Genomic DNA, 115,343 nt, shown 5'->3' on the forward strand with positions numbered 1-115,343 from the left:
GTACCCTGAGATTTTGAAATATAGATGTTTATTTCTTGTTTTTTGTCAGGTAACATGACATTATATCGCTTTCGTGTGTTAATGTATTAAAAGCGAGCACGGGGTCTGTATATCAATATAAGGAGGGATTGATCCATCATGCGATCCATATTGGTCATCCGAGTACAACCCATTCCGGCCGGCTCGTCCGAAGCAATCCCTCTGACACCAGAGAAGTTGCTGGGAGCGGTTGGTTATCATGTGCAGGTCTCGGACAGTGAGGATGAAGTGATGAAGCTTGCTCGTGAAGTCGATGCCTCCATCCTGCATTTGTCTCTTGCGGACGTGGCTTATTGGGTAAAGCGGCTGGTTGAGGAGAAGTCGGATACTCCGCTTCTCTGGTGGTGTGCTCCAGATACAGCATCTTCCTCTGCCCATGACTGCGAGGTTGACACCTCGTTTGATGGCATCATTACACCGTCCATGGCTGGGCCGGAAATTCACTGGACGCTGCACTTTGCTGCGCGGCGTTATATGGAACGCAAGCAATGGGATCAGGAGCGGAAGCAACTGCAATCCAGACTGGAAGATCGGAAATGGATTGATATGGCGAAGGCGATCTTATGTGATTTAAAGCAGATCTCCGAATCGGAAGCCTATGATTTGTTACGCAAAAAAGCGATGGATGAACGCAAACGGATGGTCGATGTAGCTACAGCGATTGTGAAAGCACATCAACTGCTCCAGTCATAATTGGGAGGAGGATGCTCTATGGATATGTCTCAGATCCTCAGAGAGGTAGGGCGCGGCAAACGAGGTTCGCGTGATCTGAATTATGCAGAGGCACTCATCGTTGCCGAGAATATATTGAAACAGCAAGTTTCTCCTGCCCAGACGGCTGCATTTCTTATGGCAGAACGGATGAAGATGGAGAATGTCGAGGAAATGGAAGCCTTTGTCCATGCGTGCCGGAACAGTGCGGAGCGTTCCTCCGTATTTCAGGATAGTTTGGATTGTGCAGGTCCTTACGACGGACGAACCAAGTCATTTATGGCAACATATCCTGTGGCATTTGTACTGGCAGCAACGGGCTTGCCGGTTACGCTACACGGTAGTGAACCTTTACCGCCCAAATGGGGAGTTACATTGTCTGTTGTATTGAGAGAGGCAGGGATTGATACACGAAGGATGGACCGGGAAAATGCCCGGAGTGCTGCTCTCCATACAGGTGTAATGTATGTTTCTGCAGAAGACTGGTGTGAGCCGCTTCGCAGACTTCGCCCATTACGGGAAGAACTGGGTTTTCGGACGGTACTGAATACAGCCGAGAAGCTGATTGATTATAATCATTCGCCTTATCTTGTTTTTGGGGTGTTTCATAATACGTTTCTGGATCGAATAGCCAAGCTTCTTACTCGTTTTCAGTATCAACGTGCTTATGTTGTTCAAGGTATGGAAGGGTCGGAGGATCTATACATTGATCGTCCTACACGTGTATATGCTGTGGAAAATGGTGAGATGAAGCTTGAACTCGTAGATCCTTCAATCTACGATCTGGATATGCCTGTGCCGGATATGATCTGGACCGCGGCGAAGCAGGTTGAAGTGGCCGAGAGTGTGCTGCGTGGTGAGGGTCATCTCACATTTGTGAATCAGGTGTTGTTGAATGCGGGCTTTCGTCTATATGTTGCAGGGCGTGTCCCTTCCATTGAGCAAGGGATATATACCTGTAAACAGCATATAGAGAGTGGGGCGGCATTCCGTCTCTATCAACAGTGGTGTGTTTCTATGGGAGGAGAGTTGCCGGATAGCAGAACGATATCGATCTATCCGGCATCATCTGGTTAATCTGTTCATTGAATTTGGTAACACTCGTGTTACTTCGAATTGTATATTTCAGCGTAAGGTACTATTTCCTCTTTCATTTGCTCTGTTCTGTGCTTATTCCCAAGGATACGTTACGGTCAGGAAGTCAGCGAACTTTTTGCTTTCTTCCCGCCGTTGTTTCCGCATAGCTGCCCGGTCAGGTGCAGTCTCGTACAGCTTTTTCTCTTCTTCGGTCTCGGGAATGATCCGGGGAACAATCAGTTTGCGGTTGTTTTCATCCAGAGCTACAAAGGTCAGGAAGGCTGTCGCCGCGATTTTTTTCTCCCCCGTCTTCAGATCCTCACGAATGACTTTCACGAAAATTTCCATGGAACTGCGACCAGTCCACGTCGCGAATGATTCAAGTGTTACGGAGTCTGTAGGATTAATCGGGTACAAAAAATCGACAGAGTCGGTTGATGCAGTAACGGTATTTACCCTGCACAACTTGGAGGCTGCGATGGAGGCAATATCGTCAATGTAGGACATCAACTTGCCGCCAAACAAGGTGTTGTGATTGTTAACATCTGTCGGGAACACCCGTGCCGTTTTGAAGCAACGCGTTTCACGTACATACTTTCTCTCCGTTTGATCCATCTCCGTAGGTTTCGGTATCTCTCTCATGTCTCTTCCTCCTTGCAGTATGGCCACCATCACTGTATTTCTAATGCAGCATTTCTTGCGGATTCTTTCTCCCTAGTATAGGTGTCGGTCAGAATCATATTCAAATGTAGAGGTATGAGACTCGCTTATACGAAAAAACCGCCAGGCGCGGACCGGCGCGCAGGCGGTGGAACATCAATCTGTATATTAAGCCTTAGGTCTGAAAATACCGGACGGTTTGCCGATCGGAAGGAAAGCATAACCGAAGTGAGCATTCAGAACGGAAGCACCTGTACCATACAGGGACACAATGCCAATCGCCATCTCAGCGTATGCAGCGATTGTATGGAAGATATGTGGTGCTACGCCAAAAGCGTCAAAGGTCAGACCAAGGAACAAGAAATCGATCAGAATGAAAATGATAAGCAACACTTTGTTGGCTTCAACGGCGCCAATCGTCATGAACAAGGTGAAGATCAGGTATCCGGCAAAAGCAAATCCAAGCTGCTTGCCATCGGTCTGCTCAGCGAGAGTAGAGCCGAACACACCCATTTTAATCATCCAGTTGGCACCCATGGCGAACCAGAAGAAGGCATACGCACCGAAAGCAGTGGTACCGAAGGTGTTGTTGCGTTTGGAATCCTGAATACATGCGAATAGTTGGGCGAAAGCACCCAGGAAGATCGCCCACGGAATAGCGTAGCTAAGTCCGTCGGTAATGCCGAGCTTTTGGGAAGACGCGACAAGGGTTACGATCGCAAGCCCAAATAATCCCATCGCGCTGGGATCGGCGTTTATGATTTTGACTTTAGTCTGTGACTCGGTTTGCATGGTGTTGATAAGCCTCCAATAATATCAAATCTGGATGATGAACCTGTACAGGCCATCCTCGAACTTCATTTGGCATCCGCCGGACCCGGACACACATATCGCCCTATTGTAACCGAATGGCCCGGTTAAGGAAAGGGGATTTATTACCTGAAACAGCGGAAAACGGTTGCTTATGTGACAGTCAGTTGAATGGGTTGGCTTTAATATATCGGGTTTGTGGTGAAAAAAGACGGATAATTACATGTTATTTCCAGAAATTTAACGTTAGTATCGAGGGGAAATCAAATCTGCAGTTCGGCCGAGCCTGAGAGTGGCGGCATAAACTGCGGCAGGAAAGGGGGAACTGGAATCGGAACCAGGGAAGGACGGAGAGGGTCGTAAGTAGCGGAGGAAGGTTGTAAACCAACAAAATGCAAGCGCTTACTTATTTGAATTCAGCAGGAAAGTCTGTACGTATTCCACGATCAAGAAGTGCAAGGTCATGATGATAAGGGAAGTGGAAGGACATGTTGAAGAAACGAAAGGGTGGGTGTAGATGATTGCAAAACAGACACGACAGCTGGGCTTGATTTTGCTGATATTTATATTTACGATTTCCAGCTTGGGATGGAGTGCATTCTTTGGCACGACAGCAGTAAGTGCGGCAGAACCGGATTCAGCTGTTGATACGGGGGAAACAACCGTTTATCAATATGATTTTGGATCAGGGGCTGTGGCGGAGGGGTATACCGGTGTGGGGGCGGATGCAGTTTATACAACGGAACGGGGATATGGTTTTGCGGATGCATCTAAGGTGACGGTGCAGGACCGTGGAACGAGTGATCCGATCAAGTCTGATTTTGCAACATTTGCTGCAGGTGGACAATTCAACGTGGATCTGCCGAACGGTGACTATACGGTCTCGCTTGTTGCCGGGGATGCAGCCGGAGCTACAGAGATTGCAATAGATGTAGAAAGCATGAACAAGGTGCAGCTGAACAGCAAGGCTGCAGGCGAGTATTTGGAGATGAATTTTGATATCGCATTGGTGGATGGTCAGATGAATCTGGTCTTCTCCGGTGCTGCTGCGAATTTGAATGCACTGGTTATTACCAAGCAAGCTGAGCGTGATGCCGGAAGCAAACCTGTTCTGTATCTGGCAGGGGACTCCACGATGCAAACCTACAATCCGTATTGGGAACCGCAAGCGGGCTGGGGGCAGATGTTCCCTTCCTTTTTCAATGACTCTGTGGAGATCAAAAATCATTCCATTGGCGGACGCAGCTCCAAGTCATTTATTTTTCAAGGGAGATTGGATGAAATTCTGAGAGTGATCCGTCCAGGAGACTATCTATTTGTACAGTTCGGACATAATGATGCCACCATCAGTGTGCCTGACCGCTACGCTTCCCCGGCCGATTACAAAATCTATCTGAAAACCTACATAGACGGTGTGCGGCAACGGGGGGCAACGCCGATTCTGGTAACGCCGATGGGGCGCAGGGACTTCAATGCAAGTGCGGGCAAATTCAATGTTTCCTTCCCTGAATATGTTCAGGCAGCCAAAGAGGTAGCGTCCGAAAACGATGTGCTTCTGATCGATCTGAGCAGACTCAGTGTTGAGTATTATGACTCGATTGGGCCTGAGGCTACGTTGTCGGTGTTCCTGCATGTTGCACCGGGGATTTATCAGGCGTTCCCTAACGGAGTTGCTGACAATACGCATTTTCAGGAGTATGGTGCCATTCAGATCGCAAGAATGGTAGCGGGTGCGGTGCGTGAACTTGATATTCCATTGGCGGATGCAGTGAAAGATGCTGAAGTGCCTGCCGAGGTTCCGGTGAAACCAAGCGGTTTGAAAGCTGGCAGCATCAGCAATGCCGGTGCTGTATTGAAATGGACAGCAGATGATACAGCGGATATCTACAAAATCTATCGCAAGCTGTCCTCCGAGCCAGCATCTGCGTATACGCTTGCTGGAACAGCAACGGTTCCAACCATGACCTTATCTGGCCTTACCGAAGGTGAGACCTACATGGTACGTGTGACTGCCGTGAATGGTCGAGGCGAATCCGAGCCTTCGGACGAGGTGAGTTTCACAACGAAATCGGCTGCATATCGATACGACTTCGGTCCAGTGGGCTCTCCGGTCGCAGAAGGGTATAACGAAGTGACTCGAAATACGTTATACACGCCGGAGCGAGGATATGGCCTTACCTCTTCGGCCAATATGGCCGATCGGGATCGTGGCAGTGCCACGGATGCGCTGCGCCGTGACTTCGTCATCTATTTTGGCGGGAATTATGAGTTTAAGGTAGATATGCCGAATGGCGGTTATTCGGTTAAAGCCTACATTGGGGACTGGATCGGCTCCGCTCGAACCAATATCAATATCGAGGGCAAGGACTATGGGACGGTATCTTCCGGTGCACAGAATATCGCAGAAAAAGTGATCAACGATGTCCAGGTTCAGGATGGTCAGATGAATCTGGTGTTTAGTGGACAGACCGCGCATCTGAACGGTTTGGAGATCACACCAACCTTTATGGCTCCATCCGGGCTTCAACTGGATGAACTCGATCTGAACAGTGATCCGATCCGTGCAGTATTGTCGTGGGAGGCAGTTGCTGGAGATGTACAGTACAAGGTCTATCGGCAATCTGCCGGAGCAACTAAACCCGAATTGCTTGCTACAGTTGATAATCCTGCCTACACAGATAACCAGATCGAACTTGGGATGAACTACGTGTACACAGTATCGGCAGTGGATCAGACAGGAATGGAGTCGCTGGCATCCAATGCACTGAACGTATCTACAATTGACCCGAGTGTAACGAAAGCGGAAGCACCTTCCGGGCTGGCGTTACAAGAGATCCAGAAAAACGATGTCTCCTTCATATGGAATGAAGCTACTGGTGCACGATTTTACCAAATCTATCGTTCCAAAAGCCAGAGTGGGCCGTATGAGATGATTGGTCGGACCAAGGAAACTTCGTATAAAGACTCCACCATTCTTAGTACGGTTCCTTATTATTATAAAGTGGCCTCAGTGAATGCAGGTGGCATATCCGAGCTGTCCAGCGTGCTTGAAACTCCGGTAGCCACAACGCTGAACCGGGCCATGGAGTATTTGGATCGTGCACCGGTTGCGGTGAAAACGGGGCAAGGCAACTACATCGGTTGGCGCATGCTGGGCCTGGATGCGGATTCGATCGCTTTCAATCTGTATCGTGATGATGTGAAGCTTAACGCAGAGCCGCTGACAGGAAGCACGAACTATACGGATGCCGAAGGTGTGGACAGCTCTAAATACCGTGTTACAACGGTAGAAAATGGAATAGAGAAGCCAGCGACGAAAGAGTTCGGTGTATGGCAGGAGCAATACCTGTCTGTGCCGCTGCAGAAACCTGCCGATGCGTATACCAAAGACGGGCAGCCGTATTCCTATTACGCAGGGGATGCCAGTGTCGGGGATGTGGATGGAGACGGCGAGTACGAAATTGTACTCATGTGGTCGCCGAATAACGGCAAGGATAATTCTCAGGCCGGCATTACCGGCATCGTATATATGGATGCCTACAAGTTGGACGGAACCCGTCTCTGGCGGATCAATATGGGGCCGAATATCCGGGCAGGTGCACATTACTCACCGTTTCTGGTCTATGATTTTGATGGAGATGGCCGCGCTGAACTGATGATGAAGACCGCAGACGGAACCGTTGACGGACAAGGGAAAGTCATCGGGGATGCGAATGCAGATCATCGTAACAGCTCCGGATATGTGCTGCTGGGTGATGAGTTTCTAACCGTATTTGATGGAGAGACCGGGGCGGCGCTGGATACGGTGAAGTATGATCCGCCGCGCGGAGATGTTGCTGCATGGGGGGACGGATACGGAAACCGTGTAGACCGCTTCCTTGCGGCTGTTGCCTATCTGGACGGGGAGCATCCGAGTGCGATGTTTAGCCGCGGGTATTACACACGTACGGTGCTTGCTTCTTACAATTTTCAGGATGGTAAGCTCAGTCAGGTATGGCGTTTTGACTCGAACGATGAGGGTTATGGTTCCTACGCAGGTCAGGGGAATCACAACTTGTCTGTAGGTGATGTGGACGGTGATGGCAAGGATGAGATTACATTCGGAGCGATGGCGATTGATGATGATGGCAAGCCGCTATACAACACAAGACTGGGACATGGAGACGCCATGCATCTGAGTGACCTTGATCCAACCCGTCCGGGCATGGAGGTATTCGGGGTACATGAGGATCGAAGCTCGAAATACGGCATGGAGATGAGAGATGCAGCCACAGGTGAAGTGCTGTGGGGCGTGTTCACGGGGATGGACACGGGGCGCGGCATGGCGGCTGATATCGATCCAAACTATCCGGGTGCTGAAGTGTGGGCAGCCACAATTACGAATGAACAGCATATCCCGATTACCGGACTGTACAGTGCCAAGGGAGAGTTGATTACAACCAAAATTCCTTCCTCGACCAACTTTGGCATCTGGTGGGACGGAGATTTGCTGCGTGAATTGCAGGATGGTATTCGAATTGACAAGTGGGACTACGAGAACCAAACTACGGTTAACCTGCTGACAGCAACAGGGGCTGCTTCCAACAATGGAACCAAAGCCAATCCAAGCTTACAAGCTGATCTGTTTGGTGACTGGCGTGAGGAAGTCATTTGGCGCAGTCAAGACAGCACCGAGCTGCGGATCTATACCACGACCGATGAGACCGACGTGCGGCTTCGTACGCTGATGCATGATCCGGTCTATCGCCTCGGCGTAGCATGGCAAAATGTTGCTTATAACCAGCCGCCACACACCAGCTTTTATCTCGGTACAGACATGGAGCAACCCAAGGCACCGAATATTCGTTATGTGGGTGGCAGTCAAGAGCCAGAAGACACTACACCTCCAGTCATAACAGGTATGCCTGCGGAGCAGTTGAGTGAGGATGATGTGCTTCAAGTGAAGGTGAAGGCTGAAGACCCTGAATCGGGGATTACACGTCTGGAGCTGACTTGGGATGGCGGGATTGTGCAGTCAGGGGATGAGATTGCACTGACTGGGCTTGTCGGCAAGCATATCTTTACGGCTCGTGCGGAGAATGGTGCAGGACTGATCGCCGAGGCAACCGTTGAAATAACGGTAGTGGCCGGGGATCAGGTTGCCGGTGCTCCCGGAGTACCTGTTCTGTCAGACAATAACGGTCACGGAAACGGGCTTAGTGATGGAACCTATACGGTGACCATGAACATGTGGTGGGGGAATAATGGTACGGAGTATAAGCTCTATGAGAACGGAGAACTGCTGGATAGTCAGAAGTTATCTGCATCTACCCCTGCAGCACAGAAGGCATCCACTTCCATTCAAGGTCGGGCCAATGGCACCTATATATATACGTGTGAGCTAACGAATGCCAAAGGTAAGACGGAATGTCAGCCGCTGACGATAACCGTTCGTAATGCTGAACCATCCAAGCCTGAGTTGTCCCACGACAATTGGGATGGAGATGGCAACTATACGATCACAATGAATATGTGGTGGGGCACAAATGCCACATCATACCGATTGTATGAGAATGGTACTGAGATTGACAGCCAGCCGCTAACAGCATCTTCTCCTCATGCGCAGACAGCCAAGGTTGAGATCAAAGATCGTGCCGTCGGTGATTATGAATATGTAGTGGAATGGATTAATGATCATGGGAAAACTACAAGTGAAACGATACAAGTGAAAGTTACGAACTGATATTCCACATCTAATAACGGATATCCAATGTGTAAATATACGTCAGCATAACAACAGGAACGCTTCATCCGACATAAATAAGAGGTAACCGAGAGCATCTCTCCATTCTCAGAAGGACACCAACTATGGGGTTCGAGATTGGAGGGGTGCATTTTGGTTTATTTTTATAAAATACACAATTATGACACAAAACCTTTTCATGCGGAAAAGGCATAAACAGAGGCTACGTATAGAGTGGGGAGAAAGTGACAACATGGCGTTACATCTGGTATTTTTCACCAATCTCTATTAGAATAAAATTAGCCCTTTCAAATTTTGGAGAAGCATACAAAACATCCATGTCTCCTATGCCATATGTTAATCCAACTATAGATTGACAGGAAACACTACAATGGAACACAAATGAAGGAGGTATCAGGGGCCATGGTTATGAGTTTGGATTTGAAAAATAAAATAGAAAAAGCCAGGCATAACCTTCATAAACTGGTGGAGCATAATAAGGGAAGGCTTGGACATCCTGAAGTCATTCGCCAGTCAATGGCACTGGATGAATTGATTAATGAGTATAATCGAATATCCCGGAGTCAGACGCGAACGTGAGAGTGGTATGAAACGGGAATGCAACTATATATCGCAACAATGTATCATGATATGACTTGTATGGTTTGGGCGAACAGAGCAGCACATCAACCCCAATCTAGGAAGGGCATGAAGACCGCCGTCAGGGCTAACCTCACATCACTGTGAGAGAGCTTTGAAGGTGGATCATTCATGCCCTTTTGGGTTTAATGAAGCATGCGTTTGGCTTCCAAGTACAACACCTGCACGAATTTTTTTGTATTGATACGGGTTTGGGATAGTGAGGGCTCCACGTTGTTTTGCAGTTCGAGCATTTTTTTGCGAATCTCGGTAAAATCAAAAAATTTGGAAGCGTAGTTCTCAAATTTCGGATGGGTATAATCCGTCAATCCAAGAGAAACCACATGGCTCAGTGTCTGAAAAATGGCTCTGCGCACCCGCTGTTCCGATGCTTTTACCTCTTTGGTAATGTCTGCAACCGAGGCAGTCTCTCCTAGTTTACGCTGAGCTACTTGCTGGAAGATGTCTTTGAGCGAAGGAAAGGTGTAAGGTGATAGCTTATGTTCCTCCGTCTCTAGTTGTTCGAGGTATTCCAGCATGTCTAGTAGATCTCGGCTGCCCGCCTCCCCAATCATGCCCATCTCGGACAATAGAAAATGACCTGTGGTAGTAATGGTTTTGTCCGGAGCCTGTGCCTGCTTGCGCTCACCTGTCTGTAAACCCGTCAGTCCTTGCAGCGTACGCTGAATATCCGCTATAGACTGCTGCATACGCAGTCTCTCTTCAACAAGGCGCAACACGGATAAAATCTCCAGCCGGTTAATCGGTTTCGTAATATAATACTCAATGCCTAAGGAGTAGGCTTCTCCAATCATGTTTTTGGACTCAATCTGGGAGATCATTACGATCTTGCCTTTGAACTTTCCTTCAAGCGCACGTACGGTCTGTATCCCGTCTTGATGCGGCATCAACAGATCGATCAGCAGGACATCCACCTTATGCAGCTCCAGCAATTCGGCATGAATATGTGCTCCATCCTCGGCTTCCCCGGCAATGTCACCCAATCCTTCATCTTCAATAATGTCCATTAGCATGGAACGCACGCTTGGATCATCATCCACGATAAAATAACGCAAATCTTTCACGTCCTTTCCAATTCATCACGGTGTTGCTTGAAAAGCTCTATTTAAACGGCGATTCTTGTCGCCATAAAATCTTGTTTACTTCACATAATGGCTATCTCCATCTCCTGAGGCACCTCACCTATCATACTTCCCAATCGCGATTCTGCATAGAAGCTCACATGTGAGGTTAGATGACAGTGACTGGATGAGAGAGGCGCATTTTCAAAAAAAATGTGCAGAAATCATGTAGGTATTTGTCTATTTCGGTAGATGCGCTTGTAGTATAAGTAACATGTATCAGTCTGAGTCTATGGTTGTGTAAAATGTTGCAAATTTTCAGTTATTTCAAGCACAACACTCGGTCAGACACAGGGCTGGGATAAGAAACGAATGCAGTAGTCTTTTTTTATAATACATCATAATAAGGGGCGTATCGATGGAGCAAACAATACAAGATGTTGTCGTTATTTTCAATGATTTTCTCTGGTCTAAACTGTTAATCATTCTGCTGGTCGTCTGCGGTGTCTATTTCACATCGAAAACGAAGTTCATGCAGTTCCGTATGATCGGTGATATGGTCAAGGTGCTCAGAGAGCCAAAGAGCAAGGAACCGGGTAAAATCTCGCCATTTCAAGCCTTTTGTATCAGTATGGCCGCACGCGTGGGTACGGGAAACATTACAGGGATCGCACTTGCCATAGCTTTAGGGGGACCTGGTGCTGTTTTCTGGATGTGGATTATTGCGATTATCGGATCGGCTTCGAGCTTTGTTGAGAGCACGCTGGCTCAGATCTACAAGGTTAAGGACAAAGGCGGATTTCGCGGAGGGCCGGCCTACTATATGGAGCGGGGGCTTGGAAAACGATGGATGGGGGTTCTTTTTGCTATCCTGATCACCCTTTCGTTCGGCTTGGTCTTTAACGCTGTACAGTCCAACACCATTACAGTGGCATTCCAGAACTCTTTTGGAACGGATCGCTTGACGGTTGGTATTATTATGGCCGTTGTTTTTGCAGGTATCATTATGGGCGGGGTTAAACGGATCGCGAAAGCATCAGAATATATCGTGGTTGTGCTCGCAGTGTTGTATATTGGTGTGGCTGCATTTATCGTGCTCGCAAACATCACAGAACTTCCAGCCATGATTGCATTGATTGTGAAAAATGCCTTTGGCATCGAACAGGTGGCTGGCGGGACACTGGGTGCTGCGCTGATGAATGGCGTGAAACGCGGATTATTCTCAAATGAAGCCGGGATGGGTAGTGCACCGAATGCTGCGGCAACGGCAGATACCTCTCATCCGGTCAAACAAGGTCTGATCCAAGCGTTTGGCGTTCTGACAGATACACTGGTTATTTGCACAAGTACGGCTATGATTATTTTGTTATCCGGGGTATATCAGGGTTCAGATCTGGGTGGTATTGAGCTGACTCAAGCTGCGCTCAGTGTACACATCGGTTCGTGGGCGTCAGGCTTCCTGGCAGTGATGGTATTCCTGTTTGCCTTCAGTACGTTGATTGGTAACTATTATTATGGGGAAACAAACATTGAATTTATTAAGTCTAACAAAGTTTGGCTCTGGATTTATCGCGTTGCTGTAATTAGCATGGTGCTGTTCGGCGCGGTAGCGAAGGTGCAACTTGTTTGGGATTTGGCTGACTTATTCATGGGGCTGATGGTTGTGGTTAATCTGATTGCCATTTTGATGCTGTCTAAAGTCACTTTTGAAGCTTTGAAGGATTATAAGCGTCAAAAGGCCGAGGGACGTGATCCTGTCTTTACCCGTGATCGTATTCATATTCCTGGTGAAATTGAATGCTGGGAGTCGGAAGAGGAAGTAACGGGTGCAGGGAAGCTGGATGCGACAGGATAATATTGTGCATGATTTAGATTGATGTCAATTCTGGTTCGTTCAAAGGTTTAATAAACAAACGAATAAGCTTGTTATAAGGCACCATAAAACAGGACTTGGACTACCATGATGGCATCCAAGTCCTGTTTAGTACATACTTCAATCTATTAATAAGGTTTTTATGTGGATCGTTCGTGTAGGAGTTGTTCTTGTTTCCCTATTTTACTTTTGTACGGAGTAAGTGATTAGCTGCTCAGACAGAGCTTTCATACGTGTGCCCGTATCATTCAGCTTCTCGATGACATCGGTGAACGATGCAACCAGTGTTGCCTGTTCTTGTGAAGAAGCGGCGATCTGGGATACTTCAACCTCCATCTGCTGAATCACTTGCTGTACCTCTTTCAAGCTGGCATCAATATCGGTCGTTGCTTGTTTCGCATCAACAGATAGTTTACGCACTTCGGATGCCACGACACCAAACCCGGCACCGGCTTCACCTACACGGGCTGCCTCAATTGCGGCATTCAGGCCAAGCAAGTTGGTCTGTTCGGAAATTTCACGAATGAAACCAGCAACCTTGTTAATCTGGGATGAGTTCTGGACAGCCAGTCGTGTGTTCTCCAAAATCTGCTCACTGGTAGCCTGCAATTCTTCGGCATGAGCGGCTACATGCTGCACCATGTCAACAAGGTTTGCATTGATGTCTTGATTTTCTTGGACGATGTCCTCCAGTTGATTCTGATTCGATTGGTCATAGGACACACAGAATACAGCAACAACGTTATTATGATCATCAAAGATAGGAACATTCAGTGTGTCTAGCTCAATTCCATAAATCTCCTTAGGTAGTGTAGAGAGGGTGGCTTCTCTTCCATTTTTCAAAACGGCGAAGTTTTGAAAGGATTCCAAAAGTCTCATGCCTTTTTCAAAACCAAGATTGAACTTCTCTGTCATAATTACATCTAATACTTTCTCGTGGTCATACACGGTCAGGCTGGCTGGCTCCCGAAGGATTAGACTAATATACGGCAAGGATTTTAACAGTGCATCAATAATGTTTATGTTACTCATGGAACTAAATCATCCTCTCAATATTTAAATGTGAAGTGAATTGGAAAATTTGCAGAACCTCTATTGTTCATCGGACAAAAATCGGATATCCTGAATGCTTGATTGCATGAAATTCGAACTATTTTCCAAATGAACTTCGAACTTTTTCCCATGTGGTGCGTTTTCTTGGATATTAGTTCTAGTTGTAACTGTTTTTATGCCAATTATTCGTTGCGAATTTGATTGAAATATAGGACATGTGTCCATTTATTTTGTTTATCAGATAGATCACGTTGGAGGTGGGGTTGGATGAAGGAAGTGTTGAACTTTGAGCTTATGCGGCAACTTGTGCGGGAGCATGAATTAGATCAGGTGCTGGACGAAACGTTAATAGCCGAGCTGCGTCTGCTGGAGGCGGAGAAGGGCGAGATTATTTGTGAAAAAGGAGAACGTCCTGAACGCTTATATTTTCTCGTTGAAGGTAAGCTCAAAATCTTCACAACACTGCCAAATGGCAAGTCACTGTTGCTCAGATTCAGTACACCACTTTCCCTTGTGGGTGACTTGGAGCTTGTGAACGGAAAAGAAGCGAACAATATCGTGCAATCTGTGAATCGCAGTTTGTTACTCGCCATCAGCTACCGTGTCATTCAGAACACGTATGCCGAGAATCCGAAATTCCTCCATTTTATGCTGAGTCAGGTGACACACAAGCTGTACACGTTCTCCAATCTGTCGAGCCTGAACATGTTGTATCCTGTTGAAAGCAGGTTTGCCAGCTATATGTTATCTACAGCTGATCAAGATACGGCTGCATCAGAGGAGATTCAGACATCCAAATTGACGGAACTTGCTGATCTGCTGGGTACCAGCTACAGGCATCTCAATCGGGTCATTCAGGACTTGTGCAGACGAGATATTATTCGCAAAGTAAGACGAAAGATTATCATTCAGAACGTGGAGGAACTGCGAGAGATTGCAGGAGGTAATGTGTACGAGTAAATTGCAGGAGATCATAGTACGAATAAGTAAGTGTCTTTGCACCATGCAACGTTGTTCGCTGACTTACTTTACATTCCTTGTACTCCGCATGTTCAATCCCGCCCGTCATAATAAAAAGAGCACCCTTCAACGAATAAGGTGCTCTTTTTCATTTGGTCTTATATATATGAATCGACCTTGGTCCTATCTGCTTCGATCAGACATTTCCCTGCTGCTCAAATAATTGTGCAATCTCCACAATGACCTGTGTGGCCTTTACCATATTATCTACCGATACGTATTCGAACTTGCCGTGGTAATTTTCCCCGCCCGTGAAGATATTCGGTGTTGGCATGCCCATGTAGGAGAGCTGGGAGCCGTCTGTTCCTCCCCGAATTGGGCGAATAATTGGCTCGATACCCAGTTTTGTCATAGCTTCGTGCGCGATATCAACGATCTGGCGAACCGGCTCAATTTTTTCACGCATATTATAGTACTGGTCGTTCATCTCTACCGTAACACTTTTATCTCCATACTTCGCTTGCAGTTCGCTTGTGATGTTTAACAGGTTGGTTTTGCGTGCTTCAAACTTCTCCCGATCAAAATCGCGAATAATATAGTGCATCTTCGTTAGCTCTACATCACCTTCCATCGCCAGCAGGTGGTAGAAGCCTTCATAACCTTCAGTCGATTCAGGTGCTTCCTCTACAGGTAGCTTGCTGTTTAACTCCATCGCGATTTTCAGTGAATTCACCATTTTGCCTTTTGCCGTGCCGGGATGCACATTCGTACCACGTACCGTAATCTTGGCCGCTGCCGCGTTAAAACTCTCATATTCCAGTTCCCCCAGTGGCCCACCGTCTACGGTAAACGCATATTTAGCACCAAAGGCAGCGACATCAAACTTGTGTGGACCGCGGCCGATCTCTTCATCGGGAGTAAAAGCAACCCGAATCTTGCCGTGTTTCACTTCCGGGTGCTCCATCAGATAAGCCATCGCGGTCATGATCTCGGCAATCCCTGCTTTATTATCTGCACCTAGCAGTGTTGTGCCGTCGGTGGTAATCAACGTATGGCCTTTATACTCATGGAGTTCCGGGAAGTCTTTGGTGGACAAAATAACGTCCAGTTCTCGGTTCAGCACGAGATCTGCACCGTCATAGTTCTCGACAATCTGTGGTTTTACATTTTTTCCGGTAAAGTCGGTGGCTGTGTCGAGATGAGCGAGGAATCCAATGACAGGCACATCCTTGTCCGTATTGGACGGAAGGGTAGCCATTACGTAGCCGTTCTCATCCATCGTAACTTCTTGCAGTCCGATGGAGGTACATTCTTCAACAAGCACCTTGCCCAGCGCCAGTTGTCCGGGCGTGGATGGGCAGGTGTCACTATTTTCATCGGATTGGGTATCCATCTTTACGTATGTGCTGAGTCTCTGAATCAATATATCTTTCAAGTGTAATCGCTCCTTTATGGGTAATATATAGGTTGAATATGATGTGCCAGGCGGGACAAGTGTAACGTTATCATTCGATCGCATTATCTTAGGGAATCGGGTACTCCAGAATGTCTTTGCGTTTTGCTGGATTTTGAATTTTGACATCCTCTTGAGCCTTTCAAAACGGAAGCCTATTGGTAGGATATCCCTTTTGGCGGGCTCGTAACGCTATCATACCATGTTTTGGCCTGGTTACGAGAAGGGTATTCTGCTGACGCGATGGAATGTGATATGAAGCTGAGACGACTGCCTGTGGAAGGGCACAAAAAAGTGCGTACTTGAATTTTTGAACCTCAGGTTCATAATAGCTATGAAGAAAGGATGTGTTTAGATCATGCCATTTATTACAGTGAAGATGCTGGAAGGCAAAACAAAGGAGCAGAAGCGCCAGTTGATCGAACGAATGACCGAGGTTGCTTGCGATACGCTGGGTGTGGAAGCAAGTAAGGTTTTTATTTTCATAGAGGATTTGGAGCAAGATAACTACGGCAAAAACGGGAAAATGTTCTCCGATCAGGAACCAAACTGATTAAGTTCGGGCGGATGACATATTCACGCAGCTGAACTACAAATATATACCTTGGATAGGAGTTGTACTTAACAATGGCAGAGCAGTTATTCTCACCTTATCAATTCAAAAGCCTAGAGTTACAGAACCGTGTCGTTATGGCGCCCATGTGCCAATATTCGGTCACAGCCAAGGACGGCATCCCGAATGACTGGCATCAGGTTCACTATGTGAGCCGTGCCGTTGGTGGAACAGGACTGATTATTATCGAGATGACGGACGTCGATCCGGATGGACGCATTACGGACAATGACCTTGGGATCTGGTCAGATGAACATATCCCGGCCTTTACCAAGCTGGTGGAGGGAATACATGCCCATGGCTCTAAAGTGGCGATCCAGATCGCACATGCAGGACGTAAAGCCGAGGATGCGCCCCAGCCTGTTGCTCCATCTGTTGTCACGTTCTCGGGAGAAAAATATAAAGAGCCGCGTGCGTTGACCACCGAAGAAGTGGAAGCGATGGTACAGAAGTTTGCAGATGGCGTGCGTCGTGCGGTTCGGGCGGGCGTGGATGCAATTGAGCTTCATGGTGCGCATGGTTATCTGATTCACCAATTTCATTCTCCGCTGATGAATCATCGCGAGGATGTGTATGGACAAGATCTGTCTCGTTTTGGCGCAGAGGTGATTCATGCGGTGAAAAAAGAAATGCCTGCTGACATGCCGCTAATTATGCGAATCTCTGCGGTGGAATATGCGGACGGGGGGTATGATCTCGATCATACGATTGAGATCGGTCGTGCCTATCAGGAAGCAGGCGTGGACATGTTCCACGTCAGCTCCGGGGGCGAGGGGCCATCCGGTCAGCGTAAACCTGGTAACTATCCGGGGTATCAGGTTCCTTTTGCCCGTCGTTTCCGGGAAGAGTTGAAGGCGCCTGTCATCGCCGTAGGCATGCTGGAGGATGCAGCACTGGCACAGTCTGTAATCGGTAATGGTGATGCTGATTTGGTTGCGATTGGAAGAGGTATGTTGCGTGACCCATACTGGGCTAATCATGCAGCCCTTGAGCTGGGCGTTAACAAGGAGCAGGCGGCGATTGCCGAGCAATATTCCCGTGGATATTAAAGGTTCTGTTGGCTGACGCCTACTATCAGGAAGCAGGACACCGGGTACTGAGTGCTGGGAAAGTGATCCTGCGGCTTATTTATAGATAGGGATGCCCAGGGAGCATATTCGTATGGTCCCTGGATATGATTATAGATTTTAGAGAGCTGTGGAGTATCGTGAGATGGTATGAACATGAATATGAGTATCAGCATGAGTATAAGTACTAGTGTAAGTACTAGTGTAAGTATAAGTGTGGACATGAGTGCTAGGGTGAGGCAGGAGCAAGCAGCAATGTGAGTATGAGCAAGAGTAAGAGTAGGAGTAGGAGTAACAGTAACAGTAACAGTAACAGTAACAGTAACAGTAACAGTAACAGTAACAGTAACAGTAAAGTATTGGTAAGCGTAAGCGTAGTGGTGAACGTCAGAGTAGGAGCGCTGTGAGTTTAGAGTAAGGGTGTTCATATAGGGTAAAGCGGGTGTGGTGAGCGCTAACGATCAGGAGAAACCTTATTTAGGCAAATGGAAGCTTCCAACATTTCTAACGATCACCAGAGACGTTATTTGGCTAATTTTGCTTCATTGGAGACGGTTTTTCAGGTTTTTCGATGAAATAAGCTCACTGGAGATCGTTAGAATTTTGAGAGCCCCTTTTAGGGGCAAATAAGGTTCGTGGTGATCGTTAGAAGTTCAGTTCTATATTTTGATTTGCCACAATACTTCGCATTGTGTTTTCTTGAATCGTTTGTGAATCGTTCGTGGTAGCCGGCTGGGTTAACCGGTGTTATTGGCTGCATATTGATACAATGAAAAGTGAACACCCGGTTAACTCACAGCATTGCATACTTCTTTCTACATTCTCCGAACAATCGTAAGATTGGAGATCCGTAACTTTAAACGAATACAATGGGCGAACTCAAACGACGAGCCATAAACGTAGCTGTCAGCCTAGTTCAGTTCGGCCTAGTATAGCCTAGTTCAAATAGCGCACCAAACTCATATAACTAACTCTTGCGCCTTGCTTCATATACGAACTTTTGGCTGGAATGTGTAGGGGATTGCCCGGGATTAAAATCTGCATAGACTTCAATATCGGTGAATCCAATCTTCTCCAACACAAGACGTAACTCCTCCATGCCATACCATCTTAGGGTGAGTTCCTGCATCTCTGTGCCTACGAGTTTGCCTTGGTGCCATTGTTCGTAGCGAATCAGGTTTGTTTTGTACTGATGAAGCAGATTAACTTCGGTCGTTCTCACTTCAACTGTAATCGTGTCACCATCGGGTAAGTGGATAGTTGAAGTATCGATCGAAGCGGGTTGAGTTATGTCAGGCAAAAAGAGATCAAAGATTAACTTGCCCCCTGGTTCCAGGTGATCATACAGATTTTGCAAAACTTGAATAGAAGAACTACGATCCTGAATAAGCATCAGTGAACCGCTTGGAATAATAATGGCTTCGTACCGATAGGGAAGCTGCAAATTTACGAGATCGGCTACAAATAGCTCAGGCATAGGTAGATTACGTTCGGTACATCGAAAACGGCAGGATTGAACCATAGCTTCCGAATAATCGACTCCATTCACTTTCAACCCTGTTTCGAGTAATGGAATGAGCATTCGGCCTGAACCTGACATCGCTTCAAGGATGCGTCCGTTGCAATGTTGCAGCAGGTTGCTGTAAAATTCAATATCGCCTCCCAAGGAGTGTCCAATAGGCTTGGTCATATCGTATACCTTGGTGCATAAAGGGCCGTAATAACTGAATGACATTGTGTAATACCTCCACTAGTAAGTATGTTTAATACAGAAGTGTGGAAGGTGAATTTTTGCGGAACTATCCCTTCCAGCAAAACTGTTTGGAAATGGGTTTTTCAGAGCAGACTATCATAGGAATCACACACCTTATATGTAAGATAAACCCATTATAGGTTGAGTTAGAAAAAAGCGTCAAGGAGGCACCATGAATGGAATCATCACCAACAGCATTACCAGATATTAAGGAAGAACTTGTATTGATGGCACCTGCGGAAAAGGTATGGCCGAAGGTCTCAACAGCGGAAGGTCTGGGGTCATGGTTCATGCCCAGCGACCTGGAGCCTGTTGAAGGACAAGAATTCACACTGGAAGCGGGGCCGTTTGGACAGTCTCCTTGCCAAGTGATTGAAGTGAAGCCGCAGCAAAAATTGGCCTTTCGCTGGGGTAAAGACTGGACGTTGACATTTGAACTCGCAGAACAAGCGGAAGGCACCCATTTTACATTGATTCATAGCGGCTGGGATGCGGATAAACTGACTGAATTCGGACAGGCTCACGCAGTGATCCGCGAACGTATGGCTCAAGGTTGGGCCGGTCTTGTACAGAAGTTGGCCGAAGCCGTCAAGTAAAGCTTAAAACGCCGCCGAATATGATGAAATGGATGATGTGCGTTGCGTAGCTAAATAAGGAAGTTATGAAGCGATGCTAGGCTGTTAATTCGGACGAACATAGGAAGCCGTGAATGGATGACAGGCTATCGTTAGATTAACAGAGAACGTTATGATAGGTAGGTGTAATTCCCTGCAAGACTTACCCTACGAGCATCACTTGAGCCCCGGCTTCTCCCTGGTTTCCATCTGGCGAGAATAAGTCCGGGGCTTTTGGGCTGCAATTTCCCATAAGAAAGCCTCAAAAGTATTTTTTTGCTATCAAATGGGCTAAAACTGCTCATGAACTATTTCCGTGAGCACCGGAAACGTGTAACATGGATCTTATAGAAATAAATCGACAAAAAGTGATATCTGTCGCTGTAATGAGGGTGGAAGGAATACATAGATGAGAAAACACTGGATCATGCTGACGCTAAGTTTCATTTGTGTTGTTCTGCTTCCGCTGGGTTGGATCGCCCAGGTATGGATCAGTGAGCGGGACAATCCTCAGGCGATAAAGGGGCGTATAGATCTACGTCAATGGGAATTCAGCCAGGAAGGTGCTGCTCCGTTAAATGGCATCTGGGAATACTATCCTGACAAGCTGCTCGGCCCGGAAGATTTTGAAGCGGATATGTCAGGCCGCAGACCATTGTCCGCACCTATGGGGGTTCCGGTTCCGTCCAAATGGAATGCAGCACTTGGCAAGGGAGAAGGTTATGGAACATATCACTTGCAAGTGAAACTCACCCCCCGTCACTTGCAAGATCGTTATGGGATTCGTACGCAGAATATCCGCATGTCACATCGCATTTTTATTAACGGAAATCTCATAGGGGGTATGGGGGCCCCTGGGGTAACGAAGGACTCGGACCGTCAAATGAATCTACCCTTTACAGGCTTTACTTCTATAGAGGGAGATACAGCTGACATTATTATTCAGGTATCTAATTATAGTTATGCCTCCGGAGGCATAGTAGCATCTGTTTTATTCGGGGATGAAGGCAGTATTCTCCGGAGTCAACAGCTGGAAGGGCTCAAGGATCTCATGACCTTGTTTGGATTTATGCTGCCCGCTGTTTTTTTTCTCGTGTTATTCAGGCTGCGACGAAGTGAAAAAGAACTTCAATTTCTAGGACTTTTCAGTCTATCGGGGGCATTGTACGCTCTCACACATGGAGAGAAGCTGCTTGCAACCTTTATACCTTTCCTGACGCACGATGCGATGCTCCGCATTCAACTTCTCAGCGGAGCGTTCTCGTATTATTTTTTGCTTCGATATCTAGCTGCACTAGTACCGGGAGCCGTCCATAATTGGTTCGTGCGTTTGGGTTTGATTTTGCTGATTGCTCAGTCTCTGATTGGTCTTACTTTTCCAACCACGCTGTTCTCGACCTTTGAGGCGCCGATGCTGCTCATCTCGTTCTCCGTTCTGATCTATGCCATACGAACGATGATCCATTGGTCGCGTAAAAGGACGAACGACAGCCACTTTGCTCTGGTCGGCCTTATGAGCATTATCATGGTTGTTGTGCTGTTCACCATCGGGGCATTTGTGGCGGTTGACACCGCCTTTATCGCTTTGCTTGAACTTCTGTTATTTGTTCTGATTCAGATGTTTGTTACAGCCATTCGTTTTGCACAGTCATTCCTTGAAGTGGAGGCTTTGTCGGAGCGCTTGCTGGTGATTGACAGCCTCAAGGATGAATTCATGGCGAATACATCGCATGAGCTGAGGACACCGTTGCATGGCATTATTAACATTGCGGAGTCTATGCTGGAAGGCGCTGCAGGCGCTGTTACTCCAAAACAAGCCAAAAATCTGTCCATGATTACCGCCACCGGGAAGAGGTTATCCCTGTTAGTCAATGACATTTTGGACTTCTCCAAACTGAAAAACAGCGAAATCGAGTTGAATCGTGTTCCTGTTGATCTGGAGTCGGTCGCTCGAACGGTTGTTGAAGTTTCGGGTTTTACGTTTGGGGACAAGCCCATCGTGCTGATTCAGCAATGGCCTGATGCATTGCCGCTGGTGCAAGCGGACGAGGATCGACTGCGGCAAATTCTCTATAATCTTCTTGGTAATGCTTACAAGTTTACAGAGCATGGTGTAATACGGCTGTATGCCTCTGTTGAAGGGGATAAGGTTAGAGTATCTGTTGCGGATACTGGCGTGGGCATTGCACCCGAAAGGTTAGACAATATTTTTCAATCTTATGAGCAAAGCAATGGAACGATGGAACGGGCTTATGAGGGGACTGGACTGGGCCTCAGCATCACCAAAAAACTCGTTGAGCTGGGTGAAGGTGACATATGGGTTGAATCAGAGCCGGGAGTCGGATCGACATTTCATTTTACGTTACCCGTTGTACAGTTACCGTTGCTGCAAGATCAGACCAGCCCTGTTAAGGCACGTTATGTGACAGCGCAAGGGAAAAAGACGAAGGACTACGTTGCTAGGGATTCGAATGACTCCAGTTCACTATATGAGCAGAATGAGAAGCACATTGGGGAACCTACGATTCTGATTGTGGATGATGACCCTGTGAATCGCCATGTGCTTCTGAACTTGCTCTCTACGGAGCATTACCGGGTCATCGCAGCAGACAGCGGCTTTAAAGCCATCGAGCTGTATGAGCAGCATCCATCCATCGATCTGGTTATTACCGACTGGATGATGCCGAAAATGTCCGGTCCAGAGCTTTGCCGCAAGCTGCGGGAGCATCGATCGTTGTCCGAGCTGCCGATTTTGATGCTAACTGCTCGTGGATTACCCGAAGATATTCGGCACGGTTTCCAGGCGGGCGCGAATGATTTTTTGAGTAAACCGGTCGATGCGGGTGAATTGCGGGCGCGGGTTAGGACTCTAATTGAGCTGCGTACTTCTGTACAGGATACGATTCGAACGGAGATGGCCTTTCTTCAGGCGCAGATCAAACCTCATTTTCTTTACAATGCGCTGAATGTAATTATTGCAACTTGTGCTGTAGACCCCGACAAGGCAACGGATCTGCTGATCGAACTGAGTCATTACTTGCGAGGCAGCTTTGATTTTCAAAATCGAGAGCAACTGGTTCCCTTGTACAAAGAACTCGAATTGGTGGAGTCCTACGTTCATCTGGAACAGGCGAGGTTTGAAGACAGGCTTGTCGTTAAATATGAAGTGCAGCCGGACATAAGGTTGTTTTTGCCACCGCTCACCATTCAACCGCTTGTAGAGAATGCGATTCGTCATGGGGTCATGGAGAGGGCCGCAGGCGGTACGGTGCGGCTTCATATTTTCCAGGAAGGTGACGATGTCATCGTTCGTGTGCTGGATGACGGTGTTGGCATACCTCCTGAACGGATGGCTCAGGTGAAATCAGGCCGAACAGAAGGTCCAGGAGGTGTTGGGCTGCAAAACATCAATCGCCGTCTTATGTCGCTCTACGGACAAGGACTGAATATCCAAAGTCATGTAGGAAGCGGTACACAAATTCAATTTCATATTCCGCTAAACCAGGTTCATCATTTTACATGAGACTTTAAGTTCGTGAATTTTGGGTAATTATGGTTAACATAAAGAAGCAAAAGCCGATACAGCGGCTATCCATATTAAATCTCTCATGGCAGGAGGTTGGGGAACGTTGAGAGCCATAGTCATTGATGATGAGAAGCCAGCGCAGCTTCATCTGCAGCGCCTGCTGCAGTCAGACGGAAGAATTGACTCCGTTCAATGTTTTTCAACAGCACGCGAAGGTATTCACTATTTGGCAATCGATCGTGTGGATGTTGTATTTTTGGATATTGGTATGCCGGAGGTTAATGGTCTGGAAGCGGCTGAATATATACAGCAACTCGATTCGAGCATTCGGATTATATTTGTAACTGCCTATGCGGACCATGCGGTGGAGGCATTCGAGCTGCATGCTCTGGATTATGTATTGAAGCCAGTCAGTTCCGCCAGACTCAGCAAGACTATTGATCGTATCGCAGGCACGATGTCTTATCACGCTCAGACAGCTGCAGCGATGGAGGTGCAGGAATCGGAATCGGAAGCCGCCGAGGAGTCGGAATTTAAAGCACCTGGTCTGTTGACCTTTAAACATCTGGATATATTCAGAAGTCTGGAGCATAGCGCGGAGAAACATAAATGGCGTACCACCAAATCACAGGAACTATTTGCATTTTTGTTTCATCACCGGCAAGAGTGGGTAAGCAAGGAAGTTCTGCTTGATAAGCTTTGGGCCGATGTTTCCCAGGATAAAGGGCTGACACTGTTGCATACATCTGTCTATCAGATTCGCAAACTATTGAAGGAATGGAATATGACAGGCAAGCTGGAGTACAATATGAACCGTTATCGTCTGCTGACAGGTAACTTGGTAAGCGATATTGAACAATTTGAGCAAGGCTTGTCTTATCAAGCTGTCACTTCGAATAATGTGAACGATCTGAGGCAGATTGCCCTGCTCTATCGCGGCGATTATCTGGAGGAGCATGACTATGATTGGGCTAGATCCAAGAGCAGGGAGCTCCGGCGCAAGTATATGGGACTCGTCATGGATATTGCTCATTGGGAGATGTCCCACGAGCGGGGTGAGCAGGCGATTGAGCTATTAATGGAATTGCAGGAACGTGAGCCCTATTCGGAAGAAATCTGCCGATTAATGATGGAAATCTATGCTTCCATGGATGACCAGCAAGGCATATCGCGACTGTATCATTCCTTCACATTGACCTTGAAGGAGGATCTGGGTCATCAGCCCGAACCTGAAACGAGCAAGCTATACGAAAGTCTGACCAAACAATAGATATTCAGGCAGAAGGGGAGTAGCGCGTGAAATTATTCATACACCGTAAAGATCTGCGTACAGATGATCTAAGCGCTTTGGATTATTTGCGTGAGCAGGAAGAAGAGAGCCTGCATGTGTTGATCTATGATCCATTTCTGCTTCGACAAGGCCGGGAGAAGGAGCACAGCGGTGTGAACTTCCTCCGTCTTGCTGCAGCACTGGGCAGAAAGTATAGGGAAGCCAAACGGCAGTTGCAAGTAGCTTATGGCAGACCTGCTGAAGTGGTGGATTGGTTACTGAGCCACATGGAGGACAAGATCAGTGAGATTGTCGTCCATCGGGATATGACGCCATATGCGATAGAACGGGATCGAGAGATACGTAACGTCTGCGATTCTTATGGGATCGCCTTTACCCAACTGACGGATCATTTGCTGGTTGATCTGAAAGCTTTTGCCACGTTTACAGGCAAATCAGAACCTTATAAGGTTTTTGCTGCCTTCCATCGGCGCTGGGTTGAATTCATGAACGAACATCCTAATCCACCATCGGCAGCCACGATTGCAGACGTGAATATAACTGAACGAAATGTGGATTGGCCGGAGGTTATGAAGGTTCCTGGTGCTTTGTTGGGGAATTCGGACGAGGCAGGAGATGAAGAGGATCCGCATATGTTGCTGGATCGTTTTCTGTCCGAACGAGTGGCGGATTACGGGGATCATCGGGATGAGTACGAGGCCTATGAGCCAAGCCATCTCAGCTCTTATGTAGCTGTGGGGGCAGTATCTATTCGCAAGATGTATGATGCCGCACAGCGTATATCCGAAGCTGGGGAGTGGATTAGACAGCTCTGCTTTCGCGATTTCTATTTATACAGGGCAGTCTATGAGCAACATTACTTTACGTATGAAAAAGTGTATGATCTCTCTGTTCTTCAAGATGCTCATTTCGAACGTTGGTGCAAAGCGGAAACGGGCATTCCGATTATTGATGCTGCCATGACAGAACTGAACGAGACCGGGCATATGCCCAATCGGCTCCGCATTCTGACAGCGATGTTTCTGACCAAAAACCTTCAGTGTCCGTTCACGCTGGGTGAAGCATACTTCAGAAGGAAGCTGAAAGATTATGATAACATCCAGAATCGGGGAAACTGGCTGTGGTGCGCATCACTGGGTGAAAATGCTGCGCCATATTTCCGTGTGAATAATCCGGTTACGCAGTCTGAGAAGTATGATGCTCAAGGCGACTATATTCGCAAGTGGCTACCTGAGTTGAAGGACTTGCATAGCAAGGAGATTCACCAGCCACGCAAGGATGCAATCGTAGATCTGAAGGTGTCCAGGCAGGCAGCCATCGACGTGTACAAGCAGATTTTGGCGAGCCGGGAGAAAAATTAGGTCTTAACTACATTCTGATATGCTGATGAAGGCAGGGAGGCAGCTCCTTGCCTTTTGTTATATAAATTAAGAAATGTGCGAAATAAGAAACCGCATCTGCATTTGGGTGTGCTCTTGCACTTCTGATTGGGTTATGTGGTATTTAATTACATATTTTGTAACTGTTTTAGTGTAAGATAGATTTAGAACAGGGAAAAATGGAATTTTTGATTGCATTGATAACCGAAGGGATGAGGTGCATGAAACAAAGTCAATCTGTGGAGTTGATCGGTAAAGAGGCCGCGACATTGATCGGTCTGAAATGGGAGGGGACGTTCGCTGAAGCAGGGGCTGGGGGCATTCGCGAGGTGCAGACCGAATTCAAGCTTCGCCTGCATGAAATCGGGAATGTGATGCACCCGGATGAGCTACTCGGGCTGTCGTACCATGTGACAGAAATCGGATTTGTTCACTATGTTGCCGTCCAGGTAGATGACGTGGCATCTTCGAGTGTTCCGGAGGGTATGGTTCAATTTAAAATTCCGGCACATGATTATGCGAAATACAGTCATATCAAAGGAGAATCCATTGAATCTTCATATCATCAAATATATGCATGGATTGAAGAACAGGGACTCCGTCTATCGAATGAGCCGCTTACGCACTATGAAGTGTATCCTATGGAGCAGGATTCCAATGATCATGAACCTGAATTCAGCATTTTTGTACCAATAAACAAAAAAAAGTTAGAGTAACGACACAACAAGCCACAGGCCGCGTCAGAGTGGCCTTTCTGACATGTGTAACGATGTGAAGTATATAAAAACTTCTTGGAAATTAAAGAAATATTAAGAAAATAGACTACACATGTTAAGCGATATGCTTTTTAATAGATAGAGAGCTTCATGGACTAAGTCATATTTAACATATTGACGAATACATAAAGGAGAACCTCTAAACTATGAGTCAAACACTGAAAAGAGAACGAATACCGGAGTTGAATCTCGTCCGGGCTATGGCGATTATCGGTGTGCTATTTGTACATTCCACCTCCAATGCTTCGCTGGAAATGACCAATTCGAATTATTATTGGCTGTACAACTTTGTGAATATTTTTATGAAATATGGTACACCGACCTTTATTTTTTTGAGCAGTTTTGTGCTGTTCTATAATTACTATACTCGTCCGCTAGACAAGAAATTAGTCACGAATTTTTACAAGAAGCGCTTTGTTTACATTTTACTGCCCTACTTTTTATTTTCCATTATGTATTATGTTTATCTGCATTATCTGCATTACCAGGGACGTCCATTTAATGAGTCGTTGATTACTTTTATTGAGAAGTTGTTTACAGGCAAGGCCTACACACATCTATATTTTGTCTTTATTAATATGCAATTTTATCTGATCTTCCCACTCGTGCTGTGGCTGCTGAAGAAGTATCCTTCTGTTGTAAAATGGTCTATCCCGATCGGGTTGCTTATTCAATGGGCCTTCATCGTCAGTAATAAATACGGATTCCAGGTGCCCAACAAAGGAAGCTGGGCGTTCTCCTACTTCTCCTATTTTATGTTAGGAGCTTTTATGGGCGTGTATTTCCCGCAGATCAAACAATGGTTTGTGATCAGCCGGGCGAATGCAACCAAAGTGCGTGTAATTTCATGGATTTTGCTGTGGGTAGTGTGGATCACGGCTGGACTTGCTCACGTGTACATTTATTATTTGCTACGGTTGAAAATTGCGACCTATAACACGTTATGGTATGAGCTTTTCTGGAATGTGCATACCTATGCCTGTGCACTGGTCGTTATCCAGATTGCATATTTGCTCTACCGCAAAGGTCCTGCACTGATTGTCAAACCGCTCAATCGACTGGGTGCATTATCCTTTGGTATTTATCTGATTCATCCGTTTTTCCTTCTGTTCTATCGTGAGCATCCACCCCAAACGGGGGTATCCTGGTTGATTCATCTTTGGTACGCTGCCGGATTTGGCGTTGCACTGATCGCTTCATGGATTGTGGTCGGGCTGGCGGCACGATTCTTGCCACATGCCTGGATTATCTTTGGTAATCTGCCCAAACCGAAGCCGCGTCTTGTACCACAGCAACATTCGGGGCAGGTGGACGTCTGATCTTGGAGTCAGATCATATCTGATCATAAGCCGTTTTCAAATTCAGCCTTAGGTTGAGCTTGAGAATGGCTTTTTGTTGTGCTGAGGTGATTCCTTGTCTGCAGATACTATGTGTGATTATCGTGGGAACGAATGTTTCTTTTTCAGAATAGAAGGGTAATCATAAGGCGGAATGATAATAACTAGAAAACTTCGAGAACAGGATCAAGGTGATCATACATGACGAGATGTGAACAATGCGGGAAACCGATGCAAGATATATTGGAATATGTGGAGCATATTCTCCACGAATGCAGTGATCAGGCAACTGAATTTAAGTCGGAGGAGTACAAGGCTTACGGCTATGAGGGTGTTCGCGAGCAGTTGTGATACAATAGAAAGAAACCGGATTCATTCGGAACCGAGGTGACAACCATGGAGACAGGATCAGCCCCTTTCCGCGAAGGAAAGACAGAACACGAAACGCGACAAACCAAGATATGTATGTATTGCGGGGAGCGACGGCCTGCGTCGGAGTTTCGGCGTAGAACGGGAAGGCGTGCGAGTTCTGGAGCCAGACGCGGAGCCTGTCGCCGTTGTCGTCAACTCGGTGTACGAGAACATCATAACCGTGATATGCGAGTGGCCCAGGCAACTCCATCTGTAATGCTTGAACGTCGTGGCCAAGATGGGATGGACAACCCTCGGGAAGACATGGCTTCATCTCCGGTGAAGAACGGACGGGAACGGAACGAGCAAATTACATCGCTGGAATCGGCCGCACGCATTGAACAGAGCCGTGATCTGGGGAAACACGTAGATACACATGAATTAGCAAGCAAGTTATCTTCTGAGGCTGGGGCTGTGCTGAAAAACCAGATGGAGGAGGATGTAGCGATTGCTTCGGTTGCTACGTCTAGCCAGCGAAAAAAACGACGAAGACGGCGGAAAAAGAAGCCGTTAGACATGATAAGTGCTTATGCCCCTGCTCAGGCAGAGAGCGAGGGTGAGGCATCCACCGATCTGCATGCGGTGGATGAAGGGCCGCCGGGCGGGGAGCATCCGCCCGGGGATGTGCATTCGCCAGGCGCAGCCGCTGCGAATGGCAAGGGCAGTGCACAGCGGGCGCGCAAGCGAGCTGCCGCTGCAGTTCCGGCCGCCGAGCCCGCGTCGGCGGCCCAAGCCCTGCTGCCGGTTGCGCCGCAAGGCCCGGCAGCAGGGCCAGCGCCTGTGGCTGCGGACGAACCGCCCGCAGCCCGGCGCAAACGCAAGCGGCGCCGCAAGCTTGCGGCCGCGCTCGCGCCCGGCGCAGGGCAGGCCCGCAGCGGAGCTGCTGAGGCCTCTGCGCCGGAGCCAGGGCTTGCCCGTGGCGATGCCAGCACGGGCAAGCCCAATGCGGCGGCGAAGGCAAAGCCAGCCGCCGCAGGGCGGGAGCCATCGCATGCCAGCCGCAGTCACGGGGCTGGCATGGATGGCCGTCCGCGGCGTCATCACGCGCCGCCGGCAGCGATTGATCCGGAAGATCCGGCTTCGCTCCGGACCAACCGTCAAGGCATGGTGCGTATGCGCGGCAAAACGGACAAAGGACGCCGCTGGCATCAGGAAGTGGACATGGAACTTGCTGTTACACTGGTAAAGGAAAAAGCTGCTGTTGTAGTCAATCGGTATACCATTCGCCGATTGTTCAGCAACAAGGATTTCAAGCGGTTTATTCTGGACCGCGACAAGTACACCTGTTACTTCTGTGGTTCCTACGGAGATACCATTGATCATCTTCTTCCACGGGCCAAAGGCGGACATACAACACCGCTCAATTGTGTATGCGCCTGCAATCTGTGCAATCAATCCAAAGCGGCGATGGATGCGGATGAATTCATTCATTCGGGCATCCCCGAATGGAATGCGGCCCATCAGGCAGAATTACTCGCCCTGGAGATACAGGAAACAGGATTGGAATAAGCAAGAGACAAGCTATGCTCCTGAAGATTCAGGCGCTTTCATATGTGAAGCACATCCAGATGAATGATCAGGGTGTGCTTTTTGATTTGCTCTCTTATTTAAATATTTCTTCAAATTGACAACGATGCCGCATGCCAATGTACGTTATACTTGGAGGGCGGCAGTCGAGTTGTTTTAAAACTGAACTGTACTGCTTTGATCAATGCTACCCGTTATTTTACGAATGAAATAGATCGAATAGATTGGATGGATGCGGATGACACCAGCAGCACTTGATATTATGTCATACATCACGGAGGAAAATATTCGGTTCTGGCTTGAGAAGTTTCGTTCTCTCGGTCCATTGCCGGGCATTTTGCTTACGTTTATGAAGTCATTTGTACCTCCGCTCCCAACGTTATTAATTGTGGGTGTGAACGGAGCGGTGTACGGGTTGTGGGCCGGATTTTTATACTCATGGATCGGCATGGTGCTTGGCTGCACCGTGACATTTCTGATCGTACGAGAGATCGGGAAATCTGCTTTTGTGGAAAAGTGGGCACGTAAACCGCGTGTAAAGCGAAGCATGGTATGGATTCGCAGAAATGCATTCAGTTATGTGTTCCTGCTTAGCATTTTTCCGGTGGGACCGTTTGTCATTATTAATGTGGCTGCAGGTATTGCCCGAATGCGGTTGTTATCCTTCCTGCTGGCGGTGGGGCTGGGTAAAGGTATCATGATTTTCTCTGTAACGTATATTGGTTCCAACGTAGAGCAGTTTCTGGAGCATCCGGTACGCTGGATCGGCGTCGTGTTGTTCATTGCATTATCCTTGTGGGCGAGCCGGAAATTGGAACGTCACTTCACCCGGCTTAACCCCGATCAGGATGAACGACAACCAATACATCAGGCTTCAGAAAAATCGATTTCCTCATAAACTTAGCCAAGCAAACAGCATGTCGTAGACTCCTTTATCGAATACCGGGTACGTCAACTTGTACTACAAGGTAAGCTGGATATGGAGGGCAGCCCGCGTGCCATGCGTTTCTATCGTGTTCGAATATCAGGGGGAATGTAGCTCCATTCGGAAATCTCCCCCTGTTTATGAAGGTATAAAACACGACTACAACTCAAATCCTGCGATTGAGCCATAGTTTGGTTAGAGGTCCGCCTTCCCCATACACCGGGTCTGTGCGAGGTACAGGAACCTCTAAAATCTCTTGTAACACCTCAGGCCGCTCCCCTGGTTTGCCTGTACGTGTGTTGTAACGCATACCTCCAGGATAAGCTCCCGCGATTCGAAAATCGGGACTGGCCTTCAGGCGTTTATGGCCGGTTCCGGCAGGCAATACAACGACGTCACCACTCTCCAGATAGACCTTCTTTCCGTTCTCACCGCCTATAATTAAATTCACAAATCCACTCATTACCGCAAGCGCCTCGTGTGCATTGCTGTGGTAATGATGATAATCATATACCCCGTTGATCCAGCTATTGCCCCAGCCGTTCCGGTTCAAGTTGGATTCGGCACGGGTAGGCTCGGTCCGCCAGACTCCTTGGTATAGAAGTACTGGCAGATGCGGATTGTTCGGAATGACTCCGTCGTCCTGAAAATTCATAGACTGGATATCGCTATCTTGCCTTGGATCTCTCATTTTAGTTCACCTCTTTCCATGTATTAACCTTTCAAGGAATAAAGGAACAAAAAATATTTGTAAAATGATACAAAATGTATCATTTTCAGGTTATACTCGATACAGACATTCTCTTTAAAGCGCCCGATGAAAACAATGAATAGGGGGAAAATATGTGAACATTGTGGTTACAGGAGCTTCAGGATTTGTTGGATTTAATCTTGCACAATTTTTGGCGCAAAAGGGACATCAGGTCACTTTACTCGATCAGGATGACTATTGTCAGAGACTTGTTCACCGACCTCCATTGCACGATATGCCATTCATCAAGTGTAACCTTGCTAAAGACAATATTCATTTGCCCCCCAACACCGATTGCATCATTCATCTTGCCGCCATGCCTCACGTCGACTATTCATATCATCAGCCCGCAGAGGTATTTCGCAATAATACTCTCAGTACACAAGCTATCCTGCAATATGCTGCCGATCACGACATTCCTCTTTTACTCGCTTCGTCCGTTGAAGTGTACGGTGGCGAATGGGGCAGAGTTTACAACGAATCAGATCCTTATGCACCTGTCTCCCCTTATTCTGCCTCGAAAGTTGCCTGCGAGACACTAGCTCAATCCTACGCTCAATGTTATCAACTTCCGGTGAAAACATTCCGTCTGACCAATTTGTACGGGCCATGGCAAGTGCCTGATCGCATTATTCCGCGTAACTTAGGGCGCATGCTGGATGGATTGCCACTGGATATTCAGGGATCAGCTGTACGTGATTTTCTGTATATCGATGATGCGCTGCGAGCGATCGAGCAGATTATGACTCATGGTCAAGATGGACAGACCTATAACATCTCTACCGGTATTGGAACGACAATGCAAGAGATTGGGATGTTGCTGGAGCCTCTCGATCGATCAGCAACAGCGAAGGAGATAAGGGAACTGGAACCTACACAATCCAGGGGTTCTAGCTTGGTTGTTCACTCCGGCAAGCTGCGCGCAGCGTTTGGCTGGTATCCTCAGACTACATTGGAGCAGGGACTGGAGAAAACATTCCACTGGTACCAGGAGCATGCCGACTGGGTCAGGTTATTCAACCGGGAGTATCATACGACGCGTACAAGTCGCAGCTTTATCATTGATATGGCACGGTATTCCGTACCAGCGATATAAAAACAAAAAAAAGCCAGGGAAGGGTGGTTGTTCGGCACCTTCCTTGGCTTTTTTTTGCGCCCCCGTCATGAGATATAAGTGTTCGGAATGGACCCGAACGAATGGAGCCTAAATTTCGACGGTTAAGCTGGTTTGCCACTCTTTGCGATCTTCACGCAAGGAGCGTAAAGATTATCCGAGAATGCAAGCCTGAATGCATTATTCGTGATGTTTTTTCACATCAGCCACTTTATCTTGAACGGCCCCTTTGGCCTTATCCATTTTACCCTCAGCCTGAAGGGACTTGTTGTTCGTCGCGTTACCGATCTGATCCTTCACTTCGCCTTTGGCCTTGTTAATGCCTGCTTTAATTTTATCGCCAGTTGAATTACTCATATCGAACATCTCCTTCGTTGTCTGGTGTAGTCCTTATTAACCGGGCTGAAGATAATCTAAACGTTCACGCGCAGAATCCATTTCAAAATGGTTTTGGCAAGTTGTCAGATTTCATGTCTTTGTGAAGTCATCTAAGAATGGGTCTGGACGGCTGGAGATTGTCGCGAACTTTCGTTGGGGTCATTCGTTTTTGCATTCTCATTCGAAAAGGTCCATACTTGCTTGAGTACGATGTTTGAACCTAGAGAATAAGGCTGGGGCTATCGCTGCATAATAACCAAAGTGACCAAATTCGTTGCATGAACGATATATTTTTGGAAATCCATTCCTGAAAAAACGTTCAATATGCACTTTCATATGTGCTTTTCGTACATATGGTTTGTTGTGATCATGTCTTAATACCACATATGGTAGCTCGTGGCGTTTGGAAAAGAAATATGACTTGTCGGGACAAGCCAGCGCGCCTTGACAAAAAAATCGATTTTGTTACAATGTTCACAATATCTTCACAAGTGTAAAAAATTTCTTTTTCATGTTCATGTGTAAGAGGTGTAATATAAGGGTATAGAGTTCGGTTTCGGCCTGCTTGTCGTTTTGTGCGTCAACCTGTGTTGTGCGCAACAGACCCAACATACCATGCATACGTGAGAGTGGTCTTTGGCTGCGCTTATCCTAATGTGTGAAATTTGGTACATTTAGTGTATTGATGTATTTGTGGTTCGGCTCAGCTTGACAGGCATCATGAAAGTCGCGGACTTCTATCCCAAAGTAAAGGAGGACTTTCTCTTATGTCACAATCGCCTACTCAACAAGAGGTGCCAGTAACAGAAGGCGCTGAGCGCCAGTCCCTGGACGTACTGGATCAACTGATGAAGCCTGAGGTACAGGAGTCTCTAACTGTATTGGTGGAGAACCTGCCTAAATTGGCTGAAATGGTTACAGCAATGACGAAAGCTTACGACTTCGCGCAAGGTATCGCTACAGACAAAGTTCTGATCAGCGACACAATGAGTGCAATGGGTGAGTTCGCTAAACCTGTTGTAGACAAAGCTAAAGGTGTAGCTTCTGCTGCCATCGAGGCAAATGACCGTGCGCAAACCGAACAATCTTCGGTTGGCCTGTTCGCTATGCTCAAAATGCTTAAAGATCCAAACGTACAACAAACGCTTCGTTTTGCTCAATCTTTCCTGAGCATCCTGAACGAGCGTGGGCAAACGAAACGTTAAGACTTAGAAAGAACGGAGGATGGATATGTCGAAGCAAATTTTGATCTTGGGTGGAGGATACGGCGGTCTGTTGACTGCGCTGACTGCGCGTCAATACTTGACTCCGGAAGAAGCGACAATTACAGTCGTGAACCGTTACCCTACACACCAAATTATTACGGAACTGCACCGTCTTGCTGCAGGAAGCATTGCTGAGCAAGCTGTTGCTCTCCCGCTTGAAAAATTGCTGCGTGGTAAAGATGTGAACCTGAAAATCGATACGGTGGATACAATCAAGCCTGACGAGAAAAAAGTTCTCATGACTAGCGGCTCCACATACTCTTACGATGCACTCGTCGTTGCCCTCGGCAGCGAAACTGCATTCTTCGGAATTCCGGGACTGCAGGAGTACAGCTTCACACTCAAATCGGTTAGCGATGCAAACCGTATTCGTGCACACGTTGAAGCACGTCTGGATGCTTACAAACAATCCGGCAACAAAGCAGACGCAACGTTTGTTATTGGTGGCGGCGGTTTGACAGGTATCGAGCTTGTTGGTGAATTCGCTGACCTTCTGCCAGGCGTATGCCAACAGAAAGGTATCGATTTCAATGATATCTCCCTGTACACTGTAGAAGCAGGCCCGTCTATTCTGGCTGGTTTCCCGCCAGAACTGGTTGATCGTGCAAAATCCAGTCTCGAAAAACGCGGCGTTAACTTCATTGTTGGCGTAGCGATTACTGAGATGAAAGAAAACGAAGTATTGCTGAAAGACGGCAGCTCGATCCCTACGAACACACTCGTATGGACAGGTGGCGTACAAGGTAATGCGGTTGTTGCGAACAGTGGAATCGAAGTGGATCGCGGCCGTGCAAAAGTAACGGAAGTACTGCAATCCACATCCCACAAAGATGTGTTTGTTGCTGGTGACAGCGCAGTAGTCTTCCCTAGCGAAGGTGCTCGTCCGTACCCTCCAACAGCACAATTGGCTTGGCAAATGGGTGAAACCATTGGTCACAACCTGGGCGTAATGTTCAAAGGTGGCGCAATGGAATCCTTCTCGCCAATCTTCTCCGGTACACTCGGAAGTTTGGGTCGTAAAGACGCTGTCGGCATGATCGGTGGCAACCAAACTCGTCTGAAAGGTCTGCCTGCAACCATGATGAAAGAAGCAAGTAACATCCGTTACCTGTCCCACATCCATGGCTTGTTCGCACTGGCTTATTAATCTATAGCACTAACGTTAAAGGGCGCCCACTGGGCGTCCTTTTTTTGTTATGCTCTTCTGGACTTGAACTTGCTTGATATGATCTAAGTAAGAGGAGAGATGCTTCATGCAGATGGTAAGCGAAGCACTGGAGATACTCACAGGTATGAACACAAGGCTTTATACAGATATTAAACGGAACGTCCGGAACCGATAGGAGCCTGAAAGAAAACGAAAACAGAAGTGATAGTAGGAGAGACATTAGAAGCGAAGATAGGCAATAGTGAAGATAGGCGGGGGCTCCTTTATCATGAGCAGGACAGTACGTGCGCGTTCCAAAGAATTCTGTTGGTATAACGTATTACGATATATCACGGACCCAAGATGTGTAGGGTTTAGCGACTCAGCCAGCGCTTAAAAGCAGCCGCTTTCGTTTAAAAGATAGGATGAGGCTTTCATTAGAGTCTATAAGATAAACAAAGATATAGCAGACAGGGAGCAATGATATCGCTCTTTTGCGCAACCCGAGAGGAGAATGAATTATGAACGTACTGGTGATTGGAGCAAATGGACAGATTGGTAAACACCTGGTGGAACAGCTGGCACAGGAAGACAAACATCAGGTTACGGCCATGATTCGCAAGCCGGAGCAGGCAGACGCACTGAAGAAACTTGGTGCACAGGTTGTCATAGGTGATCTGGAGGGTACCGTGGATGAGCTTGCTGAAGCGATGAAAGATCAGAATGCCATCGTATTTACGGCTGGTTCAGGTGGCTCGACGGGTCCGGACAAAACGTTGCTAATCGACCTGGATGGTGCAGTGAAAACGATGGAGGCCGCAGCGAAACAGAACATTTCCAGATATATTCTAGTCAGCGCCTATGGTGCCGATCAGCGGAGTAAATGGCCGGAAGAGATCAAACCGTATTATGTGGCAAAGCATTTTGCGGATCGTGCATTGTTTGCCAGTGATCTGAACTATACTATTATCCGTCCCGGAGGTCTGAAAAATGAACCGGGAACCGGCAAAGTGGCTGTGGGTACTGACCTGAAACCAGGCAGTATTGCTCGTGAAGATGTGGCACGTGTCATTGCAGCCTCCTTGCAGGAAGAGAAGACCTATCGGATGGCTTTTGATCTGATAGCTGGAGATCATGCAGTATCGGACGCTTTAGGTAAATTGTAAACAGATGTTGTAAACTAACGGGAGAAGGATATGACGGGTGAGGGGGAATCAGCATGAATGAGACTGTGCTGGTCATTGAAGATGAGCCCAAAATTGCACGATTGCTTGAACTGGAGCTGCAGTATGAAGGGTATCAGGTCACGAAAGCAAGCAGTGGAACAGAAGGGTTGGAAAAGTATAGCGAGGGGCAATGGGATTTGATTTTACTGGATATCATGTTGCCTGGTCTAAGTGGCATCGAGGTTTTGCGACGAATCCGAGCCAGAGATGCAGCTATTCCAATCCTCATGCTGACAGCGAAGGATTCAGTGGAGGATAAAGTGTCGGGCCTGGATCTTGGCGCCAATGACTATATCACGAAGCCTTTTCAGATTGAGGAGTTGCTTGCCCGAATTCGTGCAGCGCTGCGGCTTGCTGCGGCTTCTTCTGCCAGGACGTTGAATCATGACCCGAAGCAGGAAACCGTGCGGGAGTCGGCAGGTCAGCAGCGGGAAGCAGACACAGCGTGGTTAACTGCTGCTGATTTGAAACTGCATGAAGGGACGCGCGAGGTTTTTCGAGATGGACAAGCCATAGAGCTTACCCCTCGCGAGTTTGATCTGCTGGTGTATCTGCTACGCAATCAGCGTCAGGTGCTCAGCCGGGATCAGATCGTACAATCCGTGTGGGGATACGATTATTATGGGGATACCAATGTGGTGGACGTGTATATCCGTTATGTGCGCAAGAAGGTAGATAACGGATTCAAGCTACCTCTAATACATACCGTAAGGGGCGTAGGATACGTCCTGAAGGAGCAATCATGAGCTTGCGCAGTAAAATCTACGGATATTCGTCGGTTTTATTTGCTGTGCTGTTAATTGCGGTGAATCTGTCTGTCTATTTCGTATTTGAGCGAGTATCCATTGATAATGAGATTCGCCGGATTGAAGCAGAAGCCGAATCGATCGTCGCAGGAGTGCGTCAGTCCGCTGGCTCGATTCCCCCGGATGATCTGCTTCGGGCTTATGCGCCCGTGAATGGCATGTTGCGCATTGTACATGAAGACGGCAGCAGTTCACCTGTGACCACAACCGCAGCATCTGAACAACTCAGCAAATTGTCTTACCAGTATGAAAATGAGAAAAAAGCCGCGTATCTCCAGGTGGATCAGGTTGGTTATGTGTGGGTTTCCATGCCATTAATTTGGCCGGATGGAGAAGTCGTAAACCTGCAGGTTACCCAGAGTGTGGCAGAAACAGAGAAGGGGCTTGTTACCCTGCGCACCGTATTGGTGATTGTCACCATTATTGCGCTGATTCCTGCGGTGATCTCCAGCCGAATTTTGGCGAACCGCATGACAAGACCGATTCAGCAAATGACACGTACGATGAGTGATATTCAAGCGAGTGGACATTTTAAGCGGTTGCCGCTGGAGGAAACCTCAAAGGACGAATTGAACACGATGGGCCAGACGTTCAATCGCATGATGGATCTGCTGGAGTCGAACTTCGAACGGCAGGAGCGCTTTGTCTCGGATGCGTCACATGAGCTAAAAACACCGCTGACGATCATTGAGAGTTACGCCAGTCTGCTCAAGCGCCGGGGGAAGGAGCGGCCTGAAGTGTTCGATGAAGCGGTGGAAGCGATTCTGTCGGAATCGGTACGTATGCGTGAGTTGACGGAGCAGCTGTTGCTCCTGGCCAAACAGCCGGAGCAATGGAATGTAGAGCTAGAGCGCGTAGATATTGCGAAGCTGGCCGAGGATTCTACGCGTGCATTCCGCGAAGCGTATCACCGAGAAGTGCGGTGTGACGCTTCAAGCCCCCTCTGGGCGATGAGCGATGAGAGCAAGCTCAAGCAGCTGCTGTTTATTTTGCTGGATAATGCTCGCAAATATAGTGAAGATGCCATTGAAGTCAAGCTGGATAGCCAAAGCGAACACTGCCGGATACGGATCGCGGATACAGGTATAGGTATGCGGCAGGAGGATCTGGCGAAAGTGTTTGACCGTTTTTACCAGGTCGATGTCTCCAGAACCCGAAGCGGAAGTGCCAGCGGGTCTGGTCTCGGACTGTCGCTGGCCAAGGAGCTGGCAAGCGCTGTGGGGGCACAGATTGAGCTAACGAGTACCGAGGGGGTTGGCACGGAGGCATGTATTATTTTACCACGATCCAAATCGGACAGCCGAGGCAGCTCACTCTCATGAAATTCTCATTCTTCTCTTCTATACTGATGACATACAAGGTTAGTATATAGCGTTTCAACGTGAATACTCAGATAAGTTATGGAAGAATGTGAGGAGGAAGTGCGTATGGCAGAGCAGGAACAGCAGCCTGAAATGACACGAAGTGATAACGAACATGAGCATAGGCGTGGAGACAAAAATTTAAATAGAAGTCATACAGGGAAAGGATCACGAAGGTTACTGTGGTTGGGGACCGGAACATTGGCCATAGTGCTCCTCGTAGCAGTGATATGGTGGAAACCGTGGGAACCTGCTCGTGAGCAGTTATCTGCTGATACAGTCGCGCAATCTGTGCTGAATCAATACCCGGGAGAGATCATTCATTCTACCCTGAAGGACGGTACGTATTTGATGCAGCTTCGTTCGGAGACAGGTTTATACGATGTGCAGGTCGATGCATTTACGGCGGCTGTTCAATCCATCAAACGTCTGGAGTCGAGTCCGCAGGCTGAAGAGAAGACGTTGTGGAGCCGTGAGCAGATGAAGTCGGAGTTGCTGAAGCAAAGAGCCGGGGAGCAGCTTGTATCGCTGGAACTGGTTGAGCGGCAAGGCAGTCCTGTGTTCACCGCCGTGGTAAAAGCCAAGGATAACAGCCGCCAAGAACTGACGCTTGATCCGTATACGGGCGAGATTGTTTCGTCCAAAGCGATCAAGTCACCTCCGCCATCGGCAACGGGAGGAACGGATAAAGAGCCACAGTTTCTAAGTGAGAAGCAGGCCGAGCGGAAGGCACTTGCGAGAGTTCCCGGCGAAGTGGACGATGTGGAGCTGCGTGGCACGAACAGTGGCAATCCGTATTACCTGGTTGAGATCGATCTGGAAGACGGCCGGGAGGCGACGGTACAGGTGAATGCGATTTCGGGTGCCATACGTTCGGTAACTTGGGATAAGGACGACGATTAGGAATTTCTATAAGGATCTATGAATTGATAAGTGATGATCGCCTGAAAGGACATTTCTTACATTGAAGTAATCGTGTCAACACTCATTGCAGTTCAATTTATAATATTTTCTGAAAAAGGATAAGAATACTCTCCTCATTTTCTCATCAAATTCTAATCTTTCTCTCTCTAATCTCTCATTCGCCCAGGTTATTCTAAATATGTAGACGAGAACGAGAACAATAACGAGGAGATGAATGATGATGATGAACAAACATAAACTTTGGATTGGCAGCTTGTCCGCAGCGGTGTTGCTTGGTGGATCAGCTGTTGCAGCTAGCGGCAATATGAACGGGCAACCGGCGCCAAAAGTACAATCTGAAACTACACAATCCGCACCAGCCTCAGTGACACAATCCACGAGTGCGAACCAGAACAACACAGGTAAGCTGCTGACCGTATCCCAAGCTAAATCCATAGCGTTGAAAGCAGTGGAAGGTAAAGTGGACGATGTGGATCTGGAGCGTAGAAACGGTCAAACGTTCTATGAAGTTGAGATCGACCGAAAAGGTAAACCGGATGTGACTGTTAGGTTGGATGCTTATACGGGTAAGGTTTTGGCAGTTGTTAATGATGACGACTACGATGACGATGATGATTATCGGGAAAATGGAACAGGTAACTCTTCGAGTGCGTCTGCTTCCAATGAGGTTAAATTGACGGTTGCACAAGCTTCCAACATTGCACTGAAACAAGTGACTGGTGGCAAAGTAACCAAGGTTGAACTGGACCGTGATAATGGTCGTTATGTCTATGAGATTGAGCTGAGAACAGCTCAAGGTGAGGCAGACGTTGATATCGATGCGAACACAGGTAAAGTGTTGTCGTTTGATCAGGATTTTGATGACGAGGATTAATTGTTAAATTGCGGGGGAGTATAGGAAAGATTTTCGACTCCGACCACCGTTTGACGGGTTTAAATAGCTTAGGCTGATCGTATCAGACGGGAAGACGCTTCGAGTGAAGCGTCTTTTTGTCGTACTTCATAGTGTTCATAGTTTCTTTAATCCAAACTGTGGTAAACTAGTAGAATTGTAGAAAATAGTATAGACAAGGAGCTGGATAACGAATTGGCTGGTGAACAAATGAGATCGGAAACGACTAGAGAACAAGTGCTGTCAATTGAAGGCTTACGTATGCGGTATAACGGGCGTTATGTATTAAACGGCATCGATCTGGAAGTGAATCGGGGGGAGATGATCGGATACATCGGGCCCAATGGAGCTGGCAAAAGTACAACAGTGAAGATTTTGCTTGGATTAGTGGAAGGGTATGTGGGGAACGTTCGTATTTTTGGACAGGATATCGCTGACGGCGATGTGGAGTATAAGCGTAGAATCGGGTATGTACCGGAAGTGGCAGAACTGTATGAACAATTAACTCCGGCGGAGTATTTAACGTTTACGGGAGAGTTATATGGCTTGTCTTATGAAGATGCGGACTATAAAGCAAGGCTGTTGATGGATTGTTTTGGACTGGAAAAATCATATCATTCTCGCATTGCCTCCTTCTCCAAAGGGATGCGTCAGAAAGTGCTGTTAATCTCGGCACTGCTACATGATCCTGATCTGCTGTTCTTGGATGAACCGCTCAGCGGGCTGGATGCCAACAGTGTGATGGTGGTGAAAGAGATTTTGTCACAGCTGTCCGCAAAAGGCACAACGATCTTCTATTCGTCACACATTATGGATGTGGTGGAGAAGATCAGTAGCCGGATTGTATTGATTGCCGAGGGTCGTGTCGTGGCAGATGGGACGTTCAAGCAGCTTCAGCAGCAATCGATGGAAGGGTCACTGGAGGAAGTGTTTAATCAATTGACAGGCTTTAATGAACATAAGGCGATTGCTGAGCGCTTTGTTTCGATTGTGCAGGGGGTGAACTAATATGGCGGAACCCTCCGATTTTCGTACGCTCCAAATTCTGGATCGTTTTCGGCCGATCATCGCCAAGACGGGTGCTGATTATGATGTGCTGCGCCTTATTTTACGGGTGAAGTTCCAGATGGATCAGCGCAGAGTGCCTACGATTATGGCCGGAAGGTCAAAGAGTAAGGAGAACAAAGAAGGTAACCAGTATGTTCGCTCTCTCTGGCTGTATGCCTTGATGGGAGCAATCATGGTCCCCTTTGTCGTCTGGAATACAGGACAATTCATGCTTCAGATGGGTATTCTGTTTGGCGTGCTTATGTTTATGATTATGACGTCGATGATTTCGGATTTTTCATCCGTGCTTCTCGACATCCGGGATAGAAATATTATTTTGACCAAACCTGTCAATGCGCGTACCGTGGGGATGGCCCGAGCTATTCATGCGGGGGTCTATCTGGTGCTGCTGACAGGTTCAGTGACGGCTGCGCCGCTGATTGCCGGGCTTGTTACGCACGGGATTGGTTTCTTTCTACTCTTTCTGTTACAGATTATTCTGATCAGTATTCTGATCCTCGTAACCACATCCCTCATCTATCTGTTCATGATGAAGTTTCTGGATGGGGAGAAGCTGAAAGACATGATTAATATGGTGCAGATTCTGCTTTCCGTGGGGATCGCAATTGGATATCAGTTTGTCGTTCGTTCCTTTGATATTATTGATTTTAAAGTAGCTTTTACGCCGGAATGGTGGCAACTGCTGTTACCGCCGCTATGGTATGCTGCTGCATACGATTGGTTATTCGCAGGTCATGGCGGTGTGTGGATCTACACGTTAACAGCGATTGCTGTTGTTGTTCCGGTGATATGCCTGATCGTATATGTGAAGCTTATGCCATCCTTCGAGCTGTATTTAGAAAAAATGGCTCATTCCGGACAAACCTCAGATCGCCGCCGGGGAAAGTGGGATCGCATGGTTGCCAAGCTGTTCAGTCGCTCTGCCGAAGAACAAGCCTGCTTTCGTCTGTCAGCCAGCATGATGCGTAATGAGCGGGAATTCAAGCTTAAAGTATACCCTTCGCTAGGCTTTTCATTAGTAATGCCTTATATCTTTTGGTATACCGCTTTACAATCGTCGACCTGGACGGAATTCAGGCAAAGTTCATTTATGTACACCTTATATATTATGCTGGTTCTTTTGGTAACCATCGTAATCATGCTGAAATATTCTGGTCAGTACAAGGCATCATGGATCTTTCGCGCCGCGCCAATGGCTAATGAAAATGTATTATATCGAGGCGCCCTGAAGGCATTTCTAAGCAATATATTCATGCCCGTATTTCTGCTAAATGCGGTTGTGTTCACATGGACATTTGGACTTCGGATTTTACCAGATATTGCGATTATTCTGCTCACAGCTACGGCGCTGATCCCGGTATCCGGCAAGTTTATGCTGCAAAAGCCACCGTTCTCCCAATCGTTCAGTGTGGCCCAGCAAAGTGACGGCTGGTATATTTTCGCTGCTTTACCTGTATTCGCTTTACTGTGGGGCGCTCATGTCTTTTTCCGCTCCTTCTCCGGAGGTGTCTGGATGTACGGTGTGATCTTGATTGTGGCGAATGTGCTGCTGTGGACGCTGTTGTATCGGGTGAAGAAACCAGCGGTCAAGTCGTCTGTGGTCGTTTGAGCTGGAGTCTGCCAAGGTACCTTTCTGGAGTGTTTAACCTGGTTTAACTGGCTCCTGGCTTAAGTCGTGTAATTCTATATAGTGAGTCTAAGCAAGAGTGAGGAAGTGGTTATTTATTTTCGCCCCGTGAGCGGCTTGCAACTACCCGCGCGCGGGGCTCTGTTACATAAGAAGGGTTGCCAGTCATGGGAAGAAGCGCAGGGGTTAGATAGGGTAGCTTAAAATAAAGTGTATGAAGTAAATGAAAATGAAGAAATGAAGAAATGAAGAGATGAAGAGATGAAGAGATGAAGAGATGAAGAGAATAAAGCAAACAAAGCAAACAAAGCAAACAAAGGAAACAATGCGAAAATAGTGAATGAATTAGGTGAATTAGGTATAGTGAGTAACTCACATTGCAGTAGATTGGATAAGTAACCCAAAAAAGTAAGACAATGTGCAGTAGATTGGATGAGTAAGCCAAACAAGTAAGCCAGTGTGCAGTAGAGACAAAGGTGTGTTGTGATTCTAACGATCTCAGATGAGCTTATTTGGGCGAAAAGTGGCGCTCAGGAATTCTAACGATCACCAGGAAGCTTATTTCTGCAAAAGAGGGTGTTTTAGCCCGAAAAAGAGGTGAATTTTGCTAAATAGCGTGTCTGGTGATCGTTAGCCTGGTGCAACATGCAAAATAGGCCAATTAACGTTTCCTGTGATCGTTAGAGTATGGAGACAACTAACTGGTGGTGCAGATGTTAGTGTAAATGTAGAAGTAGAAGTAGAAGTAGATGTAGATGTAGAAGTAGATGTAAGTGTGAGAGCAGGTGGGGAACTTTTTAGAATAAAGAGCTCTGCAAGGCTCCGAATATAATGCTGAAACAGTACTCACCTCATCCATGAAAGTTAGAGATGTTTTAAGTGTAACTTACTGGGTGGGGTCGGTCTGTCCTGATTCGAGAATGACCTCGGCCAGGCGGTCGGCTGCATCTGCTGTGGAGATTCCAGATTGCACAGCCTCTGCGAATACCTTACTGAGCGTGCCTGCAATCCCCGCCACTTTCTGGCGGATCAGGTCAGGCCCAGCTCCTTGCAGTTCGCAGGCGGTGCTAATAATGCCGCCTGCGCTCAGCACGTAGTCAGGCGCGTACAGAATGCCGCGCGCCTGCATGCGGCCAGCAACCAGCTGTCGTTCACTCAGCTGGTTGTTGGCCGCCCCGGCGACAATGGAGCAGCGAAGCTCCTCCACGGTCGCCGGGGTGATCACGCCCCCTAGGGCACAGGGGGCGAACACCTTGCAGTCAGCGGCGTGAATACGGGCCGGATCGGCCGAAATGGCGCCGCTGAACTGCACAAGGGCGCGTTGTACACGTTCCGGTACAACGTCTGCCACGATCAGCCGTGCCCCGGCTGCATGCAGGTAACGGCACAGGGCATACCCGACCTTGCCCAGTCCCTGGACGGCAACGGGAATGCCCTGCAGATCGGCTACGCCCTGGTGACGCAGAGAGGTGACAATGCCGGTGTATACGCCATAGGCGGTCATGTCGGCAGTGAAGTCATCCTGTGCGCCAAGGGAACCTGTGGTATCCGTCACATATGCCGTCTCCACCCGGATCTGGTCCATGTCTGCCGCCGTCGTGCCCAGATCCAAACCTGTCACGAAGCGACCGTGGAGTCGCTCCAGAAACCGCCCCAGTGCTCGAAACTGGGACGCACGAATTTCTTCATTCTTCGCTGGATCTGCCTGCACTTGGTCAAGTGTACCGTCCAATGACGCGTCTACTGGTGTCACGCCAAGTGTTCCCCCCTTTGCCGGATCCTTCAGCGCCGCATCAATTATATTGCCCTTCGCGGGCTCCACGATGAGCGCTTCTCCGATCCGTTCCCCCGTCGTCATCTGCTCCGAAGCGCCAACCACATTCCAGACAACAGCCTTGCCGCCGCCATAAGGCAGACCTGCCATGGCATTTTTGTAGGTCATGCCTTTGGCCAGCTTTACCGCATCACGGACGGCTTCTTCTTCGGATGCATAAGTCCAGCAGCGGCATCCCCCTAAAGCCGGACCCAGGGCAGTATTATGAATGGCAACGACTGCTTTAAGTCCGCTGGAGGGGTCGTGGCAAAAAAACAGCTCTTCCATGCCTTCACGTTCCATTTCACGCCAGATCTGCACGGCATACTCCTCCTTCAAAGTTAATCCGTCCTGTATCCGCCAAAGGCATCTCCATTTCCTAAAAGCCTACATCACGTCTATGGTGTGCTTTCAATTAAGGTTATATTTTGCTGCATATGGATATGGACTCTACCTATATCCAATTTGATTCATACATCATATTCACGCTGCGGTTATTACGCCCCTGGGGAATTCGCCGGGTTGAACATGGATACAAACCGTTTTATAATGGCAGTTCCGGAATATCCGGACTAGGGCGTGTCTTGAAATCCTCTGAAGTGCATCTTTTACCGCCTTTTCGCCCCCTGCTGCGTCACTTTCCCTTGACGTGCTCCGGCACGCCTGCGGTAAACTTTCTGGCTTGGAACGAAGATTCGGCAAAATCTGCTTCCTTCAGCGCTTTCAGACACGCCCTAGATCGATGACTGAAAATTTACATGAAGCCGTTTAGGAAGAGGACATAACGTCCAATGATGGAGATAGAGGAATATGATGGTCTACATGAGCCAAAGCTGTTAAATGCATTCCCAATAAGGTATAAGTGTTCGCCTTGCAGCACGTAACAAAGGGCCTGATTATTCAAAAAGGTCTAGGAAAGAGGGATCGTCTTTGCTTAAAATTCTGTTATTTATCTTTTTGATTCAGATTGTATATGTATCGGCCTACACGCTTCGCATGATCTTAACGCTCAAAGGACAGAAATACATCGCTGCCCTGATCAGTATGGGTGAGATTGTGATCTATGTGCTGGGCTTGAATCTGGTGCTTAACTATTTGAAACAGCCAGAAGCGCTTATCGTATACGCAGTGGGATATGGACTTGGAGTACTGCTCGGAGCATGGATTGAGGAAAAGATTGCGCTAGGTTACGTTACCGTGAAAGTGATCTGCAACCAGATGGACGGAGGGCTGGCAAACGCTTTGCGCGATAAAGGGTACGGTGTAACCTCATGGGTCGGTAGTGGACGAGACGGAGATCGGCTGGTCATGGAGATTTTGGCGAAACGCAAAAACCAGAAGTTACTCTACCAGACCATTCTTGGTCTCGATCCCAAAGCTTTTGTCATTACCGTTGAACCCAAACAGTTCCATGGCGGTTTCTGGACACGTTCAATCAAAAAGTAAAATCGGGCAGGTCTGCATTAGATGCGGTCCTGTCTTTTTTTATTTCATTTATCTGCACACGTGTTATTCTCTCCGTGGATTTCCCATTCCTCACTCATACCCCGTTATACAAGTTAACTTGATACGATGCCAGGTTGTTTCGGGTACCATTTGCCTCCTGTCCGCCATTCTCACAGGGATGTGAAATCAGGATTATTGTTGTAATCGCTTTCAAAATGTACATTGTGAATATGTCACTTGCGACATGACATGACGCAGAGGGACAGGCAGGACAGCTCAACATTCAACATTATACTATCGGGAGGAATCGATTCGATGAAAAAAACAGTACGAAGTTTATGCAGCGCGGCTCTGGCTCTCACGCTAGGGTTCACCTTATTATCCGGACCTGCAAGTGTGCAGGCAGCGGGCAATGCAGATTACAACCTGGCCGGTTTCTCCCAAGGGAACACAGGTGGCGGAATCATCAGTGAGTCGAACACGTCCACGTATAAAAAAGTGTATAATGCCACCGACCTGGCGCTGGCTCTGAAAAAGAACTCCGGTGTCAAAGTCGTTGAGATTATGAACGACCTCGACTTAGGGTGGAACGAGATTCCTAGCGCGGCACGGACTTCACCTTTTGCGAAGCATAACGATGCACTGACACATCCGGTATTGAAGCAGACGGGGGTCAGCAAAATTACGGTGGACGGCTTTAATGGACTCACCATTTTCTCGGCGAATGGCTCCAAGATCAAACACGCTGCCATCACGGTGAAACGAAGCTCCAATGTGATCATTCGCAACCTGGAATTCGATGAGCTGTGGGAGTGGGATGAATCCACCAAAGGGGACTATGACAAAAACGACTGGGACTACATTACCCTGGAGGACAGCAGCGGTGTGTGGATCGATCACTGCACGTTTAACAAAGCGTATGACGGACTCGTCGATTCGAAAAAAGGAACCAGCGGTGTAACCATCTCCTGGTCTACCTTCAAAGGGGATGACGGCAGTGCGAACAGCTGGGTCACCCGCCAGATCAATGAACTGGAAGCAAACAAAGCTTCCTATCCCATGTATAACTACTTGCGAAGCAGTGCGGTCGGTCTAAGTAAACAAGACGTCATTGCCATCTCCGGCCCGCAGAAAAAGGGGCACCTCGTCGGTGCGACCAGTCTGGAGTCGGCTAACGCTAATTTGTCGATCACCCTGCATCATAACCTGTATAAAGACATCCAGGATCGCATGCCTCGTCTGCGTGGCGGTAATGCCCATGCCTATAACATCATCATGGATGCTGCCGATGCCCGTTCAGCTCAGTCACGTATTACTAGCGCTATGGCAACAGCCATCGCTTCCAAAGGTTACAAATTCGGTATTACCAGCAATGGAGCAATCTCCACCGAAAGTGGCGCTGTGCTGGTCGAAAAATCAGTAATCAAGGATGTGCAGTACCCTGTACGCAACAATCAGACAGATCCGACCAACGCCACGTACACCGGTAAAATCAGCGTGCTCGATACGATGTACTCTCTGTATGGAAGTTCCTTCCGTGGCAACAGTGATACTGCGGGCAGTCCGCTTGCACCCGTTCCAGCTGCAATCAAACCGTTCTCGTGGAACGGCTTTACTTTCCTTCCATACAGCTATCAGACAGATGATCCGTCTACGTTGAATGCACGTCTAACAAGTTCTAATGGTGCAGGCGCCGGAAAGTTAACTTGGTCTAAAGACAATTGGCTGAAGACGAGTTACTAAGTTAAGCGCTCCGTACGATATAAAATAAGTTAAAAAACAAGCGACCCTGCACTTCTTGCTGGGTCGCTTGTTTTTTAATGTTACTTGTAAAATGTTATTTCCTCAGGTCTAAATGCCTTCAATCTGCTGTTTGTGGTTTAAAGGCTTTATGTTTAGTTATTTTCTGTTTTATTGTTTTTGCATCGTTTTCGTTACTTGAGACGGGGCCTCTGATGCAGGACTCACCGATTCGCGATAGATGATATTGCCCTTTACATGGACACGGCCGAAGCTACGGCTAGGGTCATCCATCTTTTTGAGCATGGATTGAACAGCCGTCCGTGCCATCTGTTCGATATCCACTTCAACCGTGGTGAGCTTGGGTTCCGATAGCATAGCGTAAATATCATTGTCGAACCCAACGACAGAGCATTGAGCCGGCACTTGAATACCCAGCGAAGTCAACTTCTGCACGAGTAGATGAGCGACCTGATCGCAGTTGCAGACAAATGCGGTGGGAAGCTGTTCTGGTAGATCGATCTCGATAAACGTGCCTCGTTCATCCCGATCATTAAGCACCCAATCCGGGTTCATAGGCATGCGGTGCTCAAGCAAAGATTTATAATAACCTAGAAAACGATCCTGAATGCTGCTTGTGGAATACAGATTACCTACATAAGCGATGCTGCGGTGTCCCTGCTGGATCAGATAGTTTGTCATTTCATACGCGGCATAGAAGTTGTCCGTCACAACGGAATCGATATCGGAATGTTCATCGTAGAAATCGAGGAACATCTTAGGTACGTCCATCGACTGCACCAATTCAATATATTCCTTGCTGATCTGACCCAGCACAATGAAGCCGTCGACCTTGCTGTCGCTGTACAGTTTGGGCAATGATAGCTCTTCTTCGTCCTCACTGTTCAGAATATGAAGAATACCGTAATACCCCTGTTCCTCAAGATGTTTGGTGATGCGCTGGAACACGCGTACATAGAACGATTGCGTAGGCCCGGTGAACCGCTCCGGGATAATTACGCCAATATTATGAGTTAAGCCTTCCTTCATAGAACGGGCTGTCGCGTTAAAACGATAACCCATCTGAACGGCAAGTTGTTTAATCTTTTCTTTTAATTCCCCACTGACACCCTCTTTGTCATTCAACGCTTTCGAGACGGTCACACTGCTGACCCCGAGCCTGTCGGCGATATCCCGCATGGTGATATTGTTCTTCAGCTTTGGTCGCCTCCTTCAAGCCGGCTTAAATACAATGTGATGTCATTATGGTGAGCGCTTCTTTCAACATAATAACAATCCATTTTAGTATACATCTTAACCCAACCGGAATAAAGCGATTCCAGATGTCGCATCACTATTTTTCGCGAGTCCCGCAGGGTTAGTCAAGATGGATCAGACGATGTTCGTTTCATTGTTTTTGCAATAAACGTTCGTTCTGCTCAATCAGGTGTCCCCGCTGGCTGGCGCAGTCAAGGGAGCGATAAGGATCAGCAGGGGTATTAAACGTGTAGTCTACCAGTTGCTCTAGCGTGGTTGTGGCGACATGACAGCGTGTATCACTGGATGCATAGTAGATAAAGACTTCACCCTTCTCATTAACCACTGCACCGTTGCAAAAAATAACATTGGATACATCGCCCACGCGCTCGTCATCATAAGGGGCAATGAAGTGCCCGCCCGGCTTGGCAATGATGCGTGCCGGATCATGCAGATCGGTGGCGAAGGTGTACAGTACGTACCTAAGACCTGCTGCGGTGTTCCGCACGCCGTGGGCAATATGAATCCAGCCACGGTCTGTTTTGATCGGGGCAGGGCCCTGACCATTTTTCACCTCATACACCGTATGGTATTTCCGTTCATCTATAATGATCTCTTCGTGAATAACCGGATTCAGAATATCCTCGCACAGACCAAAGGCGATTCCGCCGCCGCTGCCTGTAGAGATGAAGCCATCCTGTGGACGCGTGTAAAAAGCATATTGGCCACCCACAAACTCGGGATGCAACACCACATTCCGCTGTTGCGGGGAGTTTGTTGAAATATTCGGGAGGCGTTCCCAACGAATCAGGTCACGTGTACGGACAAGCCCTGCCTGTGCAATAGCGCTAGAGGTGTCGAAGGCAGGAGCCTCAGGGTCTTTGCGTTCCGAACAATAGATGCCATAGATCCAGCCATCCTCATGCTGAACCAAGCGCATGTCATATTGATTGGTCTCCTCTGCATCGATATCGTCCCAGACGAGCGGTTTGCGGGTGAAGCGGAATCCGTCAATGCCATTGTCACTCTCGGCAAGGGCAAAGAATGATTTTCGATCCAGTCCTTCGGTACGTACAACGATGATGTATTTGCCTTTAAAGTAGATAGCGCCCGGGTTGAGGGTTGCGTTAATACCCAGACGCTCCATGAAATGTGGGTTCGTGTTCTTATTGAGATCGAATCTCCAGTGCAGCGGAACATGATGGCGTGTAATGACCGGATATTGATAACGCTGGTATATGCCATTGTAGAAGGAAGAGTCAACCTCATTTTTTCGTGACAAAAGCTGCTCCTGCTGTTCCAGTAACGTTCTATATTTCGGGTGTATCATGCTTATCCCATCCTCTCCATGAGTTCAATGCAAAAACGGCTGTTATGGTACGGACATTTCCACGGGCCGGCCATTTCATGCTGATCAGGTGTGCCATTTTCGTCCACAGCCCAGTACCACTCACCGCCTGGCCGGTAATCCACGATGTGCTTCTGCGTATAATTCCACAACTGTTCGATCGTTTCCAGAAATCTAGAATCCCCAGTGCGCTGATAGGCGTTATAGAAACCAACCATCGCTTCCGCCTGAACCCACCAGATGCGAGTGGTATCTACATGATTGCCTTCCTGTTCATTCATGAGTGAACCATCCGGCTGCACAGCTACATTCAAAATGTTGTATGCGATATCTGTAACCATGGCGGCATACTGCGGATGATCTTCAAGCCCCAACACCTTGAGGGCTTCGTCGATCAGCCAGCTGGCCTCGATGTCATGTCCAAATGAGCGCAGATCAATGATGGACTCCCACCTTTTGTTGAAAAATACCCCGAGGAACTTGGTGTTCTTGTCATACACCCGCTCATACAGAATTCCAAGCAGGCGCTCAAGCGCTGCCTTCACTTGCGGGTCCGGCCACACCTTGTATAGGGTGGTGTAGGCCTCCAGCACATGGATATGCGTATTCATCGTGTAATCCGCAATGACCCCGTTTTCACTCAACATTTCATTCGGTTGTTCATTCCAAAATCGGTCAAATTGCTCTCTGTAAGCAGGAGCATCTACGTTGAAACCTTTGCTTTCTATCAGTGCAAAAAGCGTTTTCGCAAGCGCTAGTGCAGAAGCGTCACCTGTTGCGCGATAGTATTCGCTGAGCGCGTATACGCCAAAAGACTGAGTATACACATGTTTGCTCGAATCCAGCGGTTCACCGATGGCATCCACCATCCAGTACATCCCACCGTGCTCTCTGTCCATCACGTGATCAGCGAGAAAACGATAGGCATGTTCAGCGTGCTCCCGCCAGATCTCCTCACCGGTTACCCGGTAGGCTGCGGAAAAAGACCAAAGCTGCCGTGCTGTAGCGATTCCGCCTTTGGGTGCTTCTTGATCCACCTGCAGATCGCTGCCAACCCAGCCATAGAATCCACCATGAATTTCATCTTTTAACTTAGACCAGAACGGCATAATTTTGCTTTTCCAATGCTCCGCAATTTCAGTTTGAAGCTGAACCATCTTATGAGTCATCCAGAGCACTCCTTCATCCGTAAAAAATCATATTTGAATAAATTAAGTTATCGTTAACTTTATATATTAATATTAGTTCTATGAAAGTGCCTTGTCAACGAAATGTATATTTGGTTTTACTAGTGAAGTAATAAATTATTCAATTGACAGGTAAGCGTTACCATAATAGAATCTATCCTGTAACCTTAACGATAACTTAATTTAATTAAGGAAGGGGTCGGAACAATGAGGAAAAATAAAGGCTGGGTGTTGTTACTGACGATGCTACTCATCACTTCACTGCTTGCTGCGTGTTCATCAGGAGGTGAGGCGCAGTCGGGAGAAGAGATCAGTACAGATCCGGCAGATATCAAGGGCGAAATTACTGTTTTGACGCAACGCACAGATATTGTTGATACCGTATTCAAGGACTATGCGGCCGAGTTCAACAAGGAATACCCGGACGTTAAAGTGAATTTTCAGGCCTTGGCTGATTACGAGGGACAAGTGAAGATTCGGATGAGCACTAAAGACTATGGCGACGTACTTATGATTCCTACGAGTGTTCCAATCGCCGATATCCCGGATTTTTTCGAGCCGCTTGGCACATACGATGAACTGAAAGACAAATACACTGCTATTGAAGAGCGTATGGTGGATGGCCAGGTATACGGGATTCCAACGGTCATCACGTTCTCCGGTATCATTTATAACAAACAAGTCTTCAAAGACGCAGGGATCACCGAGTTGCCGAAGACACCTAAACAATTCCAGGCAGCACTTCAGAAGGTGAAGGATAATACGGATGCCATTCCGCTCTACACCAACTACGCATCAGGCTGGGCACTTACCCAATGGGAGGCTGACCTGCCAACGGTTGCAGGTAGTGTAGATTATGTCAACGTAGATCAACCCAATACGGATGATAACTTTGTGCCAGGACAGCCGCATTATGAGCTATACAAAGTGCTTTATGATGCAGCCAAGAACGGCCTGATTGAGAAAGACCCGACAACAACAGACTGGGAAAGCTCCAAGGCGGATCTAGCTAATGGCAAGATTGCAACGATGGCTCTTGGATCATGGGCAATCACACAGATTCAAGGCATGACCGATACACCAGACAATATTGGTTTCTTACCATTCCCGACCAACGCTAGCGATGTTATCGTACCGCTGTCCGCAGACTATAACATTGGCATGAATGTGAACAGCGAGAACAAACCTGCGGCAAAAGCATGGATCGACTGGTTCCTGGCCAAATCCAACTATGCTACCCAGCAGGGGGGAGGCATGAGTGCAGACAAGAGCGCAGAGCTGCCGCCGATTCTAGATCAGTACAAAGATGTAAAATTCTCTACTTTAACTCCGGCTAAAGAGGGGCAGGAGGGATTGATGGACAAAATCGATAACAAAGGCGAGATTGGTCTCTGGCAACCTGACTTCAAGAAACGCATTATTGAAGCGGCCATCGGCAACCGGAGTGAATCGTATGATGACATTATGAAAGATCTGAACGATAAATGGGTAAAAGCGCGTGCGGAAGTCACGAAATAATAGGTACAACGAGCGTATCATACAGCGGATGTGAGCAGATGTAATGTGGGTGCCGGTAGTTCGAGGCTTTGGGGCCAGGTTCGCAGCGTGTTTAAGCCATTAGTGGAATGACTAAGGCGATAACCTGTTAAATATGTATTTACTTGGCCCGCCCTGTGTTACATCCGAGGAGTGATACGGAGCGTCTATGAACCAAGGCGGCTGAACCGCTGGGAGGTGTGGGGAGAATGAAATACGTAAGGCTTTCAAACTGGAGTTACTCGGCACAACGCATATTTATTATCTGTGCCTTCTCGATTATTCCGCTGGCACTGCTATTTACATTTGCTTATTTGCCTGTCATTAACATGTTCAAATACAGCTTTACCGACTGGAATGGATATAGCAAAAGATTAAACTATGTCGGATTCGAAAACTACACACGTATTTTTAGCGACCCGGAGTATTTTAAAGTGTTCATCGTTAGTCTGTACTATTTCGTTGCTACCTTTGTACAGATGGGCCTGGCCCTTTATTTTGCCACCATCCTGAGTTTCAAAATTAGAGGCAAAAATTTTTTCAAGGGCATTTTGTTCTTTCCTTACCTGCTGAATGGTGTAGCCATCGGGTTTATCTTTCTCTTTTTCTTCAAACCGGATGGGACGCTCGATACGCTGATGCAGGCGATCGGACTGGGACAGTACACCCAGCTCTGGCTTGGGAACCCGAATATCATTAACGTATCCCTCGCGGGTGCATCCGTCTGGAGATATATGGGCTTTAACTTTATCATCTTTCTGGGCGCGATCTCTTCCATTCCGAAGGATGTATACGAAGCTTCCGATATTGACGGTGCGAACCGCTGGCAGCAATTCCGCCATATTATTTTGCCGAGCATTACCCGCATTCTGCAACTCAACCTGATCTTGGCCATAAGCGGCGCCATCAGTGCGTTCGATATTCCATATATTATGACCGACGGTTCCAACGGCAGTATGACCTTTGTGATTCAGACCGTTCACTTGGCATTTAAATACGGCAAACTGGGACTCGCATCAGCGATGGCTGTTGTGCTGCTTCTGATCGTTATTCTTGTGACGCTTGTGCAGCGTGTCAGCATGAAAGGGGAGGAATGAACGTGAACCCATTCAAATATACCATCGCAAGCGTAATGAAATACGCTTCTTTGATTCTGGCGGCGTTCATTGCACTTTTGCCTATCGTAGTGATCCTGTTTGCGTCCCTGAAAACCAATGCCGAGTACGCCACAAGCAGTCCGCTTGCCCCGCCCGCCAACTGGCTTAACTTTGCGAATTATGCCAAGGCATTTGTGGATGGCAACATGCTTGTCGGCTTCAAAAATACAGTTATTATCCTGATCATCTCCATCGTAGGTGCAACGTTGACAGGCTCCATGATTGCTTATGTTCTGGATCGTTTCAAGTTCAAAGGCAAAAAAATCATGGTCGCTGCATTTCTGCTGGCTACCCTGATCCCAAGTGTGACTACGCAAGTCGCCACCTTCCAGATTATTAACGCACTTGACCTGTTCAACACACGATGGGCAGCCATCGTCATGTATCTGGGAACCGATATTATCGCGGTATACATCTTCCTGCAATTCCTTGGCTCGATCTCCAGTGCACTCGACGAATCGGCCATGCTGGACGGCGCTTCGTACTTCACGATCTACTGGAGAATTATATTACCTTTGCTGAAACCGGCGATTGTGACGGTCATCATCGTCAAAGGTGTCAACATTTACAACGATTTCTATACGCCGTTCCTATATATGCCTAAGACCGACTTGCAGGTAATATCCACTGCCTTATTCAAGTTTAAGGGGCCCTTCGGATCACAGTGGGAGGTCATCAGTGCCGGGATTATGATTGCCATTATCCCTACGATGATTATTTTCCTGCTGCTCCAGAAGTACATCTATAACGGCTTTGCGCAGGGCTCTGTGAAATAATTCCGTAAAAACATTCAATCCAAAAGAAGTGAATTGAATTGAAACATCACTGTTAAAGGGGAAATGAGATATGACAGTTGCTGAAACGAAAAAGGTACACATCGTTGGGGCCGCTTTGCCAAACATGCCTTGGGAGGATAAACCGGAAGGGACGGAAGGCCCGGTGTGGAGACACTCGGCTAATCCGGTTGTACCGCGTAACCCGGTGAAGGGAGTTGCTCGCGTTTTCAACAGTGCAGTCGTTCCTTATGATGGGAAATTTATCGGTGTATTCCGCGCCGAGGCGGTCAATGGCCGTCCGCACCTGCACATGGGTTCCAGTGAAGATGGGTTATCCTGGACGATTGAAGAAGGGCGCATCGCTTTTGTGGACGAACAAGGCGAACCGTTTATGCCGAACTACGCATACGACCCGCGTCTGGTTAAAGTGGAGGATACCTATTACATCATCTGGTGTACCGATTTTTACGGTGCGGCCCTGGGCCTAGCCAAGACAGAGGATTTCAAAACGTTTGTCCGCCTAGAGAATCCGATGTTGCCCTTCAACCGCAATGGCGTATTGTTTCCACGCAAAATCAACGATAACTACATGATGCTCTCCAGACCAAGCGATAGCGGACATACCCCGTTCGGAGATATTTTCCTGAGCGAAAGCCCGGATCTGGTGTACTGGGGCAAACATCGCCATGTCATGAGCAAAGGCGGTCAAGGCTGGTGGCAATCCGTGAAAATTGGCGGTGGTCCCGCTCCGATTGAGACATCCGAAGGCTGGCTGATGTTCTACCATGGCGTAACCGGAACGTGCAACGGTTTTGTGTACAGTATGGGTGCGGTCATTCTCGATCTGGATGAGCCGTCCAAAGTGAAGTATCGTTCATCCAACTTCGTACTCACGCCGGAGAAATGGTATGAGGAGCAGGGCTTCGTTGATAACGTTGTTTTCCCGTGTGCAACCCTGCATGATGCCGATACTGGACGAATTGCCATCTATTACGGTGCAGCGGATACCTATGTCGGTGTGGCCTACACAACCGTTGACGAAATTGTGAAATATGTCAAAGAAACGGATGAAGTGATTGCTGGCGACCGCGAGGAGGGCAAACTTTAATGAGTTAATGCACATTCAGAAATGACTAGATAAATTGAATATAGATATGAAATGAAAAGGAAATACGCAGAGAATATGCAGCAAATTTGCTTATATTCACCCGGGAAGCTCCTCCTCCTATAGGAAGGGCTTTTTTAGCTATTTAATGGGCATACATATTATGTCGATTTTTGTTGACAAAAGGGAGGCTACTTCATATTCTTAATGAATATGAGAATCATTATCACGGTGATGGTCAAGTAAAGAATGAGAGAAGAGAGAAAAGGGGTTTATATCTATGTCAGGACAACAACGGAAACGTTTGACTACCCTTATGATGGCAACAACACTGTTGTTGCTGTTATTTATCGTGGGTTGCAGTAATACAGGAAGTGACAAAGAATCTTCTTCTGCTTCGGGAGATCAGGCGGCTTCGGCGAAGTCGATTACGATGTCCTGGCCGCGGGATATCGGTACGATGAATCCACATACGTACAATCCGTCCCAATTGTTTGCCCAATCCATGATCTACGAACCACTGGTGAGTTACCAGAAGGGTGGTAAACTGGAACCGGCACTTGCTGAGTCATGGACCATCTCTGATGATGGCAAAGTATATACATTCAAGTTGCGCCAAGGGGTGAAATTTTCCGACGGCACACCGTTTAACGCTGAAATTGTGAAAAAGAATTTTGACTCGATCATGAAAAATAAAAAAACACATAGCTGGCTGGGCATTATCGGCGTGCTGGGCAAGACAGAGGTCGTGGATGACCATACGTTCCGCATGACTCTTACCGAGCCGTATTATCCTGTACTTCAGGATTTGTCTGTTGTTCGTCCGTTCCGTTTCCTGGGTGCGGCTGGATTCCCGGATGATGGGGATACATCCAAAGGCATCAAGGAACCAGTAGGTACGGGTCCATGGATGCTCGCTGATTATAAGCAGGATGAGTACGCGGTCTTCAAACGTAACCCGAATTACTGGGGAACTGCACCCGCATTTGATCAGATTACGGTCAAAATCATCCCTGATGCAGAGACACGTGTGCTTGCTTTTGAAAAAGGCGATCTCGATCTGATTTACGGTGAAGGTGTAATTAGTCTGGATGCATTCCAGCAGCTGCGTGAGAATGATGAGTATGTAAGTGAGTTGTCCGATCCTGTAGGTACTCGTGATTTGTTGCTTAACTCTTCGAATCCGAAGTTGTCTGATGTGAGAGTGCGGAAGGCGCTTCAACAGGGCTTCAACAAAAAAGCGATGGTAGAAGGTGTCACGTCGGGTCTGGAAGAACCGGCTGATACCGCATTGTCCAAAAACTATCCATATACCAATGTGGATCTGAAACCGATTGAATATAACGTGGAGCAATCCAAAGCGTTGCTGGATGAAGCCGGCTGGAAGCTGCCAGCAGGCGGAACCGTGCGTGAGAAGGATGGACAGAAGCTGGAATTCGAATTGATTTTTGATAAAACCGATCCGATTCAAAAAGCGATGGGCGAAACCATTCAGGCCGAATGGGGCGAGCTGGGGGTTAAAGTAAACCTTACCGGACTTGAACTAACGGTACAGATTAAACGTCTGAAAGCCAATGATTTCGACCTGTACTTCTGGTACAATTACGGGGCGCCATACGATCCGCATTCCTTCGTTAACGTCGTAGCAAGCCCGGGATTCGGAATCTCCGAGACACTTAGCGCGTTGCCGATGAAAAAGGAACTGGACGACCAGGTGCATGCAGCACTGTCTTCTACAGACGAGAAGAAACGTCAGGAACTGTATACATCCATCCTGACGACATTGCAGGAGCAGTCGGCGATTGTACCGATCTCTTATGTGAAGAAAACGGCCGTATATCAGAAGAAAATTGCTAAATTTGTTTTTCCGGCCAATCGTGATGAGAATCCATTCGTGGGAATGCAGTTAAGCAATCCATAATCATAATTGAAGAACGTATTTATGAACACGTAACACATCAGGCAAAAAGAGCTTGTGTGGCATGGTAAAGGGGAGGAAAGTTTGGTGATCGGCTATATAGGTAAACGAATGATCGCGATCATTCCTATCGTTTTTATCGCTACACTCGTGACTTTTGGGCTGATCCATATTTCACCGGTTGATCCAGCCGAAGCGTATCTGACTGCTGCACACATTTATCCAACACCAGAGCTGCTGGCGGAGAAGCGACATGAATTCGGTCTGGATCGGCCTTTGCTCACTCAGTATGTGGATACATTGAAGAGAATAACCCAGCTGGATTTTGGTACCTCGTATCTCACGAATAAACCGGTGATCAATGAGGTCAAGGATAAGTTTCCGGCCACAGCAGAACTGGCCTTGTGGAGTATTCTGTTCTCTGCACTGGTGAGTATTCCTTTGGGGATTTTGGCGGCGGTATACAAAAATAGCTGGATTGATATGGTGAGCCGAGCGATCTCTTATTTTGGAGCTTCCATTCCGCAGTTCTGGCTTGGTTACTTGCTCATTTTCTTTTTTGCTGTGAAACTGGACTGGCTTCCGGTCGAAGGGCGCGGCTCTTGGGAGAACCTGGTGCTGCCTACGCTTACGCTTTCTATGGTGATGATTGCGTTATACACCCGTATGTTGCGCACCAGTGTACTGGAACAATTACAGGAAGCATATGTGCAATACGCGAGAACGCGCGGCATACGTGAACGGGTCATTATGCTGAAACATGTGCTCAAGATTGCCATCACCCCGTTTATTACAGGAATGGGCATGACCATGGGCAGGCTGTTAACCGGAACGATTATTGTAGAACAAGTCTTTTCGTGGCCGGGTTTCGGGCGTTATTTTGTAGAAGCCATCTTCAACCGAGATATTCCCGTGATCCAATGTTATGTCTTTATTTCGGCGTGTCTGTTCATCGTATGTAATCTGATCGTTGATCTGGTACAGCTGTATATGGACCCGCGGATTTCGGCGAAAGGACGGGCAGAGCATTGATGAACCGATGGCGTACACTGTTTCGAGGGAAAAAAATAATTTGGATTTGCGCTGCGGTCGTATTGCTTTTTTTCATCCTGGCATTATTAGCTCCATGGATCGCACCGCATGACCCGGTCAAAGTTAACCTGTTGCAGAAGCTGAAGGCTCCATCTGCCGAGCACTGGCTCGGCACAGATCATCTGGGAAGGGACAATCTCTCCAGACTTCTCTATGGGGCACGGATTTCGATTGGATTTGCAACGATGATCTTCCTGTCGTCGTTGATTATCGGTCTCATTGTTGGGTCGATCTCCGGTTATCTGGGCGGCTGGATTGACAATGTGCTGATGCGTTTATGTGAAGGCATATTGGCATTTCCACAACTGGTGCTGGTGCTGGGCATCGTCGGGATCTTCGGTCCAGGTCTAATGCAGATTCTGCTGGCGCTCATGATGGTACAGTGGGTGCATTATGCACGAATCTGCCGGAATATGGTTGTTAGCTTGAAGGAACGGAACTTTATCGCAGCCGCTCGAATTAGTGGTTCCTCTACCTGGACGATCATTCGTAAACATATCATTCCCAATGTGCAGCGCCCCATCGTGGTTATGGGAACACTCGAGATGGGCTGGGCGATTATGGATATCTCGGCGCTGTCTTTCTTAGGACTTGGCATTCAGCCGCCTAATGCGGAGTGGGGAGCCATGATTCATGAAGGCACAGGGTATATTCGCAGTCATCCGGAGCTGATGATCTATCCGGGTGTAGCTATTCTGCTAGTTGTGATGACGTTTAACATTTTGGGAGAAGCTTTATCTGATCGTTACGACATTTCCAAAAAGTAATGGTGAAAATAACTGAACAAGGGGGAATGTGACGATGGACGTGGCAGAGATCGTACTTGAAGTTCGTGATCTAGAGGTTAAGCTCAAGACAGCGAAGGGAGCCGTCCCGTTACTGGAACCTGTTCAGCTGACTTTAAAAAAAGGGCAGGTCTTCGGCCTTGTTGGTGAGAGTGGCTGCGGCAAAACGGTGACGTGTAATGCGCTGATGCGCTTGCTGCATCCCCGCAGGATGGAATCCTCAGGCAGTGTTCGTCTGAACGGACGGGAGCTTAGCAACTTATCCGAAGAAGATATGCGTCGCATACGCGGAAGGGACATCGGATTTATTATGCAAAATCCGATGAATGCTTTTACGCCCGTGTATACGATCGGCTCTCAATTTATTGAAACTTTGCGAACGCATACGAAAATGTCCAAAGCAGAAGCGCGGGAACAGGCCATTGCTGCGCTGGCTGATATGAAACTTCCAGACCCGGCAAAGCTGCTGAAACGTTATCCGTTTCAGCTCAGCGGAGGCATGTTGCAACGAGTGATGATTGCCGTATCCATGTGTCTGCGGCCAGCTCTGGTGATTGCCGATGAACCTACAACAGCACTGGATGTCGTGAATCAGTTGAATGTGCTCCGGGAATTGGATCGGCTTCGGAAGGAGCACGGTACATCTATTTTGCTTATCTCGCACGATCTGGGTGTCATCTCACAGATGGCAGATGAAGTAGCGGTTATGCAGAAGGGGCGGATCATCGAACAGGCAGACGTGTATCAATTGTTCGATCATCCGCAGCATGAGTATACTCGGATGCTGCTAAATGCCCGGCCGAAGTTGTCTCTTGGCCACTAGAAGTGGTCTTTTGGTCGCTAAAGAAGTAGACAGGGGCAAGTTGTCACAAGCTCCAGCGGTTAAAACGTGCTTATCGTGCAGGGACTTGTTAAAGCTGGAGACATGGTCGGTGTGGAGTAGTGTGCAGAACTGTCGGGATACGTACGATTGAAACGAAGGAAGGAGGGGGATGAACCGGATGTTACAAGTACATGAAGTGAGTCATAGCTATGGCAAGCGGAGCTGGCTCCCGCGTCCGGGATCGCGCCCTTCTGTTCTGGCAGATGTTTCACTTACGATTGAAAAAGGGGTTTGTTTAGGACTACTCGGAACGAGTGGGGCAGGTAAAAGCACCTTGGGCAAAGTTATTCTTGGGCTGGAAAGACCAAGCCAGGGTCAGGTATTATTTCAAGGCAAGGACATCTATCGGGCGGATAAAACGGTGCTTAAAGGGCTGCGTCGTGAATTGCAAGTCGTTTTCCAAGACTGTTACTCCGCCGTGAATCCGATGATGACGGCCGCGCAGATTATCGGAGAGCCGCTGGACAATTACGAGCGCCTGTCTGCCAAGGAACAACAGCGCATGATTGAACAGCTACTCGTGCAGGTCGGGCTTACACCGCAGGACGCGAGCAAGCTTCCGCATCAATTCAGCGGAGGACAATTACAACGGGTCAACATCGCCAGAGCGATTGCACTTAAGCCGAAGTTAATCGTGCTGGATGAATCGATCAGTAGCCTGGATATGGTGCATCAGACACAAATTCTGGCCTTACTGGCAGAGTTGCGAGCATCGTATGGACTGTCCTATCTGTTTATCACGCATGATATCCGCGCCGCATTGACGATCTGCGACAGCATCGCCGTAATGGATCAGGGAAGGCTGGTCTATACCGGGGATGCGACGGATTCCATCTTGGAATCGGATCAGCCTGCTGTCCGGCAGCTGGTGTCGTCCATTTTGCCAGAGCATCCGTCAGGTCGGATTGTGTTTGAATAGGTTTGAAAAACCAAGACCAATTTGAGTTACAAAAAGAACCAAGTTGAATAATCGGCTTGGTTCTTTTTGTATGTATTGGATCAGCCGAAACGTTGTATCTTTATTCTCGGGTGACCGTTCTAATCCTTCACCGCAAACTGATAAGATGAGGCAATAACCTCTACATAACTGTCATATCCAGCGACAAGATAATGCTTCAGATTAAGCCGGTTCCGGGGATCGAAGAGCGTTCTTTTTTCGTTCAAAATGGGTGAATTCATCACCTCATAGAAGCCCGGATCGGGATGATAGCTGTTTGACTCCCAGAAGGCGAGCACATCGTCTTGCTGGCTGATTCCTTCAATTTGATCTGTGTATAGCTCGAAAAAATTGAGTGTGATGCATCGCAGTTCAGCGACGGTGCCGAAAGTGAGTTCGATTTCCCGGTATTGATCTAGAGGCACATCCCAACGCGTTTGCACATCTACACGTAAAGTGACACCGCCGGATTCGGTATAGATGGCCTTCAGATCGGTTGTGGAGATGCGAAAATCTACTTTTTCAGGCATCAGTACAATGTTCATGGTCGTTCCTCCTATGTAAATGTTCAGGTTGGATCTATGCACGTTACTTGTTCATGCCAAATGTTGCGTTATAGCTGACCATATATGCCTATGTTCTAACTAATATCTGTTAGTGATTAAGTATCGGGTAACCTTAGAATCTATCATTCCATTCATTATATCATTGTCTCTGGAGGGATCGGAAAGGAATGAATGGCAAGGGGAGAAAAATTGCGGACATATTGCAGTCATTGGATGAATGCACGCACTTGTGCTACACCTCTGCTTCCATTAAGCCCCCCCTTGCAGGCCGTTCATCTGCAACGTATGATGAATAGAAATCCTGTACGGAACGGTCAGACAGAAGGGAGGGTGAGTTTATGAAGAGCATGGAGAATATAGAGGATGCATGGAATTTCGAGGACATGAGGAAGATGGATGACACTCGAGACATGCAGAAGATGAATCATATGGAGAATTTAGCGAATGACATGTTTCCAGAGCGCTGGGTGACACCCGAAGGAATATTAGATGAGCAGCAGGTTATAGCACGGCAGATTCTCTATCGAGGGCTGAATGGCAGGCATGTGGAACGGTTTACTGTTCAATCCGGCCAGTCTTATATTTTCAAACCGCTGACGAATCCTGCACAGTATGGACGGGAACGCTGGATGTACGAGCATGTGATGCCGCACTTACCTCCGGTATATCCACAGCTCATCGCGACTTCGGATCAGGCGGAAGCTCCAGAGCAGAGCTGGATGATCTACGAAGACATGGGACAACTGGAGCATCATTTGTGCGAATCGACCATGTTGAATGCTACCGCACATATGGCGGCTTGGCATGTTCTGCCTGTTGCAACATGGCAAGAACTGCCGCGAGTCGGGCATAAGCCGCCCATCCGCGATATGCTGGATGAACTGCAACAGCACCAGTCAGCAACGGATGAACTTCTGCGTCAACTGCATCTGACGTTGTCTGCAGCGGACCGGGACAGACTCACCATGCTGATCCTCACGGCGGAGGACGAGCTGCCGCTTGTACTATGTCATGGCGATTTGCATCCCGGCAACCTAGCCGAGGTAGAAGGCAGGTTGGTCATTCTGGACTGGGAACATGCTCATCTGAATACGCCTCTCTGGGATGTATACCATCTGCTGGACTTGTCGCATCCGCTCTTTCCTCGTACGATGACACCGGGGCTGCGGGCACGTGTGATGAAGGTGTATCTGGACAAGCTGGAGAGTCTGGGCGTGCAGGTTGAACGGGATTCTTTTGCAAAATGGTACGATGCTTATGCGATCATATTCTCGCTCTGGATGATACGTCTGATCGACGGCGATTTACGGAATCCGGACTGTGTGTGGCCGCAGGAACAACTGCGCAATCAATGGCATGAGACGGCTACGACGCTGGAGCAATGTATGGAGCATTTGAACGGTTATTAGAGCCGACAAGGAGATATCGAATAGAACGTTGAACGGAGAATGAAATGGATGCGAATCAGAGAATCGGAGTGAGGAGGAAAAAGTTTGCGTAAAGTTGGACTGGTTATGCGTAAGATTCAATTCACGGAGGCTCAGGGGCCGCGGGTGTTCGCGGATCGACTGAAACAGATTGGGCTGGAGCTGGGCGTGGACATTGTGTTCATCTCGCCGGAGCGTCATGTCAGCGGCTACGATTGGCTACCGGGATATGAGCATGAGAAGGGTGACCTGGTGAACTATGATATCGTGCTGGATCAGATCCATAGCCAAAATATTGAGCATGTGATCTATACCGTATCGGGATTTACATTTCTGAAAATGTTTTTGCCGAAAAGTGTACTGTTTCCGCACAGTTTCCCTGACCCGGCACTGACGGGGTATGAGATGATGAAGCCATTCTATACGATGGTGGATAAAGCGATTGTGCAGACGGAGTTTTTGAAAAGAGAGCTGGGGCGCAATTTCGGCGTGCATGACGTGAACGTCATTCCGATTGGCTTTAACGAAGAGCTGGCGCACCGCCATTATGACCCGAGTCAGGTTGTGCATAACCGGGTGCTCTGGATCGGGCGGGATGAGGCGAACCGCCGTCCCGACCTTGTGCTCGAATATGCCCGGCAGAACCCGGACAAGGAAGTGTATATGGTATTTGGCGGTGTGCGCTATCAGGAGAGCATGAAGAAATACGATATCCCAAGTAACGTGAAGCTGAAGTTTGCACTCACCCAGGATGAGATATTTACGCTGATGAACTCAGCCAAGGTGTACTGGAGCTGTTCGGCGTTTGATACGTTTGCGATGCCGCTGACAGAAGCGATGGCGATGGGGAAAATGGTCGTGAAGCCCGAGCATGCCTGCTACGGTCACATCAGATCCACGCATGCCTTTGCCGGCAACGAGGATAACTGGTTTGAACTGGTTAACATGGCGGCGGCCGCGCCGCGCAGTGTATCGGAGGACAACCGCGAGTATGCATTTGGTGCCTTTTCAAGGACGATTATGAAAGAAGGGTACCGAAACTTTTTTGCAGAATGGCTGAAGTAAGAGCGCCACGGTATGAATATGTATGGATAAAAAGCGATCATTCTAGTTCATGCTCTATGGAGAGGTTATGCAGTAATACAGCTCTGTAGCGGTCGGTATGAATATCCAATCATAAGGAGAGGATTTTGTGGATATCGTTATTTTGTGGACGCTTGGGATGTGGGTGGTGCAACTGTTGATCGAATGGGTGATATATCGGGCGCAGGGGCGCCGAGTGACGTGGGTTCAATCCATTTTGCCGTGTCTGACGTTGCTTGGCGGGGCGGTTATTATTTTGATCAGCATCAATATAGGGGGTTGGAACGGTATCGGGTATGCGCTCCTTGGTGCGGCATTAGGTACATCAGGACTGCTGACGCTGGTCACCGTTGCGGTTACGGCTCTGGTGCTTCGGCGTCGTGGAAGGCGTTAATCCGGGAATACGGGCATGCCGTTTCAGGAGTTTGATGTAGCCAAATGCTGAATGCTGGAAGCCATACGGGTGTAAGTTACGGTTGCTTTAAAAAAGAAAGGAACATGTGATGAATAGCTTAATCATGGAACATTGGTCTGCCGAACAGCGAGAGATGCCAGGTATGAATTGCATCGCTTTTGCTGATGGAACGGTCACCATATTAGATATCCGAACATATTTCGACCCTAACAACAATGAGCGTACTCTGTCTGTTTCTCCGCTGTGTGATACGACGATAGATAGTATAGTGAAGTACAATCCAGATTGCTGGACGATGGTGGATGCGTGGGCAAGTGTGGATTATCAAGGTGGGGAAGTTATTGGCGGAGACGGGCAAATGGGGAATGAAGGCTTCATTGCTTGTACCGATGCAGCAGATCGTTTGGTGTGGGGGATTTTTTTCGAGGGCACCAATCCCATCCAAAAATTAAGTGTTAGCGGTAACTCGTTAATTGCGATCAATGAGCATGACGAACTGCGCGTGGAGATCAATTTGGATCATTTAGTGGATATCAAGATGGCTTATCTGGGGTAGTTTGCCTTTCGGGTATAAGAGCGGTAGGAGATTGGTAGGAGATCAGCACGAGTAGTCGAGGGATGAAAAATGCTAATTCAGATGACTGTTTGAAAACCATAGGCGTACCCACAACAATGGCACAGGCATATGGCAGAGGCCCTAGGTGTATGACGTGGTTGCAGAGGTGCGGCCGTCTGTGATATATTGACATTACTTATGACAAAGGGAGGTGAAGACAGGTGAATCACGAGATGCTTAACAACCGTATTAGCCAGCTGCCGATTGCTATGGCTGGCATTGTTCACACTTTTTCGAACAACGGGAGAAGTCTGTCCAATTTTGAATATACGGAAGTTAACATTTGCGAGAAGATGCCTGCCTTGACCTCATTCGGACTATAAGCATATTTGCTTGAATTCTGAAGGGCCGCGGAGCTAACCTCCTGCGGCTCTTTTTGTGTTGCGGTCAGGCTCTTCCACACCATAGGAGGAACCTTATTATGATGATTATTAGCGCGCAACAGTTGAAACAATATCACGGAGCACATCTGGTGCTGGATGGCATTACATTTGAAATTATGGAAGGGGACAAGGTTGCCCTGATCGGCCGCAACGGAAGCGGCAAAACTACCTTGATGCGTTTGATGGCCCGGTTAAGCCAGCCGGATGAAGGACAATTGATGCTAAAAAAAGATACAAGAGTCGGTTACGTTGCCCAAGTACCGGAAGGGCTGGATGACCATTCTGTACTGGATGTACTGGGCCTTGGATTTCAGGAGTTAATCGCTTGTCGTAACCAGATGAAGGAGATGGAACAACAGATGTCCGATCCTTCCTGTGCGGCAGATCCGGAGCAGCTGGATCGTCTGTTGAAACGTTATGCAGCACTACAGGAGCGGTTCGAACGCGAAGGCGGATACGAGATGGATTCACGGATTGATCAGGTCGCGGATGGCCTGGATATTGCCAAGACTCATTACGTATGGCGTTTCGGTTCTCTTTCAGGCGGGGAGCAGACGCGTGTTGTGCTGGCTTCACAGCTGATTGTGAGTCCTGACCTGTTATTACTGGATGAGCCGACAAACCACCTTGATTTGGAGCGAGTGGAGTGGCTGGAAGGATTTTTGCGAGAGTATTCTGGAACCGTTATTCTTATCTCCCATGACCGCTATTTCCTGGATCGGGTCGTGACAAATACGTTGGAGCTGGAGGATGGCGAAGCACAGACCGCTGCGGGAGGATACACCGAATATATGAAGGTGAAGGAACAGCGGCTGTTGAAACAGTTCGAGGAGTTCAAAGAGCAACAGAAGGTCATGAAAAAGATGAAGGAAACGATTCGCCAGCTCGAGGAATGGGGCCGTGTCGGCGGGAATGAAAAGTTTTTCCGGCGTGCAGCCTCCATGCGCAAAGCGCTGGAGCGGATGGAGCAGGTGAAGCGTCCCGTGCTTGAACGTCGTCATGCGGATTTTGATGTGAATCCGACGGATCGGACAGGTAAACGTGTAGCCGTGCTGGAAGACGTGGAGAAACGATACGGTGATCGAGATATTTTGCAAGGTGTCTCGGCGTTACTTGAATACGGGGACAAAACGGCCTTGATCGGCCGTAACGGTTCCGGTAAAACCACGCTGTTCAAGCTGTTGCTGGGTGAAGAACAGCCGGATGCAGGCAAGCTGGAATGGGGCGCGCGCGTTGATGTGGGATATCTGGCTCAGCAGGAGGAGCCTGAGAATCCAAAGCGGAGTGTGCTGGAGCACTTCCGTCTGGAAGCAGGCGTAGAGGAAGGGGAGGCTCGTGGCATTTTGGCGAGATATCTATTCTATGGTGCAGATGTTTTCCGTTCGGTAGGGCAACTGTCCGGAGGGGAATGGACTCGCCTGAGGCTCGCGCTATTGGTACACCGCAAACCCAATGTATTACTGCTGGATGAGCCGACCAACCATCTGGATATTGCCTCAAGAGAAGCGCTGGAAGATTCACTTGCTGATTTTGAAGGTACCGTGCTGGCTATCTCCCATGACCGATACTTTGTGAATCGTCTGGCTTCCGGTGTCTGGGAACTGGAGGACGGACAACTAACGGCATACCTCGGAGATTATGAAGCGTACCGGGAGAAAAAGCTTGATTTACAGGCACGTGCAGCGAAAGAGGTACCATCGGAAACTCGTGCAGGCGCTGGGAACGGATCGGGAAAAAGTAGAAAAGCAACAGGGATGGATACGGGGATCGACGCGAAGTCGGCGGTGACCGGAGCGAACAAAAGTGCCCGACTGAAAGCAGGGGGCGGCGGACCTGATGCTATATCTGCAAGCGGAGAGATCATGTTGGAGCAAGCTCATATTGAGCTCGACGCTGGACGGGTGAACAAGAATGTTGGAAACGGGAATGGTGACCGCAGTAGCAGTCAAAGCCGAAGCAGAAGCCGAAGTGGTAGCAATCTTGGGAATCACGGGTCTGCTCAGCAGCTGGAGCAGGCGATGGCTCGTATGGAGGTTCAAATTCGGGAACTTGATCAGCAGCTTGAAGCGTTAGCCAATGATTCGGCAGCGCTGGAACAAACCTGGAACGAGCGGGAGCAGTTATCCGCAGCATACGATGAGTTATTGGCTCAATGGGCCGAGATGTGATAGTGGAACCGGATATGGTGCAAGTAAAACATCTAAGACTCGTACCATGGGGTAAATACTAGGCTGATTGTTGAGGTAATAGCTATAAGTGTATGGAACTGACTAGATTACAAGGAAACTAAATAGAGTACAAAGAAACTGACTAGAGTACAAAGGACGTAAAGGACTGTCTCACGGTTGATGCATTTGGTATGCATCGACTGACATGAGGCAGTCCTTATCTGTGTGGTTGTGAATCAGAATATTCTAACGATCTGAGGAGACGCTATTTGGCTGTTTTTTAGTGATTTAAAATTCTAACGATCACCAGGAACGTTATTTACTAAAAATGTGGAGCTTTTAGGCGATTTCACTGGTTTTTCTCCGAAATAATGTTTCTCCTGATCGTTAGAATTTGGAAAGGTTGTTTTTCCGCCAAATAAGCTCTGTGGTGATCGTTAGCGCATGAGAGAGGGATAAAATGGGTAGGCAAGCAGGCAACTACGCGGGTAAGTAGGCAGGAAGTACGCAGGAAGTACGCAGGAAGTACGCAGGAAGTACGCAGGAAGTACGCAGGCTGGAGTACATTTATAAAGAGAATCATAAAAATGTCTGTGTTTCTTTTTACATGTCTCGGCGAATAGTGTAACTTTTTTCCTCTTCATGCGTTTAATACGTTTGTGTATATTGAATCGGCTCACCTACGAGCTTGCAGATAGGGAGGGAATCACCATTTATTATTCATTGATGTACCGCAGTTGGTCGGAGGATAAACAGGCAGAAACGGGCGTGCTTGATCAGACCTCGGTGACGCGGGATGAACTGTTTATGCGCAAGCTGGTGGATGCTACCCTGATGAAAAACAAATTATGGGCTCATCTGTCCAATGAGTGTCAGGATCGGCGCGAACATGCCATCTACGTGACTGCGTATGAACAGCAGATGCCGGAAGGGCACGGTGCTGCTATTGCGGATGCAGCGCTGGGCATGTGTAAAATGTCTTCCATGTACAGCCCGGAATATATGCTGTGGAATGGACGTTCTTTTGATGAGCTGGAGCTTGCGGAATCTTCTGGCTACACGATGGAATTGGCCGAACAGCTGCTGGATCACTACATGGTGCGTGAAGGCAAGACGTACGAGTTTTTGTACTCCGTGCTCGATGCGGATCGAAAGAAAGTACTGTTTTTCATGAAAGAGGTGGATCTGTAATGAAGGAAGAAGAGGTGCGAAAACCTTTATCCGGGCAAGTGTCCAGAAACATTGTTGGGGATGAAGTTGCATTCACGTTAGAGTCTAGTTCTGAGACCACAGTGGCATCTAGCAGCGCATTAGAGTCAAAATCGTCATCCACATTAGACTCTGGAATGGGCTTCAAACCAAGCCCTAAATCAGATGCCAAACCGGGCTCCAAAGCGAAACTGGTTGCATTCTCGCTGATGCTGGCTGTGCCTGCAGTGCTTGCGGGATGTGGCAGTAACAACGACGAATGTGATCCCGAATATGATACAGGCTGTGAGTACGACTCCAGTAGCGGTCATTATTATTACGGCGGATATGGTGGATCGTCTTATCGTGGAAGCAAAGATAGCAGCAGCTCTTATAAAAGCTCAACCAAATCCAAATCGAGCGGTTTCGGCAGCTTTTTCCGAAGTTCGGGAGGTTAATGACATCATGAAGCAGGCAATCATTCTCCGCATCATTCGGGGGAGGCTGGCAGGATGAGGGAAGTGTACTCGATGCCATTCAGTCACGAGGAGATTTTCTCGGGTGAAGCTGGAGAGAAGATCCCATATCATCGCATGTACGGCAAGCAGTACTGTGTACCCGCATTGACGGTTTACACACCGGATGAACTGGATGAGCTACACACTGCGGCGGAGGCGGTGGATGCGATTTACAGCAAAGTCATGCGTTTTATTCAGCGCTATATGCCGGATTCGTTTCTGGAGCATCCTCTGGGTATCCACCCGGGGTTGATCGCCGCAGCACGCATGGAAGCTGTCACGGGCGGAATCACCCGTCAGGACTGGATTATTGGCGAAGCTGGTCTGAAATGTATTGAAAATAACACCGACACGCCGACAGGTATTCCTGAATCGGCGGCCCTTGAACACATTTTGATCGGACGGACAGAAGACCATACATGGACTGCACCCTCTGTGCATATGGATGCACGTATCCGAGATTGTTTCCGATCTTGGCTGACGTTTTATGCCGAGCAAGGGTTAGAAGGGCCGGTGACGTTTACTTCATATGGCGATCATGTTGAGGATCGAACCAACACCGCCTACCTTATGGAACGTTGCCGCGAAGCCGGATACGAGGTGTTATATGCTCCGCTGGAGGAGCTTGAGATCGTGCCGGGAGAGGCGCTGTATCATCAGGGCTGCGAGATTCGATTGTTGTATCGGCTGTATCCGCTGGAATACCTGATCGGGGATCGGGACGAGACGACCGATGTAGACATTGGTGCTGCTCTGATTGAACTAGTGCGAGAAGGACAGCTTGGCCTGATGAATCCTGTCCAGCATGTGCTGATGCAGAGCAAAGGTTTTATGGCTGCCCTCTGGTCGCTGTACGAGCGGAATGAGCAGACGCCAGAGTATTGTGGATTTACGCTTTTTGACGAGGCAGAGATGGAAGTGATTTCACGTTATCTGTTGCCAACCTACTTCACCGCGGAGCCGTTTGAGCAGAGCGATGTACCTTACGTAGCCAAAAGCTATTGGGGGCGCGAGGGCCGTGGGACCATTTTGCTGGATCATCAAGCAGTTCAAGATCAGGCGGACGTCGTGGATACAAATGCGAATAAGAATGCAGATACGGCAACGAACACTCAAGCACATTCTCTTTCTAATTTGAAAAGAGAACTGGAGTCAGACATCACAGGGGACATACCTGTAGTCTTGAATAGATATGATGACGAGGACGAAGAGGTCACCGCCTATTATGCAAACCAGCCCAAGGTATATCAGCAACTCGTGCCGATGGAACAGGCTGCAATTCAGACAGAGGATGGAGAATACCATGGTTATGTGCTAACGGGTGTATTTGTGATTGGTGGACGTTTTGCCGGAATGTTACCCCGGGTAGGGGAGAAAGTTACCGGAGATATGGCATATTATTGCGCTGCTGCTGTACGTGAACCGATGAATGATGAGGAGGAGAAGGAATGGAAAAGCTAGGATTGAACCTCGTGAATGTTGCGGTGGGGATTGGCATTCTGTTAGTGGTATTGATTGTGGGGTATTTTGCGTTTAGCAAATTGACCCGATATAACGATAGCGAGGAAATCGCCAAAGGCAACGAGGCAGCAGGTATGTACATGGGAAGCAAGTTATTAGGTCTGTGTATCATTGTGGGTATGGTGTCGTTCTCAACGCATTCGTGGCTGGATATGCTACTGTGGTCGGGGCTGGGTATCATTATTCTGTGTCTGGTTTATATTATATTTGATTTCCTGATCCCGAAAATGCGAGTGTGTGATGAAATTGCGCGTGGTAATATGGCGGTGGCACAACTGCTTCGTTCCGTAATCATCGGCGTTTCCATCGTCATCGGTACATTTTTGATGTAAAATAGACCTGACGTTTCGCATAGATATGTCCGTCGAATGATCATGGTGATATACACGAGGGCCGTTTGGCGGATATAGAACGAATACTATACAGAAGAAGGAGCGCGGCAGCATGAGAAGAGTCATCATTGATACGGATACAGCAGGAGACGATACGATTGCCATTCTGACGGCATTGCATCATTTTCAGGTGGAGGGCATTACGATCACCGGAGGTAATGTGCAGTTTGACCAAGAGGTTGAAAATGCACTGTACACCGTGCAAGTTGCCGGACATGGCGGGAAGGTTCCGGTATACAAAGGCTGCGAGCGTCCACTCATGGCCTATGGTCAGGCCCAGCATCGTACGGTAGAAGATGTGCATGGCGATGATGGTATGGGCGGCGCGCATTTCCCCAAGGCGGATCAGCGTCCCGAGAGCGGGCATGCGGTTGATTTTATTATCGAAAAGGTGCATGCACATCCAGGTGAGATTGAACTGCTGGCGATTGCGCCGCTAACGAACATTGCAATGGCGATTCAGAAAGATCCAACCATCATCCCTGAGATCGCTCATCTATACATCATGGGTGGAACGAACAATGCACTGGGCAATATCACGCCGGCGGCAGAATATAACTTTTACGTAGACCCGGAAGCGGCCAAAATTGTACTGCATGCAGGCATTCCGATTACGATGGTTGGCTGGGAGATGTGCACTCAATATTCCGTTATGGATGATAACGATCATGCAGAGATTGCAGCACTCCGTACCTCGGGCTCCGATTTCTTCATTGCGATTAATAAAGTGGTCATGCAATTCAACAAATCGGTACATAAATTGAACGGAACAACCCATCCCGACACTTTGTTAATGGCGGTTGCCGCAGATGAGTCACTCATGACGAAGTCGGGTCATTATTACGTCGATGTGGAAGCGGCAGGAGAATTAACGCGAGGATACAGTGTTGTGGATATCAACGGACGTTTGGGTAAAGCGCCAAATGTACGTGTCTGTGAAGCGATTGATCGTCCGAAGTTCAAGTCCATGCTGCTGGATGTGCTGTCCGCCATTCAGTAATCGCATCGTTAAACGCAGAGAAAGAGAACCGTTTGTTAAATAGTTGACTGAACATGCGTAAACTAAGGTTACAGCTCTTAAATCCGTACCTCTAACCAGGTGCGGATTTTTATTTTTCCTATTTTCAACTAAACTACTTCATCTGTCGTAGTAACTATGCTATACTCAAACTACTACGACAGATGAAGTAATGAGGAGGAATACCTTTTGTGATCAGCAGTGACGTAATACGCGGTTATAATGATACGCTGATCCTTTATATGCTGCTTGAAGGAGAATCGTACGGATACGAGATTTCCAAGAACATCAGGCAGCTAACTGATGAAAAGTATGTCATGAAGGAGACCACACTCTATTCGGCCTTCACCCGCTTGGAGAAAAACGGTTATATTGAATCCTTTTATCAGGATGAAAGTCTGGGAAAACGCCGCACGTATTACCGGATCACGCCAGCTGGCCTGGACTATTACAGGGAAAAATGCGAGGAATGGAAGGTTACGCAAGAGGTCGTTAATCTGTTTATCAGGGAGCTGTGATCGGATATGGAGACAATAATGGTGTATCTGGACAATATGTTTGCGGGATTGCCGAGAAGTCCTGAGGTGGAGCGCATGAAACAGGAGCTTCTTTCGGGTATGGAAGATAAATATCTGGAGTTAAAACAGGAGGGCAGATCGGAGAATGAGGCGGTTGGCATTGTGATCTCCGAATTTGGCAACATCGAGGAACTGATGGAAGAGCTCGGTATTCAGACTGAGGATGCTGCGGAAACATATCCAGTGCTGACCGAAGAAGAGGTTCAGGCCTATCTCGCGGCTAAGCGAAGTGCAGGTTTCTGGACGGGGCTGGGCGTATGGCTGTCCTCAGCGGGAATAGCTTTTCTTATATTAATGGATACGCTGTTCGAGAGCTTTGGGTCTTCATCAGATCAAGGTACGTTCGGCATTGGCTCTGTGCTGGGCATGAGTGGAATGTTTGTATTGGTGGCTGTTGCCGTGGGCATGTTCATCTACAGCGGTATGAAGCTGGGACGGTTTGAGTATATGGAGATAGGGTTCCAGCTCCCCCGCTCCCTTCTGATGACTCTTCAGCGTAATAAGGCAAGCTTTGCACTCACATATCGAGTGGCTCTTATTACGGGCGTGTGCCTGTGCATCCTGTCTCCTGTTTTCATCTTTGCAGGGGCCTATGTGAATGATACGTATGCTTCTTACGGTGTGTCGGCTCTCTTAGCTACAGCGGGGATTGGTGTGTTTTTGTTTGTCTATTACGGTAATATTCAGGGTTCCTATACGACGTTGCTGGAGAATCAGCACCTGAATGCAGCCAAGAGAGAAGAGGCACGAGCAGTGAGAGCTGTTGAGGCTGTGGTTTGGCCGCTCGCGACAGCGTTCTTCCTCTTTACGGGTTTCGTCTACCAGCGCTGGGATATTAACTGGGCGATTTTCCCGATCGTCGGCATTCTCTCTGGCAGCTTTAGCAACGTATATCACATTATGAAAAATAAAAAGCCATCCTGATCTCAACTATAATTCCCCTGAGAGTTTCGATGTATTAATTTTCGGGGGAGTTTTTTTTACTTTAACTTTTATCAAATTCTAATTTTACTTAAAAAGGTCAATTCATCATGAAGATCTATATTCCGGTAAGGATCTTTATTTTTTGTATTAATGGTACCTTCTAGAAAATGCTATACTACATTTATAGAATTTAGAAATTGAATGGTCGAAGTTAGCACTTTGATCTACATTCACCATGAGAAGGAAAGGGAGTGAAGGAAAGGTTTGTCCGATCAATTAGTGAGAGATATCTATATCTTAATAGGAGGAAATGTATGTTTTTTAAAAGGATGACTCAAAAAGTAAACATATTTATCTTAGTTATGAGTATGTTATGTCTATCAGGTGGAGTTGTTTATGGTCAAGATGTGACCTCAGATATTGAAGGGCATTGGGCACAACCTACCATTGATAAATGGCTTTCAAAAGGATTGATCAAAGGATGTTCCGACGATTCCTTTAGGCCCAACAATGTAATTACACGTGGAGAATTTATGGCATTAGTTAATTGTCAATTTGAATTTAATGAGCTAGCAGGAGTGCAATATACTGATCTGTCTGCCTTAGTTTGGAATTATTCAGAAGTTCAGAAGGCGGTAAAAGAAGGATACATAAAAGGTTATAAATTACCTAGTGACGAGAAAGTAGCTTTAGAATTCAAGGATTCGTCAGAATTTTCATTGTGGAGTAAAGGTTCTGCAGGTGCTGTATTCTCCGAGAATAACATAGGCTGGAATGTGGATTTTGCTGAAAACAATGCAGGTACAGCACAGGTAGTAACACTGGAAATCGAAAATGGAGCAACAGCTCCGGGTTCATATTATGTCTATTTTACAGATGGGGGAGCACCGATCCCAAAAACGGTTTCTATTACAGGTACAGAAACGGCAACGGAAGTAGCATCGAAAATAGCCGTAGCCTTTGGGACATCCATACCGGGGTGGAGTGCAGCCGCCGATGGATCAAAAGTACACTTTACATCGCAGCAACCGGGCACAAATAACGAACATGTTCGGTTATATGCATTGGAGGCATCAGGAGTTGGTGCGCCTTCAAGCACAACTACAGTTGCCGGAAATCCAGCGACTAATACGTCTCAGGTAGTAACATTAAGTTTGCCTGGTTCCGAAAGTAGTGATGGGCCGATAGGTGTTAAATTTATGGATGGAGCATCCGAATGGGTAGTCCATGTAAATATGATGGGAAGTCCCGAAACGGGAAGTGAGCTTGCGGACAAGATCGCAACAGCATTTGGGACAACGATTCCGGATTGGAATGTATCTGCCAGTGGGACGAAAGTGATCTTCACAGCCAAACTTCCGGCAGCGAATAATAGTAAAGCTCTGGCAAGACTTTCCGGGTTGAACACAGGAATCGGCATGCCGGATAGTAAGATTACAACCGTAGGGGCTGTACCGATGCCTGATACAGCACAGGTAGTAACACTGGAAATCGAAAATGGAGCAACAGCTCCGGGTTCATATTATGTCTATTTTACAGATGGGGGAGCACCGATCCCAGAAACGGTTTCTATTACAGGTACAGAAACGGCAACGGAAGTAGCATCGAAAATAGCCGTAGCCTTTGGGACATCCATACCGGGGTGGAGTGCAGTCGCCGATGGATCAAAAGTACACTTTACATCGCAGCAACCGGGCACAAATAACGAACATGTTCGGTTATATGCATTGGAGGCATCAGGAGTTGGTGCGCCTTCAAGCACAACTACAGTTGCCGGAAATCCAACGACTAATACATCTCAGGTAGTAACATTAAGTTTGCCTGGTTCCGAAAGTAGTGATGGGCCGATAGGTGTTAAATTTATGGATGGAGCATCCGAATGGGTAGTCCATGTAAATATGATGGGAAGTCCCGAAACGGGAAGTGAGCTTGCGGACAAGATCGCAACAGCATTTGGGACAACCATTCCGGATTGGAATGTATCTGCCAGTGGGACGAAAGTGATCTTCACAGCCAAACTTCCGGCAGCGAATAATAGTAAAGCTCTGGCAAGACTTTCCGGGTTGAACACAGGAATCGGCATGCCGGATAGTAAGATTACAACCGTAGGGGCCGCACATCCTGTTGGAGTACCTCAAAAAAGTTACTATCGTTTTAACAATTGATGCTGCTCAAACTAGTATGGAAAGTATTAGAGTTGTATTTCAAGACGGCACAAATGAAACTGTAAAACGTGTGAGTTTATCAGGAACAGAGACATTAGATGAAGTGGCTGGTAGAATTGAGTCTGCATTCGGACACTCCATTATTGGATGGGACGTGTCTCGTACGGGTCATGATGTCATTTTTACAGCAAGTGTACCAGAAGATAATAAACCTGATGTAAGGGTGGCTGTCTACTAGGAATAAAAAGATAGTAAGGACAGTTTTATAACAAAACACCTTCAGAGTAGATATTTTCATATCGTTTCTCTAGAAGGTGTTTTTTGTATGGTGAGCGACTTGGGAATTATTTTTCCTTAAGCAGGCTCTATTTCAAAAACGAGCGAATGCCAGTAGTAACGAGATCATGATCTTCCTCATCAGGCAGACCCGATATTGTGATTGTCCCCACTTGCCCTTCCTCTTTTAGGATCAGCGGAAATGCGCCACCAGCCAGTACATAATCGGAGTCATTTAGTTGGTAGTCTTGCTCCAATGTTTTGTTTTCGCTCCGTAATCGCAAGGCCGTATGCCAGGAGCTGGAGCCGAAGTGGTTGACCACGTTGTTTTTGCGCCGAATCCAATTTTCGTTATCGGGGTGTGTGCCTTCCATCGCATGCAAAAAGAGACGATGCCCCTTTAGCGTAATATCAATGGTTACCGCTTGTGAGCGGCGTTTCGCTTCCTGAACTAGATGCAGACCGAGTTGTAGCGCTGTTCCGGAGTTGAACGTATCCCATACCAGTTCTTGTTCTTCCTGCTGCATTTGCGCTAATCTGCCAGTGATTTCGGGATTTATCGAATTCAAATGAAAGACATCTCCTTCGTATGTGTGATGAAGCTCTACATTCGACGCAGGACAGGGTTCTACCTGCCCGCACTGAATTACACACTTTATCGGATGTTAGAAGAGACTCAAGACCCGATCATTTGGAGACGTTATAACCGCTGTGGTAAAGTAAGGGGAACGTTATGATGATTTTTTACAATTCAAATAAAGAGCAATTCAGGCAGGCAGGAGGGGGAAAAGCATGCTGTTTTATTTTATCGCGTTGCTGGTTACGCTTGTGGATCAGGGTACCAAAATAGCGGTTCGGATGTATATGGAGGTTGGCGAAGTGATGCGGCTTGGGGATTCAGGGATGCAGCTGCAGCATTATGAAAATAGCGGGATGGCCGGAAGCATGTTTCAAGGGAATGCGCGTTTGTTTGGGGTCATTGCCGTGCTGTTTATCGCAGGTATGCTCTATTATCGGCATAAAGGTGAGATACGGGGATTCTGGATGCAGGCCGGGGCAGGTTTCATGGTCGGTGGTGCGCTGGGCAACGCCATAGACCGTTTTGTTTATGCTCGTGTGACGGACTTTCTGGTATTTCCGTCGGGGCGGGGTATCTTAAACTTGGCGGATGTGGCGATTAACATTGGTGTGGTGATGATCATCATCGGCATGTTGATACGCGCCTATCAGCGGTATCGGGAGAAACGCTTGCGTAATGCATTGCCTAAGGGGTGACATCTATTCAATGATACACCCTGCGTTTTAACATGTTGAATACATATTGGGGTGTAGCCAGCTTGATGTAACAAAGTTAGCACGTTACATGCAAGAGGTGTTGCACCCCAAAATTTAAGGGCTTCGCGCACGAATAACCGATAGCGGTTTGAAAACTTATGTGAGAAATGATGAGACGAATGCAAGGAAAAAGAGAGGTAGGCATTGGGAAAATACTTTTCCATTGATTCCCAAACCAAACTGTGCTATTTTGAATTTGTTAGTTTAATCGGTAAACAAAGTGGAGCGGGACGTAGGGGAGATAACATTGTACGAATTCAATTTGCAAGCGCTTTAATTCAAGCATAACAGAATAATGTAGATAAAATCCGGCATCGAGTGAACACCGTCAATGCAAAAAGGCGGGCGTGAGATGGTGGTTTCTTTTACATGCAGAAAGAGGAGGACGTTTGGACATTGCAGCGGAAAACAAAACATTTTAACTCGCTTCGCAATCAGATCTTTGTCGGTTTTGTGATGGTTATGCTCATTGTTCTTCTGCTCGCAGGCATCACAGCCTATGACCGTGTAGCGGCTTTGCTGAAAAGCAATGCCGAAAAGCATATCCATCAGACCGCAGTACAGGCCAGTGGTAGGTTAGATGCACTGATTGCACAGGTGAATTCCCTAACCGCCCAGGTTGCAGATGATGCTTACGTGCAACGTCTGCTGAATGAAGAGAAGCGAGGGCAGAAGGCGAGCTTTAATCAGCGACAGGCATTGCTGCAGATCGCAGGCAGTTACCAATCCTTTATTAATGGCGCCCAGAGTATGGAGATATACACCACGGATTACAGTCGTATCTTTCCGATGGATGACCGTTCCTTAAGTCATAGGCTGGAGCGGAACTGGATTGTCAAAGCGGACGAGGGTAAGGGGCGACTGGTGTGGGCTGGCTCCGATCCCGACGATCCGAGCATTCTTCTGGCTGTTCGGCGGATCAGTCTGCTGGAGCGTTCTTTTGAGCATGGGGGATACGTGGTTGTGAGAATGCAACGTAGTTTTTTTCAATTGAATGATTCGAACGGGGCAGATGGCTCCCAGGATTCGATTATGCTACTGGACGGCGGTGGTGAAGTCGTGACCTCCAATCTGGACGTACATCTGGACCCTCAGGCAGTGATGGATAGTGAGTCCGTCGTTCAGAACGGGAAAGAGTCTTATATCGTAGTGAAGCAACGTTCCGAGCTAACAGGCTGGACGCTAGCTGTACTGACACCGCTGCGAGAGACCACGGAAGGGGTGTCGATCCTGAGAACGGCTTTGCTTGTATCAGGCGTCATCGGCGTTGTGCTTTTTCTGGTCATGTCCTTCTTCCTCTCCACGATGATTACCCGTCCGCTCATTCGGCTGATGCGAGCGATGCGTGGGGCACAGCCTGGAGCAATGAGGCCTAACCTTATGATCAGCTCCACCTTAGAAATCAATGAACTGAATGACGTGTATAACCAGATGGTATACAGGCAGAATGAATTGACGCAGGTGGTACATGAGAAAGAGGTCATGCAGTCCCAAGCTGAGATGAAGGCGCTGCAATCCCAGATCAACCCTCATTTTCTGTTCAATACACTAGAAGCATTCTACTGGTCGTTGGAGGAAAAAGGAGAGGAGGAGATGGCGCGGATGGTTATCGCAATGTCTCGGTTATTTCGGTACATTATCTCCAGTCCGCACCAGGATGAATGGGTGACGATTGCGGACGAGCTTGAGCATGTAGAGCGATATCTGAACATTATGCAGATGAGGCTCGGTGACAGGATGCAGTGGGAGATCAGGCTGAGTGAGGAACTACGCAGTACACCTATGCCGAAACTGCTCATTCAACCGCTGGTAGAGAATGCTGTTTTGTATGGCATCGAGAGCACGTTAAAACCCGGAAGGGTAGAGATCGATGTATATCCTTCCTCAATAACAGGGCTAGTGCTTGTGGAGGTGCGCGATAATGGGCCGGGCATAGACGAGGAACGTCTTCAGACGATTAAACAGGCGCTAAACGGTGGTGAGCCGGTAGCTCCAGGCCGAGGAGCTGGTGTGGGGTTGATCAACGTATATCAACGTCTACGGCTTTATTTTGGTCGTCAGCTTGGTGAGCATGCCAAACTTACTGTGGAGAGCGAAGCTGGAGCAGGGACAGTGATTCGATTCGAGATTCCGAGGGGAACGGAGGCTGCACATGATTCATGAAAAAACAATTCTGATTGTGGACGACGAGCCGCGTACAAGAGAAGGCATACGGAAGACGCTTGAAGCATGGTCTGCCGGGAAGAACCGGATTCAGACGGTTGCGAGTGGCGTGGAGGCCAAAGAGTGGCTTGCAAGCCAGCCGGCTGATCTCCTGATTACGGATGTACGAATGCCAGAGTTTTCTGGCTTGTCTCTGGTGGAAGCTATTCAACATTTTCCTAGCAAACCTGCGGTGCTGATCATGTCAGGATACGCAGATTTCAATTATGCGCAGCAAGCGATTAAGCTGGGTGTGGTGGATTACTTGCTCAAGCCGATTGATAAAGAGCAGCTGCTTCAGACGGTACAGAAGGCACTTCTCCTTCATGAGCAGCAACGACGTATTCAAGCGATGCAGGACCTCGTTGACCCGAAGCTGGTAGATATCCGGGAACGGAGAGAGCACCAGGATAATACACCGATTGGAGAAGCCTTAGCATACATTGAGACACATCTGGGTGACCCGATGACTATGCGTGAGCTTGCCGATTCCCTGCACCTGAATTCCAGTTATTTTAGTGTGCTGTTCAAAGAACAGGTCGGGCTGAATTTTAGCGAATATCTCATGCGCAAACGGGTACAGCGAGCGAAGGAACTGTTAGTGCAGACGAACCTGCCCATCTCCGAAATTGCGGAGAGAGTAGGGTATCAGACCGATAAATATTTTATCAAAGTATTCAAAAGCCTGGAGAACATCAGTCCGAGTAAATATCGTCATGCCGTGAACGAAAAGGATTAACAGAGTGAATGAAGGAGAGTTCTCTCGTCCAATAAAGCAGGTAATAAATACTCAAAATAGTGGAGTTTTTCCAAATCATTCTACCCTTATAGGCTGGTGGTGCCCATGCTACAATTTTTTTAAAGCGGTTACAAAAACCGAAATTCCACTATTGGGGGTTGGAAATATGAAAAGAAAGACACTGGCGATGATCCTGTCATGGACGCTGATTTTGGCTGTCATTTTGTCTGGATGCAACAATGCAGGTTCCGGGGCGGGCAATGATTCCGGTAGTAATGCAAGCGGCGGTGACAGTGGCGGAGATGGCAAGGTTACTCTGAAATTCATGCATCTCTGGCCAGCTGGCAGCTCGGCACAACAGAACAAGCTGGTGAACGATATTATCCAGCAGTATCAGACCGATAACCCAAATGTGACGATCAAGCAGGAAGTGCTGGAGAATGAACAATACAAAAACAAACTGAAAATTCTGTCTGCTTCCAATGAACTTCCCGATGTGGGCGTAACCTGGGCTGCGGGATTCCTGGAGCCTTATGTGAAGGGTAACCTGTTTGCACCGCTCGATGATTTACTGAAGGGGGAACTTGGGGAGAAGTTTATCGCCGGAACGACCGAGGCTTACGCGGTAGACGGCAAAACGTATGCACTGCCGATCGAGCTGAATATCTCACCTATTTATTACAACAAAGCGATATTTGATAAATATAATTTGCAGACACCAGCCACCTATGATGAATTCCTAAACGTGGTGAAGACGCTGACCGATAACGGTGAAGTGCCGATTGCACTAGGGAACAAGGACCGCTGGACGGGTTCACTCTGGTACATGTACCTGGCGAATCGTGTAGGCGGCGATGCGCTGGAGAAAGCCATTAATGGCTCTGGCAAGTTTGATGATCCGGCGCTGACACAGGCTGCGGCTGAAGTGCAGAAGCTGGTGGATATGAATGCATTCAACAAAGGTTTTAACGGCTTGTCCAACGATGAGGGCAAATCCGAATTCATGAATGAAAAAGCGGCTATGTATCTGATGGGAACATGGGAATTGCCAAACTTTACAACGAACCCGGACATTCCGCAGGAATTCAAGGATAAGGTTGGATTTTTCAAATTCCCGACGATTGACGGCGGCAAAGGCGACATTAACAGCTGGGTAGGCGGACCGGGCGTAGGATTGTTTGCGGCTCAGAACTCGAAAGTGAAGGACGAAGCACAGAAATTCATTCAATACTTTGTGGAAAAATGGGGCGAAAGCTCTGTGACCGAAGCTGGGGTCATTCCAGCAACTAAAGTGGATACCGCTGCAGTCCAGCTGCCACAACTTTACATCGATCTGCTGAACGAGCTGAATCAGGCGAGTAGCTTGACCCTCTTTGCAGATGTGCAGATGAAACCGGCTGCTGCCCAGGCGCATCTCGACATGATTCAGGCGTTGTTTGGCAAAGCAGTTACACCGGAAGACTTTGTGAAGAATCATCAGGCTGCGATCGATAAAGGCAACTGATGTAGACCTCACCGACACGTACACCATTTGAATGTTTGAACGCTTGAAGGGAGGATTACGTCTTGGACAAAGTCATGTCGAACCGTCTGGTGGCCGCACTGTATGTACTGCCTGCGCTGCTTCTGCTGCTGGTTCTGGTCTACATCCCCATTGTACTTACGGGCTATTACGGTTTGATGCAATGGGATGGAATTGGGGCAATGACGTTTATTGGTTTGGATAACTACACCAGATTGCTCCAGGACAGTACGTTCTGGCAGAGTGCCAATCATACCTTTTTGTTAGCCTTATTCTCTGCGCTGAGTCTCATTGGTTATCTGATGATTGCATTGGTGCTGTCAGGCAAGATCAAGGGTGCAAATCTATTTCGTAAAATATATCTGATTCCGATGCTGTTATCCTCCGTTGCGATTGCCCAGTTATGGCTGAAAATCTACCACCCCAGCAACGGTGTGCTGAACAGCTTCCTGGAAGCCATCGGATTTAGCAATCCGCCAGCTTGGCTGGCGGAGCCATCACTGGTGTTGTATGCATTGTTCGTGCCAATTTTGTGGCAGTATGCAGGTTTCTATATTTTGATTTACTATGCAGCACTCAAAAATATCCCGGAATCGCTTATTGAGGCCGCGCGGATAGATGGTGCAAACCCGTGGCAAATTGCTTTCCGGATTAAGCTGCCGCTCATTACGGAAGTCATTAAAGTGACCGTGGTGCTCGCCGTGGTCGGCTCACTGAAATATTTTGACCTCATTTATGTCATGACAGATGGCGGTCCGAATGGCTCCAGTGAAGTCATGGCCTCCTACATGTATCGTCAGGCATTTCGCAGTTTTGACTTTGGATACGGCAGTGCGGTAGGTTTCTTCCTGCTTCTGATCTGTCTGGTCGTGACTTGGCTGCTTCGCAAAGCAACGGCATCCAAAGATACAATTCAATATTCCTGACGCTTACTTACAATGAAAGGAGGTCATCCCGTTGAAGATGGAACCGGCTGTTCGGCTGCCTGTGGGCCCGGAGACAGGTCATAGTCCGGTATGGACGAGAAGACTTGGATACGTCCTGTTATATGTGCTTCTGTCTCTGGTAGCTTTGCTTCAGATTTTGCCTTTAGTGTGGCTGCTGTTATTTTCACTTAAAAATAATCAGGAAGTATTCGACATGGCTCCTTTTGCGCTCCCGGCTACGCCGCGTTGGGAGAACTATGTCAAAGTGTGGACGGAAGGCAATATCAGCTTATATTTTTTCAATAGTGTATGGATTACGATTGTTTCTGTGGTGTTCACGGTGTTGTTTGCGAGTCTCGTCACCTTTGCCATTACACGGATGCGCTGGAAGGGTCGTTCACTGGTGCTTGGATTGTTCATGGTAGGGCTGATGATCCCGGTGCATTCCACGCTGATTCCGCTGTTCAGCCTGTTTTTGAAGTTGAATCTCACCGATCATCCGTTATCGGTCATTCTTTCTTACATTGCATTTAATATGCCGATTACGATTATGATTCTGCTAGGATTCTATTATGCGCTTCCAAGAGAGGTAGAAGAGGCAGCGGTGATGGACGGCTGCTCGGTGAACCGCATCTTCTTCCGCATTGTACTGCCGATGACGGCTTCGGTCATTGCTACAACCGCGATCATTAACATGATCTATGACTGGAACGAATTTATTTTCGTGAATACCTTCATCAGTTCGGATGCATACAAAACACTGACGGTCGGAGTGCAGAACTTTATCGGGCAGTACACCACCGATTGGGGTGCCATCGGGGCTACGCTGATGATCAGCATTTTGCCGATTTTGATTGCGTTCCTTGTGCTGAGTGAACGAATTGTTGAAGGGATCGCTGCGGGTTCGGTTAAAGGATGATTGCCTGCCAGTGCTTCCACTGATTTTAAAAGTAAAAGAATTTAAGCCCTTCCACTACTCGCTTAGTTAGCGTGGTGGGAGGGTTTTGTTATGTCTTGGAGTCGTCACAGAACGCCATAAAAAAGCGACAGCCAAACAGGTTTTATGAAAACGATAAACTACCTTTTTCTGGAATTTCAAAAAACTTTCAATTATTTTCGCAAAACTACTGCATTTTCAAACCACCTGTGCTAACATACCCTATGAATTGAAGCAAACGTTGGAAAGGTGAGAAAATGACAGCAATATCCTCGACCAAAGAGTCCCTCCGTTCAGATGCCCAGGACCTGAAGCTGATCCGGCTGACTTGGCCTATTTTCCTAGAACTCTTCTTGTTTATGTTGATGGGGAGCGTGGATACGCTCATGCTTAGCTCGGTATCGGATAATGCCGTTTCCGGGGTGGGAGCGGCCAACCAAATTATCTCGATTGCGATTCTTGTACTTGAAGTCATTGGACATGGTGCTGCCATTGTAGTAGCCCAATATATCGGTTCGAAAAAGCTGACAGAAGCAGCACAGGTTACAGGTAATGCCATTACGCTAAACCTAGCGGTCGGATTGATCCTTAGTGTGATCTTCCTGGTGTTTGGCGGACACTTGCTGTCGCTTTTGAATATACAAGGTGAAATTTATGATTATGCCCGTTCCTATATCAGCATTGTCGGGGGCGGAATCTTCCTGCAGGCCCTCATTAATGCACTGGCCGCAACGATACGTACACACGGTTATACCAAGGAAACGATGTATGTGTCCGTGTTTATGAACGTCATTCACGTGATTGGTAACTATGCTCTGATCTTTGGTCACTTCGGACTGCCGAAGCTGGGTGTGGAAGGTGCAGCGATCTCGACGGTAGGCAGCCGTTTCGTCTGCTTGCTGATCTTCTTCTGGCTCTTGTATCGTGTCAGCGAAGTGCGTGTAGATTTTGAATATTACATTAAGCTGTCCAAAAATTTTATTGGCAAAATTCTGCGCATCGGCATTCCTTCTGCGATGGAGTCGATGGTGTACCACTCTTGCCAGCTCGTATTTACGCTGTACGTGACCTATCTAGGTGCGGAAGCGATGGCAACGAAGCAATATGCAGGCAACATTTCCAGTTACATTTATCTGTTCAGTATGGCCATCGGCATGGGGACATCGATCATTGTTGGCCGACTTGTCGGTGCTCGGCGCAAGGATGACGCTTATAAACGTGTATTTGACAGTGTAAAATGGGCGCTTCTGGCTACCGTTGTGATTGACGTGATCATTATCATTTTCCGCGTGCCGCTGATGAGCATCTTTACGGATAATCCAGAGATTATCCGATTGGGAGCGCAAGTGCTCTTGCTAAGTTTGGTGCTTGAGACCGGACGTACATGCAATATCGTCATTATCGGTTCTCTGCGTGCGGCAGGGGATGCGAAGTTTCCGGTATACATGGGCCTGATTTCCATGGTATGTATGAGTCTGCCTCTCGGATATCTGCTGGTGTTCCATTTAAATCTGGGGCTGGCAGGTGTATGGCTTGCTATTGCGGCAGACGAATGGACACGTGCGGTCATTATGTACTTCCGCTGGAAGAGCCGTGCATGGGAGAGACATGAGCTGGTGGAGCATGATGAAGAAGAGTCTGGTGCACAGCCGGTTCCGGCAGTCTAAATACGCGAAGAGTCAGTCAAGGACAGAGTTGTCCTTGGTCTGGCTCTTCTTTTTTGGTTTTTCCGCAAAAATGATCAAAACGGCGCCTTCGTGAGCACGTATAGTAAGGATATGGAAGGGGGACATCTTCAATTGAGTCGATATCAGGAGATGATTCAGCATAGCTTGTTCTACATCGAGAACCATCTGCATGAAGAGATTGGACTGGAAGACGTGGCTGCCCATGCGGCATTATCGCCGTATCATTATCACCGGGTATTTCGGGAAGAAGTGGGCATGACGGTGGTTGATTACATTCGCCATCGGCGGATGAGTCTGGCGTCTATTGCACTTCGCTCCACAGATGCGGGTATATTGGACATTTCACTTGCCTGTGGATTTGAAAGTCAGGAAGCGTTCACCCGGACTTTTCGCAAAATGTATGGCATGCCGCCTGGACGTTTTCGCAAATTATTTGATCTTAAACTATTCACTGGAAAAACCAGAGGAGGAGAAATAGAGATGAATTCTACAACGGCAATCAAAGGTTGGATGTTAACGGGGAGTCACCCGCAAAATTATGAGATGGGTATTGATCCTGCGGAGGTACATCAAGGCAAGGCCTCAGGGTATTTGAAGGCCGTTACACCAATGGAACCGAATGAATTTGCGACGATGATGCAGCAGTTCAGGGCAGACAAGTATGTAGGTAAACGGATGAAACTGTCCGGGTTTGTCAAAACCGATCGTGTGGAAGCGTTCTGCGGACTTTGGATGCGTGTGGACAATCAGGTGCAGGATGTGCTTCAGTTTGATAATATGCATGATCGGCCGATCACGGGTACACAGCCATGGAATCAGTACAGCATTGTACTGGATGTACCGGCAGAGAGCGCAGTGATCTCGTTTGGGGTGATCCTGAACGGGAAAGGCAAGGTCTGGGTCGACAGCTTCCGCTTCGAAGAGGTGGATCTAAACACACCTGTGACGCATATGGAGACGGAATATGAGATGTCGGACGAGCCGTTAAACTTATCGTTTGAGGAATGAAAAATCAAATAGCGCGGGTTATTTTTAAACGGAAGGAGGGATGGGAATTATGGTATAATGTTGGTGAAGAATGGAGCTGAAGATGTGTGACGGAAAAGAAAGCGATGGATACGCTGGAATTTCTGAGTCATGATGCTGCCACCCGCATGGCGTATGACGCCCGGATGAAGGCGTTGAGCGATGAGAAGTCAATGATTGAGGGCGCGCGGGCAGAAGGGGCGGCCAAAGGCAGGTTGGAAGGCTTACGGGAAGGTAAACAAGAGATGGCCCGTGAGTTGTTGGCGCTCGGTGTGGACATGTTCGCCATTGTGAAAGCCTCAGGACTTTCCGAAGAGGAAATCCGAAAGTTGCTACCTTAGCAATAGGTACCAACAAAGATGATTAGCGTTTAAATATTATCAGTCAATTTCACATGGTTACAGTCAACATGTAATAGAGAAATTTTGAGCCAGTCCATCGGTGGAATGGCTCTTTTTGTTGTCTTTGGGGTATAAAAAGAAAAAGGACAGCGTGCAGATTGGACTATACTCGTCTATTGCTGGAAACGACCAAAGTTTCATGGCATATTGATCGCCATCTTGTTAACATAAACGCATAAACCAATGACACAGATAAAGAGGATGAGTCCGATGAATAGAAAAGTGCTGGTTGTGGATGATGAATCCAGCATCGTTAGTGCCATTTCGTACGCACTGCGGCGTGAAGGATATGAAGTGGAGACAGCGAGTGATGGCGAAGAGGCATTGGAAAAGGTTGCTTTGTTCCATCCTCAGGTCATGATTCTGGATGTGATGATGCCCAAACTGGACGGATATGGTGTCTGCCGCAGGCTGGAGGATCGGGAGGATATCGGAATTATTTTGCTCACCGTCAAGAACGAACTGGTGGACAAAATTGTCGGCCTTGAAATGGGCGCAGATGATTATATGACCAAACCATTCGAAATCCGTGAATTACTCGCCCGCGTGAAAGCACTGATGCGTCGGGTGGAGAAGAGCAATACCCCACCGCAGGACGACTCCAAGAGCCAAGCGATTGTCAATGGAACACTGCGTATTCATGTTGCTCATCGCACAGTGACGGTGGGTGAAGAGAAGCTGGATTTAACACCGAAGGAGTTCGACCTGCTAACCATCCTGATGTCTAATCCGGAACGGGTGTACACACGGGATGATTTGCTGGATCGAGTGTGGGGCATGGAGTACGCAGGGGGGACACGGACGGTAGATATTCATATCCAGCGTTTGCGCAAAAAAATCGGGGATACCGATCAGCAACTGCTGCAAACGGTATACGGTATTGGGTACAAGGCAGCTGCTCCTGAAGCAGGCGGAGCGGTATGAGAGTCAGCATTAAGCTAAAATTCAGCGTGTTTCTGGCTGCATTGCTCATCCTCACGGTGGTTGTGCTTAGCTCCCTCGTGCTGCGGGGCATTGAACTTAATCAGCAATCACAGGTGGAGAGTACTCTCGCGCAGCAGACGCGTCTCATTAATCTGAATGTGCGCCAAGCGTATTATACGGAGGCCATTCGCCAAGAGCCGGAACGGTTCCTGCAACAAAATGGACGCAGATTGGCGCAGGCTCTCTCTGATTCAACGGGTTTGCCGATTGCACTATATGACATGAGTGGCAAACAAGTAGGGGCTTCCTTTGCCCCAGCCGAGAGTGAACTTGTTGAGGAGACCTTGAATTACGCATTGAAAAATAAAATTGCCTATCACGAGCAGGGGGAGACATTGCTTTATGCCGCCCCGCTGGACGGCCCGGAGGGACAGATTGGTGCCATCTGGATTCAATATTCCGTGCAGAACTATCAGGACTTCTATGCCCGGATTCAACAATTGTTCCTATGGGCGGGCATCACGGTGGTCGCGCTTAGTTTCATTCTCGGCTATCTGTTCTACAACCGTTTTGCTGTAGCGATTACCCGATTGAAGAAATCAGCGTCTTCCATTCAAGAAGGCAACTATATTACCGAATCTCCGGTCAAACGTAAGGATGAATTGGGCGAGCTGGGACAAGGGATTTATTATATGAGCACGTCTATTCAACAAAACATTGCAGCCATGCATGCCGAGCAGCAGAAGCTGCAACTGGCAATCGAGAAGTTACAAGCGCTTGAGCAGCAACAGAAACAATATATCGGCAACATCAGTCATGAGTTCAAGACACCATTGACGTCGATCAAAGCATATGTGGAGCTCTTAAACATGTACAAGGATGATCCACAACTGCTGGACGATGCGACGATTAATATCGGGAAGGAAACCGAACGATTATATGAAATGGTAGAAAAGGTGCTGCATCTGTCCGCGCTGGAAAAGTATGATTTTGAGAATCAGGCGGAGGATGTAGAGATCGGTGCATTGCTGGAGGATGCTTGCGGACGAATGCGAGGTAAGGCCGAAAAGTTTGCACTGAACATGGATCTGGGCCTGGAGCCTGCCATCATTCACAGTGACCGGGAAAGTCTGATGCATATTTTCATCAACCTGCTGGACAATGCGATCAAATATAACGTTCCTGGAGGCATCATTCGAGTGGAGAATGAGCGGCGTACAGAGGAACATCAGGCGGTCATTCGCATCTATAACTCAGGTACGCCGATTCCGGAAGAGGCACGGGAGAAGATTTTTGAACCGTTTTACACGGTCAATAAGGACAGAGCTCGTAAAACAGGCGGAACCGGACTGGGTCTATCCCTCGTAAAGCAGTTTGTTGAGAAGCAAGGCGGAACGATTACATTATTACCGAGCGATCCAGCGCATCAAGATGGCGTGACATTTCAACTCGTATTCCCACTGGCAGATCAAGACATAGATACAAGTTTACAAGTTGGAAACAAGTCTGAATAACTTTGGAAGTATGCCAGCTTTATGATGGGGGTATAGCATAAGTAACCGAGGGGGATCACGACATGATGAGATGGATGAAAGTTACGTTTGGAGCGCTGGGGGCAGCTGCATTATTGACCACTGTCGCTTGTGGAAGCACCACAGAGCCGTCTGGCAATTCACAAGGTGCAAAAACAGGTACAGACATTACGGTCAAAGATAACACGAACACGTCCGTTTACCAGAATTTCAAACTTGAGAAAATAGATAAATTGCCTAATATGCGAGGAATCGCTTGGTTGAGCGAGAACTCGATTGTGACGGATAAAGAAAACACGTCCATGAAACCCGTTAATGTAGAGGGAGAGGAACGGTATCCGCACAACCTGTACATGTATGATCTGACGAAGGGCACAGATACACCGCTCATAGAGAGCGAGGTTAACCTGGGAGCGCCGCAGGTGTCGCCGGATGGGCAGCATCTGTTCTACTGGCAGACGGAGGAAACGACAGGCTGGCCTTTTATTCTGAACCTGAAGAGCGGAGAAGCGATTGCCGCGGGTAAAGAGGATGGATTCATTCAGGAAGGTGCCTGGCTGGATAATGAACATGTCGTTTTTTCCAATATGAAAGGGGATCTGGTCTCGGCTTCACTGGACGGTACCACAAAGGTATTGGTAGAGACAGGTAACTTTAATGTGCGCAGCATCAAGGTGTCGGGCAACGCGATCTATTACATTACCGGAGAAGACGGTCAACTGAACACCTATGATGCGAAGACGGGCGAAGTCAAACAGGTGCTCAAAAGCGTGGAGTGGGTCATCCCTTCGAACGACGGAACAAGGCTTGCGATTGTAAAAAGAACAGCGGATACCAAACGGGCGCTGGTGCTCACCGATCTGGAAGGCAATGAGAAGGCCACACTCGCCAGAGGCACGCAGATTTTTGGCACAAGCTGGTCGGGTGACGACTCCAAGATTGCGTACACGATTAATTCGGATAAGGATAACGAAAAAGGATTGTTTGTTTCCAATACCGAATCGGCAGAGCAATTCCAGATCTCCGCAGAGATGGACAATGTAGCTGATGCGTTGGCTTGGAGCCCGCAGGGAAACAAAATTTTGCTGTCACAATCCGTGATGGAGAATGAAAAATATCACTTTGTGACCTCGATTATTACGATTTCAGAATAGTTGCCCAATCAAAGGATAGTGACGGCATGGAAGGCGTGTTCCATATCTTTCATGCCTTACTATACATTTATATTGACTAAGTCCTTGCGCTTCCGATAAACTAGTATGCAGGAATATAAAGTCGAATGGTTAGACAGCAGTTCGAGACGATGTTTCGGGCGGCTGTTTCTTTTCTTTTTCTGCAAGTCAGGGTGCAACGTAGGTGGCTCGCCGGAAGAACCGGCCAACAACATGGAAGAGGAACAGGTGATATACATGTGTAACAGCGCGTATCGCGTGCTTTTATATTATAAGTTCGTGAAGATTGAAGACCCCGAGACGTTTACGCAGGAGCATCTGCAATACTGTAAAGACCTAGGGGTGAAAGGCCGTATTCTGATTGCCTCCGAGGGTATTAACGGTACGGTATCAGGAACGCCGGAGCAGACGGAGCAATATATGAAGGACATGCACGCCAACCCGTTGTTCAAGGATATGGTGTTTAAGATTGATGATGTGGAAGAGCATGCGTTCAAAAAAATCTTTGTGCGTCACAAAGCAGAACTGGTGACTTTCCGCGTAGACGATGAACTTGATCCGAATGAGATTAGCGGTAAACGCCTCTCACCGAAGGAATTCCACGAGCATTTGCAACGGGATGACGTTATCGTCATCGATGGACGCAATGATTATGAGTATGAAATCGGTCATTTCCGCGGCGCTATCCGCCCGGATGTCGAATCATTCCGTGAATTCCCCGAGTGGATTCGCGAGAATCTCGGCGATATGAAGGACAAAACAATCATTACGTACTGCACAGGCGGTATCCGCTGTGAGAAGCTGACAGGGTTTATGATCAAAGAAGGTTTCCAGGATGTTGCCCAACTGGAAGGCGGAATTGTAACTTACGGGAAAGACCCTGAGGTGCAAGGGCGTCTGTTTGATGGAAAATGTTATGTATTTGACGAGCGGATTTCCGTACCGATCAACCGTACCGATGAGGATATTGTTATCGCCAGCTGTTATCACTGCGGTACGACCCATGACCGATATATTAATTGCCCGACCTGCAACCTGCAGCATGTCTGCTGTGAGGATTGCGAAGAGACGCATAACCGCTTTTGCTCGGATGCTTGCCGGGAGGCAGCGCCCGTACAGGCATAAGCAGGAGAGCAGGTGCTGAACATGAAGCGTGAAGAAGAACGTACAACGCGTGAACGGATTCTGTTCATGCTGAAGCAGCAAGGAACGATGACGGCTCGTGAAATCACGGCGGAGCTAGGGCTGACCGGAATGGCGATTCGCCGACATCTGACAGCACTGGAGCAGGAAGGATGGATCGAGGTGCGTGAGGCTCGTGCAACAGCAGGGCGTCCCTCCTCGGTATATCATCTGACGGATCGCGGAGACAGTTATTTCCCGAAGTCCTACTCTTCTCTAACACTGGAACTGCTTGATGAATTGTCTGATACGGCAGGCAGCGGAGTCGTGGATGCCCTTTTCGAAGGCCGCCGTGACAAGTTGCTTCGCAGTGGCTTGCCGCAGATGGAGGGGCATGACCTTGCCGGACGTGTGGAGGAACTGGCACGAATCCAGAATGCCAACGGGTATATGGCTGATGCATCCAGAGAAGAAGATGGCACGTATGTCATCACTGAACTGAATTGCCCGATTGTACAGGTCGCGAGTGTATACAAGCAGGCTTGCCGCTGCGAGTTAGAGTTATTTCGTTCCCTATTGCAAGCGGACGTCGAGCGCACTGAATGTTACGCCGATGGCGGCAAAAAGTGCAAGTACCAGATTCGCGAGGTATCGGGGAAGTCATCATAGCGGGTCATCTATAAGATTGTTTCGAATGTCGAAGCAGTCTTTTTTTTATCTAAAAAAACACGTGTACATAGTTTTTATACACGTTTATTCACTCTGATTTGAATACACACACCCATATCTCATTATGAACATATGTGATTTAAACTTCTTGTTATCTGAATTCTGATCCAAAACTTTTTTTAGAAGCGGTATTTTTCGGATTAAAAACACTCGTGATTATACCGATATATATCATATAAAAATTATAGCTTCTAAAAAAAAGGGGATAGGTCATGGCTCGGAAAAAATCAGGTTTTCTTCGTTCAATACTCACATTTTGTTCATTAAGGCAAACGGCAGGACAAATCATGCTGTCTTCACTGATCATCGTCATTGTCTGTGTTGCGGTCCTTTCGGTTACCTTCTATGTTCCTACATCTAATCAGGTCAAAAGTTATTCAACGAAACAGCTCGTATTAGATACGAAATTGTTGGCCAAAGAAATGGATATCAAAATGAAAGAGCAACAAACCGTCGTTAGAATGATTGCCGAGCAAGGTGCATCAATTGAGGACAATAAAGAGCAACAGATGCAATTTCTCTCCAGTTTAAAAGAGCAGCATCCTGAGTTTACTACGGTTCTGTATTCACCGGATGTAACAGGACAGTTTGCGATGGACGCGACAGGTAAAGAATATGACTTATCGAGCCGGCCTTATGTAAAAGAAATTCAGGCGGGTCGTTCGTATGTCTCTGAACCGTTGATTTCTGTAGTAGATAATACACTTGGCGTTGCCATTGGTGCACCAGTTATGAAAGATGGTCAACCGGTTGGTTTCTATACTGCTGGTTATCGTATTAATGAATTGGTCGAAGATGTAAGTGCATTTAAGCACGGTAACACGGGACAAGCAGTGTTGATGACAGCGAGTGGAATCTTTATCTATTCTCCAGATGAGACGAAGATTATGAATAGTAATATTACGGATATGGGCAACACCCATATGAATGAAGCATTTGCCGAAGCGGTAAAAGGCAATTATGTTGCATTTGATTTTCAAATAGATGGTGTTAAAAGATTGGGATACATGACTCAAACAGAACTGAACTGGGTTGTTGTTACATATATGGATGAGAGTGAATTTTCAAAACCGGTTAACGATCTGCTCTTGCTTATACTTACAGTAGGAATTATCATCGTTGCGGCCGCGTTGTTACTCAGTATTTTAATCGCGACAAAAATTGTAAAGCCCATTCGTCAACTCACACACGGGATTGATCTACTGGCACAAGGCGATCTGACGTATCGCATTCCTGTAAAAGGGAAAACGGATATTAGCGCAGCCCTGCATTCATTTAATAGATCTAGTGAGCAACTACATCAGTTGATGACGAATGTTTCGGATCTGTCCGGACAATTAACCGATTCTGCCAAACAGCTAGCCGTAGGTGCTGAGCAAGGTTCCAATGCATCACAGAGCATTACGGAGGCTATTATGGTGGTTGCCGAGGGCTCGGAGCGTCAAACGTCAAGTGTACAAGATGGTAGCGATGTAGCGGAAAATATTGCGATGCAGATTAATGGTGTCGCAGAACATAGCTCTCATGTATCTACCGTTGCTTCGGAAGCGAATGTACTCGCGACGGATGGATCTACAGCGATGCATGATCTGGGTAGGAAGATGGATGAGATGGAGTATGGCATTCGTGAGCTGTCCGGTACGATTCAAAACCTCAGCAGTTTGTCCACCTCTATTGGTGAGGTTGTAGGTGTAATCAGCAACATCGCCCGGCAAACAAATATCCTCTCTCTGAATGCTGCAATTGAAGCATCACGTTCTGGTGAGGCTGGCCGGGGATTTGCCGTCGTGGCCGATGAAGTTCGTAATCTTGCTGGACAGTCAATTGCATCCGCAGAGCAGATTGCTGGATTTATTGGGCGCATTCAGGTGGAGATTGAGCGTACACTTCGTGCTTCTGAGCAGACCGTTGAGCAGGCTGCTCAGGGCAAACAGGCGGGCGAAGTTGCAAGTGAGCTGTTTACGAATATTCGCTCGTCCGTGGAACAGGTCGCTGACAGTATCCGTAGTGTCACAGCGGCGGCAGAGGAGATTGTCTCTGGAACGGGAAGCCTGGTGGGCTCTATTCGCCTCATTGCTGATTCGGCTAGCGAGACAGCAGCAGAGACTGAAAATGTCTCCGCAGCAGCACAGCAACAAATGGCTTCTATGGAGGAAGTGGCTTCCTCATCAGCAGAACTCGCTAATATGTCAGAGCAACTGCGGTCACAGATTGAGAAGTTTAAATTGTAGATGGAGATAAAGTATTAGATCGATGCTTATGAATTAAAGTAGATATAAAAATGAGGCAACCTGTTATTTGGGGTTGTCTTTTTTAACAATGTAAAGTTTTCTATCACGTATCCGGGTAAAACGAAATTGGAAGCGGTTCAACCATTGACGGAAGCCGGGATGCCCTTTAATATTAGGAAAACAATAAAAGAGCAACACGGCATGGACCTCAGTCGCATGCCAAAAGTCTAGATTTGTCTGCTTTTGTCGATCAAAGCAACAATGCGTTGAAGTGTTTGTTTTGTCCCGCTCTATCGTACCTGAGGGGATACAAGATGGAGTGTAACCGGGAAGACCACATTTTTAACATTTGGAGAGGGGTTCTTACAGATGAAAAAGAAGTTTTGGATGTCATTGATGATGGCTGCTTCGATGATCGTAGCGGCAGGTTGCGGAAATAACAGTGGTGCAGGCTCGGAGTCCAAAGGATCAGACAGCACAACAGGAGGCGGAAGCGAAGAAAAATCCTATCAGATTGCTATCTCCCAGATTGTGGAACACCCATCGCTGGATGCTACACGTGAAGGCTTCATCGCAGCTCTGAAGGATGCCGGCATTGAAGAGAACAAAAACCTCAAGATTGATTATAACAATGCGCAAGGTGATTCCACGAACAACTTGTCTATTGCACAGAAAATTGCGGGTGATTCCAAAAACGATCTCGTGCTCGGGATTGCTACGCCATCAGCACTAGCTCTTGCACAGCAAGTGAAGGACAAGCCACTCTTGTTTGCAGCTGTGACGGACCCACTGGGTGCGAAGCTCGTGAGTGATATGGACAAACCGGGCGGCAATGTAACTGGTGCATCGGATACGAATCCAGAGGCGATTGTGCAATTGGCTGATTTTATCGCTAAGAACCTGCCGAATGTAAAGACTGTGGGATTGGTCATTAACGAAGGTGAACCAAATGCAGTTGTCATGGCTAATAATGCCGAGAAGGCTCTGGCAACACATAACATCAAGCTGGTTAAAGCACCAGTAACCAATACATCGGAAGTCAAACAAGCGACAGACTCGCTGGTTGGTAAAGTTGACGCATTCTACATTACACTCGACAACTCCGTTGTAAGTGCAGTAGATACGATCATCCAGACGGCAAACAGCAACAAAATTCCGTTCTTCTCCAGTGATCGGGATACGGTAGAGAAAGGCGCTTTTGCAACCGTAGGATTTAAATATTATGACCACGGCTACCAAGTCGGTGAGATGGCTGCGGACATCTTGAAAAATGGAACCAAACCGGGCGATATGAAGGTGACCGTTCCGGACAAGCTGGATCTGATCCTGAACCTGAAGGCAGCTGAAGCTCAAGGCATCACAGTAACGGATGAGATGAAGGCTGAAGTGAAAGACCAGGCGAACAACATTATCCAATAATGAACCAGTGAACCAACGGCCAGACTGATTTATTGAGCAGCTGACAGTAAAACAATACTTCGGCAGATGGAGGTGAGGCGAACGCGCAGGTGGGTTCGCCTCATTCTTTTCGGACAGAGATAGACAGGGAGGAAGCAGTGTGAGTATAAGTTGGAATTCCATTGAAGGGGCCATTGAACTGGGACTGTTATATGCACTTATGGCACTTGGTGTGTATATTACGTTTCGCATTCTGGATTTCCCCGATCTTACCGTAGACGGAAGTTTTACGACAGGAGGCGCTATTGCAGCGGTCATGATCTCCAATGATTACTCCCCTTGGCTGGCCTGCTTGGCAGCTATGGCTGGCGGCATGATTGCTGGAGCCCTCACGGGTCTTTTGCATACGAAAGGCAAAATTAACGGACTGTTGTCCGGGATTTTGATGATGATTGCTCTGTATTCGATCAACATGCGTATTCTTGGTGCGCCGAATAAATCGATTATGGGCGTGGAAACGCCGTTTTCAGGTGAACATGTCATGATCATTATCATTATTGTTGTGCTGGTATTTAAAATCATGCTCGATCTGTTCATGAAAACAGATATTGGACTCGCGCTCCGCGCCACAGGGGATAACAAACGCATGATTCGCAGCTTTGGTGCGAACACGGATGTGACAACCATTATTGGTGTCAGTTTGTCCAATGGACTGGTAGCCTTGTCTGGTGCATTTATTGCCCAGCAATCCGGGTTTGCTGATATTACGATGGGTATTGGCATGATCGTTATTGGTCTGGCCTCCGTCATTATTGGTGAAGCAATTCTCGGTGCCAGAACGGTATTCTGGGCAACACTGGCGGCTGTAGTCGGTTCAATCATTTACCGTATTGTAGTTGCACTGGCTTTGCAGGTGGAATGGTTTGATACGTCCGACTTGAAGCTGATCACGGCTGTGATCGTTATTATCGCTCTCGTCTTCCCTACGATGCAGCGTTCGATGAAACAGCGCAGCCTCGCTCGCAAACGGACCGAAGAGCTGATGCGTTCCGGCGGTCAACAGGCAAAGGGGGGCATGTAGCATGTTAGAGATTACACAAGTCACCAAACTGTTCAACCCGGGCACAACAGATGAGAAAACAGCTCTGGTTGGTGTAAATCTGACCATGAATCCGGGTGATTTTGTAACGGTCATTGGCAGTAATGGCGCCGGGAAATCGACCTTGATGAACATTATCTCAGGTGTGATGAAACCAGATATGGGCGACGTGCTCATCAACGATCGTTCGATCAGAAATCTGCCGGAGCATAAACGCAGCAGCTGGATCGGTCGTGTCTTTCAGGACCCGATGGCTGGAACCGCTCCGCATATGTCGATCGAGGAGAATATGGCGATGGCATATAAACGCGGCAAAGGACGCGGGCTTGGCTTTGGTGTGACACGCTCCAGACGTGAAATCTTTAATGCACAGTTGGAGAAGCTGGGTATTGGGTTGGAGAAACGTCCCAATGCTAAGGTAGGTCTGCTTTCCGGCGGCGAGCGCCAGGCACTCAGCTTGTTGATGGCAACCTTCACCCAGCCGCAGATTTTGCTGTTGGATGAACATACAGCGGCACTTGACCCATCTCGCGCAGAGCTGATTACAGAGCTGACGGAGACTCTTGTCCGTGAGATGAGACTCACCACGCTGATGGTAACGCACAATATGGAACAGGCCATTCGTCTCGGCAACCGCCTGATCATGATGGACAAAGGACGAATCATTCTCGATGTCAGTGAAGAGCGCAAGCGCACACTGACGGTGCCGGAACTGCTCGGGGAATTCGAGCGGATTAGCGGCAAAAAAATGGCGGATGACCGCGTGGTACTGGGATAATAAGTACCGTAGCTGGGGTGCTGAGTATGGCGTATTACATCTGCAAACCATGTTAGCGACGTATATTCGTATCCAAATCCCTTTGCGTTTTCGCAAAGGGATTTTTTATGTGGTATGTTGAAGAGGTTCAGAGTGAGGTAGAAGGTTCAAAGAGAATTAAATAAACATAAACGAGAGGTTTTTGAAGGAATATTCCCTGATGTAGCAGTTTGGCATACATAGAAATAAGCAAGAGGAGGAACGGGCAGTGTCTCTACAATTTGAGGAAGGAAGCTACACTGTATATTGGCGTACAGAGTCTATTCATTTGCTGGCGAAGGAGTTTGCCCTTTTGCATTTTCTGTATGCAAACAAAGACAAGGCCTTTACGCGCAGTCAACTGCTGGATCGGGTATGGCCGCTGGAATATCCGGTGGAACGAACCGTAGATGATCATATCTATCGGTTACGCAAGAAGCTAAAACGCTGGGATGAGATTAGCCTCGATACGGTCAGGGGTTATGGCTACCGACTTGCCTTGCGGGAGAACAAAGCGATGTTGATCTCTAATCCTTCGGTTCATGATCCAGAGATGCAGGAAGTGATTCACGGACTGCTCCGCAAATATCATCTGTTCGGTCAGGGAAATTCAATTCAGATGCTGGTTCACCAGCAGGAAGCACTTGGCTTGAAGATTTCACCATACTACCAATTGTATATGCATTTTATCCAGGGAGATCTGGAGTGGCTGACGAGCACAGATGACTTCCCTTTGGAAGAGCGCTTGTACTGGTTATTGATTTATGTACATGCTCTCATTAAGCCAGCCGAAAGTTTGGAATTATACAGGCTAGCGATCCAATCACCTTTGTTGCCCGCCGAGTATCGTCAGGAACTGCGCATTCTGAATATTATTGATATCTACGCGGAGACGGGACAGTACCAGGAAGCTAAGAGGCTGCTGGAAGAGACATATCAGGTAATGGAAGCAGAACAGTTGACTTATTTCAAATTACCCGTAGGTATCGCCGCGTTATCGGTTGAACTGTGGGGTGGGAGTGGAGAAGCTGCCGAGGAACAACTGGCTGTGTTGCGATCTGAATTAAAGGATGCTCCCTATCTGCGAGAAATTGGTCGTTTTCAGGTGATGGAGGGTTTATGGCTACTTCGACAGGGACGGGTGCGAGAGGCAGAACTGCGAATGGATGACGGTCTGGATGTATTAAAAATGTCGCTCAATGCTCCGCTATATCTGAATTCAGCCTATCAGATCCTCCTGTATATGGATCACCATCGAACCCCGGGAAGACTTCGCAATAAATATCAGCAGATATATACAGAGATCGGTAAGTCATATGGTGTTCCCGTATATGGGCAGCAGATCGTAAATACCATTATTAACTTTTTATCAACGGATTCCGAATCCTCTGATCTTCCTCTGACATAGCGCCTCTATGATTACAGCCAAGGAGCAGTCCATTTTATAAGCTGGTTGTAATCAAGGGAGGAAAATCAAGTATGAAGCAACAATCATCAAGGACGGAAGAACCCCACTTATCCAATGTAGAGAATCCATCTCGTCCAGCGAACTCATCAAGAAACGACGTATTTCCTTCATCTACACCAGATGATTCATCTGGTGAATCTGCTTCACAAACCTTAAAAAGCCTCTGGGCTAATCTGCGGTTTGTGCGTCTGTTTGTTGCTTATGCGCTCGCCACCTTTGGCGATTGGTTCGATGCACTGGCAATACAGGTCATGGTGGCTTACCGTTGGGGTGCTGATCCGTTGATTATCGCGCTGATCCCTGTCTGTATGGCTGTACCGGGTATCTTATTTGGGTCGGTAGCTGGTGCTCTCGCTGATCGACTGCATAAAGTGAGAATTATGATTCTCTGTGATGGCATTACCATTGCGCTAACAGTGGGCATTTTATTCGCACCAAGCCCGGCATGGCTGCTGCCACTTCTGGCTCTGCGTGCGATGATGAGTGTGTTTCACGTTCCTGCCCAGCAGGCGCTGACACGGCAGATCGTGGCGGAGGAGCAACTGTTTCAGGCCTCGTCTCTGAACGGTTTTGTGAATCAGTGTGCGAAGATCGCCGGCCCCCTTCTGGGCGCGGTGGTGTTAGCCTTTTTCTCTCCGCAAATCTGCATTCTGATCAATGCGTGTGCGCGCCTGTTATCAGGCGCTGTGTTATGGCCCTTGCGACGTTTGGCGGAGAAGAAGGAACCTGTTATCCAAAGCGAGAATGCCGGTGAAGTTCCGAAGGAATCGGAATCCTTCTTCACGCAGTGGCAGGAGGGCTGGAGGTATTTACGCCGGAGTCGCGCGGTGAGGAATACCATCGTGTTTGGATGTTTGGGCCTGATGTCTATTCTGATGATCGAATATCAATTTACAACCCTGTTTCGGGGGATCAAGCCTGGTGATGAATCCCTGCTCGGCTGGCTCGGATCATCCGTAGGTGCGGGAGCGGTGTTTATCATTCTACTGTTAAACCGATTGCCAAGGTTAGGATACGGGTGGGGGCTTGGCGGCGGATATTTTCTCATTGGGACCGGCATTGCAGCACTAGGCTGGGTTGGTCCAGATACATCGACAGCATGGATTATTGTCTTGGGCTTGTGTATTGGTCTGGGGAATGGACTGTTTATGGTTACGATGAATTATTTGCTGCAAAAAGAGACCTCTCCTGATTATGTAGGACGTGTATTTGGCATTCAAAACTCGTTATACAGTGTGGTACTGATCGCTGCCCCGCTGGCGGGAGGTGCACTCATTCGTTCTGTCGGGCCGAGTCCAACCTTTCAAATGATTGGCCTGGTTACACTAGCCATTGGACTTGGGGGCATCTTGTTACAGCGTATGTTGTGGTCGATCAGCAGAACATCCTCTTCGGTAGAGAAGACAGGGTCTGCCCAACAAGGAATTTCGTAAAAAGCTTTTCTCATAGCTATATAAGTTGAACTATAGATTTTACACAGTCCACTCCGGTGACAGAAGAACCTGGAGAGCAGCTGTTATCCCCAGATTTGTTGAACTACCTTTTCCAAAGGGGGATGTCATTACAAGGGAACAAATGCTGTGCCTGATCCTTTTGGCAAAGTCGATATCTCCGCATATAAAATAGCCGCCTTCGGTACTCATCCGAACGTGGCTATTTCTGTTCCTTGGCCTGCATAGAGGCACGGCTATAGATTATCATACTTCCCACCAAGTGAAATACGTCGTGGAGGCTAACAATCCAGCAACGGAGAGTGATCCTGTCACGGACAGGTTAATTGCCTGACCGGGAGGAATGACATATTTGCCGAACTCATTGGATTGGAATGGGCCAACTTGCAGAGGCATGGACATTACAGCAGTCGCACCAGATGGGGCTGCTGTAGAGAATCGGACGAGAGCGGCACTTGTGTTACTGCTGGAAAGATTGCTGTTTACCGCAGAGAGTGTGCTTGGGGATGAAAGGGTACCATTTACACTCAGGCTCATCGTTCCACTGAAGGAAGATAACAAGTTGAGTGCGACAGTAATGCCACCGGACAATCGGGAGACATACAGGGTTCTGCCACTTCCGGTAGGATTGGCGAGTTGTAGTGTTGCAGTTACGCTTCCTCCTAGCAAACCCAGTGTGGTGGAGTTGGTTGAACCTGCGTTGTACAGGTTACCCGTGCTGCCCGCATTATTTTCGGGTGGGGCAACAATGCCAGGTGAGATATATGTGTTGGTATTGGACGTATAAACAGGTTGGTTCAAGGGATTAAATACATTATTGTTCGGCATGATTCGCACCACCTTTACTCAAAATCCAGGTTAGAATTCCCACCAGAATAGATTAATAGACCCCACTTGGCTTCCTGTTCCCAAGCTTATGGATAACGATTGACCCGGAGGCACAACAATGGAGCCATTTAAATCCAAAACGTATATGCCTGCGGTGAGCGGTATGCTGAGCAGGCTGGTGAAGGTACCCCCAAGAGTCCCTGTATTTTGCCTTGTCGTTGCGATGCTGGTATTGGCATTGCCCAGCAGTGTATTGACGGGTACGGGCGTGCTACCGACAGTGACGGTTCCACCGGAATAGACTACGAGTGTAGCTGCTGCTGTTGTTCCCCCTGAGAGGCTCGCAATGCGTATCGTTCTGCCGCTTCCGGCGGCATTTAATATTTGTAGAAGGAGATTTTGGCTCGAAGGAATTGAGACATTGTTTGTGGTCAGGGCAAAAAAACTACCTGCTGCAGCCGCCCCGGTATCCGGAGCTGCTCCAATTCCCGGGGCCGCGAACGTATTGGTCAGCTGGGTAAATAGAGGGCCGTTAGACTGGTTGAATACATTAGCATTGGTCATCCCACTTAACCTCCCCTGGACGAAATGGAATACCTAGACGTATGGAATAGATGGAGAATAGCACATAGCCTACTTTATTTCGCATGTCCTCATTACTAGCATGATATGTAAAAGGAAGAGAAAGCGTTTGGGGATTACATCCGAATACGTAAATAACGGCGGATGCCGTGCCCGTATTCTCCATCCGGGCATACGATGCGTAAGCACATTTTTTAAGGGGAAATCGAGATGAGTCGAACAGCCAAGCGAAGCAGGAAGAGAACGAAACTCTCAGCCAAGCAGACAATGAAATCAAAAACTAAATATGTCAGCCGCCGCCCATCCCGTTGTTCTCGCCGCGCTAAACTGCTGAAGCCCCCTTGTTCCCGGATTACCCGTCCTAGGTTCAAACAGGGTGCTTTCTCACGCACGAAACTCCCTGGTGCTACTCACTGTTTTACAGAGCATACCTACACTGGAGCAGAGACAGGTCAAGGCGAACATGCCCTCCCACCGCAGGACACCTCATCTCTGAGCATGTACAGCTATGGCGTTGTGAATCGTGGAAAACATCCAGCGATCGTTCAAGTTCAGGTCAGCCCAAATGCCGTAGATTATGCAGTGGATAGTCAGGAAGTCATTGAGGGAGGACAGACGAAGGCGCTGGTTCCCTTGCGATTTCTGCATTATACCCGGCTTGTGCTCCTGCCTGTAAATCCGGCTCAGCCTACTCGGCTTGATGTATATTTTCAGGCACAGCGTATGCTCGTAAGGTAGTTTAATTACACAGATTGTCCAGGGAGGAGGACGAGGCTCATGCCTAACTTTACAACGTTTAATACGAATCCGGATAACTTGAGAACGCTGATTTTTGGTCAGGATAGTACAGGTACGGCTCAGCCCGTCAGAACGGATACAAGCGGGAATGTGGTAGGTATCATTCTAGACGGGACGATCAGTAACATTTCAGGTCTGACTACGGTTACCATTAACGCGGGCACAATCACCAACATTCTGAATGGTACCATCACGAATGTACTGGGTGCTACGATCACGGCGGGAACAATCACAAGTGTGCTGGGAGCAACAGTAACAGCTGGAACGCTGACCAACTTGTTAAACGGTACGATTACGAGTGTTCTCGGGGCAACCGTCACGGCCGGAACACTAACCAATCTGTTGAACGGTACAATTACCAGTGTGCTCGGCGCAACGATTACCGCGGGAACGATCAACAGTGTGCTCGGGGCAACAATAACAGCCGGCACGTTGACCAACTTGCTAAATGGTACCATCACGAACGTTCTCGGCGCGACGATTACAGCTGGGACAATCACGAGTGTACTTGGCGCGACGGTGACTGCGGGTACCCTGACGAACTTGCTAAACGGTACGATTACCAATGTGCTTGGAGCAACGATCACGGCGGGAACCATCACCAGTGTATTGGGTGCTACGATTACAGCAGGAACCATTACCAGTGTGCTCGGCGCAACGTTGACGGCAGGTACCCTGACGAATCTCTTAAATGGTACGCTCACCAGCGTACTTGGCGCGACCATTACCGCAGGTACATTAACGAACTTGTTGAACGGAACGATTACAAATGTCCTCGGAGCGACGATTACGGCGGGAACCATTACGAGTGTGCTTGGTGCCACGTTGACGGCAGGAACGCTGACGAACCTGTTAAACGGAACGATCACAAGCGTGCTCGGTGCGACAGTAACGGCCGGAACATTGACGAACTTGCTGAACGGTACACTTACCAGTGTACTCGGGGCTACCATTACTGCGGGGACGTTAACCAACCTGTTGAACGGAACCATTACCAGTGTGCTCGGTGCCACGATTACGGCCGGTACACTGAGCAGCGTTACATCCATCTCCCAAAAAAGTTTTCAGGAGAACCAGCTTATCGGCACGCCGACGGCTAACACGTTTACTCCACTGCCTGCTGTGACAACGAGTGTGTTCGGCACGTATTCCTTCTTCGTTTATAACAGGGGACCAGGATTGAATAGGGTGGATGCCCAGGTAGAGATCAGTGCCAACGGGACCAACTGGTATACAGATGTAGCTACGGTAACAGGGATCCTGTCCGGCTCTGTAGATGTTCTGGTACCTCAACGATTTCTGAAATACACACGTCTTTCTTATCGTTCGAGTCTGATCGGCGCACCAAGCACGATTGATGTGTTCTTCAATGGACAAGGCACATAACCCGCTTTGCTGTCATATAGGTACATGGAGTTCACTTTGGTGGGCTTCATGTACTTTTTTTGTATCGGAGGTCAATGCGGATGCAGAACCGGTTACTCGGCATTCATATGATTGTGCAAAATGAAGAGCAGCACCTGCCCCGCTGTCTGGACAGCTTGAAGCAAGCAGGTTCGGAATGGTTCATTACGGATACAGGCTCGTCCGACCGGACAGCTGATATTGCCAGAACATATGGTGCGTCAGTGATACACGCCAGTTGGGAAGATGATTTTGCTAAAGCCCGAAATATTAGCCTGCCTCTGGCAACGACGGAATGGATTCTCTGTCTGGATGCCGATGAGTATGTCATCGAAGGTCTGGAACAATTGATGAATGTTCTGCCAAACGTCCATAAAAGCATCACCCGATTACGCATCACGATCGAAAATCAATACGGCGAAGGGGTAGAGGACAAGATCCTGTCCCATCCGGTACGGCTGTTCCGTGCTCAGCACGGTTATCAGTATACAGGGCGCATTCATGAGCAGTTGTTTCGCCAAAATACGGACCATCAAAGCTCTAACGTTACCCTAAATAAGTCCATAGGAGAGAGTGGTATACACTTAGATTCACTGGAACCAAGTGCAGTAGACGATTCAGCAGCTGTTGATGTAGATGTGGAATTTGAAGAAGAGCCGCTTGCTCCTTTGCGTCTGGGGCATGATGGTTATCTAGCTACGGTAATCGCCAAAGGTGATAAGGCCAAGCGTAATTTGCACCTGATCGAGCAGGAACTTACGGATGATCCGGGAGATCCTTTTCATCTATATAATCTGGGCGTAACACGCTGCCAGTTGGGTGATTTGGAACAGGCGGCGAAGGCATTTCGTGAGTCGCTGAAACTTGCCGAATGGCAAGCTCCCTATCGCTCCACCCTTGTAAGAGATTTGGCCAAAGTGCTGGTAGAACTGGAGCGTTACGAAGAAGCACATCTGCTGCTTTCCGGAGAAAGTCAACGTTACCCTGCATACGCTGATCTGCATTTGATATACGGTGAGGTTCTGGAACAACAAGGTTTGCAGGAACGGGCGTATCGTGCCTATGCGCGGGCGAGCACCTGTGGCCCCAGTCCGAATGATCACGGAAGGTCTGGCAGCGATGAAGCCGTGACCAAAGCTTTTTACGTGACAGAAGCAGGCTCTTGCAGTTACCGGGCTTGTACATCGATGGCACGGATTGCGCAGAAACGGGGATTCGGGCAAGAAGCAGTTCGGCTATACGAACTTGCCCTGGAGCATCTATCTACCTATAGACCTGCTTGGGTGGGGCTGGCGGATGCATTGCAGCAACAGGAGGATTCGGATGAATCGATTGCAGCTCGTTTGCTTCATCTAGCTAATCGATTACATCAGATCCATGGGACGGATCATGCAGATCAAACGAACCGGCCGCACCCCTCTGTAGAAAAAGAATCAGAGCTTGTGCTGATGCAAATACTCTATGCCCTCGCTGATTGTGGAGCGTATAAGCAGGCATTACTTCTTCTGGGTGGTGAGGCATCCCATATTCATGTTCCAGCAGGTGATCAACTTCACTGGATGTTGTGTGCAGGCCAAGTCACCGATGCATGGAACCTCGCTGAGAGCTGCTGGGGGGAAGCGGACAGAGCGGATCATAAACGGACCTCTGTCTCGTCTATCATCACTTCAGGAGTTGAGGATGATGCTGATATGAACCTTCAATCGGATGAGCGAAATGATTGGGCGTTAGCATGCTGGGCGAGTGGCAGGCGTTTGACTTCATCCTTTTTCGCTAATGTATCTTCTCTGGAGAAGGGAATGTGGAAGGTAGCGGACCGGTTACTGTTTGAGTATAGGCCTGTGACCTTATCAACTAGCACTTCTGTACCTTTGGTACCTGATGCATCTGATGGGCGGCTACTGCAATGGGGGGAACCGGTGCAGAGGATCGCAAGGAAGTTAGTGGCCCGTATGATCCAAAGCGGGCAGTTGGTCATCGCACAGCAGTTGCATGAGCGACTGGCTCGTATCATGTCAGATACTGAGAGTTCAGAAGCAGCAATTCGGCAGAGTTATGCGAGTCTGTTGCATCGGCATGGATACACGATGATTGCTGCCGAGATGCTGATTCAGTGTATGGCAGAAGGGGAACTGGATGCGGAAGGGCTGTTCTGTCTGGGCGAAACGCTGTACTCCAAAGGACACGTGGAGCAAGCGCTGTCGCTCCTGGAACAGGCACTGGAGCAAAAACCGGATTTCAGTCAAGCCCGTACCGGAGCAGTTGTTTGTTACTTGCAGATGGCCCTCGGTTTAATTCGTCAGGAACGGAATCGTTCCTCCGAGGCTGGAGCTCTTGTGAATCAGCAGCTGGCTTTGGAGCAACAGTTGCGAACAGCGGAGGGTATACCTTGGCGGACAGTATATCATGCAAAAGAAAGGAGGAATCATCATGCAGGCACATCAGCATCAGAGACAGCAGAGTCAGGCGCAGCGGATCTCTCTGTGCATGATCGTCAAGGATGAGGAAGAGATGCTGCCACGTTGCCTTGAGAGTGTACAGGGTGCGGTGGATGAGATCATCGTGGTAGATACCGGATCATCTGATCGCAGTGTGGCCATTGCACGGGAGTATGGCGCATCGGTGGTTGAGTTTGCGTGGTGCGATGATTTTGCCGCGGCACGAAATGCTGGCCTGGAGCGGGCTTCCGGCGACTGGATTCTCTTTCTTGATGCGGACGAGGCGCTGGAAGCGACAGCTCGGGAGCAGATCAGAAGCTGGACGGAAGTCAGCGGATGTGACGGATTGTTTTTAAACATTCATAACTATACGGGTTCGGGTCAGCAGGGCGCGACAGTGAATCCGGTGCTGCGTTTATTCCGCAATCATCCTGAGCATCGGTTCAAGGGCCGGATTCATGAGCAGATTGCGGCGGCGATCTGTGAGCGAAATCCGGAGGCTGCGTTTCATATCACGGACATGGTGATTCACCATTACGGGTATCAGACAGTGGTTGTCGAGCGCAAGGACAAGGTAAATCGCAATGTGCGTCTACTGCAACAGGCGGTGGTGGAAGAGCCAGATCAACCGTTCCATCACTATAATTTGGGCGTGGAGTATTTACGTGTGGGTGAAGCGGAGCAGGCGCTGGATTCGTTCGGCAAAGCCCGGAAGATGATTGATCCTGCAGTGACCAGTTATGCTCATTTGCTGTTGAAATACGAAGTCCGCTGTCTGGAGCATTTGCAGCGCTGGCAGGAGGCACTGGAGCTTGTGGATGCGGCGCTGGAACTTTTTCCGGAATACACGGATCTGATGCATCATCGTGCGGTATGTGCAGATGCTTTGGGAGAACCGGAGGCTGCGGAGATATGGCTTCGTAAAGCTATTCGGCAGGGGCCGCCGCCAGCGATTTTTCATACAGAAGAAGGCATGGGCACATACCAGACATGGTACTTGCTTGGCCGCTTGCTGGAAGGAAAGGCCGATCTTGAAGGAGCAGTCGATGCTTATGTGGAAACGGTGCGGGCAAAATCCAGTTTGGTACCGCCACTGTATCGCCTATTTCGAATTATGCGGGTATCGGGGCAGGAGGGGCAGATTCCAGCGGTGATCGAGTCTCGTTTTGCCATGAGTTCGGAGGAAGCTCTATCCAAAGTACTGGGCATTCTGGAACAGTGCCATTGTTATGATGCGGCGCTTGAATTGCTTGTGGAGTTGCCGTCTGGTTCTTCCGGCGAGCAACGAGAGAAACGTTCTGTAGCTGAGGCTGTTCTGCATGTACAACGGGGGGACTGGAGTACAGCGCGTTTGAAACTCGAAACGGTGAAGCGAAAAAAGGGTTCATTTGCACCTATGGCTGCCCGTTGGCTTGAACGTTTACGCTGGCTGGAGGGGAAAGAGGGGCAGGAAACAAGCGGACAGGATGCTTTTACCCGTTGGCTGGTGCACGGCTCACAGGTAGGCGAGGGCAGGGAGAGTGCATCTGAAGCAGAGTCGGGTTTTACAAGATGGGGGAAGGCCGCAGTAGAGATGGAGAACAGATCGAAAATGGAGAATCCAGCTGGACTTGAGGGTGCGGCGGACGCAGATCATGCAGGGCTGTACGACGGGTGGCAAGCTCTCGGGCTGATGCTGGAAGGGTGTGTTCAGTCTGGAAGATGGCAGGCGCTGCATGGATTGATTCAACGGGGGCGGCAACTGCTGGATGAAGTGGATGATACAACTGAAAAAAGGCTGGAGAAGGAACAGCATGCTGACGGTGAGCTGGCGAAGGAGAGAAGTCAGGAAGAACAAGTTGAACGGGAGATCATAGATGCCAAAAGGTGGATTAGTGAACCTTTTCCGGGAGCTTCAGATACACTGAGCGGAACGAGCTGGCTTGTTAAAGGACTGATTCGTGCCGCAGATCACCATCTGGCGCAACTTATGTCTGATACAGAACAGGTGAAGTCTGGGAAAAGGCAGCGTCATTCATACTGGCCTGTCATTCAGCATATTCGGCTGGAGTTGCCTGGAGCAGACGGATTCGAAGGTTGATCAGAAGAGCGGCGAACAATAAGTGGAAGGCGAAGGATGGGCAGGGAGGGTTTTCCCGGAAGGAGGGTAGGGTGCGGGTGAAGGAAGGTATCAGTTTATGCATGATCGTGAAAGATGAGAGTTCGTTTTTGGATCGTTGTCTGGGGTCTGTAAGTGAAATCATAGACGAGATCATTATCGTGGATACAGGTTCGGCGGATGATTCCGCAGCTATTGCTCAGCGATATGATGCAACCATCATTAGTACAGAGTGGAACGGAGACTTTAGCCAGGCGCGTAATCTTTCGCTTGCTGCCGCAAGTTTTGCATGGATTCTGGTACTGGATGCCGATGAAATGTGGAGACATACGTTATGGACAAAGTCAGCGCTAATGGAATGGCTCGAAGCGGGGAGTGAAGAGGTCTGGGGGTATTGGGTTAAGGTGACGAGTCTGCTGGGTAATTCGGGCGAAGAACGTGTAACGGACGAGGTGTGCCGTTTATTTCGAAATGACCCCCGAATTGCTTTTCGTGGAAGAATCCATGAGGAAGTTGCTTCTTCCATTCTCGCGTTGATGCCGCAAGGGATTCGTCATTCGGACATCGAGGTTGTTCATTACGGTTATTTGGATGAGGTCATTGCTGCTAAACGAAAAGATGTGCGCAACATGAGATTGATTCGGCTGGCTCTGCAGCAGACACCAGATCAGCAGGAACTGCTATATGCGCTGGCTGCCGAGTGGTTTCAGCAAGCGAAGTATGATGAAGCACTTCGATTGCTGTTGCCGTTGCTGGCGCAGCTTGATCCGACGTGTGGGTATCATTCGGATGTGGTGCTAAAAACAGCATATGCGTGGAGAGAGTTGGGGCAGATTGAGCTGGCGCTCTCTGTGGTGGAGACCTGGGTAACGGTGTACGATGATTTCCCGGATCTGCTTGAACTTGCCGCTGTGCTCGAATTGGATCAGGGGCGTGCAGATCGTGCATTAAAATGGTTAAAGCAGGCGAAAACGGCTGTATCGACAGCAAGGAGGTATACCTCGGTGTCTGGTGCCGGAAGCTACCGCAGCCTAACGTTGGAAGGCATGGCGCATGAGCAGGCTGGCCTCTGGGCAGAAGCGGAAGCAGCCTATACGGCAGCGCTGGACATACAGCCCGGCAACGTGGCGGCATGGCAGCGAATGTTGCTGCTTGGGGCAGCCACGGGACGGCCGCAGGCCATTGCTGGCGTAGCCGAGGGGGGGAGCTTGCCGCTAGCGGCGTGGCAAGCATTGGTCTCGGTCGCGCTGGCGGCGCATCGGACGGAATGGCTGCTGCGCCATGCAGGGGTACTGGGCCCGGCGTATCGCGCGAAGCCGCTTGCCGCTGGGCTGGCGCTGGCCCAGATCGGCGAGGATGTAGCCGCGAGCACGGCGCTGCGGCTGTGGACAGCGCATGTACAGCATGGGCCAGAGGCTGCGCTGGCACTGTGGGCGCTGGGCCACAAGCAGCGCGAGTGCAGCGTGCCCGGGCGTGCGGCGGCAACGCGAACGCGCCAGCGTGTAGCCGTACCGGAGGTGGCGCGTGCTGCCGAGGCACTGCTGCAACGCGAGGGCGCGGCAGCGTGCGGCGCTGCGAGCAGCATGGCGCTGCCCGCGCAAGCGCTCGCCGCCGTGGGCGCCTGGCCCGCATGGCTGCGCCTGCTGCAGGCCCTGCCGCCGGGCGGCGCGCTGGCGCTGCTTGCAGCGCTCCCGCCTGCGGCCCGCTGCGGGCTGCTGCGCGCGCCCGCTTGCGCCCGCGCAGGGCTGCTTGCGCTATGCGGCTCGCCTAGCGGCGCGCAGCAGCCCTGCGCGGACGAAGTGCCCGCCCCGGTGCTGGCAGCGCATGCGCTCCTCGCGGGCACGCTCGCGCTGCTCGCCGGGCGGCAGAGCCTGGCGCGTGATTGGGCCGATTACGCGGCCCGGATCACGGCACGGCATGCTGCCGCCCAAGGCCGCCCGGCGAAGACTCCGCCGCCGGGCTTGCAGACCCTGCTGCGCCTGACTTCCTCTGGCGCAGACCATGCCCGAGCCTACCAGCAGCAGTGCAACATGCTGCTGGTATACCTGTAATCCGGCGTACTCATAGCGCCGGATACCCCCGGGATGCCCCGGCTTTTCAGCACAGCAAAAAAAGCCGGGGCATCCCGGCACACACTGCATTTACCGCCAGTTTGGCGTGCTATTTCAGACGAATAAACCTATGCACCCCGTAATACTACCGTTTCCTCGCATTACGTTCGGATGCCTAATCGTTTTCTCATTTGCTGTACAACGATTGAGGAATGAAAAGTTGAGCCTGATATTTCATGACACTATCCCTTTCCCGTCTTACAGATCACAGCCCTGAAACAGCGGATGGGTGCACCATACATCTCCGAGGAGATTGCGTCCGCCGGCTCTTCCACAGTTAGCTTATCTTCGATGGTCAGGCCTGTGACAGCCATGATCGTTTCCAGTAAATCCGGTCGCATCTCGGGCACATCAAAAGTGGCGATTAACTGTCCGCTCGGCTTCAACACACGAGCGAATTCGCGAAAAGCCCGCAGCATCGTGCCCGTATCCAGATGCTCCAACACAGAGATGCAGAATATGCGGTCAAACTGCTCGGGACGATAAGGAAGCTGAGCCAGATTGGCCTGAGCGCGGTGAAGCCGGGTGAGGTAATGTTCGGGCAGATGGAGAGCCGCCTGCTCGCCAAAATCAGCCGCAATATCTGAACGAATCGCCTCTTCCGACAAGATGCGTTCATCCCAGTCACATGCGTGAACTTCGCGGCAATGCTCCGTGAGCCAAAATTTGAACGGGTGCGAAATGCCGCAAGCTGCATCCAGCACTACGTCGCTTGAACGTGCAAACTGCCGTGCCCACTCATACTCATAAGGACGGCTCCACCATGCGGGATGAAGCGGAAAAACGAGCGTATCTGTCTTCGGGTCGCTTTGCCGGATATACCTTGATTCCATCATTGCCGTGGTGTCGGGTGTGTCCATCATGTTTGAATCGCCTCCCTCAATCCTGTTTCAGCTAAAAAAGATTCCAGTATCCTGCTCCAACGGCTGCGCCATATGGACAGATCATAGGACAGTGCAGTTTCGCGGGCATAGATACCCAACCGCTCCCGCTCGGTTCGATCTTGAACAAGCCTGACGAGCGCGGCAGTCAGTGCCTGCTCACCCGGGGGTACAAGCAATCCGTTGAACCCATCCTGAATCAGATCATTGAGTCCCCCGACATTCGAAGCGATCACCGGAAGACCGCAGCTCATCGCTTCCAAGCATGCGTAGGAGGTTCCCTCCGAGAATAGCGTAGGAATGACAACGATGTCCGCCTGATGATAAGCGTCACGAATATCTTTGAAATCGTACGTATGCTGATGGATGCGGGCCGTATGCGGATGTGTACGCTGCCAATAGCGAAAGGCTCTGCCCACCGTGCTGCCTTCCACTAACTCTCCGGCAAATTCAACTTCCACATCTGGAAAAGCCCCGAGCAGCTTATCTGCCGCAAGCATCATAGGAATAATACCGCGCTCGCTGCTGATGCGGCGTGGATACAGAATGCGGATTGGACGTGGTGCTGGCACAGGCACAGCGTTGTTCGAATGAACCTGACCTTGCTGAGAAGTCGTTTCGGCAACCCCATTTTCAAAAGAGATAACACCGGCAACAGAGCCTTCACCGTGCTCTTTCTTAAAACTCTTCGTTTGGGCTTTTTCCCCTTGCTTGAAATATACATCTGAATCATCATGACCTGCTGTATCATGATGCACTACATCTGCTCTGGATTCCTGAACGAGAATGTCTTCATGTCCAGCCTGAAGTGCCGCCTCTTTTTTCCATGCCGACATCCACTCTTCTTCATGATGCGGTGCGAGTGCCCTGCTTGGCGGAGCTGGGATGAAATAAGAGGTGTCCACTGCGTTAGGAATCAGCACAATTTGTTCTGAATCAGTATACGTACAAGTTGCCCGGCAGAAGGTCTGGAAATGGGAGTCTACCGAAACGATGCGAACCAGTCCGTCCAGCGCCAGCTGAATGTGATCGGCAACCTGGCGTTTCGTCTCGAGCGGCAGGCGGGGGCGGTCCCAATTAATTCCATGACATATCCCAAGGCTGCCAGGTTTATAGGTGATGGGCTGCCACAGGCAACTGGCATAGATGATCGGACCACGGGCTGCTGCGGCCATTCGGTCAAAGGCTTCCGGTACATTTTCCATGTCGTAATCATAACCATAGACGTCAATCTGTTCGGTTCGGGTTTGGAATGCTTCGAAATAGGATAGCTGGTGCACCTCGGGGATATGTCCGAGTCCGCGGATGACACTGCATAGATCGAGAATATAACGTTCCAGTCCGCCTCCAAATACCCGGCCAAACTTCCGGTTGTAACCATCGGTAAAACTATGGGTCAGTATGCTGACCACACCCATAATTAGGACTCC

At 48.4% G+C, this 115,343-nt stretch carries 96 protein-coding genes and 2 pseudogenes (1 of these 98 running past the window's edge); 79 read left to right on the plus strand and 19 right to left on the minus strand.

The window, feature by feature from the left end:
- Positions 1 to 138 precede the first annotated feature (138 nt).
- Together ABIE27_RS05450 and ABIE27_RS05455 are read left to right on the plus strand one after the other, a co-directional pair.
- On the plus strand, positions 139 to 732 hold the full coding sequence (locus tag ABIE27_RS05450) for an ANTAR domain-containing response regulator (RefSeq protein WP_123063987.1): 594 nt from the start codon (positions 139 to 141) through the stop codon (positions 730 to 732).
- Between the two features lie 18 nt (positions 733 to 750).
- Positions 751 to 1,827 (plus strand): anthranilate phosphoribosyltransferase, encoded by a 1,077-nt coding sequence (locus ABIE27_RS05455; protein ID WP_123063988.1) that lies wholly within the window; start codon positions 751 to 753, stop codon positions 1,825 to 1,827.
- A gap of 93 nt (positions 1,828 to 1,920) precedes the next feature.
- On the opposite strand, the gene ABIE27_RS05460 is transcribed toward ABIE27_RS05455, so the two are convergent.
- A complete protein-coding gene (locus tag ABIE27_RS05460; protein ID WP_186331743.1) occupies positions 1,921 to 2,469 on the minus strand; it encodes an acyl-CoA thioesterase in 549 nt (182 codons plus the stop codon).
- Between the two features lie 186 nt (positions 2,470 to 2,655).
- Positions 2,656 to 3,279, minus strand: coding sequence for an acetate uptake transporter (locus ABIE27_RS05465; RefSeq protein WP_123063989.1), 624 nt, complete (start codon positions 3,277 to 3,279; stop codon positions 2,656 to 2,658).
- 535 nt (positions 3,280 to 3,814) lie between these two features.
- On the opposite strand from ABIE27_RS05465, the gene ABIE27_RS05470 reads away from it, so the two are divergent.
- Both ABIE27_RS05470 and ABIE27_RS05475 read left to right on the plus strand, forming a co-directional pair.
- Positions 3,815 to 9,019, plus strand: coding sequence for a fibronectin type III domain-containing protein (locus ABIE27_RS05470; protein ID WP_429350066.1), 5,205 nt, complete (start codon positions 3,815 to 3,817; stop codon positions 9,017 to 9,019).
- 423 nt (positions 9,020 to 9,442) lie between these two features.
- Positions 9,443 to 9,619 carry an aspartyl-phosphate phosphatase Spo0E family protein gene (locus ABIE27_RS05475; RefSeq protein ID WP_123063991.1) on the plus strand — a complete coding sequence of 59 codons (177 nt, stop codon included), beginning with the start codon at positions 9,443 to 9,445 and terminating at the stop codon, positions 9,617 to 9,619.
- Between the two features lie 185 nt (positions 9,620 to 9,804).
- Here ABIE27_RS05475 and ABIE27_RS05480 read toward each other — a convergent pair whose 3' ends face one another.
- A complete protein-coding gene (locus ABIE27_RS05480) occupies positions 9,805 to 10,734 on the minus strand; it encodes a response regulator (protein ID WP_123063992.1) in 930 nt (309 codons plus the stop codon).
- A gap of 424 nt (positions 10,735 to 11,158) precedes the next feature.
- Here ABIE27_RS05480 and ABIE27_RS05485 point away from each other — a divergent pair, with 424 nt between their 5' ends.
- On the plus strand, positions 11,159 to 12,595 hold the full coding sequence (locus tag ABIE27_RS05485) for an alanine/glycine:cation symporter family protein (protein ID WP_429350067.1): 1,437 nt from the start codon (positions 11,159 to 11,161) through the stop codon (positions 12,593 to 12,595).
- A gap of 201 nt (positions 12,596 to 12,796) precedes the next feature.
- On the opposite strand, the gene ABIE27_RS05490 is transcribed toward ABIE27_RS05485, so the two are convergent.
- On the minus strand, positions 12,797 to 13,636 hold the full coding sequence (locus tag ABIE27_RS05490; protein ID WP_429350252.1) for a methyl-accepting chemotaxis protein: 840 nt from the start codon (positions 13,634 to 13,636) through the stop codon (positions 12,797 to 12,799).
- A 297-nt stretch (positions 13,637 to 13,933) separates the two neighbouring features.
- Here ABIE27_RS05490 and ABIE27_RS05495 point away from each other — a divergent pair, with 297 nt between their 5' ends.
- Positions 13,934 to 14,626 (plus strand): Crp/Fnr family transcriptional regulator, encoded by a 693-nt coding sequence (locus ABIE27_RS05495; RefSeq protein ID WP_123063995.1) that lies wholly within the window; start codon positions 13,934 to 13,936, stop codon positions 14,624 to 14,626.
- A gap of 196 nt (positions 14,627 to 14,822) precedes the next feature.
- Here ABIE27_RS05495 and pepT read toward each other — a convergent pair whose 3' ends face one another.
- Entirely contained in the window at positions 14,823 to 16,061 is a 1,239-nt protein-coding gene (gene pepT / locus ABIE27_RS05500; RefSeq protein WP_123063996.1) for a peptidase T, read from the minus strand.
- Between the two features lie 376 nt (positions 16,062 to 16,437).
- Here pepT and ABIE27_RS05505 point away from each other — a divergent pair, with 376 nt between their 5' ends.
- Both ABIE27_RS05505 and ABIE27_RS05510 read left to right on the plus strand, forming a co-directional pair.
- Entirely contained in the window at positions 16,438 to 16,632 is a 195-nt protein-coding gene (locus ABIE27_RS05505; RefSeq protein ID WP_123063997.1) for a 2-hydroxymuconate tautomerase, read from the plus strand.
- A 74-nt stretch (positions 16,633 to 16,706) separates the two neighbouring features.
- Entirely contained in the window at positions 16,707 to 17,741 is a 1,035-nt protein-coding gene (locus ABIE27_RS05510; RefSeq protein ID WP_429350068.1) for an NADH:flavin oxidoreductase/NADH oxidase, read from the plus strand.
- A gap of 985 nt (positions 17,742 to 18,726) precedes the next feature.
- Here ABIE27_RS05510 and ABIE27_RS05515 read toward each other — a convergent pair.
- Positions 18,727 to 19,494, minus strand: coding sequence for a class I SAM-dependent methyltransferase (locus tag ABIE27_RS05515; RefSeq protein WP_123063999.1), 768 nt, complete (start codon positions 19,492 to 19,494; stop codon positions 18,727 to 18,729).
- Positions 19,495 to 19,688: 194 nt separating this feature from the next.
- Between ABIE27_RS05515 and ABIE27_RS05520 the strand changes: the two genes are divergently transcribed.
- The 10 genes and pseudogenes from ABIE27_RS05520 to ABIE27_RS05565 all read left to right on the plus strand — a co-directional run.
- Positions 19,689 to 20,108: an SRPBCC family protein gene (locus tag ABIE27_RS05520; protein WP_123064000.1), complete on the plus strand. Its 420-nt coding sequence runs from the start codon at positions 19,689 to 19,691 to the stop codon at positions 20,106 to 20,108.
- A gap of 427 nt (positions 20,109 to 20,535) precedes the next feature.
- The gene (locus tag ABIE27_RS05525) at positions 20,536 to 23,649 is read left to right on the plus strand and encodes an ATP-binding protein (protein ID WP_429350069.1); all 3,114 of its coding nucleotides are present in this window, start codon (positions 20,536 to 20,538) and stop codon (positions 23,647 to 23,649) included.
- A gap of 106 nt (positions 23,650 to 23,755) precedes the next feature.
- On the plus strand, positions 23,756 to 24,922 hold the full coding sequence (locus ABIE27_RS05530; RefSeq protein ID WP_161556901.1) for a response regulator: 1,167 nt from the start codon (positions 23,756 to 23,758) through the stop codon (positions 24,920 to 24,922).
- A 26-nt stretch (positions 24,923 to 24,948) separates the two neighbouring features.
- A complete protein-coding gene (locus tag ABIE27_RS05535) occupies positions 24,949 to 26,304 on the plus strand; it encodes a cryptochrome/photolyase family protein (RefSeq protein ID WP_429350070.1) in 1,356 nt (451 codons plus the stop codon).
- Between the two features lie 239 nt (positions 26,305 to 26,543).
- Positions 26,544 to 27,038 carry a GyrI-like domain-containing protein gene (locus tag ABIE27_RS05540; protein WP_429350071.1) on the plus strand — a complete coding sequence of 165 codons (495 nt, stop codon included), beginning with the start codon at positions 26,544 to 26,546 and terminating at the stop codon, positions 27,036 to 27,038.
- Positions 27,039 to 27,244: 206 nt separating this feature from the next.
- Positions 27,245 to 28,417 carry an acyltransferase gene (locus ABIE27_RS05545; protein WP_429350072.1) on the plus strand — a complete coding sequence of 391 codons (1,173 nt, stop codon included), beginning with the start codon at positions 27,245 to 27,247 and terminating at the stop codon, positions 28,415 to 28,417.
- A 219-nt stretch (positions 28,418 to 28,636) separates the two neighbouring features.
- Positions 28,637 to 28,786 (plus strand): hypothetical protein, encoded by a 150-nt coding sequence (locus ABIE27_RS05550; RefSeq protein ID WP_161556902.1) that lies wholly within the window; start codon positions 28,637 to 28,639, stop codon positions 28,784 to 28,786.
- 114 nt (positions 28,787 to 28,900) lie between these two features.
- Positions 28,901 to 30,355 carry an HNH endonuclease gene (locus ABIE27_RS05555; protein WP_429350073.1) on the plus strand — a complete coding sequence of 485 codons (1,455 nt, stop codon included), beginning with the start codon at positions 28,901 to 28,903 and terminating at the stop codon, positions 30,353 to 30,355.
- 256 nt (positions 30,356 to 30,611) lie between these two features.
- On the plus strand, positions 30,612 to 31,271 hold the full coding sequence (locus ABIE27_RS05560) for a TVP38/TMEM64 family protein (RefSeq protein ID WP_429350074.1): 660 nt from the start codon (positions 30,612 to 30,614) through the stop codon (positions 31,269 to 31,271).
- A gap of 24 nt (positions 31,272 to 31,295) precedes the next feature.
- Positions 31,296 to 31,412, plus strand: a pseudogene (locus tag ABIE27_RS05565) (DUF3658 domain-containing protein); the annotation flags it as partial.
- Between the two features lie 52 nt (positions 31,413 to 31,464).
- Here the strand turns inward: ABIE27_RS05565 and ABIE27_RS05570 are convergent.
- Complete coding sequence (locus ABIE27_RS05570) at positions 31,465 to 31,989, minus strand: cupin domain-containing protein (protein ID WP_429350075.1); 525 nt, start codon at positions 31,987 to 31,989, stop codon at positions 31,465 to 31,467.
- Between the two features lie 154 nt (positions 31,990 to 32,143).
- Between ABIE27_RS05570 and ABIE27_RS05575 the strand changes: the two genes are divergently transcribed.
- The gene (locus ABIE27_RS05575) at positions 32,144 to 33,145 is read left to right on the plus strand and encodes an NAD-dependent epimerase/dehydratase family protein (RefSeq protein WP_240036762.1); all 1,002 of its coding nucleotides are present in this window, start codon (positions 32,144 to 32,146) and stop codon (positions 33,143 to 33,145) included.
- A 198-nt stretch (positions 33,146 to 33,343) separates the two neighbouring features.
- Here ABIE27_RS05575 and ABIE27_RS05580 read toward each other — a convergent pair whose 3' ends face one another.
- Entirely contained in the window at positions 33,344 to 33,520 is a 177-nt protein-coding gene (locus ABIE27_RS05580; protein WP_090921556.1) for a CsbD family protein, read from the minus strand.
- Between the two features lie 788 nt (positions 33,521 to 34,308).
- Between ABIE27_RS05580 and ABIE27_RS05585 the strand changes: the two genes are divergently transcribed.
- The 9 genes from ABIE27_RS05585 to ABIE27_RS05625 all read left to right on the plus strand — a co-directional run bounded on the left by ABIE27_RS05585 (position 34,309) and on the right by ABIE27_RS05625 (position 43,839).
- A complete protein-coding gene (locus tag ABIE27_RS05585) occupies positions 34,309 to 34,746 on the plus strand; it encodes a DUF1641 domain-containing protein (RefSeq protein WP_123064008.1) in 438 nt (145 codons plus the stop codon).
- A gap of 25 nt (positions 34,747 to 34,771) precedes the next feature.
- Positions 34,772 to 35,953 carry an NAD(P)/FAD-dependent oxidoreductase gene (locus ABIE27_RS05590; RefSeq protein ID WP_123064009.1) on the plus strand — a complete coding sequence of 394 codons (1,182 nt, stop codon included), beginning with the start codon at positions 34,772 to 34,774 and terminating at the stop codon, positions 35,951 to 35,953.
- Positions 35,954 to 36,474: 521 nt separating this feature from the next.
- Positions 36,475 to 37,119 carry an SDR family oxidoreductase gene (locus tag ABIE27_RS05595; RefSeq protein WP_123064010.1) on the plus strand — a complete coding sequence of 215 codons (645 nt, stop codon included), beginning with the start codon at positions 36,475 to 36,477 and terminating at the stop codon, positions 37,117 to 37,119.
- A gap of 53 nt (positions 37,120 to 37,172) precedes the next feature.
- On the plus strand, positions 37,173 to 37,925 hold the full coding sequence (locus ABIE27_RS05600; protein ID WP_123064011.1) for a response regulator transcription factor: 753 nt from the start codon (positions 37,173 to 37,175) through the stop codon (positions 37,923 to 37,925).
- A complete protein-coding gene (locus ABIE27_RS05605) occupies positions 37,922 to 39,307 on the plus strand; it encodes a sensor histidine kinase (RefSeq protein ID WP_123064012.1) in 1,386 nt (461 codons plus the stop codon). Before ABIE27_RS05600 ends, ABIE27_RS05605 begins: the two co-directional genes overlap by 4 nt.
- 105 nt (positions 39,308 to 39,412) lie before the next feature.
- On the plus strand, positions 39,413 to 40,249 hold the full coding sequence (locus tag ABIE27_RS05610; protein ID WP_161556903.1) for a PepSY domain-containing protein: 837 nt from the start codon (positions 39,413 to 39,415) through the stop codon (positions 40,247 to 40,249).
- 244 nt (positions 40,250 to 40,493) lie between these two features.
- A complete protein-coding gene (locus ABIE27_RS05615; protein WP_429350076.1) occupies positions 40,494 to 41,144 on the plus strand; it encodes a PepSY domain-containing protein in 651 nt (216 codons plus the stop codon).
- A gap of 228 nt (positions 41,145 to 41,372) precedes the next feature.
- The gene (locus ABIE27_RS05620) at positions 41,373 to 42,170 is read left to right on the plus strand and encodes an ABC transporter ATP-binding protein (protein WP_429350077.1); all 798 of its coding nucleotides are present in this window, start codon (positions 41,373 to 41,375) and stop codon (positions 42,168 to 42,170) included.
- 1 nt (position 42,171) lies between these two features.
- Positions 42,172 to 43,839: a hypothetical protein gene (locus tag ABIE27_RS05625; RefSeq protein ID WP_429350078.1), complete on the plus strand. Its 1,668-nt coding sequence runs from the start codon at positions 42,172 to 42,174 to the stop codon at positions 43,837 to 43,839.
- 904 nt (positions 43,840 to 44,743) lie between these two features.
- On the opposite strand, the gene ABIE27_RS05630 is transcribed toward ABIE27_RS05625, so the two are convergent.
- Positions 44,744 to 45,973 carry a Leu/Phe/Val dehydrogenase gene (locus tag ABIE27_RS05630; RefSeq protein ID WP_429350253.1) on the minus strand — a complete coding sequence of 410 codons (1,230 nt, stop codon included), beginning with the start codon at positions 45,971 to 45,973 and terminating at the stop codon, positions 44,744 to 44,746.
- A gap of 627 nt (positions 45,974 to 46,600) precedes the next feature.
- Here ABIE27_RS05630 and ABIE27_RS05635 point away from each other — a divergent pair.
- Entirely contained in the window at positions 46,601 to 47,116 is a 516-nt protein-coding gene (locus tag ABIE27_RS05635; RefSeq protein ID WP_123064017.1) for a DUF2179 domain-containing protein, read from the plus strand.
- Positions 47,117 to 47,431: 315 nt separating this feature from the next.
- Entirely contained in the window at positions 47,432 to 48,859 is a 1,428-nt protein-coding gene (locus tag ABIE27_RS05640; RefSeq protein WP_429350079.1) for a hypothetical protein, read from the plus strand.
- 168 nt (positions 48,860 to 49,027) lie between these two features.
- On the opposite strand, the gene ABIE27_RS05645 is transcribed toward ABIE27_RS05640, so the two are convergent.
- The 3 genes from ABIE27_RS05645 to ABIE27_RS05655 all read right to left on the minus strand — a co-directional run bounded on the left by ABIE27_RS05645 (position 49,028) and on the right by ABIE27_RS05655 (position 52,630).
- The gene (locus ABIE27_RS05645; protein WP_123064019.1) at positions 49,028 to 50,056 is read right to left on the minus strand and encodes a substrate-binding domain-containing protein; all 1,029 of its coding nucleotides are present in this window, start codon (positions 50,054 to 50,056) and stop codon (positions 49,028 to 49,030) included.
- A 208-nt stretch (positions 50,057 to 50,264) separates the two neighbouring features.
- On the minus strand, positions 50,265 to 51,443 hold the full coding sequence (locus tag ABIE27_RS05650) for a glycoside hydrolase family 130 protein (RefSeq protein ID WP_429350080.1): 1,179 nt from the start codon (positions 51,441 to 51,443) through the stop codon (positions 50,265 to 50,267).
- A gap of 2 nt (positions 51,444 to 51,445) precedes the next feature.
- Positions 51,446 to 52,630 (minus strand): AGE family epimerase/isomerase, encoded by a 1,185-nt coding sequence (locus ABIE27_RS05655; RefSeq protein WP_429350081.1) that lies wholly within the window; start codon positions 52,628 to 52,630, stop codon positions 51,446 to 51,448.
- Positions 52,631 to 52,855: 225 nt separating this feature from the next.
- Between ABIE27_RS05655 and ABIE27_RS05660 the strand changes: the two genes are divergently transcribed.
- The 9 genes from ABIE27_RS05660 to nikE all read left to right on the plus strand — a co-directional run bounded on the left by ABIE27_RS05660 (position 52,856) and on the right by nikE (position 62,819).
- Positions 52,856 to 54,166, plus strand: a complete 1,311-nt coding sequence (locus tag ABIE27_RS05660; RefSeq protein WP_429350082.1) for an ABC transporter substrate-binding protein — start codon at positions 52,856 to 52,858, stop codon at positions 54,164 to 54,166.
- 227 nt (positions 54,167 to 54,393) lie between these two features.
- The gene (locus ABIE27_RS05665; protein WP_429350083.1) at positions 54,394 to 55,281 is read left to right on the plus strand and encodes a carbohydrate ABC transporter permease; all 888 of its coding nucleotides are present in this window, start codon (positions 54,394 to 54,396) and stop codon (positions 55,279 to 55,281) included.
- Positions 55,278 to 56,117 carry a carbohydrate ABC transporter permease gene (locus ABIE27_RS05670; protein WP_429350084.1) on the plus strand — a complete coding sequence of 280 codons (840 nt, stop codon included), beginning with the start codon at positions 55,278 to 55,280 and terminating at the stop codon, positions 56,115 to 56,117. Before ABIE27_RS05665 ends, ABIE27_RS05670 begins: the two co-directional genes overlap by 4 nt.
- 70 nt (positions 56,118 to 56,187) lie before the next feature.
- Entirely contained in the window at positions 56,188 to 57,225 is a 1,038-nt protein-coding gene (locus ABIE27_RS05675; protein WP_429350085.1) for a glycoside hydrolase family 130 protein, read from the plus strand.
- A 277-nt stretch (positions 57,226 to 57,502) separates the two neighbouring features.
- Positions 57,503 to 59,143 carry a nickel ABC transporter substrate-binding protein gene (gene nikA / locus ABIE27_RS05680; protein ID WP_123064025.1) on the plus strand — a complete coding sequence of 547 codons (1,641 nt, stop codon included), beginning with the start codon at positions 57,503 to 57,505 and terminating at the stop codon, positions 59,141 to 59,143.
- An 84-nt stretch (positions 59,144 to 59,227) separates the two neighbouring features.
- Positions 59,228 to 60,172: a nickel ABC transporter permease subunit NikB gene (nikB, locus tag ABIE27_RS05685; RefSeq protein ID WP_429350086.1), complete on the plus strand. Its 945-nt coding sequence runs from the start codon at positions 59,228 to 59,230 to the stop codon at positions 60,170 to 60,172.
- Entirely contained in the window at positions 60,172 to 60,999 is an 828-nt protein-coding gene (gene nikC / locus ABIE27_RS05690; protein WP_123064027.1) for a nickel ABC transporter permease subunit NikC, read from the plus strand. The genes nikB and nikC overlap by 1 nt, the downstream gene beginning before the upstream one ends.
- Before the next feature lie 34 nt (positions 61,000 to 61,033).
- Entirely contained in the window at positions 61,034 to 61,840 is an 807-nt protein-coding gene (gene nikD, locus ABIE27_RS05695) for a nickel import ATP-binding protein NikD (RefSeq protein ID WP_123064028.1), read from the plus strand.
- Positions 61,841 to 62,018: 178 nt separating this feature from the next.
- On the plus strand, positions 62,019 to 62,819 hold the full coding sequence (gene nikE, locus ABIE27_RS05700) for a nickel import ATP-binding protein NikE (protein WP_429350087.1): 801 nt from the start codon (positions 62,019 to 62,021) through the stop codon (positions 62,817 to 62,819).
- Between the two features lie 119 nt (positions 62,820 to 62,938).
- Here the strand turns inward: nikE and ABIE27_RS05705 are convergent, their stop codons facing one another.
- Complete coding sequence (locus ABIE27_RS05705; protein WP_123064030.1) at positions 62,939 to 63,382, minus strand: hypothetical protein; 444 nt, start codon at positions 63,380 to 63,382, stop codon at positions 62,939 to 62,941.
- 359 nt (positions 63,383 to 63,741) lie between these two features.
- On the opposite strand from ABIE27_RS05705, the gene ABIE27_RS05710 reads away from it, so the two are divergent.
- The 15 genes from ABIE27_RS05710 (at position 63,742) to ABIE27_RS05780 (ending at position 78,037) form a co-directional block, all read left to right on the plus strand.
- Entirely contained in the window at positions 63,742 to 64,812 is a 1,071-nt protein-coding gene (locus ABIE27_RS05710) for a phosphotransferase family protein (RefSeq protein ID WP_429350088.1), read from the plus strand.
- Positions 64,813 to 64,896: 84 nt separating this feature from the next.
- Positions 64,897 to 65,895, plus strand: a complete 999-nt coding sequence (locus ABIE27_RS05715; RefSeq protein ID WP_429350089.1) for a glycosyltransferase — start codon at positions 64,897 to 64,899, stop codon at positions 65,893 to 65,895.
- Between the two features lie 127 nt (positions 65,896 to 66,022).
- Positions 66,023 to 66,307, plus strand: a complete 285-nt coding sequence (locus ABIE27_RS05720) for a hypothetical protein (protein WP_429350090.1) — start codon at positions 66,023 to 66,025, stop codon at positions 66,305 to 66,307.
- A 124-nt stretch (positions 66,308 to 66,431) separates the two neighbouring features.
- Positions 66,432 to 66,884, plus strand: a complete 453-nt coding sequence (locus ABIE27_RS05725; protein ID WP_240036768.1) for a hypothetical protein — start codon at positions 66,432 to 66,434, stop codon at positions 66,882 to 66,884.
- A gap of 221 nt (positions 66,885 to 67,105) precedes the next feature.
- A complete protein-coding gene (locus ABIE27_RS05730) occupies positions 67,106 to 67,267 on the plus strand; it encodes a hypothetical protein (protein ID WP_192895079.1) in 162 nt (53 codons plus the stop codon).
- A 98-nt stretch (positions 67,268 to 67,365) separates the two neighbouring features.
- Positions 67,366 to 69,495 (plus strand): ribosomal protection-like ABC-F family protein, encoded by a 2,130-nt coding sequence (gene abc-f / locus ABIE27_RS05735; RefSeq protein ID WP_429350091.1) that lies wholly within the window; start codon positions 67,366 to 67,368, stop codon positions 69,493 to 69,495.
- Positions 69,496 to 70,221: 726 nt separating this feature from the next.
- On the plus strand, positions 70,222 to 70,686 hold the full coding sequence (locus tag ABIE27_RS05740; protein WP_429350092.1) for a hypothetical protein: 465 nt from the start codon (positions 70,222 to 70,224) through the stop codon (positions 70,684 to 70,686).
- Positions 70,686 to 71,141, plus strand: coding sequence for a hypothetical protein (locus ABIE27_RS05745; RefSeq protein WP_345789267.1), 456 nt, complete (start codon positions 70,686 to 70,688; stop codon positions 71,139 to 71,141). The genes ABIE27_RS05740 and ABIE27_RS05745 overlap by 1 nt, the downstream gene beginning before the upstream one ends.
- A gap of 54 nt (positions 71,142 to 71,195) precedes the next feature.
- Entirely contained in the window at positions 71,196 to 72,662 is a 1,467-nt protein-coding gene (locus tag ABIE27_RS05750; RefSeq protein ID WP_429350093.1) for a glutathionylspermidine synthase family protein, read from the plus strand.
- Entirely contained in the window at positions 72,650 to 73,054 is a 405-nt protein-coding gene (locus ABIE27_RS05755) for a DUF350 domain-containing protein (protein ID WP_123064038.1), read from the plus strand. Before ABIE27_RS05750 ends, ABIE27_RS05755 begins: the two co-directional genes overlap by 13 nt.
- 112 nt (positions 73,055 to 73,166) lie before the next feature.
- On the plus strand, positions 73,167 to 74,114 hold the full coding sequence (locus ABIE27_RS05760; RefSeq protein WP_123064039.1) for a nucleoside hydrolase: 948 nt from the start codon (positions 73,167 to 73,169) through the stop codon (positions 74,112 to 74,114).
- Positions 74,115 to 74,323: 209 nt separating this feature from the next.
- Positions 74,324 to 74,650 carry a PadR family transcriptional regulator gene (locus ABIE27_RS05765; RefSeq protein WP_090921618.1) on the plus strand — a complete coding sequence of 109 codons (327 nt, stop codon included), beginning with the start codon at positions 74,324 to 74,326 and terminating at the stop codon, positions 74,648 to 74,650.
- Between the two features lie 6 nt (positions 74,651 to 74,656).
- The gene (locus ABIE27_RS05770) at positions 74,657 to 75,634 is read left to right on the plus strand and encodes a permease prefix domain 1-containing protein (RefSeq protein ID WP_151458064.1); all 978 of its coding nucleotides are present in this window, start codon (positions 74,657 to 74,659) and stop codon (positions 75,632 to 75,634) included.
- A gap of 314 nt (positions 75,635 to 75,948) precedes the next feature.
- Positions 75,949 to 77,799, plus strand: a complete 1,851-nt coding sequence (locus tag ABIE27_RS05775; RefSeq protein WP_429350094.1) for an S-layer homology domain-containing protein — start codon at positions 75,949 to 75,951, stop codon at positions 77,797 to 77,799.
- Complete coding sequence (locus ABIE27_RS05780; RefSeq protein ID WP_429350095.1) at positions 77,759 to 78,037, plus strand: hypothetical protein; 279 nt, start codon at positions 77,759 to 77,761, stop codon at positions 78,035 to 78,037. Before ABIE27_RS05775 ends, ABIE27_RS05780 begins: the two co-directional genes overlap by 41 nt.
- A 127-nt stretch (positions 78,038 to 78,164) precedes the next feature.
- Here the strand turns inward: ABIE27_RS05780 and ABIE27_RS05785 are convergent, their stop codons facing one another.
- Positions 78,165 to 78,644: a heme-degrading domain-containing protein gene (locus ABIE27_RS05785; RefSeq protein ID WP_240036772.1), complete on the minus strand. Its 480-nt coding sequence runs from the start codon at positions 78,642 to 78,644 to the stop codon at positions 78,165 to 78,167.
- Between the two features lie 223 nt (positions 78,645 to 78,867).
- On the opposite strand from ABIE27_RS05785, the gene lspA reads away from it, so the two are divergent.
- The 20 genes and pseudogenes from lspA (at position 78,868) to ABIE27_RS05885 (ending at position 102,755) form a co-directional block, all read left to right on the plus strand.
- A complete protein-coding gene (gene lspA, locus ABIE27_RS05790; RefSeq protein ID WP_429350096.1) occupies positions 78,868 to 79,350 on the plus strand; it encodes a signal peptidase II in 483 nt (160 codons plus the stop codon).
- Between the two features lie 429 nt (positions 79,351 to 79,779).
- Complete coding sequence (locus ABIE27_RS05795; RefSeq protein WP_429350097.1) at positions 79,780 to 81,573, plus strand: cache domain-containing sensor histidine kinase; 1,794 nt, start codon at positions 79,780 to 79,782, stop codon at positions 81,571 to 81,573.
- The gene (locus tag ABIE27_RS05800; RefSeq protein WP_123064043.1) at positions 81,563 to 82,351 is read left to right on the plus strand and encodes a response regulator; all 789 of its coding nucleotides are present in this window, start codon (positions 81,563 to 81,565) and stop codon (positions 82,349 to 82,351) included. Before ABIE27_RS05795 ends, ABIE27_RS05800 begins: the two co-directional genes overlap by 11 nt.
- Before the next feature lie 166 nt (positions 82,352 to 82,517).
- Positions 82,518 to 83,855, plus strand: a complete 1,338-nt coding sequence (locus tag ABIE27_RS05805) for an extracellular solute-binding protein (protein WP_123064044.1) — start codon at positions 82,518 to 82,520, stop codon at positions 83,853 to 83,855.
- Positions 83,856 to 83,917: 62 nt separating this feature from the next.
- A complete protein-coding gene (locus ABIE27_RS05810) occupies positions 83,918 to 84,799 on the plus strand; it encodes a carbohydrate ABC transporter permease (protein WP_123064045.1) in 882 nt (293 codons plus the stop codon).
- A 37-nt stretch (positions 84,800 to 84,836) separates the two neighbouring features.
- On the plus strand, positions 84,837 to 85,718 hold the full coding sequence (locus ABIE27_RS05815; protein ID WP_429350254.1) for a carbohydrate ABC transporter permease: 882 nt from the start codon (positions 84,837 to 84,839) through the stop codon (positions 85,716 to 85,718).
- A gap of 275 nt (positions 85,719 to 85,993) precedes the next feature.
- Entirely contained in the window at positions 85,994 to 87,403 is a 1,410-nt protein-coding gene (locus ABIE27_RS05820) for an MATE family efflux transporter (protein WP_123064047.1), read from the plus strand.
- A 111-nt stretch (positions 87,404 to 87,514) separates the two neighbouring features.
- Positions 87,515 to 88,432, plus strand: a complete 918-nt coding sequence (locus tag ABIE27_RS05825; protein WP_429350255.1) for a helix-turn-helix transcriptional regulator — start codon at positions 87,515 to 87,517, stop codon at positions 88,430 to 88,432.
- A 95-nt stretch (positions 88,433 to 88,527) separates the two neighbouring features.
- Positions 88,528 to 88,791, plus strand: a pseudogene (locus tag ABIE27_RS05830) (Rpn family recombination-promoting nuclease/putative transposase); the annotation flags it as partial.
- A 270-nt stretch (positions 88,792 to 89,061) separates the two neighbouring features.
- Complete coding sequence (locus ABIE27_RS05835) at positions 89,062 to 89,775, plus strand: response regulator transcription factor (RefSeq protein ID WP_123064049.1); 714 nt, start codon at positions 89,062 to 89,064, stop codon at positions 89,773 to 89,775.
- Positions 89,772 to 91,289 carry an ATP-binding protein gene (locus ABIE27_RS05840; protein ID WP_429350098.1) on the plus strand — a complete coding sequence of 506 codons (1,518 nt, stop codon included), beginning with the start codon at positions 89,772 to 89,774 and terminating at the stop codon, positions 91,287 to 91,289. The genes ABIE27_RS05835 and ABIE27_RS05840 overlap by 4 nt, the downstream gene beginning before the upstream one ends.
- A 62-nt stretch (positions 91,290 to 91,351) precedes the next feature.
- Positions 91,352 to 92,461 carry a hypothetical protein gene (locus ABIE27_RS05845; RefSeq protein WP_123064051.1) on the plus strand — a complete coding sequence of 370 codons (1,110 nt, stop codon included), beginning with the start codon at positions 91,352 to 91,354 and terminating at the stop codon, positions 92,459 to 92,461.
- A 255-nt stretch (positions 92,462 to 92,716) separates the two neighbouring features.
- Positions 92,717 to 93,604 (plus strand): rhodanese-related sulfurtransferase, encoded by an 888-nt coding sequence (locus tag ABIE27_RS05850; protein ID WP_090921769.1) that lies wholly within the window; start codon positions 92,717 to 92,719, stop codon positions 93,602 to 93,604.
- Between the two features lie 21 nt (positions 93,605 to 93,625).
- Positions 93,626 to 94,270 (plus strand): helix-turn-helix transcriptional regulator, encoded by a 645-nt coding sequence (locus ABIE27_RS05855; RefSeq protein ID WP_123064052.1) that lies wholly within the window; start codon positions 93,626 to 93,628, stop codon positions 94,268 to 94,270.
- 272 nt (positions 94,271 to 94,542) lie between these two features.
- Positions 94,543 to 96,561 (plus strand): methyl-accepting chemotaxis protein, encoded by a 2,019-nt coding sequence (locus tag ABIE27_RS05860; protein WP_429350099.1) that lies wholly within the window; start codon positions 94,543 to 94,545, stop codon positions 96,559 to 96,561.
- A 369-nt stretch (positions 96,562 to 96,930) separates the two neighbouring features.
- The gene (locus tag ABIE27_RS05865; RefSeq protein WP_123064054.1) at positions 96,931 to 97,980 is read left to right on the plus strand and encodes an ABC transporter substrate-binding protein; all 1,050 of its coding nucleotides are present in this window, start codon (positions 96,931 to 96,933) and stop codon (positions 97,978 to 97,980) included.
- 199 nt (positions 97,981 to 98,179) lie between these two features.
- Positions 98,180 to 99,040 (plus strand): ABC transporter permease, encoded by an 861-nt coding sequence (locus tag ABIE27_RS05870; protein WP_240036800.1) that lies wholly within the window; start codon positions 98,180 to 98,182, stop codon positions 99,038 to 99,040.
- A gap of 1 nt (position 99,041) precedes the next feature.
- Positions 99,042 to 99,836: an ABC transporter ATP-binding protein gene (locus ABIE27_RS05875; protein WP_123064055.1), complete on the plus strand. Its 795-nt coding sequence runs from the start codon at positions 99,042 to 99,044 to the stop codon at positions 99,834 to 99,836.
- 247 nt (positions 99,837 to 100,083) lie between these two features.
- Complete coding sequence (locus ABIE27_RS05880; protein WP_429350100.1) at positions 100,084 to 101,262, plus strand: winged helix-turn-helix domain-containing protein; 1,179 nt, start codon at positions 100,084 to 100,086, stop codon at positions 101,260 to 101,262.
- A 71-nt stretch (positions 101,263 to 101,333) separates the two neighbouring features.
- The gene (locus tag ABIE27_RS05885) at positions 101,334 to 102,755 is read left to right on the plus strand and encodes an MFS transporter (RefSeq protein ID WP_429350101.1); all 1,422 of its coding nucleotides are present in this window, start codon (positions 101,334 to 101,336) and stop codon (positions 102,753 to 102,755) included.
- Between the two features lie 264 nt (positions 102,756 to 103,019).
- On the opposite strand, the gene ABIE27_RS05890 is transcribed toward ABIE27_RS05885, so the two are convergent.
- Together ABIE27_RS05890 and ABIE27_RS05895 are read right to left on the minus strand one after the other, a co-directional pair.
- Complete coding sequence (locus tag ABIE27_RS05890; RefSeq protein ID WP_123064058.1) at positions 103,020 to 103,601, minus strand: hypothetical protein; 582 nt, start codon at positions 103,599 to 103,601, stop codon at positions 103,020 to 103,022.
- A 30-nt stretch (positions 103,602 to 103,631) separates the two neighbouring features.
- Entirely contained in the window at positions 103,632 to 104,165 is a 534-nt protein-coding gene (locus ABIE27_RS05895; protein WP_123064059.1) for a hypothetical protein, read from the minus strand.
- A gap of 285 nt (positions 104,166 to 104,450) precedes the next feature.
- Here ABIE27_RS05895 and ABIE27_RS05900 point away from each other — a divergent pair, with 285 nt between their 5' ends.
- The 5 genes from ABIE27_RS05900 (at position 104,451) to ABIE27_RS05920 (ending at position 112,972) form a co-directional block, all read left to right on the plus strand.
- Positions 104,451 to 104,921, plus strand: coding sequence for a DUF6385 domain-containing protein (locus ABIE27_RS05900; RefSeq protein WP_429350102.1), 471 nt, complete (start codon positions 104,451 to 104,453; stop codon positions 104,919 to 104,921).
- A 39-nt stretch (positions 104,922 to 104,960) separates the two neighbouring features.
- Positions 104,961 to 106,367 carry a DUF6385 domain-containing protein gene (locus tag ABIE27_RS05905; RefSeq protein ID WP_429350103.1) on the plus strand — a complete coding sequence of 469 codons (1,407 nt, stop codon included), beginning with the start codon at positions 104,961 to 104,963 and terminating at the stop codon, positions 106,365 to 106,367.
- A gap of 80 nt (positions 106,368 to 106,447) precedes the next feature.
- Positions 106,448 to 108,889, plus strand: coding sequence for a glycosyltransferase (locus ABIE27_RS05910; RefSeq protein ID WP_429350104.1), 2,442 nt, complete (start codon positions 106,448 to 106,450; stop codon positions 108,887 to 108,889).
- Positions 108,816 to 110,903 (plus strand): tetratricopeptide repeat-containing glycosyltransferase family 2 protein, encoded by a 2,088-nt coding sequence (locus ABIE27_RS05915; protein WP_429350105.1) that lies wholly within the window; start codon positions 108,816 to 108,818, stop codon positions 110,901 to 110,903. Before ABIE27_RS05910 ends, ABIE27_RS05915 begins: the two co-directional genes overlap by 74 nt.
- A gap of 77 nt (positions 110,904 to 110,980) precedes the next feature.
- Entirely contained in the window at positions 110,981 to 112,972 is a 1,992-nt protein-coding gene (locus ABIE27_RS05920; RefSeq protein WP_429350106.1) for a glycosyltransferase, read from the plus strand.
- A gap of 242 nt (positions 112,973 to 113,214) precedes the next feature.
- On the opposite strand, the gene ABIE27_RS05925 is transcribed toward ABIE27_RS05920, so the two are convergent.
- The 3 genes in view from ABIE27_RS05925 to ABIE27_RS05935 are tightly spaced (at most 2 nt apart) and all read right to left on the minus strand, a layout consistent with a single transcriptional unit that may run on beyond the window.
- Positions 113,215 to 113,895, minus strand: a complete 681-nt coding sequence (locus ABIE27_RS05925) for a class I SAM-dependent methyltransferase (protein WP_123064063.1) — start codon at positions 113,893 to 113,895, stop codon at positions 113,215 to 113,217.
- Positions 113,892 to 115,331: a glycosyltransferase family 4 protein gene (locus ABIE27_RS05930; protein WP_123064064.1), complete on the minus strand. Its 1,440-nt coding sequence runs from the start codon at positions 115,329 to 115,331 to the stop codon at positions 113,892 to 113,894. The genes ABIE27_RS05925 and ABIE27_RS05930 overlap by 4 nt, the downstream gene beginning before the upstream one ends.
- Before the next feature lie 2 nt (positions 115,332 to 115,333).
- Positions 115,334 to 115,343, minus strand: the end of a protein-coding gene (locus ABIE27_RS05935) for a glycosyltransferase (RefSeq protein WP_429350107.1). 911 nt of this gene lie beyond the right edge of the window; only the last 10 of its 921 coding nucleotides appear in the window; its start codon lies beyond the right edge, outside the window; it ends in the stop codon at positions 115,334 to 115,336.

The organism is Paenibacillus sp. 4624 (assembly GCF_050435065.1).
GTDB lineage: Bacteria > Bacillota > Bacilli > Paenibacillales > Paenibacillaceae > Paenibacillus > Paenibacillus amylolyticus_D.

Coding starts and splice junctions, on each gene's coding strand:
- ABIE27_RS05450 (WP_123063987.1), top strand. CDS start 139: ATGCGATCCATATTGGTCATCCGAGTACAACCCATTCCGGCCGGCTCG.
- ABIE27_RS05455 (WP_123063988.1), top strand. CDS start 751: ATGGATATGTCTCAGATCCTCAGAGAGGTAGGGCGCGGCAAACGAGGT.
- ABIE27_RS05460 (WP_186331743.1), bottom strand. CDS start 2,469: ATGAGAGAGATACCGAAACCTACGGAGATGGATCAAACGGAGAGAAAG.
- ABIE27_RS05465 (WP_123063989.1), bottom strand. CDS start 3,279: ATGCAAACCGAGTCACAGACTAAAGTCAAAATCATAAACGCCGATCCC.
- ABIE27_RS05470 (WP_429350066.1), top strand. CDS start 3,815: ATGATTGCAAAACAGACACGACAGCTGGGCTTGATTTTGCTGATATTT.
- ABIE27_RS05475 (WP_123063991.1), top strand. CDS start 9,443: ATGGTTATGAGTTTGGATTTGAAAAATAAAATAGAAAAAGCCAGGCAT.
- ABIE27_RS05485 (WP_429350067.1), top strand. CDS start 11,159: ATGGAGCAAACAATACAAGATGTTGTCGTTATTTTCAATGATTTTCTC.
- ABIE27_RS05495 (WP_123063995.1), top strand. CDS start 13,934: ATGAAGGAAGTGTTGAACTTTGAGCTTATGCGGCAACTTGTGCGGGAG.
- ABIE27_RS05505 (WP_123063997.1), top strand. CDS start 16,438: ATGCCATTTATTACAGTGAAGATGCTGGAAGGCAAAACAAAGGAGCAG.
- ABIE27_RS05510 (WP_429350068.1), top strand. CDS start 16,707: ATGGCAGAGCAGTTATTCTCACCTTATCAATTCAAAAGCCTAGAGTTA.
- ABIE27_RS05515 (WP_123063999.1), bottom strand. CDS start 19,494: ATGTCATTCAGTTATTACGGCCCTTTATGCACCAAGGTATACGATATG.
- ABIE27_RS05520 (WP_123064000.1), top strand. CDS start 19,689: ATGGAATCATCACCAACAGCATTACCAGATATTAAGGAAGAACTTGTA.
- ABIE27_RS05525 (WP_429350069.1), top strand. CDS start 20,536: ATGAGAAAACACTGGATCATGCTGACGCTAAGTTTCATTTGTGTTGTT.
- ABIE27_RS05540 (WP_429350071.1), top strand. CDS start 26,544: ATGAAACAAAGTCAATCTGTGGAGTTGATCGGTAAAGAGGCCGCGACA.
- ABIE27_RS05545 (WP_429350072.1), top strand. CDS start 27,245: ATGAGTCAAACACTGAAAAGAGAACGAATACCGGAGTTGAATCTCGTC.
- ABIE27_RS05550 (WP_161556902.1), top strand. CDS start 28,637: ATGACGAGATGTGAACAATGCGGGAAACCGATGCAAGATATATTGGAA.
- ABIE27_RS05555 (WP_429350073.1), top strand. CDS start 28,901: ATGTATTGCGGGGAGCGACGGCCTGCGTCGGAGTTTCGGCGTAGAACG.
- ABIE27_RS05560 (WP_429350074.1), top strand. CDS start 30,612: ATGACACCAGCAGCACTTGATATTATGTCATACATCACGGAGGAAAAT.
- ABIE27_RS05570 (WP_429350075.1), bottom strand. CDS start 31,989: ATGAGAGATCCAAGGCAAGATAGCGATATCCAGTCTATGAATTTTCAG.
- ABIE27_RS05580 (WP_090921556.1), bottom strand. CDS start 33,520: ATGAGTAATTCAACTGGCGATAAAATTAAAGCAGGCATTAACAAGGCC.
- ABIE27_RS05585 (WP_123064008.1), top strand. CDS start 34,309: ATGTCACAATCGCCTACTCAACAAGAGGTGCCAGTAACAGAAGGCGCT.
- ABIE27_RS05590 (WP_123064009.1), top strand. CDS start 34,772: ATGTCGAAGCAAATTTTGATCTTGGGTGGAGGATACGGCGGTCTGTTG.
- ABIE27_RS05595 (WP_123064010.1), top strand. CDS start 36,475: ATGAACGTACTGGTGATTGGAGCAAATGGACAGATTGGTAAACACCTG.
- ABIE27_RS05600 (WP_123064011.1), top strand. CDS start 37,173: ATGAATGAGACTGTGCTGGTCATTGAAGATGAGCCCAAAATTGCACGA.
- ABIE27_RS05605 (WP_123064012.1), top strand. CDS start 37,922: ATGAGCTTGCGCAGTAAAATCTACGGATATTCGTCGGTTTTATTTGCT.
- ABIE27_RS05610 (WP_161556903.1), top strand. CDS start 39,413: ATGGCAGAGCAGGAACAGCAGCCTGAAATGACACGAAGTGATAACGAA.
- ABIE27_RS05615 (WP_429350076.1), top strand. CDS start 40,494: ATGAACAAACATAAACTTTGGATTGGCAGCTTGTCCGCAGCGGTGTTG.
- ABIE27_RS05620 (WP_429350077.1), top strand. CDS start 41,373: ATGAGATCGGAAACGACTAGAGAACAAGTGCTGTCAATTGAAGGCTTA.
- ABIE27_RS05625 (WP_429350078.1), top strand. CDS start 42,172: ATGGCGGAACCCTCCGATTTTCGTACGCTCCAAATTCTGGATCGTTTT.
- ABIE27_RS05630 (WP_429350253.1), bottom strand. CDS start 45,973: ATGGAACGTGAAGGCATGGAAGAGCTGTTTTTTTGCCACGACCCCTCC.
- ABIE27_RS05640 (WP_429350079.1), top strand. CDS start 47,432: ATGAAAAAAACAGTACGAAGTTTATGCAGCGCGGCTCTGGCTCTCACG.
- ABIE27_RS05645 (WP_123064019.1), bottom strand. CDS start 50,056: ATGCGGGATATCGCCGACAGGCTCGGGGTCAGCAGTGTGACCGTCTCG.
- ABIE27_RS05650 (WP_429350080.1), bottom strand. CDS start 51,443: ATGATACACCCGAAATATAGAACGTTACTGGAACAGCAGGAGCAGCTT.
- ABIE27_RS05655 (WP_429350081.1), bottom strand. CDS start 52,630: ATGACTCATAAGATGGTTCAGCTTCAAACTGAAATTGCGGAGCATTGG.
- ABIE27_RS05660 (WP_429350082.1), top strand. CDS start 52,856: ATGAGGAAAAATAAAGGCTGGGTGTTGTTACTGACGATGCTACTCATC.
- ABIE27_RS05665 (WP_429350083.1), top strand. CDS start 54,394: ATGAAATACGTAAGGCTTTCAAACTGGAGTTACTCGGCACAACGCATA.
- ABIE27_RS05670 (WP_429350084.1), top strand. CDS start 55,278: ATGAACGTGAACCCATTCAAATATACCATCGCAAGCGTAATGAAATAC.
- ABIE27_RS05675 (WP_429350085.1), top strand. CDS start 56,188: ATGACAGTTGCTGAAACGAAAAAGGTACACATCGTTGGGGCCGCTTTG.
- nikA (WP_123064025.1), top strand. CDS start 57,503: ATGTCAGGACAACAACGGAAACGTTTGACTACCCTTATGATGGCAACA.
- nikC (WP_123064027.1), top strand. CDS start 60,172: ATGAACCGATGGCGTACACTGTTTCGAGGGAAAAAAATAATTTGGATT.
- nikD (WP_123064028.1), top strand. CDS start 61,034: ATGGACGTGGCAGAGATCGTACTTGAAGTTCGTGATCTAGAGGTTAAG.
- nikE (WP_429350087.1), top strand. CDS start 62,019: ATGTTACAAGTACATGAAGTGAGTCATAGCTATGGCAAGCGGAGCTGG.
- ABIE27_RS05705 (WP_123064030.1), bottom strand. CDS start 63,382: ATGAACATTGTACTGATGCCTGAAAAAGTAGATTTTCGCATCTCCACA.
- ABIE27_RS05710 (WP_429350088.1), top strand. CDS start 63,742: ATGAAGAGCATGGAGAATATAGAGGATGCATGGAATTTCGAGGACATG.
- ABIE27_RS05725 (WP_240036768.1), top strand. CDS start 66,432: ATGGAACATTGGTCTGCCGAACAGCGAGAGATGCCAGGTATGAATTGC.
- abc-f (WP_429350091.1), top strand. CDS start 67,366: ATGATGATTATTAGCGCGCAACAGTTGAAACAATATCACGGAGCACAT.
- ABIE27_RS05740 (WP_429350092.1), top strand. CDS start 70,222: ATGTACCGCAGTTGGTCGGAGGATAAACAGGCAGAAACGGGCGTGCTT.
- ABIE27_RS05745 (WP_345789267.1), top strand. CDS start 70,686: ATGAAGGAAGAAGAGGTGCGAAAACCTTTATCCGGGCAAGTGTCCAGA.
- ABIE27_RS05750 (WP_429350093.1), top strand. CDS start 71,196: ATGAGGGAAGTGTACTCGATGCCATTCAGTCACGAGGAGATTTTCTCG.
- ABIE27_RS05755 (WP_123064038.1), top strand. CDS start 72,650: ATGGAAAAGCTAGGATTGAACCTCGTGAATGTTGCGGTGGGGATTGGC.
- ABIE27_RS05760 (WP_123064039.1), top strand. CDS start 73,167: ATGAGAAGAGTCATCATTGATACGGATACAGCAGGAGACGATACGATT.
- ABIE27_RS05770 (WP_151458064.1), top strand. CDS start 74,657: ATGGAGACAATAATGGTGTATCTGGACAATATGTTTGCGGGATTGCCG.
- ABIE27_RS05775 (WP_429350094.1), top strand. CDS start 75,949: ATGTTTTTTAAAAGGATGACTCAAAAAGTAAACATATTTATCTTAGTT.
- lspA (WP_429350096.1), top strand. CDS start 78,868: ATGCTGTTTTATTTTATCGCGTTGCTGGTTACGCTTGTGGATCAGGGT.
- ABIE27_RS05795 (WP_429350097.1), top strand. CDS start 79,780: ATGCAGAAAGAGGAGGACGTTTGGACATTGCAGCGGAAAACAAAACAT.
- ABIE27_RS05800 (WP_123064043.1), top strand. CDS start 81,563: ATGATTCATGAAAAAACAATTCTGATTGTGGACGACGAGCCGCGTACA.
- ABIE27_RS05805 (WP_123064044.1), top strand. CDS start 82,518: ATGAAAAGAAAGACACTGGCGATGATCCTGTCATGGACGCTGATTTTG.
- ABIE27_RS05815 (WP_429350254.1), top strand. CDS start 84,837: ATGGAACCGGCTGTTCGGCTGCCTGTGGGCCCGGAGACAGGTCATAGT.
- ABIE27_RS05820 (WP_123064047.1), top strand. CDS start 85,994: ATGACAGCAATATCCTCGACCAAAGAGTCCCTCCGTTCAGATGCCCAG.
- ABIE27_RS05825 (WP_429350255.1), top strand. CDS start 87,515: ATGGAAGGGGGACATCTTCAATTGAGTCGATATCAGGAGATGATTCAG.
- ABIE27_RS05835 (WP_123064049.1), top strand. CDS start 89,062: ATGAATAGAAAAGTGCTGGTTGTGGATGATGAATCCAGCATCGTTAGT.
- ABIE27_RS05840 (WP_429350098.1), top strand. CDS start 89,772: ATGAGAGTCAGCATTAAGCTAAAATTCAGCGTGTTTCTGGCTGCATTG.
- ABIE27_RS05845 (WP_123064051.1), top strand. CDS start 91,352: ATGATGAGATGGATGAAAGTTACGTTTGGAGCGCTGGGGGCAGCTGCA.
- ABIE27_RS05850 (WP_090921769.1), top strand. CDS start 92,717: ATGTGTAACAGCGCGTATCGCGTGCTTTTATATTATAAGTTCGTGAAG.
- ABIE27_RS05855 (WP_123064052.1), top strand. CDS start 93,626: ATGAAGCGTGAAGAAGAACGTACAACGCGTGAACGGATTCTGTTCATG.
- ABIE27_RS05860 (WP_429350099.1), top strand. CDS start 94,543: ATGGCTCGGAAAAAATCAGGTTTTCTTCGTTCAATACTCACATTTTGT.
- ABIE27_RS05865 (WP_123064054.1), top strand. CDS start 96,931: ATGAAAAAGAAGTTTTGGATGTCATTGATGATGGCTGCTTCGATGATC.
- ABIE27_RS05870 (WP_240036800.1), top strand. CDS start 98,180: ATGGCACTTGGTGTGTATATTACGTTTCGCATTCTGGATTTCCCCGAT.
- ABIE27_RS05875 (WP_123064055.1), top strand. CDS start 99,042: ATGTTAGAGATTACACAAGTCACCAAACTGTTCAACCCGGGCACAACA.
- ABIE27_RS05885 (WP_429350101.1), top strand. CDS start 101,334: ATGAAGCAACAATCATCAAGGACGGAAGAACCCCACTTATCCAATGTA.
- ABIE27_RS05890 (WP_123064058.1), bottom strand. CDS start 103,601: ATGCCGAACAATAATGTATTTAATCCCTTGAACCAACCTGTTTATACG.
- ABIE27_RS05895 (WP_123064059.1), bottom strand. CDS start 104,165: ATGACCAATGCTAATGTATTCAACCAGTCTAACGGCCCTCTATTTACC.
- ABIE27_RS05900 (WP_429350102.1), top strand. CDS start 104,451: ATGAAATCAAAAACTAAATATGTCAGCCGCCGCCCATCCCGTTGTTCT.
- ABIE27_RS05905 (WP_429350103.1), top strand. CDS start 104,961: ATGCCTAACTTTACAACGTTTAATACGAATCCGGATAACTTGAGAACG.
- ABIE27_RS05910 (WP_429350104.1), top strand. CDS start 106,448: ATGCAGAACCGGTTACTCGGCATTCATATGATTGTGCAAAATGAAGAG.
- ABIE27_RS05915 (WP_429350105.1), top strand. CDS start 108,816: ATGCAGGCACATCAGCATCAGAGACAGCAGAGTCAGGCGCAGCGGATC.
- ABIE27_RS05925 (WP_123064063.1), bottom strand. CDS start 113,895: ATGATGGACACACCCGACACCACGGCAATGATGGAATCAAGGTATATC.
- ABIE27_RS05930 (WP_123064064.1), bottom strand. CDS start 115,331: ATGGGTGTGGTCAGCATACTGACCCATAGTTTTACCGATGGTTACAAC.